The organism is Kitasatospora sp. NPDC022785, assembly GCF_055561295.1.
Genome location: NZ_JBVHHB010000005.1, coordinates 179,837 through 288,735 on the forward strand (window position 1 = coordinate 179,837; position 108,899 = coordinate 288,735).

110 protein-coding genes, 1 tRNA gene and 1 pseudogene (2 of these 112 running past the window's edge) are annotated in these 108,899 nt (G+C 72.7%); 60 read left to right on the top strand and 52 right to left on the bottom strand.

Annotated features, from left to right (window positions below):
- The 3 genes in view from ACZ3YO_RS10865 to ACZ3YO_RS10875 are tightly spaced (at most 54 nt apart) and all read left to right on the top strand, a layout consistent with a single transcriptional unit that may run on beyond the window.
- Positions 1-653 carry the 3' portion of a bifunctional polysaccharide deacetylase/glycosyltransferase family 2 protein gene (locus tag ACZ3YO_RS10865; protein WP_465567617.1) on the top strand. It extends 1,621 nt beyond the left edge of the window, so the window shows 653 of its 2,274 coding nt (coding positions 1,622-2,274); its start codon lies beyond the left edge, outside the window; its stop codon occupies positions 651-653.
- A 14-nt stretch (positions 654-667) separates the two neighbouring features.
- Positions 668-2,194 carry a protein kinase domain-containing protein gene (locus ACZ3YO_RS10870; protein WP_465567620.1) on the top strand — a complete coding sequence of 509 codons (1,527 nt, stop codon included), beginning with the start codon at positions 668-670 and terminating at the stop codon, positions 2,192-2,194.
- 54 nt (positions 2,195-2,248) lie between these two features.
- Entirely contained in the window at positions 2,249-2,755 is a 507-nt protein-coding gene (locus ACZ3YO_RS10875; protein WP_465567623.1) for an NUDIX domain-containing protein, read from the top strand.
- A 72-nt stretch (positions 2,756-2,827) separates the two neighbouring features.
- Here ACZ3YO_RS10875 and ACZ3YO_RS10880 read toward each other — a convergent pair whose 3' ends face one another.
- Complete coding sequence (locus ACZ3YO_RS10880; RefSeq protein ID WP_465567628.1) at positions 2,828-3,652, bottom strand: SDR family NAD(P)-dependent oxidoreductase; 825 nt, start codon at positions 3,650-3,652, stop codon at positions 2,828-2,830.
- Positions 3,653-3,816: 164 nt separating this feature from the next.
- Between ACZ3YO_RS10880 and ACZ3YO_RS10885 the strand changes: the two genes are divergently transcribed.
- Positions 3,817-4,713 carry an immunity 49 family protein gene (locus ACZ3YO_RS10885; RefSeq protein WP_465567630.1) on the top strand — a complete coding sequence of 299 codons (897 nt, stop codon included), beginning with the start codon at positions 3,817-3,819 and terminating at the stop codon, positions 4,711-4,713.
- Between the two features lie 100 nt (positions 4,714-4,813).
- On the top strand, positions 4,814-5,206 hold the full coding sequence (locus ACZ3YO_RS10890; RefSeq protein ID WP_465567633.1) for a VOC family protein: 393 nt from the start codon (positions 4,814-4,816) through the stop codon (positions 5,204-5,206).
- A 122-nt stretch (positions 5,207-5,328) separates the two neighbouring features.
- Here the strand turns inward: ACZ3YO_RS10890 and ACZ3YO_RS10895 are convergent.
- The 4 genes and pseudogenes from ACZ3YO_RS10895 to ACZ3YO_RS10910 all read right to left on the bottom strand — a co-directional run.
- Positions 5,329-5,532, bottom strand: a pseudogene (locus ACZ3YO_RS10895) (IS5/IS1182 family transposase); the annotation flags it as partial.
- A gap of 115 nt (positions 5,533-5,647) precedes the next feature.
- Positions 5,648-5,851 carry a DUF397 domain-containing protein gene (locus tag ACZ3YO_RS10900; RefSeq protein WP_465567636.1) on the bottom strand — a complete coding sequence of 68 codons (204 nt, stop codon included), beginning with the start codon at positions 5,849-5,851 and terminating at the stop codon, positions 5,648-5,650.
- Positions 5,852-5,922: 71 nt separating this feature from the next.
- On the bottom strand, positions 5,923-6,126 hold the full coding sequence (locus tag ACZ3YO_RS10905; RefSeq protein WP_465567639.1) for a DUF397 domain-containing protein: 204 nt from the start codon (positions 6,124-6,126) through the stop codon (positions 5,923-5,925).
- Complete coding sequence (locus tag ACZ3YO_RS10910; protein ID WP_465567642.1) at positions 6,119-7,210, bottom strand: helix-turn-helix domain-containing protein; 1,092 nt, start codon at positions 7,208-7,210, stop codon at positions 6,119-6,121. Before ACZ3YO_RS10910 ends, ACZ3YO_RS10905 begins: the two co-directional genes overlap by 8 nt.
- Positions 7,211-7,300: 90 nt before the next feature.
- Here ACZ3YO_RS10910 and ACZ3YO_RS10915 point away from each other — a divergent pair, with 90 nt between their 5' ends.
- The 6 genes from ACZ3YO_RS10915 to ACZ3YO_RS10940 all read left to right on the top strand — a co-directional run bounded on the left by ACZ3YO_RS10915 (position 7,301) and on the right by ACZ3YO_RS10940 (position 10,339).
- A complete protein-coding gene (locus tag ACZ3YO_RS10915; RefSeq protein WP_465567645.1) occupies positions 7,301-7,669 on the top strand; it encodes an ATP-binding protein in 369 nt (122 codons plus the stop codon).
- The gene (locus tag ACZ3YO_RS10920; protein WP_405360668.1) at positions 7,666-7,923 is read left to right on the top strand and encodes a hypothetical protein; all 258 of its coding nucleotides are present in this window, start codon (positions 7,666-7,668) and stop codon (positions 7,921-7,923) included. Before ACZ3YO_RS10915 ends, ACZ3YO_RS10920 begins: the two co-directional genes overlap by 4 nt.
- A complete protein-coding gene (locus ACZ3YO_RS10925; protein ID WP_465567648.1) occupies positions 7,911-8,150 on the top strand; it encodes a hypothetical protein in 240 nt (79 codons plus the stop codon). Before ACZ3YO_RS10920 ends, ACZ3YO_RS10925 begins: the two co-directional genes overlap by 13 nt.
- The gene (locus ACZ3YO_RS10930) at positions 8,147-8,428 is read left to right on the top strand and encodes a hypothetical protein (protein WP_465567651.1); all 282 of its coding nucleotides are present in this window, start codon (positions 8,147-8,149) and stop codon (positions 8,426-8,428) included. The genes ACZ3YO_RS10925 and ACZ3YO_RS10930 overlap by 4 nt, the downstream gene beginning before the upstream one ends.
- Before the next feature lie 260 nt (positions 8,429-8,688).
- Positions 8,689-9,666, top strand: a complete 978-nt coding sequence (locus tag ACZ3YO_RS10935; RefSeq protein ID WP_465567654.1) for an LPXTG cell wall anchor domain-containing protein — start codon at positions 8,689-8,691, stop codon at positions 9,664-9,666.
- 304 nt (positions 9,667-9,970) lie between these two features.
- The gene (locus ACZ3YO_RS10940; RefSeq protein WP_465567657.1) at positions 9,971-10,339 is read left to right on the top strand and encodes a VOC family protein; all 369 of its coding nucleotides are present in this window, start codon (positions 9,971-9,973) and stop codon (positions 10,337-10,339) included.
- Between the two features lie 59 nt (positions 10,340-10,398).
- On the opposite strand, the gene ACZ3YO_RS10945 is transcribed toward ACZ3YO_RS10940, so the two are convergent.
- From ACZ3YO_RS10945 to ACZ3YO_RS10965, 5 genes are all read right to left on the bottom strand, one after another.
- The gene (locus ACZ3YO_RS10945; RefSeq protein WP_465567659.1) at positions 10,399-10,932 is read right to left on the bottom strand and encodes a potassium channel family protein; all 534 of its coding nucleotides are present in this window, start codon (positions 10,930-10,932) and stop codon (positions 10,399-10,401) included.
- A 66-nt stretch (positions 10,933-10,998) separates the two neighbouring features.
- Positions 10,999-11,646 carry a response regulator gene (locus tag ACZ3YO_RS10950; RefSeq protein WP_465567662.1) on the bottom strand — a complete coding sequence of 216 codons (648 nt, stop codon included), beginning with the start codon at positions 11,644-11,646 and terminating at the stop codon, positions 10,999-11,001.
- Positions 11,643-12,905 carry a sensor histidine kinase gene (locus ACZ3YO_RS10955; RefSeq protein ID WP_465567664.1) on the bottom strand — a complete coding sequence of 421 codons (1,263 nt, stop codon included), beginning with the start codon at positions 12,903-12,905 and terminating at the stop codon, positions 11,643-11,645. Before ACZ3YO_RS10955 ends, ACZ3YO_RS10950 begins: the two co-directional genes overlap by 4 nt.
- Before the next feature lie 153 nt (positions 12,906-13,058).
- Positions 13,059-13,355: a Sec-independent protein translocase subunit TatA gene (tatA, locus tag ACZ3YO_RS10960; RefSeq protein WP_396321982.1), complete on the bottom strand. Its 297-nt coding sequence runs from the start codon at positions 13,353-13,355 to the stop codon at positions 13,059-13,061.
- Positions 13,356-13,552: 197 nt separating this feature from the next.
- The gene (locus tag ACZ3YO_RS10965) at positions 13,553-13,936 is read right to left on the bottom strand and encodes a YidH family protein (RefSeq protein ID WP_465567668.1); all 384 of its coding nucleotides are present in this window, start codon (positions 13,934-13,936) and stop codon (positions 13,553-13,555) included.
- Between the two features lie 225 nt (positions 13,937-14,161).
- Between ACZ3YO_RS10965 and ACZ3YO_RS10970 the strand changes: the two genes are divergently transcribed.
- Both ACZ3YO_RS10970 and ACZ3YO_RS10975 read left to right on the top strand, forming a co-directional pair.
- Positions 14,162-14,629, top strand: coding sequence for a MarR family winged helix-turn-helix transcriptional regulator (locus ACZ3YO_RS10970; RefSeq protein ID WP_465567671.1), 468 nt, complete (start codon positions 14,162-14,164; stop codon positions 14,627-14,629).
- A gap of 145 nt (positions 14,630-14,774) precedes the next feature.
- Positions 14,775-15,749, top strand: coding sequence for a DUF3626 domain-containing protein (locus ACZ3YO_RS10975; RefSeq protein WP_465567674.1), 975 nt, complete (start codon positions 14,775-14,777; stop codon positions 15,747-15,749).
- A 44-nt stretch (positions 15,750-15,793) separates the two neighbouring features.
- On the opposite strand, the gene ACZ3YO_RS10980 is transcribed toward ACZ3YO_RS10975, so the two are convergent.
- Both ACZ3YO_RS10980 and ACZ3YO_RS10985 read right to left on the bottom strand, forming a co-directional pair.
- Complete coding sequence (locus ACZ3YO_RS10980; protein WP_465567677.1) at positions 15,794-16,432, bottom strand: class I SAM-dependent methyltransferase; 639 nt, start codon at positions 16,430-16,432, stop codon at positions 15,794-15,796.
- Positions 16,433-16,572: 140 nt separating this feature from the next.
- On the bottom strand, positions 16,573-18,105 hold the full coding sequence (locus ACZ3YO_RS10985) for an MFS transporter (protein ID WP_465567680.1): 1,533 nt from the start codon (positions 18,103-18,105) through the stop codon (positions 16,573-16,575).
- 134 nt (positions 18,106-18,239) lie between these two features.
- Between ACZ3YO_RS10985 and ACZ3YO_RS10990 the strand changes: the two genes are divergently transcribed.
- Positions 18,240-18,830 carry a TetR/AcrR family transcriptional regulator gene (locus ACZ3YO_RS10990; RefSeq protein ID WP_396321976.1) on the top strand — a complete coding sequence of 197 codons (591 nt, stop codon included), beginning with the start codon at positions 18,240-18,242 and terminating at the stop codon, positions 18,828-18,830.
- A gap of 122 nt (positions 18,831-18,952) precedes the next feature.
- Here the strand turns inward: ACZ3YO_RS10990 and ACZ3YO_RS10995 are convergent, their stop codons facing one another.
- The gene (locus ACZ3YO_RS10995) at positions 18,953-19,270 is read right to left on the bottom strand and encodes a cupin domain-containing protein (protein WP_396322074.1); all 318 of its coding nucleotides are present in this window, start codon (positions 19,268-19,270) and stop codon (positions 18,953-18,955) included.
- Positions 19,271-19,397: 127 nt separating this feature from the next.
- Between ACZ3YO_RS10995 and ACZ3YO_RS11000 the strand changes: the two genes are divergently transcribed.
- The gene (locus ACZ3YO_RS11000) at positions 19,398-19,664 is read left to right on the top strand and encodes a hypothetical protein (protein ID WP_465567684.1); all 267 of its coding nucleotides are present in this window, start codon (positions 19,398-19,400) and stop codon (positions 19,662-19,664) included.
- A 51-nt stretch (positions 19,665-19,715) separates the two neighbouring features.
- On the opposite strand, the gene ACZ3YO_RS11005 is transcribed toward ACZ3YO_RS11000, so the two are convergent.
- Complete coding sequence (locus ACZ3YO_RS11005) at positions 19,716-20,873, bottom strand: acyl-CoA dehydrogenase family protein (RefSeq protein ID WP_465567687.1); 1,158 nt, start codon at positions 20,871-20,873, stop codon at positions 19,716-19,718.
- 194 nt (positions 20,874-21,067) lie between these two features.
- On the opposite strand from ACZ3YO_RS11005, the gene ACZ3YO_RS11010 reads away from it, so the two are divergent.
- Complete coding sequence (locus tag ACZ3YO_RS11010) at positions 21,068-22,342, top strand: TetR/AcrR family transcriptional regulator (RefSeq protein ID WP_465567690.1); 1,275 nt, start codon at positions 21,068-21,070, stop codon at positions 22,340-22,342.
- Between the two features lie 62 nt (positions 22,343-22,404).
- Here ACZ3YO_RS11010 and ACZ3YO_RS11015 read toward each other — a convergent pair whose 3' ends face one another.
- Entirely contained in the window at positions 22,405-22,728 is a 324-nt protein-coding gene (locus ACZ3YO_RS11015) for a hypothetical protein (protein WP_465548365.1), read from the bottom strand.
- A 355-nt stretch (positions 22,729-23,083) separates the two neighbouring features.
- On the opposite strand from ACZ3YO_RS11015, the gene ACZ3YO_RS11020 reads away from it, so the two are divergent.
- The 6 genes from ACZ3YO_RS11020 (at position 23,084) to ACZ3YO_RS11045 (ending at position 33,050) form a co-directional block, all read left to right on the top strand.
- Positions 23,084-25,039 carry an ATP-binding protein gene (locus ACZ3YO_RS11020; RefSeq protein ID WP_465567693.1) on the top strand — a complete coding sequence of 652 codons (1,956 nt, stop codon included), beginning with the start codon at positions 23,084-23,086 and terminating at the stop codon, positions 25,037-25,039.
- Between the two features lie 99 nt (positions 25,040-25,138).
- Entirely contained in the window at positions 25,139-27,496 is a 2,358-nt protein-coding gene (locus ACZ3YO_RS11025; protein WP_465567696.1) for a tetratricopeptide repeat protein, read from the top strand.
- A gap of 169 nt (positions 27,497-27,665) precedes the next feature.
- Positions 27,666-28,319 carry a DedA family protein gene (locus ACZ3YO_RS11030; RefSeq protein WP_465567699.1) on the top strand — a complete coding sequence of 218 codons (654 nt, stop codon included), beginning with the start codon at positions 27,666-27,668 and terminating at the stop codon, positions 28,317-28,319.
- 127 nt (positions 28,320-28,446) lie between these two features.
- A complete protein-coding gene (locus tag ACZ3YO_RS11035; RefSeq protein ID WP_465567701.1) occupies positions 28,447-30,228 on the top strand; it encodes a threonine/serine exporter family protein in 1,782 nt (593 codons plus the stop codon).
- Between the two features lie 168 nt (positions 30,229-30,396).
- Positions 30,397-31,464, top strand: a complete 1,068-nt coding sequence (locus ACZ3YO_RS11040; protein ID WP_465567704.1) for a hypothetical protein — start codon at positions 30,397-30,399, stop codon at positions 31,462-31,464.
- Positions 31,465-31,682: 218 nt separating this feature from the next.
- On the top strand, positions 31,683-33,050 hold the full coding sequence (locus ACZ3YO_RS11045) for a C40 family peptidase (protein WP_465567707.1): 1,368 nt from the start codon (positions 31,683-31,685) through the stop codon (positions 33,048-33,050).
- 115 nt (positions 33,051-33,165) lie between these two features.
- Here ACZ3YO_RS11045 and ACZ3YO_RS11050 read toward each other — a convergent pair whose 3' ends face one another.
- Positions 33,166-33,561 carry a hypothetical protein gene (locus ACZ3YO_RS11050; RefSeq protein ID WP_465567710.1) on the bottom strand — a complete coding sequence of 132 codons (396 nt, stop codon included), beginning with the start codon at positions 33,559-33,561 and terminating at the stop codon, positions 33,166-33,168.
- 174 nt (positions 33,562-33,735) lie between these two features.
- On the opposite strand from ACZ3YO_RS11050, the gene ACZ3YO_RS11055 reads away from it, so the two are divergent.
- Both ACZ3YO_RS11055 and ACZ3YO_RS11060 read left to right on the top strand, forming a co-directional pair.
- The gene (locus tag ACZ3YO_RS11055; protein ID WP_465567713.1) at positions 33,736-34,257 is read left to right on the top strand and encodes a GNAT family N-acetyltransferase; all 522 of its coding nucleotides are present in this window, start codon (positions 33,736-33,738) and stop codon (positions 34,255-34,257) included.
- 40 nt (positions 34,258-34,297) lie between these two features.
- On the top strand, positions 34,298-35,611 hold the full coding sequence (locus ACZ3YO_RS11060) for a GNAT family N-acetyltransferase (RefSeq protein ID WP_465567716.1): 1,314 nt from the start codon (positions 34,298-34,300) through the stop codon (positions 35,609-35,611).
- An 89-nt stretch (positions 35,612-35,700) separates the two neighbouring features.
- On the opposite strand, the gene ACZ3YO_RS11065 is transcribed toward ACZ3YO_RS11060, so the two are convergent.
- Positions 35,701-36,519: a TetR/AcrR family transcriptional regulator gene (locus tag ACZ3YO_RS11065; RefSeq protein WP_465567719.1), complete on the bottom strand. Its 819-nt coding sequence runs from the start codon at positions 36,517-36,519 to the stop codon at positions 35,701-35,703.
- 253 nt (positions 36,520-36,772) lie between these two features.
- Here ACZ3YO_RS11065 and ACZ3YO_RS11070 point away from each other — a divergent pair, with 253 nt between their 5' ends.
- Positions 36,773-37,336, top strand: a complete 564-nt coding sequence (locus tag ACZ3YO_RS11070) for a GNAT family N-acetyltransferase (RefSeq protein WP_465567722.1) — start codon at positions 36,773-36,775, stop codon at positions 37,334-37,336.
- Here the strand turns inward: ACZ3YO_RS11070 and ACZ3YO_RS11075 are convergent.
- Positions 37,321-37,806 carry a macro domain-containing protein gene (locus tag ACZ3YO_RS11075; RefSeq protein ID WP_465567725.1) on the bottom strand — a complete coding sequence of 162 codons (486 nt, stop codon included), beginning with the start codon at positions 37,804-37,806 and terminating at the stop codon, positions 37,321-37,323. The two genes, ACZ3YO_RS11070 and ACZ3YO_RS11075, sit on opposite strands and share 16 nt — an antisense overlap.
- A 9-nt stretch (positions 37,807-37,815) precedes the next feature.
- Positions 37,816-39,135, bottom strand: a complete 1,320-nt coding sequence (locus tag ACZ3YO_RS11080; RefSeq protein WP_465567728.1) for an MFS transporter — start codon at positions 39,133-39,135, stop codon at positions 37,816-37,818.
- 115 nt (positions 39,136-39,250) lie between these two features.
- Between ACZ3YO_RS11080 and ACZ3YO_RS11085 the strand changes: the two genes are divergently transcribed.
- A complete protein-coding gene (locus ACZ3YO_RS11085; protein ID WP_465567731.1) occupies positions 39,251-40,237 on the top strand; it encodes a LysR family transcriptional regulator in 987 nt (328 codons plus the stop codon).
- 202 nt (positions 40,238-40,439) lie between these two features.
- Here the strand turns inward: ACZ3YO_RS11085 and ACZ3YO_RS11090 are convergent, their stop codons facing one another.
- The gene (locus ACZ3YO_RS11090; RefSeq protein ID WP_465567734.1) at positions 40,440-41,048 is read right to left on the bottom strand and encodes a YceI family protein; all 609 of its coding nucleotides are present in this window, start codon (positions 41,046-41,048) and stop codon (positions 40,440-40,442) included.
- 178 nt (positions 41,049-41,226) lie between these two features.
- Between ACZ3YO_RS11090 and ACZ3YO_RS11095 the strand changes: the two genes are divergently transcribed.
- The 4 genes from ACZ3YO_RS11095 to ACZ3YO_RS11110 all read left to right on the top strand — a co-directional run bounded on the left by ACZ3YO_RS11095 (position 41,227) and on the right by ACZ3YO_RS11110 (position 44,131).
- Positions 41,227-42,321 (top strand): DNA polymerase III subunit beta family protein, encoded by a 1,095-nt coding sequence (locus ACZ3YO_RS11095; protein WP_465567737.1) that lies wholly within the window; start codon positions 41,227-41,229, stop codon positions 42,319-42,321.
- Positions 42,322-42,383: 62 nt separating this feature from the next.
- On the top strand, positions 42,384-43,037 hold the full coding sequence (locus ACZ3YO_RS11100; protein WP_465567740.1) for a helix-turn-helix domain-containing protein: 654 nt from the start codon (positions 42,384-42,386) through the stop codon (positions 43,035-43,037).
- An 18-nt stretch (positions 43,038-43,055) separates the two neighbouring features.
- A complete protein-coding gene (locus ACZ3YO_RS11105) occupies positions 43,056-43,610 on the top strand; it encodes a hypothetical protein (protein ID WP_465567743.1) in 555 nt (184 codons plus the stop codon).
- A gap of 167 nt (positions 43,611-43,777) precedes the next feature.
- Positions 43,778-44,131, top strand: coding sequence for a DUF2516 family protein (locus tag ACZ3YO_RS11110; protein WP_465567746.1), 354 nt, complete (start codon positions 43,778-43,780; stop codon positions 44,129-44,131).
- A gap of 211 nt (positions 44,132-44,342) precedes the next feature.
- Here the strand turns inward: ACZ3YO_RS11110 and ACZ3YO_RS11115 are convergent, their stop codons facing one another.
- Positions 44,343-45,806, bottom strand: a complete 1,464-nt coding sequence (locus ACZ3YO_RS11115) for a PP2C family protein-serine/threonine phosphatase (RefSeq protein WP_465567749.1) — start codon at positions 45,804-45,806, stop codon at positions 44,343-44,345.
- A 235-nt stretch (positions 45,807-46,041) separates the two neighbouring features.
- Here ACZ3YO_RS11115 and ACZ3YO_RS11120 point away from each other — a divergent pair, with 235 nt between their 5' ends.
- Positions 46,042-46,626, top strand: coding sequence for an O-acetyl-ADP-ribose deacetylase (locus tag ACZ3YO_RS11120; protein ID WP_465567752.1), 585 nt, complete (start codon positions 46,042-46,044; stop codon positions 46,624-46,626).
- A gap of 125 nt (positions 46,627-46,751) precedes the next feature.
- Here the strand turns inward: ACZ3YO_RS11120 and ACZ3YO_RS11125 are convergent, their stop codons facing one another.
- Positions 46,752-47,582: a methyltransferase domain-containing protein gene (locus ACZ3YO_RS11125; protein ID WP_465567755.1), complete on the bottom strand. Its 831-nt coding sequence runs from the start codon at positions 47,580-47,582 to the stop codon at positions 46,752-46,754.
- 481 nt (positions 47,583-48,063) lie between these two features.
- Between ACZ3YO_RS11125 and mshA the strand changes: the two genes are divergently transcribed.
- Both mshA and ACZ3YO_RS11135 read left to right on the top strand, forming a co-directional pair.
- Positions 48,064-49,437 (top strand): D-inositol-3-phosphate glycosyltransferase, encoded by a 1,374-nt coding sequence (gene mshA / locus ACZ3YO_RS11130; protein ID WP_465568054.1) that lies wholly within the window; start codon positions 48,064-48,066, stop codon positions 49,435-49,437.
- Positions 49,438-49,484: 47 nt separating this feature from the next.
- Positions 49,485-50,045, top strand: coding sequence for a type III secretion system chaperone family protein (locus ACZ3YO_RS11135; RefSeq protein WP_465567757.1), 561 nt, complete (start codon positions 49,485-49,487; stop codon positions 50,043-50,045).
- A 117-nt stretch (positions 50,046-50,162) separates the two neighbouring features.
- Here the strand turns inward: ACZ3YO_RS11135 and ACZ3YO_RS11140 are convergent, their stop codons facing one another.
- Positions 50,163-51,464 (bottom strand): MDR family MFS transporter, encoded by a 1,302-nt coding sequence (locus ACZ3YO_RS11140; protein ID WP_465567760.1) that lies wholly within the window; start codon positions 51,462-51,464, stop codon positions 50,163-50,165.
- A 149-nt stretch (positions 51,465-51,613) separates the two neighbouring features.
- Between ACZ3YO_RS11140 and ACZ3YO_RS11145 the strand changes: the two genes are divergently transcribed.
- Positions 51,614-52,372: a phosphoglyceromutase gene (locus tag ACZ3YO_RS11145; protein ID WP_396321948.1), complete on the top strand. Its 759-nt coding sequence runs from the start codon at positions 51,614-51,616 to the stop codon at positions 52,370-52,372.
- Positions 52,373-52,851: 479 nt separating this feature from the next.
- Here ACZ3YO_RS11145 and phoU read toward each other — a convergent pair whose 3' ends face one another.
- Positions 52,852-53,538 (bottom strand): phosphate signaling complex protein PhoU, encoded by a 687-nt coding sequence (gene phoU, locus ACZ3YO_RS11150; protein WP_465567764.1) that lies wholly within the window; start codon positions 53,536-53,538, stop codon positions 52,852-52,854.
- Positions 53,539-53,843: 305 nt separating this feature from the next.
- Between phoU and phoR the strand changes: the two genes are divergently transcribed.
- The gene (gene phoR / locus ACZ3YO_RS11155) at positions 53,844-55,130 is read left to right on the top strand and encodes a two-component system sensor histidine kinase PhoR (RefSeq protein ID WP_396321946.1); all 1,287 of its coding nucleotides are present in this window, start codon (positions 53,844-53,846) and stop codon (positions 55,128-55,130) included.
- Between the two features lie 2 nt (positions 55,131-55,132).
- On the top strand, positions 55,133-55,825 hold the full coding sequence (gene phoP, locus ACZ3YO_RS11160; RefSeq protein ID WP_148644185.1) for a two-component system response regulator PhoP: 693 nt from the start codon (positions 55,133-55,135) through the stop codon (positions 55,823-55,825).
- A gap of 112 nt (positions 55,826-55,937) precedes the next feature.
- On the opposite strand, the gene ACZ3YO_RS11165 is transcribed toward phoP, so the two are convergent.
- A complete protein-coding gene (locus ACZ3YO_RS11165; protein WP_465567768.1) occupies positions 55,938-56,615 on the bottom strand; it encodes a DUF461 domain-containing protein in 678 nt (225 codons plus the stop codon).
- A 414-nt stretch (positions 56,616-57,029) separates the two neighbouring features.
- On the opposite strand from ACZ3YO_RS11165, the gene ACZ3YO_RS11170 reads away from it, so the two are divergent.
- The 7 genes from ACZ3YO_RS11170 (at position 57,030) to ACZ3YO_RS11200 (ending at position 64,254) form a co-directional block, all read left to right on the top strand.
- A complete protein-coding gene (locus ACZ3YO_RS11170; protein ID WP_030244332.1) occupies positions 57,030-57,512 on the top strand; it encodes a CarD family transcriptional regulator in 483 nt (160 codons plus the stop codon).
- Positions 57,513-57,846: 334 nt separating this feature from the next.
- Positions 57,847-58,566: a 2-C-methyl-D-erythritol 4-phosphate cytidylyltransferase gene (gene ispD, locus ACZ3YO_RS11175; RefSeq protein WP_465567771.1), complete on the top strand. Its 720-nt coding sequence runs from the start codon at positions 57,847-57,849 to the stop codon at positions 58,564-58,566.
- Positions 58,556-59,074, top strand: coding sequence for a 2-C-methyl-D-erythritol 2,4-cyclodiphosphate synthase (gene ispF / locus ACZ3YO_RS11180; protein ID WP_465567774.1), 519 nt, complete (start codon positions 58,556-58,558; stop codon positions 59,072-59,074). Before ispD ends, ispF begins: the two co-directional genes overlap by 11 nt.
- A 212-nt stretch (positions 59,075-59,286) precedes the next feature.
- Positions 59,287-59,682 (top strand): PPOX class F420-dependent oxidoreductase, encoded by a 396-nt coding sequence (locus ACZ3YO_RS11185; protein WP_396321941.1) that lies wholly within the window; start codon positions 59,287-59,289, stop codon positions 59,680-59,682.
- Positions 59,683-59,811: 129 nt separating this feature from the next.
- On the top strand, positions 59,812-61,206 hold the full coding sequence (cysS, locus tag ACZ3YO_RS11190; RefSeq protein ID WP_396321940.1) for a cysteine--tRNA ligase: 1,395 nt from the start codon (positions 59,812-59,814) through the stop codon (positions 61,204-61,206).
- Positions 61,207-61,341: 135 nt separating this feature from the next.
- Positions 61,342-62,337 carry a 23S rRNA (guanosine(2251)-2'-O)-methyltransferase RlmB gene (gene rlmB / locus ACZ3YO_RS11195; RefSeq protein WP_396321939.1) on the top strand — a complete coding sequence of 332 codons (996 nt, stop codon included), beginning with the start codon at positions 61,342-61,344 and terminating at the stop codon, positions 62,335-62,337.
- 195 nt (positions 62,338-62,532) lie between these two features.
- Complete coding sequence (locus ACZ3YO_RS11200) at positions 62,533-64,254, top strand: DoxX family membrane protein (protein WP_465567778.1); 1,722 nt, start codon at positions 62,533-62,535, stop codon at positions 64,252-64,254.
- 181 nt (positions 64,255-64,435) lie between these two features.
- Here the strand turns inward: ACZ3YO_RS11200 and ACZ3YO_RS11205 are convergent, their stop codons facing one another.
- The 3 genes from ACZ3YO_RS11205 to ACZ3YO_RS11215 form a co-directional block, all read right to left on the bottom strand.
- Complete coding sequence (locus ACZ3YO_RS11205; RefSeq protein WP_465548392.1) at positions 64,436-65,212, bottom strand: nucleotidyltransferase family protein; 777 nt, start codon at positions 65,210-65,212, stop codon at positions 64,436-64,438.
- A gap of 48 nt (positions 65,213-65,260) precedes the next feature.
- Positions 65,261-65,701, bottom strand: coding sequence for a hypothetical protein (locus tag ACZ3YO_RS11210; protein WP_465548393.1), 441 nt, complete (start codon positions 65,699-65,701; stop codon positions 65,261-65,263).
- 205 nt (positions 65,702-65,906) lie between these two features.
- Positions 65,907-66,998 carry an ABC transporter ATP-binding protein gene (locus ACZ3YO_RS11215; protein ID WP_396321935.1) on the bottom strand — a complete coding sequence of 364 codons (1,092 nt, stop codon included), beginning with the start codon at positions 66,996-66,998 and terminating at the stop codon, positions 65,907-65,909.
- Positions 66,999-67,295: 297 nt separating this feature from the next.
- Between ACZ3YO_RS11215 and ACZ3YO_RS11220 the strand changes: the two genes are divergently transcribed.
- Positions 67,296-67,369 (top strand) — tRNA-Thr (locus tag ACZ3YO_RS11220).
- Positions 67,370-67,508: 139 nt separating this feature from the next.
- On the opposite strand, the gene ACZ3YO_RS11225 is transcribed toward ACZ3YO_RS11220, so the two are convergent.
- From ACZ3YO_RS11225 to ACZ3YO_RS11290, 14 genes are all read right to left on the bottom strand, one after another.
- The gene (locus ACZ3YO_RS11225; protein ID WP_465567783.1) at positions 67,509-68,675 is read right to left on the bottom strand and encodes a tyrosine-type recombinase/integrase; all 1,167 of its coding nucleotides are present in this window, start codon (positions 68,673-68,675) and stop codon (positions 67,509-67,511) included.
- The gene (locus ACZ3YO_RS11230; RefSeq protein ID WP_465567786.1) at positions 68,675-68,887 is read right to left on the bottom strand and encodes a helix-turn-helix domain-containing protein; all 213 of its coding nucleotides are present in this window, start codon (positions 68,885-68,887) and stop codon (positions 68,675-68,677) included. Before ACZ3YO_RS11230 ends, ACZ3YO_RS11225 begins: the two co-directional genes overlap by 1 nt.
- Positions 68,880-70,220 (bottom strand): replication initiator, encoded by a 1,341-nt coding sequence (locus tag ACZ3YO_RS11235; RefSeq protein WP_465567789.1) that lies wholly within the window; start codon positions 70,218-70,220, stop codon positions 68,880-68,882. The genes ACZ3YO_RS11230 and ACZ3YO_RS11235 overlap by 8 nt, the downstream gene beginning before the upstream one ends.
- An 89-nt stretch (positions 70,221-70,309) precedes the next feature.
- The gene (locus ACZ3YO_RS11240) at positions 70,310-70,588 is read right to left on the bottom strand and encodes a hypothetical protein (RefSeq protein ID WP_465567792.1); all 279 of its coding nucleotides are present in this window, start codon (positions 70,586-70,588) and stop codon (positions 70,310-70,312) included.
- A 28-nt stretch (positions 70,589-70,616) separates the two neighbouring features.
- A complete protein-coding gene (locus ACZ3YO_RS11245; protein ID WP_465567795.1) occupies positions 70,617-70,784 on the bottom strand; it encodes a hypothetical protein in 168 nt (55 codons plus the stop codon).
- A 1-nt stretch (position 70,785) separates the two neighbouring features.
- On the bottom strand, positions 70,786-70,971 hold the full coding sequence (locus ACZ3YO_RS11250) for a hypothetical protein (RefSeq protein ID WP_465567797.1): 186 nt from the start codon (positions 70,969-70,971) through the stop codon (positions 70,786-70,788).
- A 101-nt stretch (positions 70,972-71,072) separates the two neighbouring features.
- Complete coding sequence (locus ACZ3YO_RS11255) at positions 71,073-71,621, bottom strand: GGDEF domain-containing protein (RefSeq protein WP_465567800.1); 549 nt, start codon at positions 71,619-71,621, stop codon at positions 71,073-71,075.
- Between the two features lie 86 nt (positions 71,622-71,707).
- The gene (locus ACZ3YO_RS11260) at positions 71,708-72,241 is read right to left on the bottom strand and encodes a DUF6197 family protein (protein WP_465567803.1); all 534 of its coding nucleotides are present in this window, start codon (positions 72,239-72,241) and stop codon (positions 71,708-71,710) included.
- 23 nt (positions 72,242-72,264) lie between these two features.
- Positions 72,265-72,462, bottom strand: a complete 198-nt coding sequence (locus ACZ3YO_RS11265) for a hypothetical protein (protein ID WP_465567806.1) — start codon at positions 72,460-72,462, stop codon at positions 72,265-72,267.
- A 12-nt stretch (positions 72,463-72,474) separates the two neighbouring features.
- A complete protein-coding gene (locus ACZ3YO_RS11270) occupies positions 72,475-73,191 on the bottom strand; it encodes a DUF2637 domain-containing protein (RefSeq protein ID WP_465567809.1) in 717 nt (238 codons plus the stop codon).
- Between the two features lie 79 nt (positions 73,192-73,270).
- Positions 73,271-73,435, bottom strand: a complete 165-nt coding sequence (locus tag ACZ3YO_RS11275) for a hypothetical protein (protein WP_465567812.1) — start codon at positions 73,433-73,435, stop codon at positions 73,271-73,273.
- Positions 73,436-73,619: 184 nt separating this feature from the next.
- Complete coding sequence (locus ACZ3YO_RS11280) at positions 73,620-73,832, bottom strand: hypothetical protein (protein ID WP_465547759.1); 213 nt, start codon at positions 73,830-73,832, stop codon at positions 73,620-73,622.
- 80 nt (positions 73,833-73,912) lie between these two features.
- A complete protein-coding gene (locus ACZ3YO_RS11285) occupies positions 73,913-75,304 on the bottom strand; it encodes an FtsK/SpoIIIE domain-containing protein (RefSeq protein WP_465567815.1) in 1,392 nt (463 codons plus the stop codon).
- A gap of 5 nt (positions 75,305-75,309) precedes the next feature.
- Positions 75,310-75,666: an SCO3933 family regulatory protein gene (locus ACZ3YO_RS11290; RefSeq protein WP_465547761.1), complete on the bottom strand. Its 357-nt coding sequence runs from the start codon at positions 75,664-75,666 to the stop codon at positions 75,310-75,312.
- Positions 75,667-75,886: 220 nt separating this feature from the next.
- Between ACZ3YO_RS11290 and ACZ3YO_RS11295 the strand changes: the two genes are divergently transcribed.
- Complete coding sequence (locus ACZ3YO_RS11295) at positions 75,887-76,675, top strand: GntR family transcriptional regulator (protein ID WP_465568056.1); 789 nt, start codon at positions 75,887-75,889, stop codon at positions 76,673-76,675.
- A 2-nt stretch (positions 76,676-76,677) separates the two neighbouring features.
- Positions 76,678-77,436: a glycosyltransferase family A protein gene (locus ACZ3YO_RS11300; RefSeq protein ID WP_465567819.1), complete on the top strand. Its 759-nt coding sequence runs from the start codon at positions 76,678-76,680 to the stop codon at positions 77,434-77,436.
- Positions 77,437-77,494: 58 nt separating this feature from the next.
- Here ACZ3YO_RS11300 and ACZ3YO_RS11305 read toward each other — a convergent pair whose 3' ends face one another.
- A complete protein-coding gene (locus ACZ3YO_RS11305; RefSeq protein ID WP_465567822.1) occupies positions 77,495-78,067 on the bottom strand; it encodes a hypothetical protein in 573 nt (190 codons plus the stop codon).
- Between the two features lie 764 nt (positions 78,068-78,831).
- Between ACZ3YO_RS11305 and ACZ3YO_RS11310 the strand changes: the two genes are divergently transcribed.
- Positions 78,832-79,572, top strand: a complete 741-nt coding sequence (locus tag ACZ3YO_RS11310) for an SLATT domain-containing protein (protein WP_465567825.1) — start codon at positions 78,832-78,834, stop codon at positions 79,570-79,572.
- A 368-nt stretch (positions 79,573-79,940) separates the two neighbouring features.
- Here ACZ3YO_RS11310 and ACZ3YO_RS11315 read toward each other — a convergent pair whose 3' ends face one another.
- Complete coding sequence (locus tag ACZ3YO_RS11315; RefSeq protein WP_465567828.1) at positions 79,941-80,789, bottom strand: hypothetical protein; 849 nt, start codon at positions 80,787-80,789, stop codon at positions 79,941-79,943.
- 216 nt (positions 80,790-81,005) lie between these two features.
- Here ACZ3YO_RS11315 and ACZ3YO_RS11320 point away from each other — a divergent pair, with 216 nt between their 5' ends.
- The 3 genes from ACZ3YO_RS11320 (at position 81,006) to ACZ3YO_RS11330 (ending at position 83,545) form a co-directional block, all read left to right on the top strand.
- The gene (locus ACZ3YO_RS11320; protein ID WP_465567831.1) at positions 81,006-82,373 is read left to right on the top strand and encodes an MFS transporter; all 1,368 of its coding nucleotides are present in this window, start codon (positions 81,006-81,008) and stop codon (positions 82,371-82,373) included.
- Positions 82,374-82,562: 189 nt separating this feature from the next.
- Positions 82,563-82,796 carry a hypothetical protein gene (locus ACZ3YO_RS11325; protein WP_396321913.1) on the top strand — a complete coding sequence of 78 codons (234 nt, stop codon included), beginning with the start codon at positions 82,563-82,565 and terminating at the stop codon, positions 82,794-82,796.
- Between the two features lie 218 nt (positions 82,797-83,014).
- Positions 83,015-83,545 (top strand): methylated-DNA--[protein]-cysteine S-methyltransferase, encoded by a 531-nt coding sequence (locus tag ACZ3YO_RS11330; protein WP_465567834.1) that lies wholly within the window; start codon positions 83,015-83,017, stop codon positions 83,543-83,545.
- 37 nt (positions 83,546-83,582) lie between these two features.
- Here the strand turns inward: ACZ3YO_RS11330 and ACZ3YO_RS11335 are convergent, their stop codons facing one another.
- Positions 83,583-84,713, bottom strand: coding sequence for an ATP-grasp domain-containing protein (locus ACZ3YO_RS11335; RefSeq protein ID WP_465567837.1), 1,131 nt, complete (start codon positions 84,711-84,713; stop codon positions 83,583-83,585).
- 360 nt (positions 84,714-85,073) lie between these two features.
- Between ACZ3YO_RS11335 and ACZ3YO_RS11340 the strand changes: the two genes are divergently transcribed.
- Positions 85,074-86,501, top strand: coding sequence for a family 2B encapsulin nanocompartment shell protein (locus ACZ3YO_RS11340; protein WP_465567840.1), 1,428 nt, complete (start codon positions 85,074-85,076; stop codon positions 86,499-86,501).
- 90 nt (positions 86,502-86,591) lie between these two features.
- Positions 86,592-87,641: a family 2 encapsulin nanocompartment cargo protein polyprenyl transferase gene (locus ACZ3YO_RS11345; RefSeq protein WP_465567843.1), complete on the top strand. Its 1,050-nt coding sequence runs from the start codon at positions 86,592-86,594 to the stop codon at positions 87,639-87,641.
- Positions 87,642-87,834: 193 nt separating this feature from the next.
- Here ACZ3YO_RS11345 and ACZ3YO_RS11350 read toward each other — a convergent pair whose 3' ends face one another.
- Positions 87,835-88,890, bottom strand: a complete 1,056-nt coding sequence (locus ACZ3YO_RS11350) for an NAD-dependent epimerase/dehydratase family protein (protein ID WP_465567846.1) — start codon at positions 88,888-88,890, stop codon at positions 87,835-87,837.
- A 294-nt stretch (positions 88,891-89,184) separates the two neighbouring features.
- On the opposite strand from ACZ3YO_RS11350, the gene ACZ3YO_RS11355 reads away from it, so the two are divergent.
- The 3 genes from ACZ3YO_RS11355 (at position 89,185) to ACZ3YO_RS11365 (ending at position 92,727) form a co-directional block, all read left to right on the top strand.
- Complete coding sequence (locus ACZ3YO_RS11355; protein WP_465567849.1) at positions 89,185-90,510, top strand: DUF1254 domain-containing protein; 1,326 nt, start codon at positions 89,185-89,187, stop codon at positions 90,508-90,510.
- 125 nt (positions 90,511-90,635) lie between these two features.
- Positions 90,636-91,970: a DUF1254 domain-containing protein gene (locus ACZ3YO_RS11360; RefSeq protein WP_465567852.1), complete on the top strand. Its 1,335-nt coding sequence runs from the start codon at positions 90,636-90,638 to the stop codon at positions 91,968-91,970.
- 85 nt (positions 91,971-92,055) lie between these two features.
- Positions 92,056-92,727: a GAP family protein gene (locus ACZ3YO_RS11365; protein ID WP_465567855.1), complete on the top strand. Its 672-nt coding sequence runs from the start codon at positions 92,056-92,058 to the stop codon at positions 92,725-92,727.
- A gap of 98 nt (positions 92,728-92,825) precedes the next feature.
- Here the strand turns inward: ACZ3YO_RS11365 and ACZ3YO_RS11370 are convergent, their stop codons facing one another.
- Positions 92,826-94,826, bottom strand: coding sequence for a BACON domain-containing protein (locus tag ACZ3YO_RS11370; protein ID WP_465567858.1), 2,001 nt, complete (start codon positions 94,824-94,826; stop codon positions 92,826-92,828).
- Positions 94,827-95,014: 188 nt separating this feature from the next.
- Here ACZ3YO_RS11370 and radA point away from each other — a divergent pair, with 188 nt between their 5' ends.
- Together radA and disA are read left to right on the top strand one after the other, a co-directional pair.
- A complete protein-coding gene (gene radA / locus ACZ3YO_RS11375; RefSeq protein ID WP_396321903.1) occupies positions 95,015-96,526 on the top strand; it encodes a DNA repair protein RadA in 1,512 nt (503 codons plus the stop codon).
- A gap of 188 nt (positions 96,527-96,714) precedes the next feature.
- Complete coding sequence (gene disA, locus ACZ3YO_RS11380) at positions 96,715-97,773, top strand: DNA integrity scanning diadenylate cyclase DisA (protein ID WP_148644934.1); 1,059 nt, start codon at positions 96,715-96,717, stop codon at positions 97,771-97,773.
- A 321-nt stretch (positions 97,774-98,094) separates the two neighbouring features.
- Here the strand turns inward: disA and ACZ3YO_RS11385 are convergent, their stop codons facing one another.
- Positions 98,095-99,009 carry a hypothetical protein gene (locus tag ACZ3YO_RS11385; protein ID WP_465567861.1) on the bottom strand — a complete coding sequence of 305 codons (915 nt, stop codon included), beginning with the start codon at positions 99,007-99,009 and terminating at the stop codon, positions 98,095-98,097.
- A 182-nt stretch (positions 99,010-99,191) separates the two neighbouring features.
- On the opposite strand from ACZ3YO_RS11385, the gene ACZ3YO_RS11390 reads away from it, so the two are divergent.
- A complete protein-coding gene (locus tag ACZ3YO_RS11390; protein ID WP_465567864.1) occupies positions 99,192-100,121 on the top strand; it encodes an HhH-GPD family protein in 930 nt (309 codons plus the stop codon).
- Positions 100,122-100,298: 177 nt separating this feature from the next.
- Here ACZ3YO_RS11390 and ACZ3YO_RS11395 read toward each other — a convergent pair whose 3' ends face one another.
- Complete coding sequence (locus ACZ3YO_RS11395) at positions 100,299-101,912, bottom strand: MDR family MFS transporter (RefSeq protein WP_396321900.1); 1,614 nt, start codon at positions 101,910-101,912, stop codon at positions 100,299-100,301.
- A gap of 224 nt (positions 101,913-102,136) precedes the next feature.
- Between ACZ3YO_RS11395 and ACZ3YO_RS11400 the strand changes: the two genes are divergently transcribed.
- Positions 102,137-102,766, top strand: a complete 630-nt coding sequence (locus ACZ3YO_RS11400; RefSeq protein WP_465567867.1) for a TetR/AcrR family transcriptional regulator — start codon at positions 102,137-102,139, stop codon at positions 102,764-102,766.
- A gap of 73 nt (positions 102,767-102,839) precedes the next feature.
- On the opposite strand, the gene ACZ3YO_RS11405 is transcribed toward ACZ3YO_RS11400, so the two are convergent.
- Entirely contained in the window at positions 102,840-103,787 is a 948-nt protein-coding gene (locus ACZ3YO_RS11405; RefSeq protein ID WP_465567869.1) for a M23 family metallopeptidase, read from the bottom strand.
- A 385-nt stretch (positions 103,788-104,172) separates the two neighbouring features.
- Here ACZ3YO_RS11405 and ACZ3YO_RS11410 point away from each other — a divergent pair, with 385 nt between their 5' ends.
- Positions 104,173-105,342 (top strand): threonine aldolase family protein, encoded by a 1,170-nt coding sequence (locus ACZ3YO_RS11410; RefSeq protein ID WP_465567871.1) that lies wholly within the window; start codon positions 104,173-104,175, stop codon positions 105,340-105,342.
- A gap of 116 nt (positions 105,343-105,458) precedes the next feature.
- Here the strand turns inward: ACZ3YO_RS11410 and ACZ3YO_RS11415 are convergent, their stop codons facing one another.
- Positions 105,459-107,810 carry an immune inhibitor A domain-containing protein gene (locus ACZ3YO_RS11415; RefSeq protein WP_465567874.1) on the bottom strand — a complete coding sequence of 784 codons (2,352 nt, stop codon included), beginning with the start codon at positions 107,808-107,810 and terminating at the stop codon, positions 105,459-105,461.
- 353 nt (positions 107,811-108,163) lie between these two features.
- Positions 108,164-108,899: the final stretch of an ATP-dependent Clp protease ATP-binding subunit gene (locus ACZ3YO_RS11420; protein WP_465567876.1), read on the bottom strand. Its footprint extends 1,784 nt past the window's final position; 736 of the gene's 2,520 nt are visible here — the last part of the coding sequence; the start codon falls outside the window, past its right edge; it ends in the stop codon at positions 108,164-108,166.

The following is a 108,899-nucleotide window of genomic DNA, read 5'->3' on the forward strand; positions in this document are numbered from 1 at the left end:
GCGACGAGACACTGGCCGAGGACACCGACCTGACCATGGCCCTCTGCCGGGACGGCTGGCGGGTCGTGTACGAGGAGCGCGCCAAGGCCTGGACGGAGGCACCGGCCTCGCTGAGCGCGCTCTGGCGGCAGCGCTACCGCTGGTGCTACGGCACCCTTCAGGCGATGTGGAAGCACCGCGGCGCGCTCCGGCAGCACGGGCAGGCCGGCAAGTTGGGACGGCGCGGTCTCGGCTACCTCCTGATGTTCCAGGTGCTGCTGCCGCTTCTCGCCCCCGTGGTGGACGTTTTCGCGCTGTACGGGCTGGCCTTCCTCGACCCGCTGCGGATCGTCGGCCTCTGGCTGGCGTTCCTGCTGGTCCAGCTGCTGATGGGCGTCTACGCCTTCCGGCTGGACAAGGAGCGTCTCGGCCCGCTGTGGAGCCTGCCCCTCCAGCAGTTCGTCTACCGGCAGCTGATGTACCTGGTGGTGATCCAGTCGGTCTTCACCGCGGTGGCCGGCTCCCGGCTGCGCTGGCAGCGGATGCAGCGGTACGGCAGCCTGCGGGTGCCGGCCGTCTCCGCCGGGGTCGATGCTCCGCCGGAGCCCGTGGGGACAGGGGGCTATCGTGCACAGGTGCACGAGGCGGTCCGGGACCCCGGGCAGGGCACGTGAGGGGAGCGGTTCCAGTGATCGGACGGGCGCTTAACGGGCGTTACGAACTCGTCGAGATACTCGGCGTCGGCGGCATGGCCACCGTCTGGCGGGGCGTGGACCACGTGCTGGGCCGCCAGGTGGCCGTCAAGGTCCTCAACGGGGGCCTCGCCGACGACCCGCGCTTCGCCGAGCGGTTCGGCCGCGAGGCGCAGCACGCCGCGATGCTGGTGCACCCGAGGATCGTCATGGTCTTCGACTCCGGCGTGGACCAGGGCTCGCCGTACATCGTCATGGAGCTGGTGAACGGCCGGTCGCTGGCCACCGTGCTCACCCAGCAGCCCGGCCTGCCGGTGGAGCGGGCGGTCGGCATCGCGGCGGCCGTCTGCGAGGCGCTGACCGTCGCGCACGGCGCCGGCCTGGTGCACCGCGACATCAAGCCCGGCAACATCATGATCACCGACGACGGCGGGGTGAAGGTCGTCGACTTCGGCATCGCCCGGGCCGGCTCCTCCCACAACCTCACCCAGACCGCTTCGGTGCTGGGTACGGCGGCCTACCTCTCGCCCGAGCAGGCCACGGCGTCCGAGCTGGACGGACGCACCGACCTCTACGCGGTCGGCTGCGTGCTGACCGAGATGCTCACCGGCGCCACCCCGTTCACCGCCGAGACCCCGGTGGCGATCGCGTTCAAGCACGTCAGCGAGCAGCCGCTGCCGCCCTCCGCGAGACGGGCGGGCGTGCCGGCGGCGCTGGACGCCGCAGTGCTGCGGCTGCTCGCCAAGAACCCGGCCGACCGGCCGGCCGACGCGGCGGCGGCCCGGTCCGAACTGCTCTCCTGCATACCCGGGCTGGTGGTCGGCGACCCGACCGGCGAACTCCTCGCGACCGCCTCGGCCGGTCAGGCCACCCAGCTCCTGCCGCCCGTCCCGGTGCAGCCGGTGGCGGCCACCTCGGTGATGGCGCCCGTCCCGTCGCGGCCGCCGTTCCACGCCGAGCCGCTGCCCGCGCCCGCCCGGGAGAGCCGCCGCAAGCCGCTGGTCTTCGGCGCGCTCGGCCTGGTGGGGGTCGCGGGTGCCGCGATGCTCGCGCTCACCGCATTCGACGACCCGGGCACCTCGGCCGCCGCCCCTCCCGCCGCCACCAAGCCCTCCCAGACCGCGTCGGCCGCCCCGGTGTCCACGCCCGCCGCGACCACCCCCGCACCCACCACCCCGGCCGCGCTCCCGACCCCGTCGGCCACCTCCACCCCCACCCCGCCGCGCGGCCAGGCCGCGGCCGCGCAGCTGAACGCCCTGCGCCAGGCCGTCGCCCAGGCCCAGATCGCCAAGGAGCGCGACCGCCAGGTCGACCTGCTGCACACCCTCGACGACGCCTCCGCCCGCCTCAACCAGGGCCAACCGGATGACGCGGTGCAGGAGTTGAAGAACGCCCAGAAGATCGTCCGGGACATGGCGAAGAAGCACGCCATCGACGCTCTGACGTCCGCGAACTGGAACACCCGGCTCGGCGTCCTGATCACCTCCCTCAACGCGGCGGCCGACCACAACCAGAACGACTGAACGCGGACCTCTGCTTCGGTGCGTCCTGTCGGACCTGCCCGGTACGGTCGGCAGGTGACACGCGAAGAAATGGAGTGGGCCGCCGCCGACGCCCGCCTTGCTGCCGTCGAACTCGGTGACGTCCAGGCCTGGTTGGCAGCCGCCGGCCCGGAGCCGGCGGGCCCGCTCGGTGCCGAGGTCTGGGTCTTCGACCGGCAGCTCAGCCGCGTCCTGCTGGTGCGGCACCGTTGGCGGGGCTGGGTCCCACCGGGTGGCCAGGTCGAGCCGGGCGAGACGCCCCGCGCCGCCGCCCGCCGAGAACTCCTCGAAGAGGCCGGTCTGCGCACCGAGTTGCTCCACCGGCCGGCCCTGGCGGCCGTTCGCTCCTATCACCCCGGCGCCCCCGCCACACTGAGCCTGTCCTACGTCGCGGTCGTGGACGCGGCGGTTCCCCTGGTGGCGGAGGAGGGCCAACCGGCGGCCTGGACGCCCCTGGACGAGGAGTGGGAGAGCTGCTTCCCCGGTGACCGGGAGCGAATGCGCCGGCACGCCGGGTGGATCACCCAGGGCGCCACCGGGTGACCGTCCGGCCGGGGAGTGGGAAGTCGGCCGGTCCGACTTCCCGCTCCCCGGCCGGTGCCGGGCGGGTGGCCATCAGCCCGCAGCGCGGCTGGTGGCCTCCCAGCCGGCCCAGTCCGCCTTGCGCCGGTCGGCGGCGTCCTGGGCGACGTCGTACATGGCGCTGCCGAGGACGAGGCGCAGGGGTGGCTGGTCGCTGTCGACGAGGGCGAGGACGGCGTCGGCGGCCTTGGCCGGGTCGGCGTCCTCGGCGTCGCCCCACATCTCGGCGAGGGCGGTGTGCAGGGGCTCGTAGGCCTCGTGGCGGGGCTGGGTGCGCATGGTGGTGTAGAGGTCGGTGGCGTAGCCGCCGGGTTCGACGATGGTGACCTTGATGCCGAACGGCGCGACCTCCTGGGCGAGTGCCTCGGTCATGCCTTCCAGCGCCCACTTGCCGGCGCTGTAGAGCCCGGTGGTGGCGAAGCCGATGATGCCGCCGACGCTGGAGATCTGGATGATGTGGCCGCTCCGTCGGGCCCGCAGGTGGGGGAGGACGGCCTGGGTGACCCAGAGGGCGCCGAAGAAGTTGGTTTCGAGCTGGGCGCGGGCGTCGGTCTCGGTGAACTCCTCGACGGTTCCGCTGGTCATGATGCCGGCGTTGTTGACGACGACGTCGATGCGGCCGAAGGCGGCGGCGGCCTTGTCGACGGTGGCCGCGACGGCTTCGCGGTCGGTGACGTCGAGGGGGAGGACGACGAGCCGGCCGGGGTGTTCGGCGAGGGTCGGGTCGAGGAGGGCGGTGCGGCGGGCGGTGGCCACGACCCGGTCGCCGGCGGCGAGCGCGGCGCGGGTGAAGGCGAGGCCGAGGCCGCTGGACGCGCCGGTGACGAACCAGACGCGGTCGGTGGTGTTTCGAGTCATCGCGATGGCCTCTCGGTCTCTGCCCACTGATTGAACGAGACGGTTCGTCTCGTGAGCTCCACTATGGATCACTCGGGAGTGATCGTCAAGACGAGACGGTTCGTCTCGTGGACCCTCCTGTTAGCGTCGTGACCGGCTTTGACGATCACGGGAGGGGAGCGGACGTGCAGGAAGTGACGCGTCACCAGGTGGGCGAGGAGCGCATCGCCGCGGCCCTGGAGGGCATCAGGGGCCGGGCCTTCGGCCGCTGGCACGGGCTGCGCTACGACAGCCTCTCGCTGAAGCGGATGCGCGAGATGGGCGGCGAGCTCCTCGACCACGCCGCCGCGTGCACCCTGGAGGACCCCGCGCTCGACGGTGCCCCCGCCCGGCTGGCCCTGCGGACCGCGGCGGAGTGCAGCCTCGGGGTGCTGAGCCTCGGGGCCTTCCCCGAGGGCGACTTCGAGGTCGTCCTCCCGCTCGTCGACCAGAGGCTCTCCAGCGAGACCTTCGCCTTCGGGGACGCCGTGGACGAGGCGCCCACCGCGCGGACCTGGGTGGACGCGTTCGCGATGGCTGTGATCACCGGCCTGCTCCGGGAGCCGGCGCGGCTGGTCGGCCCGCTGCTCAAGGAGGACTACGCGCCGGCGATCCGCGACGGGGTGCCGTACTCGCGGCTGGAGTCGGTCTCCGACCCGGCCGACCTCGCCGAGATGGACGCGTTCTGCGCGTACCTGCCCGACCTGGCGGGCACCTGGCCCCGGTCGCGGATCGCGTCCGAACCCCTGGTCAAGCCGGCCGCCGACACGCGCGCGGAGGCGGCCCGTCGGCTGGACGCGGCCTGTGTGCTCACCCCCGACCAGCGGCTGCTGCGCGTCCTCCTCGACGACGACCGGCCGGCCTTCGACCAGGCCCTGGCCGACCGTCTCCGCCGGCACCGCGAGGAGGCCGGCCCCGACCCGGAGCCGGGGAGCCTGCTGCCGGTCGGCGCGATCGCGCTGGCCGCCGTCGCCGTCCAGACGTGCGGCTGGTCGCTCGGCGTCCGCTCCGGCTACCTCCCGGAGGGGCTCATCCGGGCCTGACGGCCGCCGCGGGCGGAAATCGCCGGCCGTCCGCTGTCACATCTCCCCGTTCCGGTCCGTCGGTGCTTTGACCAGGCGCCAATGAGCGAGGGAGACACGGATGTTGAAGAACCTGATGTACGTGGCCGTCTACGTGACCGACCAGGACCGGGCCCTGGCCTTCTACACGGAGGGCCTCGGGCTGAACAAGCGCATCGACTACCCGGGCCCCGACGGCCGCTTCCTGACGGTCGCCGCGGGCGACGACCCGGTCGAGATCATCCTGTGGTCCGGCGGCTCGGGACAGGGTCCGGTGGTCGAGGCCGAAGGGGCGGTCGTCGTGGGTTCGGTCTTCATCGAATCCGACGACCTGGAGGCGGAGTTCAAGGTGCTCCAGGCGCGCGGCGTCCGGTTCGTCGAGCCCGGGCCGGTGCACTACCCCTACGGCGTCCGCATCACGGCGCTCGACCCCGACGGCAACCGGGTCGAACTCCGCCAGCGGAACCAGGGCTGACACAGTGGCAGCAGGCCACGGGACGGCGGCGGCACCGTCCCGTGGCCGGCGGCCGCCCGGCACTCCGGCCCGGACTGCATCAGGATGCGCCGGACCCGGCTGATCTGCTCCGAGATGGCTTCTCATCTGCAGAGTCTGCGGTGGCAGATGAGGGCTGCGGCAATGCTGGCGAAGGCCGCGAAGTGGTCGGCCTCGCGTTCGTAACGGCGGTGGAGCCGACGGATGCCGCCGAGCCGGGCGACAGTGCGATCGATCACCCATCGGTGCCGACCGAGGCGCTGGGAGGACTCGACGCCTCGGCGGGCGATGCGGGGCGGGAGCTGCCGATCTGAGTGGGGGGCTGATGGCGGCGCTCATAGTGGCGCGGTGTCCTGATGCCGTCGGGCCCGGTGATTCAGCTGGAAGCGGTCCCCTCGCTCGGGTGAGCGAGGAGCCGTTCGGTCATGTGGTGGGGGCGGCGTGGTGGTCGAACTCGCCGGCCTTGATGCCTTGGAGGAGTGCGGCAAACTTGGTGGGGGTGGTGCGGACGATGACGTCGGCGTCGTCGGATTCGCGGAGGTCGACCAGCCCGGCGACGGTTCGCACCTCGACGCACTCGTCGTTCGCGCTGGAGTAGCTGGACTTCTGCCATACGGAACCAGTCACGATTGCTCGCCACTTCTTTCCGGCCACCGGTGCTTTCGGCTCCTCGCTCGGTTGAGCGAGGAGCCGTTCGGTCATGTGGTGGGGGCGGCGTGGTGGTCGAACTCGCCGGCCTTGATGCCTTGGAGGAGTGCGGCGAACTTGGTGGGGGTGGTGCGGACGATGACGTCGGCGTCGTCGGACTCGCGGAGGTCGACCAGCCCGCCAGTGGTGCGTACCTCGACACAGTTGTCACTGGCGCCGGAGTAGCTGGACTTCTGCCAGGTGGAGCTAGGCATGCTTACTTTCCATTTCCTTCTTGATGGAACGGATGAAGTCCCGGGAGTCCTCCTCGGAAAAGGCACTTGATGTCATCCGTTCGAGGAGGGCGCGAAACCGTGCGAGGTGGGCTGGGGAGTCGAAGAGCTGAATGCCGTGGCCCGTGTCCATCTGGGCGGCGTCCAGTTCGGTAACTGGTCCACCGGCATAGGTGAAGTTCTCGCTGGGGCTAGGGACTGCATCGGCATGAAACGGAACCACCCGAACCGAGATGCTCGGGATCTCGGAGTCTTCGATGAGAGCGTCGAGTTGCCCGGTGACAGTCTTCGGGCCGCTGAACTCCATGCGCAGCGCCGCCTCATGGATGAAGGCCGAGTACGGCGTCGCTCCGGACCGCACCACGCGCTGTCGCTGCATGCGGAAGGCCGTTCTGAGATCGACCTCATGGCGCGCCAGTGGTGGGTACGCCTGGGCGAAAAGCGCTGATGCGTAAGCGCCGGTCTGGAGCAGCCCGGGGATGAACGTGGTCGTGTACGTGGAGAGCGTCCGTGCGTGGCCTTCGAGCTCCGCGACCTCAAGAAAGTCAGTCGTCAGAGTCTCGCGGTACTCCTCCCACCAGCCCGCCTTCCCGCGATCCGTGATGATCTCGGCGAGGGCATCGAGCAGTGGCTGGTTGACGCACATGCACGTCGCGGCGATGGTGCGCAGGCGCTCCACACTGATGCCGATCTTTCCTGACTCCATCTGCGTTACCTGGGCTGGGTTCATCCCGACGGCTCGGCCGAGCTGGCTCCCGCCGAAGCCCGCCTGCTCACGCATCCTTCGCAGCTCAACGCCCAGCCGTCGTTGACGGAGTGTTGGGTTCGTGCGGGCCATGAGTTCCTTCCGGGGCAAGGGTGGTCCCAGTCTGCCGCGCTGGTTGCGCGTGGGTCCATCCAGTCCCGTCATTGCCACGTTAGAGGGAATATTCAGAATCCATGGAAAAGTTACCATGATCATGCGATACGGTCGCCTCAGATCGATCCGATGGATCGTCAGTAACGCCTGTTTCCAGGGCAGTAGGCGCCTGCTGCCCGCGCACCGCAGAGCAGCCACGCGTGGCATCAACCAGCTCCGCCCTGGCCTGGCTCACGGCGACGTATCCGCCGGTGAACACCGAATCCCGCTCCACTCAGCCTCGTCCGGAGGTTCCTCATGTGTGCCTTCAACCCGCCCGACTGGTCCGCCGCCCGCGAGGAGCTGCGCGACGCCCTCGCCACCGCCTCCTGGCCCGACGACCTCATCCAGGATGCCGAACTCGCCCTCTGTGAGCTGTACGTCAACGCCTGGCGCCACGGTGGCAGCCCCGCGCCCCTGGTCGTGGTCCTGCTCCTGAACCGGACCCTGCGGGTCTCGGTCGCCGACGACAGCCCCACCCTCCCCGAACCGGTCCAGTCCGCCGACCCCTACGAGCTGTCCGGCCGAGGCCTGCACCTCGTCCGCTCGCTCACCCACCGCTTCGGCACCGACCCGCGCAAGCACGGCGGCAAGGTGGTCTGGTTCGAGCTGGAGGCCGCCGCGTGACCGGCCCCCGCATCCCGCTCTCCCCCGACGACCCCCGCATGCACGACTACACCGACGCCCACGTCACCGCCCTCCTGCGCGAACTCCACGACCGCGGAGCCTGGTTCGGCATCCAGTGGGGCTCCGCCACCACCCACCACAGCACCGTCGACGGCCGCATCCTCGTCAACTTCGGCCACGCCCCCGTCGCCACCCTCCTCAACCTCCTCCACCTCCTCCGCGCCACCGAAAGGGACCAGCCGTGGGAGTCGTGATCCCGATGGCCGGCCAGGCCGTCCACACCGAACGCACCACCCTCGCCTACCTCACCGTCGAGCGCGTCCCCGACGCGGCCCTCCAGCTCCGCGCGGCCGTCGACCTCGACATCCACGCCCCCCCCGGCGAACAGCTCGCCCTCCCGCTCACCCACGACCAGGCCCACGAGCTCCTCCACGCCCTCGCCGCCCACCTCGGTCACCGCGTCATCGGCATCCACCGATGAGAACCGGCACCGCGAGCTTCCTCGTCGCCGCCGCCCTCCTCACCCTCCTCGCACTGGCCCTCGCCACCGTCGCCCTCGGCGTCATCACCGCCCTCAGAGTCAACGACGAGGACGACCGGCAATCCCCACCCCCCATCACCCGACACGGCCGCTGGGAACTGCGCCAACTACCCGACGGCACCCACGAATACGCCTGGATCGCCCGCCAGGCCGGCCACTACGGCCCCGAAATCCGCCAACCGTCCACCAGACCCGGCCGCCACCGCATACCCGACTGAGCGCGACCACGAAGGCCCCCCGCCCACCCGGGCGGGGGCCTCGCCGGTCTCCGGCCCCGGTGATGACCGGCCTCCCGCACCCCTTCGCCGGGCCGGTCGAAAGAGTCCGAAAAAACTTTTGAACTCACCTGCAACCCCCGGCGGGGATGCGCGTCTATACGGATGAAGGCACGGAGAGCGAGACCGGCAAGGAAAGGCCGGGGGGCGCTACCGCTCGACGACAGCGGGCAGCCGGCCGTCTTCACCACACCATCCGCACCATGACCCTGGGGATTCACGTCATGCGCAAGTCCGTTATGCCCTCGATCGCGAAGAACGTCCGCTCGATCTCCGGCCGCCGCCGCCTCGCCACCCTCGCCGCCACCGTCGTCCTCGCCGGCTCCGTCCAGCTCATGACCGCCGAGAGCTCCTGGGCCTGCGGGGACATGCGGCTCGGTGGCCCGCAGGCCGCCGCGAGCGGCCCCGGCGTCACCGAGATCGCGCCCGACGCCGCCTTCGTCTCCGGCAAGTCCAGCGTCGTCGCGGACGGCAAGTGGAACGAGGTCGCCGTGAAGGTCACCAACAAGACCGGCATCGACGCCCAGGGCATGCAGCCCACCTTCGGCATCCACACCGCCAACAGCGGCGCGGCACTGCGCACCCAGGACGTCCACATCCAGTGGCTGGACCACACCAACACCTGGAAGGACGTGCCGGTGGTCGGCGGCTGCTACCGCACGGTCGACGCCGACTTCACCCAGCGCCAGCGACTGGACAACGGCTCCTCCATGACCTTCAAGTTCCGTTACTCGCTCGCTCCGAGCACCCCCAAGGGCGTCACCAAGGTCGAGCTTGTCACCGACGCCTGGCGCGCCGGCGCCGAGGCCAACGGCGCCACCGACCTGAAGGCCGTCAACGTCACCCGCAGCCAGGACACCCCGGCCGCCAAGCCCACCACCACCGCGAAGCCGACCGCCAAGGCCACCGCCCCGGCCAAGCCCGCCCCGGCCAAGCCCGTCGAGGACAAGACCCCCGCCCCGACCGCGCCCGCCACCAAGGCTCCGGCCGCCGCCCCGGCCGCCACCCCCTCGGCCGCCACCCCCTCGGCCCCCGCCACCACCGCCCCCGCCGGCACCCCCGAGCTCGCCCAGACCGGCTCCAGCTCCACCAACGGCTTCCTCGCCGCCTCCGCCGCCGCCTTCGTCGCCCTCGGCGCCGGCGTCCTGATCGCCGTGCGCCGCCTGCGTCCCCAGCGCTGACCGGCACGCACGGAAACCCGAAGGGGCCCTCCTCCGCACGGCGGTGCGGAGAAGGGCCCCTTCACCCTTTTCCGGCTCCGCCCGCACGCCGCGACGGCGCTCGGCCGCTACGCCGTCGACCCGGCCGTCGACCGGGCCCTGATCGCGGCGGTCACCGGCGACGCCGCCCCCCTCGTCCGCGGCGACGCGCCCGCCGCCCTCCAGGACACCGGGCCGTCTCCGGAACGGATCGATGTGCTCACGGTGTTGACGCAGGACACCACCCTCGGCGGCGAGGCCGCCCGCATCCTGGAAAGTGGGAAACATGCTGACCATCGGTTCCGTCGTCCTCGGCGTCGAGGACGTCCGCCGCGCAGTCGCCTTCTGGACGGCCGCCCTCGACTACGTGCCGCGCGACGGGATCGACGACCGCTGGGTCGTCCTCGTCCCCGCGAAGGGCGCCGGCGTGCAGGTGGCGCTCGGCCGCAGCGAGTCGCCGGTGCAGGAGCACCCGCGCGTCCACCTCGACCTCTACGCGGCCGACGCCGCCGACCAGGCCGCCGAGGTGGAGCGCCTGGTCGCCCTCGGGGCCCGGCACGTGGACTGGGACAGCTACCCGGAGGACCCGGACTTCGTCGTCCTCGCGGACCCGGACGGCAACCGCTTCTGTGTCATCGACACGAGCCGGAGCTGAGGCCGGCCGGACGGACCTGGCTCCCGGGCGCGACCTTTGCTTCGCTCACCGGCAGGCCGCTAGCCGCGCCGCCGTACCCGGCTCTCGACACCGCTGCGGACCTGACGGCTCAGCGCCCCGGCCGCCGTCGCGATGAAGACGAAGTTGTACGTGATCTGCAGCATCACCACCAGCCGCGGCGCCTGCCCGGACGCGGTGATGTCGCCGTAGCCGACCGTGGACATGGTGACGATGGTGAAGTAGAGCGCGTCGAGCCGGGTGTTGAGCCCCACGAACTCGTCGGGCTGGGCGCCGAGGACGTAGTAGGTGGCGGCGAAGACGGTCATCGAGAGGCAGATCAGGAAGACCAGCCAGACCCCCGGACGGCGCCCGGTGCCGTTCAGGATGTCGATGATCCGGGCGAGCAGCAGGGCGCTCAGGCCGGTCAGGACGAGGCCGAAGAACAGCCAGCTGAGCACCGGCCGATGCTCGCCGAAGAAGCGCAGCGGCAGGGTGAAGTACGCGACCATCAGCACCGTGAACGAGCCCAGCAGCAGGCACCAGGCCCGCATGTCGATGCGGTTCCGGGGCGGTGGCGGCAGGTCGTCGGACATCCACCCCAGGCTCCGGTGCCGCACCGGCCCGTGCCCGCCGGGCTGCTCCGTCCGGGGCAGCCGGTCTCAGCCGGCCAGGCCCTGCCGGATCGCCAGGACGGCCAGCCCGACCCGGTTCGGGCTGCCGGTCTTGGCCATCAGGTGGGAGACGTGGGTCTTCACCGTGGTCACGCCGAGGTGCATCCGTTCGGCGATCTCGATGTTGGAGAGCCCGCCGGCGATGTGCCGCAGCACCTCGTGCTCGCGCCCGGTGAGGCCGCCGACGGGTTGGCGCCGGCCGTCCTCGCCGGTCCAGTCGGAGGCGGCCCTGGCGACCACCCGCCGCAGGACGGCCGGGCTGTAAGGGCTCTCGCCGGACGCCGCCCGCCGGACGGCGTCGAGGACGGCGGCGGGTTCGACGTCCTTGGCGAGGAAGCCGCAGGCTCCGGCGGCGAGGGCCGGGTAGAGGCGGTCGTCGTCGTCGAAGGTGGTGAGGACGACGATCCGGGTGGCGGGCAGCAGGCGGTTCAGTTCGCGGGTGGCGGCGATGCCGTCGGTGCCGGGCATGTGGAGGTCCATCAGGACGACGTCGGGGCGCAGCCGCAGGGCCAGTTCGACGGCCTGCGCGCCGTCCGCGGCCTCGCCGGCGACGGCCAGGTCGTCGGTGGACTCGCAGAGCATCCGCACGCCGGCCCGGACCAGCTGCTGGTCGTCGACGATCAGGACGCCGATCACGCGGCACCCCCGTGGGCCTTCGCGAAGGAACCCGGTACGGCCGGTGCGCCGGGTGCGGTCAGCGGCCAGGAGGCCGCCAGACGCCAGCCGCCCGGCACCGGTCCGGCCTCGACCGCCCCGCCGACCAGTGCGACCCGCTCGCGCATGCCGAGCAGCCCGTGGCCGCCGCCGACACCGCCGGGGGCACGGTGGCCTTCGGACAGCTCGTTCTCCAGCTCCAACCGCACGCTCTCCCCCTCCGCCGTGACCTCTGTCGTGGCCCGCAGCCGGACCCTCGCCCCCGCGTCGGCGTGCCGGGCGACGTTGGCCAGGCCCTCCTGCACCAGCCGCAGCACCGTCAGCCCGCCGATCGCGTCCAGCTGGCCGAGCCGTCCGCCGATGTCGGCGTCGATCCGCAGGCCGGCCTGCCGGGAGCGCTCGACGACGCCGTGGACGGCGGCCGGCAGGTCGGTGGTCTCGGCCAGCAGCGGGGCCAGGTGCTCGGCGTTGGGCTCCCGCAGGGCGGCGAGCAGACGCCGCAGGTCGGCGAGGGCGGTGGTGGCGCTCGCGTGCACGTCGTCCAGGACGGCGGCCAGCCGCGGATCGGTGCCGGGGAGCACGTGCCGGGCGACCCCGACCCGCAGCACGGTGGAGGCCAGGTGGTGGGCCACCATGTCGTGCAGCTCGCGGGCGATGGCGGCGCGTTCGCCCATCCGGGCGCCCCACTCGGCGAGGTCGCGGCTGTGCTCGGCCTCGCGGGCCCGCTCCTGAGCCGTCCGGGCGGCCTGCTCGGCCGAGCGGAGGTAGCCGGCCAGCAGCACCGGGACGCCGCCGACCACCGCCGCCCGGTACAGCGCGCCCGGGACGCCCCACAGCAGCTCCGACCAGGGCAGTTCCGACCAGGGCAGTTCGGACCAGGGCAGCCCGGCGCCGGCGGTGGCCGGCTGGACGAGGGCCAGGGCGGCCCCGGCCTGAACGACCGGAGCGCCCCAGCGGCGCAGCGCCAGTTCGAAGAAGGCCGCGGCGACCCCGGCCTTGACCTCGACGTGCACGGTGGCGGCGGCCGGTGCGGCCGTCAGTGCCAGCAGCGCGCACTGGCCGAGCGCGACCGTCAGCGGCCACCGCCCGCCGAGCGCCGCCAGCAGCAGCGCGGCGAGGCCGATCGCCCAGCCGCCCGCGCCCAGCTCCGCGGGGCGGCCCGTCAGCAGCAGGTACCCGAGCCCGGATGCCAACAGGGCGGGCCGCAGCAGCCGCAGCCCCCACCATCGTGTTCCCGTCACCTTGTCGAGACTAGGGTCGGGCCGGTCCGGGATGATCGTCCCTCAGGGTGAGAACGCGCCTCCTCCTTCAGGCCGGTCGAGGCTGCCATCGGCTCCGGACGCGACGAAGCCCCCGCTGTGCTCAGCGGGGGCTTCGTCGGAGATCCGGGAGACTCAGGCCGTGGTGGACCGGGGGGTCTCGGTGGCCTTGGTGACGTTGGTCGGCGTCACGGCCGGGCGGGCCTGCTCGGCGGCCGGCTGCTGCGGGGCGGCGGTGTTCTGCGCCGTGCCCTGGGCGGCCGCGTCGGCGGGGGCGTCGTCCTCGCGCAGAGCCTTGGTCTCCGCCTTGAGGATGCGCATGGACTTGCCGAGGCCGCGCGCCATCTCGGGCAGCTTCTTCGATCCGAACAGCAGGACAACGACAGCCAGCACCACCAGGAGGTGCCAGGGCTCAAGACCGTTCCGCAGCATCCCTGGCCACCGGTCCTTTCTCTTCTAGAGTCACAGGAGGGCAAAGCGCCCGACCTGGCCAGTATGCCTGTCCGCGGAGGCGAACGTATACACCGGCCGGGAAACGCTGGTCAAAATGCAGATGTTGCGCGGGCGGCCCGGGGGGAGTGGTCTGGACCACTGTGTGTAGCAGTGAGTGCACTCGGGTCACCCCGGCCTCAGTGGGAGTACCCGACGATCAGACCACAGAACACCGCGGCCACCACCGCTACCCCCACCGAGAGCACCAGCAGGACCTGCGTCCGCGGCAGTGGAGCACCCTCCCGCATCGCCGCCTCCACCCGCGTCCACCGTCGGTAGGCCGTCACCCCGACCAGCGCGCCGCCGAGCGCGCAGACGACGGCCAGCGCGATCCGCAGCGGCGCGGGGGCGACGCCGGGGGTGAGCTGGTCCACGGCGATCCCGCCGGCGAGCAGGCCGAGCGCGGTGCGGATCCAGGCGAGGAAGGTCCGCTCATTGGCCAGGGAGAAGCGGTAGTCCGGCTCGTCGCCGCCACCGTCCTGCTCCCCGTCCGGCTCCGGTCCCGGTTCCGACGACGGCATCGGCCCTCCAGCTCCGCCCGGCGTTGCCGTCGACGCTAGGCCGTGGTGCCCGGTCGCGCAGCCCGGGAGCCGCTCCTCGCCTGTTCCGTCCAGCCGAGCGCGGCCCCGGCGGAGCGGTCGGCCTTCCCGATCTGCCCTGCCTTTCACCTGCGGAAGTGGTTCGCCCTGCGAACAGTGTTCTCCCGGGGCCCCGGCGGGCCTGTTCGGCTGCCGTATTCTGGCCGGATGGCAAAGGCTGCGGGAGAGGAAACGGGGGTCGTCGCCGCCCTGGTGCGGTCGGCTTTCCTGGTGAACGCGGTGTACGCCGAGGTGGCCCGCGGGTACGGGATCACGCCGCAGCAGGGGCAGCTGCTCTGTGTGCTGATGGCGCAGCCGTACGGGATGACCGAGCTGGGCGGGGTGCTCGGGCTGGCCAAGTCCAGCCTGACCGGCCTGGTCGACCGCACCACCCGGCGCGGACTGGTCCGGCGTGAGGCCGACCGGTCGGACGGGCGGGCCGTGCGGATCGTGCTCACCGGAGCCGGATCGGAGCTGGTCGAGGAGTTCTACGCCGAGGTCTGCCGCCGGATCGACCGGCTCCCGGCCGGACTGGGCGCCGGAGACCGGGCCGCGCTCGCCGGGCTGCTCGGCCGGGTCGTCCGGGACAACGAGGTGCCGGCGGTCTTCCTGGAGCTGGACGAGGGATCCCGCTGAGGCGGGCTGTCGATCGCGGCCCGGTACTGCATCCGCCAACCACCTCTCCCCTCTTTTGGTTCGCTGCAGGAAGCATGTTGATTCGCAGTACGAACTTGAGGAAATGTGGATGCGCCGGCGGGCCTCCATCCGCAACACTGCCCCGATGACCACCGACACGCCCCGCGCCGGCACACCCCGCGCCGGCACACCCCGCGCCGGCACACCCCGCACCGGCACACCCCGCGCCGAGGAGCCCCGCACCGGCACGCCCCGCACCGGAACTCTTCGCGCCGAGGAGCCCCGTACCGCCCGGGAACGCGCACTCCACCACGTCGCGGCCCTCGCTTCCGGGCCGCCGATCGACCCGGACCTGCGCGTCACCCTGAACTTCCACCCCGACCGGGTCTCCGGCGGCCGGCCGATCCTGGACGCGCTCGCGGGCGACGCCGTCTACCGCTCCCAGTTCGTCACCGGCACCAGCAACGGCGGCCTCACCGCCCACCCCGGCGGCGACCGCTGGCGCTGGGAGAGCCGTATCTTCGGCGGCGCCTACGACACCGCCCCCGCCGAGGCGCGCCCGGTGTACGGGGCGCTCAACTTCCGCCGCAAGCCGCTCGGCGCCGCGCCGCGGTTCGGCTCGGCCCACTTCCGGCTGAGCGCGCCCGCCCTGGCCCGCGTCACCTTCTGCTACCCCGACAGCTTCCTCGAACCGGCCGACTTCGGCGTCGCCGAGCGGTTCGGCCTCGTCCCGCTCGCCGAGGCCGACGACGCCGACGCCCTGGACGACTACATCGAGGCCCAGGTGCACGGCGAGGTCCGGCTCGACCGGGACGTCGAGGCGCTCGTCCTCGACCCGAGCCACCGCGGCACCCCCGTCGAGGAGCAGGCCCGCCGCCTCCCCTGCCCGGTCGAGTGGCACCCCGGCGTCCGTCTCTCCACCGACGAGCTGCGCCGTCACCCCGACTACCGCGGGCCCGAGTTCGTCGCCCTCGGCCTCACCCTCGCCGAGGACGGCCACCTCGACCCGCGCATTCTCGGCGACGCCGCCCGCACTGGCCGCTACGACCCGCAGGACCTCAAGAGGGTCTGGCACCTGCTCGCCCGCTTCGGCTCGCCCGCCCGCCCGGAAGCCGCCTAGGGTCCTTTCCGGCCGATCGCGCCGGGCCCGCCCCCGAACGGGCCTCAGCCGCGACGGGCCAGCAGGTAGCCGCGGTGGGTCTGCGCCTCCTCCGGGTACGGGCCCCGCTCCAGGCGCGCCTCGACGGTGAAGCCGGCCTCCGCCAGCAGGCCGGCGACGGTTTCCAGCTCCAGGAAGTGGAAGTCCACGTCCACCCGGTGGCCCCACCACTCGTCCATCCGGCGGACCTCCGTGCCGAGGTGGAACGAGACCAGCAGGGTGCCGGACGGCCGCAGCACCCGCCGCAGCTCCGCGAACGCGGGCAACAGCTCGGCCGGTTCGAGGTGGATCACCGAGTAGAGGGCGACCGCGGCGTCGAACTCCCCGTCCGACGCGGGCAGCCGCAGCAGGTCGCCCTCGCGGAACTCCGCCTCCGGGTGGTCCCGCCGTGCGAGCTCCACCATCGCCGGCGACAGGTCGACCCCCACGGCCTTCACCCCGCGCTCCGCCAGCCAGCCCGTCACATGGCCCGGCCCGCACCCCAGATCCGCCACCACCCCGCCCGCGGCCGCCTCCACGACCACCCCGAGCAGCCCCCGGTCCACCAGCTTGAACGCCAGCTCACCCCCCACCCGCTCGCGGTACTCCTCCGCGACGACGTCGTAACTCGCCCGCACCCGCCCGTGGTCAGCACTGTTCGTCATGCGGGCAGCCTGCCAGGGGGAGTCGGCGCGCGTGGCCGAGTTCGGCGGAATGCCGCGGGCCGTAGCCACGGCGGGTGTGCGAGAGCCCCCGTCCCCGCGGGCGGGGTGGGGGCTCCTGATGACGCGCAAGGGGGGTGGGGTCAGGCGGCGGGCTCGGCCGGGCGGGCGGGGAGGTGGGACATCAGGCGGTAGGCGAGGAGGGCGGCGCCGAGCGCGAAGACCAGGCCGACCACGGCGGCGACGTGCAGGCCTTCGGTGAAGGCGGCGCGGGCGGTGTCGAGCAGCTCGGCGCCGAGCCGGCCGGGCAGGCCCGCGGCGACGGTGACCGCGCCGCCGAGGGTGTCCTGGGCGGTGTGGAGGGCCTCGCCGTCGAGGCCGGCCGGCAGGGAGCCGTCGAGCCGGAAGCGGTAGACGGCGGCACCGGCCGCGCCGAGCAGGGCGATGCCGAGGGAGCTGCCGAGCTCGACGGCCGTCTCGGAGGTGGCGGAGGCGGCCCCGGCCCGCTCGGCCGGGGCGGCGGAGATCACCATCTCGGCGGTGAGGGTCATGGTGCCGACGGTGCCGGCGGCCAGGATGCCCGCCGCGGTGAGGATGAGGGCGAGCGGGGAGTCCGCGCCGACCTGGGTCATCATCGCGAAGCCGGCCGCGCCGGTCAGGAAGCCTCCGGCCATCATGACCGCGGGCCGGACCTTCCCGGCGAGCGCCGAGCCGAGGCCGACCGCGGCGCCGACGCCCACGCTGGGGACGAGCGACCAGAGCGAGGCGGTCAGCGGGCTCATGCCCTTGACCAGCTGGAGGTACTGCGAGGTGAAGAGGGTGAAGCCCATCATCGCGAACATCGCGATGGAGTTGACGCTGATCGCCCCGGTGAAGGCGCGGATCCGGAAGAGGCTCAGGTCGAGCAGCGGGTCGGCGGCGGTGCGCTGGCGGTGGACGAAGGCCGCGACGAACAGCAGGCCGACCGGGAGGGCCAGGGCGGCCAGCGGGCTCCAGCCGTCGACGGCGAGGGTCTTGACGCCGTAGACCAGCGGCAGGATCGCGGCCAGCGAGAGGCCGGCACCGAGCAGGTCGAAGCGGCCGCGCTGCGGGGTGCGGTACTCGGGCAGCAGCACCGGGGCGGTGACCAGGAGCAGGGCCATCACCGGGATGGCGATCAGGAAGGCCGAGCCCCACCAGAAGTGGTCGAGCAGGAGGCCGCCGACGACGGGCCCGAGGGTGGCGCCGGTGGTGAGGACGGCGCCCCACGCGCTGAGGGCGACCTGTCGCTGCTTGGGGTCGTGGAACATGTTGCGGATCAGCGCGAGCGTCGAGGGCATCACGGTCGCCCCGGCGGCGCCCAGCACGGCACGGGCGGCTATCAGCTGGCCGGCGCCGTCCGCGTAGGCGGCCAGCAGCGAGGCGCCGATGAAGCCGGCGGCGCCGGTCATCAGCAGCCGGCGGCGGCCGATCCGGTCGCCCAGCGAGCCCATCGTGATCAGCAGTCCGGCCAGCAGGAACGAGTACATGTCCATGATCCACAGCTGCTCGGTGCCGCTCGGCGCCAGCGTGGTGGAGATGTACGGGACGGCGAAGAAGAGCACGCCCATGTCCATGGTGAGGACGAGGGTCGGGAGCAGGAGGACGGCCAGGCCGATCCATGCGCGACGGCCTGCGCGGCCGGTGGTTGCGGTCATGGGGATGACAGTAGAGCCGTCTTGCACGTTTGTCTAGCACGAGCGTCTAACTCATGCGTCTTATTCATCTGTTCAGTAGGTGTGCAAGACATGCGTGCAAGACACATGTCTGGATTGACCGTACCATTGGGCCCATGGGAAATCGTGAAGACCTGCTCGCCGGTGCCAAGCGCTGCCTGCTCGACAAGGGCTACGGGCGCACCACCGCCCGCGACATCGCCAATGCCTCCGGCGTCAGCCTGGCCGCCATCGGCTACCACTTCGGCTCCAAGGAGTCGCTGCTCGACGCGGCGCTGATCGAGGCCATGGGGGAGTGGGGCGGCACGCTGGGCGCCGTGGTGGAGCGGGCGTACGCGATCTCCGACGACCCGGAGGAGCGGTTCGTCGCCGTCTGGGACGGGGTGAAGGAGACGTTCGCCGAGCACCGCGGCCTCTGGACGGCCCAGTTCGAGGCGATGATGCAGACCGAGCGGGCGCCCCAGCTGCAGGAGGCGCTCGCCAGCGCCCAGAAGGAGGGCCGGCTCGGGCTCGCGGCGCTGTTCCAGGGGCTCGAAGAGGTGCCGGACACCGAGGAGGAGCTGGCCCGCGGCATGTTCTACCAGGCGCTGCTGGTCGGACTGGTCGGCCAGTGGCTGGCCGCGCCCGATATGGCGCCGACCGGGCGGGACTTCCTGCGCGGCCTGCGGCTGGTCGGTGACACCGTGCTCAGGCCGGCCGTGTCGTAGCCGCGGTGCCGTCGTGGCTGCGGCGCTCCCGTGGCCGCAGCGCCGTCGTGGCTGCGGCGCTTCCGTAGCCTCGGCGCCGTCGTGGCCGATGGGCCGATGGGCCGATCGGCCCATCGGCGGGTCTATGCCGTGACCGCCGTCAGCAGCACCACCGAGTCGACGTGGGCCAGCAGTCCGTGCCGTTCCTGCGGGACGGGGTGGAGCTGGCCCGCCGACAGCTCCTGGAGCCGGCCCGCGATGGTCAGCGAGACCCGGCCGCGCAGCACCTGGAGGGAGGCGGCGGCCGGCGCGTTGTGCTCGTCCAGTGCGGTGCCCGCGGTCAGCGCGATCACGGTCTGCCGCAGGACGCCGTCGTGCAGCACGAGGTGGGAGCTGCGCCCGTGCGGGCTCTCGGCGGCCCTCGCCGCGTGCTCCACGGCGAGCAGTTCGAGATCGACCATCGTGCGTCCTCCAGGGCCGGCCTGCCGGGGCCCCGTGGCCCCTCCGCCAGCGTCGCGGACGCGGTCGGCTCCCGCACCCGGAGTCTTTCGGCGTGCGCGGTCCGCCGACTGCACCCATGGTGGATGCATGGCTACCAACCAGAGTTTTCTCAGCGGGTTCCAGGTCAACCGCTCGCTGCTGGCCGGCGGCGCGGTGCTCACGGGCATCGGCGCGCTGCTCGGCGCAGCCGGGGCGGTGATGGTGTGTGCGGCGCTGGCCACGGCCGGCCGCAGCTGGGTGCGGAGTATGGACACCCCGCCGACGGCCATGGCCCAGCGGGCGCTGCACGAGGCCAAGGTCGCGTCGTCGGCGGGCTGGGAGGCCTGGCGTGCCGAGCGCAGCTCACCCAACTGACCGGACGACGGCGGGCCGCCGTGGGGGCGGCCCGCCGTCGGACGACAACCGCTACAGCCCGAGCGACTTGGCGATGATGCTGCGCATGACCTCGCTCGTGCCGCCGTAGATCCGGAACACCCGGTTGTCGGTGTAGAGGCGGGCGATCGGGTACTCCAGGATGTAGCCGTAGCCACCGTGCAGCTGAAGGCACTTGTCGATCACGCCGGACGCCGACTCGGTGCAGAACAGCTTCGCCGCCGCCGCGTCCGCGACGGTCAGCTCGCCGCGCTGGTAGAGCTCCAGCGCGCGGTCGACCATCGACTGCTGGGCCACCACCTGGGCCTCGCAGTCGGCCAGCGTGAACTTGGTGTTCTGGAACTCGGCCACCGCCTTGCCGAAGACCTTGCGGTCCTTGACGTACTGGACGGCGAACCGGACCGCCGCCGCCGAGGCCGCGTACGCGCCGACGGCGATCGCCAGCCGCTCCTGCACCAGGTTGTGGGTCAGGTAGGAGAAGGCCCTGCCCTCCTCGCCGAGGAGGTTCTCCACCGGCACCTTGACGTCGCTGAACGCCAGCTCGGCCGTGTCCGAGGTGCGCAGGCCGATCTTCTGCAGCTTGCGGCCGACGGTGTAGCCCTCGGAGGCGGTGTCCACGCAGAGGATGGAGAGACCGGCCCGGCGGTTGTCCGGGTCGTACGGGGACGTCCGGCAGATCACCAGGACAAGATCGGCGAGCACGCCGCCGGTGATGAAGGTCTTGGCGCCGTTGAGCACGTAGTGCGTGCCGTCCTCGGAGAGCCTGGCCGTGGTGGAGATGCCGGCGAGGTCGGAGCCGGCGCCCGGTTCGGTCATCGCGATGGCCGTCATGATGTCGCCGGAGACGAAGCCCGGCAGCCAGCGCTGCTTCTGCTCCTCGTTGGCGTACTCCAGCAGGTAGGGCAGCACCAGGCCGGTGTGCACCCCCGAGGAGCCGAAGCTGACGCCCGCGCGGGCCGTCTCCTCGGCGACGACCGCCTGGTACTTGAAGCCGCTCTCGCCGGCGCCGCCGTACTCCTCCGGTACCTCGATGCCGTAGATGCCGAGCGCGCCGAGCTGACGGTAGAAGTCGCGCGGCGGGTGGCCCTCGGCCTCCCAGGTCTCGTAGACGGGGACGACCTCGTTGGCGATGAAGTCCCGGATGGTCTCCCGGAAGGCCTCGTGGTCCTCGGTGAACACGGTGCGGCGCACGGCGGCGCTCCCTTCGGTGGTGCCAGGTGATCGCTCCACAAGTTAATCCCGGGTAGCTTCGGCTGTCCAGGGTCGGCGTGCCGGTGTCCCCGCCGGAGCAGAGGCCGGTACCGGCGGGCTCGGAGGCCCGTGAAGTGAATCCTTGCTAGCCTACGGTCGGCGTTGACGGAGAGCTGGTACGAGGGGGCGACGGCATGGTGGTCAGGCGGCCGCCCGCGCCGGCCCGGCAGGCGCAGATCCTGGCCGTGGCCGCCGAGCGCTTCCACCGCAGCGGGTACCACCAGGTGTCGATGACGGAGGTCGCCGCCGGGGTCGGCATCACCGCGCCCGCCCTCTACCGGCACTTCCGCGGCAAGCCCGAACTGCTCGACCGGGCCGTCCGGCTGGGCCTGGACGAGCTGGCGGTGGGGCTGCGGGCGGCCGGCTCCACGGCGGAGGTCGGCGCCGCGCTGGCCGCCGTCGCGGTCGGGCACAGGCCGCTCGGCACGCTGGTGCAGCGCGACGCCCGGCTGCTGCCGGCGGCCCGGCGGGCCGCGCTCCGGCGTGAGCTGCGCGCCGACGCCGCCCTGATGGCAGGCGTGCTCTGCGTCGAACGGCCTGAACTCTCGCCGCACGATGCCGAGTTGATCTGCTGGTCGGCGCTCTCGGCCTGCTCGGGCCTCTCCTACCAGTCGGCCGTCCCGCAGCTGCGCCGGGCCGAACGGCTGCTGCGCGAGCTGGTGGCGGCGGTGCTCGCCGTGTCCTTGGCGGACGCCGCTCCCGATGGGCAACCGCCGTTCGCTGTCGCGGAGTTGCAGCCCCCCTGCGTCGTCGAGGAGGCGCAGCCGCCGTTCGTCGTCGCGGAGGCGCAACCGCCCCTCGCCGTCGATGAGGTGCAGCCGCTCTTCGCCGGAGCGGAGCTGCGGCCGCAGTCGCGCCGGGAGGAGTTGCTCGCGGCGGCGGTCAGGCTCTTCCACCGGCGCGGGTTCGACAACGTCAGCACCGACCAACTCGGCGCCGCAGTCGGTATTTCGGGGCCCAGCGTGTACCGGCACTTCGACAGCAAGCAGCAGTTGCTGGCCGCCTCGCTGGTGCGCAGCCGCGAGCGGCTCTGGCACGAGGTGGCGGGCGCGATCGATGCGGAGGCCGGTCCGGCGGCGGCGCTGGAGGCCGGACTGGCCGCGTACGTGGGGTTCGCCCGGCGCAACAGCGACTACCTGGGCGTGATGCTGAGCGAGACCGAGCGGCTGGCCGCGCCGGACCGGCGGGCCGCGGTGGACTTCCGGCGGGACTTCCTGCGGACGTGGGTCGGCCTGCTCTGCCGGGTGCGCCCGGAGTGCGACGCGGCGGAGGCCCGGATCCGGGTCCACGCGCTGTTCGCGATGGTCAACGACGGAGTGCGGAACCGTCCGTACAGCGACCGGCCCGACCTCGGCGACTGTCTGCGCCGCCTCGGCCGGGCCGTCCTGGGCGTGCCCGCCCGGACGTGACCGGGTGCCCGCCCCCCCGCGCGCGGGGGGCGGGCACCCGGCCCGAGCCCGGAAGGCTCGTCCTAGTACAGGACGTGCGGGTAGTACACCGTGGCGGCGAGGTTGCCGTTGCCCTGGAGGGCGCCGATGTCGCCGCCGTTGCCGGTGACGGCGAGGCCGTTGTTCTGGTTGCTCGCGCCGGAGCCGGTGGCCGTCTGCTGGGTGTTGACCACGTTGCCGTGGACGTTGCCGATCACGTTGTTGGAGCCGGTGTTGCTCACCACGCTGCTGTTGGAGTGGTGGTCGGCGCCGGCGCCGTTGTCGGCGTGCGCGGTGGCGGCACCGACGCCGACGAGGAGGAAGGCCCCGAGGGCGGTGACGGCGGCGGCTGCGCGGATACGGGACACGCTGGTCTCCCTGAAGGGTGGAGTGCGAAAAATGGCGCCTTCCGGAGTGGCCGCCCCGAAGCGCCGTTGCCTGACGTCGCGCGACCAGCATTCACCAGCGCCGTGGACGAACTCCACCGAATGGGTGGCAATTCGCCCGATGGTGTCATGAAGGCGGCATATCCGGATCCCGGGTGGGACGGCGAGGCGTTACGCTCCCAGCGCCAAATCCACCCGTGTAGAGGGAGGTTGATGCACCCGAACGGAGCAGTCGACGGCCGGTCCGCCACCCCCGGCGGTCAATACCAGGTTGACCGGACGTCCGTCGTCAGAAAGAAATGGTCGCCGGATAGTCGCACTGGCACACTGAGGACCCATGTCTGAAGGTCTCCCGCCCGACCCCGTGCCCGCCGAGGATCTGCGTACGACCGAGGTCGATCTCGGCGGACTGGTGAACGTCCTCGCCACCCACCTCTACTCCACCCCGCTGGTCGCCCTGCGCGAACTCGTCCAGAACGCCCACGACTCGCACACCCGGCGCCTGCTGGAGGACCCGGACGGCGACCACCGGCCGCTGATCCGGGTGCGAGCCGACGCGGACCGGCGCACCGTCAGCATCGAGGACACCGGCGCCGGCCTGACCGAGCCGGAGATCCACGCCTACCTCGCCACCGTCGGCACCGGCTACACCCGGATGCTGCGCGAACTGACCGGCAACCAGGAGCTGATCGGCGCCTTCGGCCTCGGCTTCCTCTCCGCCTTCTCGGTGGCCGACGAGGTCACCGTCACCACCACCTCCCACCGTGAGCCGCTGCTCGGCCACCGCTACCGCAGCTTCGGCGGCGAGCAGTACAGCGTCGAGCCGGCCGCCGCGCGGCCCGGCGCCGGCACCGTGGTCGAGCTGTCGCTGAAGACCGAACACGCCCACCTCGCCGACGAGCACGCGCTGCGCGAGGTGCTCGGCCGGTACTGCGTGCTGCTGCCGATCCCGGTCTACGTCGGCGACGACGAGCAGCCCGTCAACGCCGTCCCGGTGCCCTGGCGGCAGTCCTCCGACCCGTCGACCACCACCAGCCTCGGCCGAGCCGCTGCGCGCGACCCCTCCGACGCAGACCCGTACGCCGCCCGGATGCGGTTCGCCACCGCCTTCGGCCGCCGCTTCGAGCCGCTCACCGCCTTCCCCGTCAGGCCCGTCGAGGGTGGCAGCGACGCCGTCGGCCTGCTCTGGGTCCAGGACGGCGGCACCTACGGCAGCAGCGACAACCGCGACCTCGCCGTCTACCTGCGCGGCATGCTGCTCGCCGACGACGCCCGCGACCTGCTGCCCAGTTGGGCCGGGTTCGTCGGCGGCGTGGTCGAGTCCAGCCGGCTCACCCCCACCGCCAGCCGCGAGGACCTCCAGCGCGACGAGCACTACCGCGCGCTCCAGCAGGCCCTCACCGACGCCGTCGTGGACGGCCTCTACGAGACCGCCCGGCTGCGGCCCGCCGTCTGGCGGCGCATCCTCGCCCGGCACGGCCAGGACCTCCTCGGCGCCGCGCTCTGCGACGACCGGCTCTTCACCCTGCTCGCCGACGACGTCCCGGTGCCCACCTCGCAGGGAGACCTCACGGCCGGCGCGCTGCGGGCGGCCGGCGGAGGCGCGGTGCACGTCGCGCTCGGCGGCAACGGCGGCTTCGAGGAGATGCTCTACCGGGCGATGCAGGTGCCGATCGCGCGCGGCGACCGCTACGCCGTGCTGCCGTTCCTGCGCCGCTACGCCCAGCTCCGGGACTGCCGGATCGTCGAGCTGGGCAGCGAGCGCGGCAACCGCGAGCTGTTCCGCGACCCGGAGCGCCCGCTGCCCGCCGAGGAGGCCGCCTGGCTCGCCGGCGCCCTCGCCGACCAGGGCGAGCAGCTCGTCCCGGCCCGGTTCGAGCCGGCCGGGCTGCCGCTGGTCCTCGTCCCCGACCGGGAGGCCGAGCTCAAGGCCCGGATCGAGGACGACCAGGCGGACGCCCGGATCCCGTCCGCCGCGCTGCGGCTGGCCCGGGCGTTCACCGCCCGCACCGACGGCGAGGTCAGGGCCCGGCTCTACCTCAACCTGGCCAGCCCGGCCGTCCAGGACCTGCTCACCGCCTACCGCGACGGGCACACCGGCAGCGCCACCGCCGCCGGGCTGCTCCGCTCGCTCAAGGTGATCATGGCGGCGGCCTCGGCCGGCGGGGGCGGCGGCGACCTCACCGCGGCCCTGGCGGGCATCGGCACCGCGGTCTCCGCGCTCACCGCCGCCGTGCCGGCCGGGCTGCCCGCCGTCCCGGACAGCCCGGGCGGGCTCACGGATGCGGGCTGAACCGACGGCCCCGGCCCACGGTCCGGACAGACCGTCAGCGGCCCCGGCCACACTGACCACCAGCACGGCGCACGACCCGCAGGGGGAGACGGAAGAGGCATGAGTACCGACATCTGGGCCTGGGTGCGCGAAACCCACGAGCAGCTGGCCGAGGCCGGCCACCGGCGGCTGGCCGACGCCATCTACGAGCTCCCCGGCCACGCCAACGAGGGCCGCAACGAGCAGCTCGACGCCGTCTACCCGGAGGCCGTCGCCGCCGCCCGGTCGCTAGGCCTGCCCTGGGTCGAGGTCTACCTGCGGCACTGGCGGATGCAGAACCTGCTGAACAAGCGCCACCAGGGCGAGCAGGCCCTGCCCGAGGCGGTCGACCTGCTGGAGTTCGCCCACCGCGAGGAGACCGCAGGCTGCCCGCAGTCGGTCTGCGTGGTGCAGGACTTCGCGATCTGCCACGCCCGGGTCGACGGCCCCGGCTACGTGCCGGAGCGGCTCGCCGTGCTGAGCGAGACGCTGGAGCGGATCGAGCCGTCCCGGGCCTGCTTCGACTGCCTCTCCCGGGAGTACTCCGACGCCCTGGAGGACGACGGCCGCCCCGGCGAGGCGCTCGACCACCTGGACACCGCCGCCGCCCGGATGCAGGCGGCCGGCCAGCGGCTCTCGCTCCACTTCCACCACGCCCGGGCCGGCACCCTGCACCTCCTCGGCCGGCACGAGGAGGTGCTGACCCTGCTCGACACCGCCGAGCAGGCCGAGCGCGCCCGCGGCCGGGAGATCGACGACAGCGACCGGCGCTGGGGCGCCCTGATGCGGGCCCGCGCGCTCGCCTCGCTCGGCCGTACCGAGGAGGCGCTCGCACTGCTCCCGGGCCGGGAGGAGGCCGAGCGCCACGCCGACCTGCGGCCGGCCTGGACGAAGACCGTCGAGCTGCTGGTCGCGGCCGGCGTATGGGAGAACGACGCCGAGCTGGGCGCCACCGTGGCCGGCTGGGTCGGCTACCTCGACGGCACCGGTTCGCACCGCCCCTGCGTCGACCTGCTGCTGGCCGCCGGGCGGCTCGCCCTCGCCCGCGGCGCCCGCACGGTCGCGCTCACCCTGGCCGCCACCGGCGAGCGCAAGCTCACCCGGCTGCGCCGCACGGACGGCGTGGCCGCGGAGGTCGCCGCGCTGCGGGCGGCCGCCGAGGCGCTGCCGGAGCCCGAACTGCCCGTTCCGCCGGGCGAGCTGCTCGCGCACCTTGCCGCCGTGGGCGTTCCCCCCGAGACCGGCGCCGACCTGCTCTCCGTCGCCCTTGACCAGTACCGGGGCGAGCAGGACGGCGCCACCGGCCTCGCTCTCAACCTGGCCGCGGTGCTGGGCGGCCTCGGCCACGTCCGGGCCGCCGCGGACCTCCTCTGGGAGTGGCTGGACGCCGACCCGGCGAGCGAGCAGCTGAGCGGCATGCTCGCCAGTGCCCTGATCGAGGCCGAGGACGACGAGGGCCTGCGCCGCCTCGCCGACCGCCTGGCGGCGACCGGACCGGCCGACGGCCACTGGGTCCGGGCCCGCTGGGCCGCCGCCGAGGGCCGCTGGGCGGAGGTGGTGGAGCACTGCGAGGCGATCCTGGCCGAGCACCCGGGCCGGATCAGCCCCCGCCGGATGGCCGCCGCCGCGGCCACCGAGCTGGGCGACCACGCGGGAGCGCAGCGGTTCTACCAGGAGCTCCTGGTGCACGCGCTGCCCGCCGAGGGCACGCCGGAGGAGGAGCAGTACCGCACCGTCCAGGAGCCCGACCTCTGGCACCTGATCACCGCCGCCACCGCCAACCGGGACTGGGAGGTGGTCCGCTCCACCGGGGCCCTGATCGGCCTGGACTTCGACGAGCCCGAGGGCCCGGTGGACGAGGAGTGGCAGCTGGTCACCGTCCGGGCCACCCGGACCAACGGCGCCACCGCCGACCTCCCGGCCGTCCGGACCGGCCCGGCCACCGCCCGCATCCTGCCGGTGCTCGGCGACGACGTGACGCTCAACCACGGCGACGTGGTGGTCTTCGCCCCGGCGCTGCTGGAGGAGCCGCCCGCAGAGGACGCGCCGGAGGAGGAGCGGCGGCGCTGGCGCCCGGTGTTCGGGCTGCTCACCCTGCTCGACCCGGCCGGCTACACCACCTACTGGATGGACGGCGGCTGGCCCGGCGACGAGGCCTGGGCCGTGCTGCGCGAGGAGCTGGCCCAGGCCGGCTACGCGGTCTGGGCCTACAGCGGGGACGGCTACACCATCACCGACCCGGCCGACGAGGACGCCTTCCTGCCCGGCGTCTACGCCGCCGTCGGGGTGCCGCCCACCGCCAACGCCGCCGAGGCCGACGCGCTGCTGCACCGGCTCACCGGCGCCTGGCCGCACCCGCTGGCCTGGCTCGACCTGGCCAGGGCGGCGGGCACGGACACCGGCCGGCACGAGGAGGTCATCGAGCGGTACGGGCTCTGATCGCAGCCGGGCCGGGTGCCCGGGTCGGACGGGTCGGGCCGGACGGGCGGGGTGCGGGACGGCCGGGTGTGGGGTGGACGGGGTGCGGGCCGGCCTTCTGGGTTCAGACGTTCTTGGTGAATGCTTTACTGTTTCATTGCCAAGAGTCGACCTCCAGGAGTGTCCGCCCGTGACCAGCCTCGCCCTCGGCCCGTCCTGGCTCGATCCGACCCACCTGATCTCCACCTTCGGGCCGATCGGCCTCCTGGCCATCGTCTTCGCCGAGTCCGGCCTGCTGATCGGCTTCTTCCTCCCCGGGGACTCGCTCCTGTTCACCACCGGCCTGCTGGTGGCCGACGGCACCTACCTGCACCAGCCGCTCTGGCTGGTCTGCGCACTGGTGGTGGCCGCCGCGGTGGCCGGGGACCAGGTCGGCTACCTCTTCGGCCGCAAGGTCGGGCCGAGCCTGTTCCGGCGCGCCGACTCCCGGCTGTTCAAGCAGGAGAACGTGGAGAAGGCGGCCGCCTTCTTCGACCGGCACGGGCCCAAGGCGATCGTGCTGGCCCGCTTCGTGCCGATCGTGCGGACCTTCACCCCGATCGTCGCCGGGGTGAGCAGGATGAACTACCGCACCTTCGTCGTCTACAACGTCGTCGGCGGCGTCCTCTGGGGCGCGGGCGTCACCATCCTCGGCTACTTCCTCGGGCAGATCCCCTTCGTCCGGGACAACATCGAGGCGATCCTGGTCGGCATCGTGCTGGTCTCGGTGCTACCGGTGGCATTCGAACTGCTGCGTGCCCGCCGATCCGGCGCGTCCGCCCCGGCCCGCGACCACGCCGGGTAGGCACCCCCCGCACCCGGCGCCCGCCGCGGCGTACATGTGCGTCCGGCAGTTCGATCGGGCAAGGTGTACCCGAGATCGAACGGCGGCCCGGCGACCCCGGCGCCATCAGGGGCGGCAAGGAGCGGAAGTGCCTAAGCGGGGCCGACCGGGCGGAGGCAAGCGGGCCAGGGGCGGCAGGGGGGCCCGGCAGGCGCGTCCGGCTCCCGGCGCGCAGCCGCTCCACCCCTCCGACGCGCCGCCCACCGAGGGCCTGCTCGGCCACCCCGCCCCGGCCGCCGAGCCGGCCACCGTGATCCCGCTCGCCCCGCCCGCCCCCGAGACCAAGGGCCTGCTGAGCCCGGAGCGCGCCGACGAGGCCGCCGAGGAGCCGGCGGACGAGATCCCGGCGGCCTACCGCCGCCGTTCGGTCGCCGAGGACACCCTCACCCCCGAGGAGTGGCAGGCGGCCGGCTACACCCCGCCGGCCGGCATCGCCGTCCCGGCCCTGAAGCCCGGAGCCCCCGGTGAGGCGCCCTGGCCGGACCGGATGCGCACGCTGCTGCGCACCCCGATGACCGAGCGCCCGGCCTTCGAACGCACCCCGCGCGAACTGCACCCCTCCGCCGCCCGCAACGTTCCGCGCATCCTCGACCTGACGCTCCGGATCGGCGAACTGCTGCTGGCCAGCGGCGAGGCCGCCGAGGACGTCGAGGCGGCCATGCTCGGCATCGCCCACGCCTACCGGCTGGACCGCTGCGAGCCGCAGGTCACCTTCACCCTGATCGGGATCTCGCACCAGCCCTCGCTGGTCGAGCCGCCGGTCACCGCGGACCGCGTGGTGCGCCGCCGCACCTCCGACTACACCCGGCTCAACGCGGTGTACGAGCTGGTCGCCGACATCACCGCGGAGACGGTCACCGTCAACGACGCGTACCGCCGGCTCGCCCTGATCCGCCGCAACCGGCACCCGTACCCGGCCTGGCTGCTGGCGCTGAACACCGGGCTGCTGGCCGGCGCGGCGACCTTCCTGGTCGGCGGGCGGATCGACGACAAGGCCTGGCTGGTCTTCGCCAGCGCCTTCATCGCGGCCGTCCTCGGCGACCGGCTGGCCTCGCTGATCGCCCGTCGCGGCCTGCCGGAGTTCTACCAGTTCGTGCTGGCCGCGATGCCCGCGGCGGCCTCGGGCATCATCCTCTCCCTCAACGACTGGGGTCTGCGCGGCTCCGTCGTGATCACCGGTGGGCTGTTCGCGCTGCTGCCCGGGCGTGCCCTGGTCGCCGCCGTCCAGGACGGCCTGACCGGCTTCTACATCACCGCCGCCGCCCGGCTGCTCGAAGTGATCTACCTGGTGGCGGGCATCGTCATCGGCGTGATGCTGATCCTCTACCTCGGGGTCGGCTACGACGCCGAGCTCAAACCGGACGAGGGCCTGGCCGGGGTCAACTACCCGCCGGTCCAGATGGTCGCCGCGCTGGTGCTGACGCTCGCCTTCGCGATGCTGCTGCAGACCGACCGCCGCCTGCTCGCCCTGGTCACCCTGAACAGCGGCATCGGCTGGTCCAGCTACGGCGTGCTGGTCCACAACGCGGGGATCTCGCCGATCGTCGCCACCGGTGTGGCGGCCGGCCTGGTCGGCCTCTTCGGCCAGCTGATGGCCCGCTACCGCTACGGCTCCGCACTGCCGTACGTGACCGCGGCGATCGGCCCGCTGATGCCCGGTTCGGCGCTCTACCTCGGCATGCTCTCCTTCGCCCAGGGCCACTCCGCAGGCGGCCTGGTGCAGATCACCCGGGCCGCCGCGATCGCCCTGGCGCTGGCGATCGGCGTGAACCTCGGGGGCGAGATCGCCCGGCTCTTCATGAAGCTGCCGGCCGACGCCGAGCTGCCGGCCGTCCCCCGTCGGGCGGCCAAGCGCACTCGCGGCTTCTGACACCCACCCACGGCCGGCGGCGCCGCCGCGCCCCCCGGCCGCAACCCGCGGCCTCCCGCCCGCAACGGCGCTGCCGGGACCGTGTGCCACGCTCGTTGCACCGGTGCCGGCCCCCCGGGGCCATGTCGCGGCAGGCCGGACGCAGGACCAGGAACGAAGGTAAGACGCATGACCACACTGCTGGACGGCTACCGCGAGCACATCGTCGCCGCGCACAAGCAACCGCTGTTCCTGCTGCTGGTCGGGTTCATCACCTCGTTCGTCTTCATCAGGTTCAGCGTCCGGATGATCAGGGCCCAGGTGCGCTGGTGGCCGGGCAACGTCACCCCCGGCGGCCTGCACATCCACCACATGGTGTTCGGCCTGGGCTTCCTGCTCGTCGGCGGCATCGGGGTGTTCGCGACCTACGGGGGGCACCCCTGGATCGACGTGTTCGGCCTGCTCTTCGGCATCGGCTGCGGCCTGGTGCTGGACGAGTTCGCGCTGATCCTGCACCTGGACGACGTCTACTGGGGCGAGCAGGGCCGCAAGTCGGTGGACGCGGTGATCTTCGGCATCCTCTTCACCGCGCTGCTGCTGGTCGGCTACGTGCCGCTCGGTGTGGTGCCCAGCCAGGAGACCAGGTGGGGGCTGGTCACGGTGATCTCGGTGAACATGCTGGTCTCCATCGTCGCCCTGCTCAAGGGCAAGGTGTGGACCGGCCTGCTCGGCATCATGGTGCCCGGCATCTCCTGGATCGGCGCGATCCGGCTGGCCCGGCCCAGCAGCCCCTGGGCACGGTGGCGCTACGCCACGCGCCCGCGTCGCCGGGCTCGTGCGCTCCGGCGCGAGCGCCGACTGCACCGGCGTGCGGACATTGCCCGTACCTGGCTTTTCGACCTGATCGCCGGCGCCCCGGACAAGGTCCCGGCCAACCACCCCGCCGCCCACCGGGTCGCCGAACGGATGGCCGCCCGGGCCTCCGCCCACCTCGACGCGCACGCGGCCCGCGCCCTGGCCCGGCGCTCCGCCCGGCTGGCCGACCGCCGCTCGGCGGCCGCCGCCGCGCCCCGCTCCGGCACCGCCGCCCCCGCCGACGGAACGCGCGAGCCCGGCACCCGGCGCCGCGCCCAGCAGCGCCGTCGGGCCGTTCGGGCCGGCCGCAACCGCACCTACGCGGTCCGCCCGACCGGCCTGGAGCCGCGGCCCGGCCGCCACCCCCACCTGCGGCCGCACACCCGCCGGATCCGCCGGTAGTTCGTACACCTTGTGCGCCCGGCAGGAGTTGATGTCCAGTCGGATCATCTGACGGATCACCCGGGCGGCCGTGCGGGCCTGGGGCGTGAAAGCCGTCCGGCTTGAGAGCATGGTGATGCGTAAACGATTTGTCACGTGATGGGGCGCTTTGCCGGGTTGCCCGCTCTGCCGAACGGCCACCCGGCGGCCCCGTCCGGGACCCTGAGAAGGGATGTCTCGTGGCGCGCAGGTTTCTGCCGATCCTCCTGTTGTCCCTCACCGCCCTGCTCGGGCTGCTCCCGGTCGCCGAGGCCGCCCCGCTCGACCCGGACCAGGCCTCGGGCGCCCCGGTCGACTCGGACCAGGCCTCGGGCGCCCCGGCGGCCGACGAGGCCTACCCGTCCGCCGAGGACATCGACCATGCACGAGCCGAGGCCGACCGCCGGGCCGCCTCGGTCACCGCCATCGAGGCCGGGCTCGCCGCCGCCAAGACCGAACTCGACCGGGCCGGCCAGGTCGCCGAACAGGCCGTCGAGGCCTTCAACGGCGCCCAGCTCGCGCTCACCAAGGCCCGGGCCGAGGAGTCCGCCGCGATCGGCCGGGCCGCCTCCGCCGAGGCCGACCGGGCCGCGGCCGCCGAGGACGCCGCCGCGCTGGCCGCCGAAACGTACCGCCAGGGAACCACCGCCGAACTCTCCGCCATCAACGCGCTGATCGGCGCCCGCGGTCCGCGCGAGGCCGGCGACCGGGCCGCCGTGGTCGGCGTGGCCAGCGACCGGACCCGGCAGATCCTCGACGCGGCCACCTCCACCGCCGCCGCCGCGACCCGCGCCTCGGCCGCCGCGCGCGCCGCGACCGCGGCCGCCGAGAAGGCCGCCGCGGACGTCGGCGCGGCCCGGGAGCGGGCAGAGGCACGGCTCGCCGCCCAGCAGAACCAGGTCGTCACCACCGGCCGGCGCCGCGAACAGCTCCTCACCGACCTCGCCGCCGCCCGCCACACCACCGTCGAGCTGGAGCGGCAGCGGCGCGAGGCGCTGGAGGCGATCGCCGCCCGCGAGGCCGAGGCCGCCGCCCGGGCCGCCGCCGAGAAGGCCGCGGCGGAACAGGAGGCGGCGGAGAAGGCCGCCGCCGAGGCAGCGGCTGCCGAGGCCGCTCGGACCGAAGCCGCTCGGACCGAGGCCGCGAAGGCCGCCGGGGGCGTGGCGGCCGGCCGGCCGACCACGCCCGCCCGCCCGTGGTCGGCGGAGGGCGCGGCCGCCGCCGTCGCCTTCGCCCGCTCCAAGATCGGCCTGCCGTACATCTGGGGCGGCGAGGGCCCCGGCGGCTACGACTGCTCGGGGCTCACCATGATGGCCTGGCGCGAGGGCGGCCGGCAGCTCAACCACTTCGCCGCCGACCAGTACGCCCAGAGCACCCCGATCGGCTACCGCCAGCTCCGCCCCGGCGACCTCGTCTTCTGGACCGACACCGGCCGCGCCGCCGACATCCACCACGTCGGCCTCTACATCGGCGACGACCAGATGATCGAGGCACCCCGCGCGGGCATGCCGGTCAAACAGGCCAGCCTCTGGATCATGGGCAAGCCGGACTTCTACGCCCGGCCGTGACCACGGGTCCTGGCGCTGGAGGCGCTCCGTTGAGGGCAGGCGCCCGGCGAGCAGGTCGAGTCGTGGACGTGGCGGGGTCGGTGTCGTGGCGGCCCATGCCGGTGGTGGCGATCCGTCAGAACTGCGGCGAATCCGGGGCGCCGGGCCGGATCCGGGCGACCGGCGGCAGCGTGAGCGGCATCTCGTCGGTCACCCAGGCGTATTCGAGGCCGGCCAGCGCGCCGTCCTCGGTCCAGACGAGCAGCTCGCCGACGTACTCGCCGGCCTCGTCGAACACCATCGCGTCGACCGGCAGCGGCCTCGGGCCCCGGAGCGCCGCCGCGGGTGGCGCCGGCTCGCGCACCCCGAAGGCCACGCTGACCGACCGCGGGCCCCAGACGGCCACCACCTCGGTCCGGTCCAGCTGGCTCCGCAGTTCGGCGGCGCCGTCGAAGCCGGCGGAGAGCACGTGCTCCAGCACCGCCCGCTCGGCGGCGTTCAGGGGACGCGGGGTGACGGGGACCGGAGACATGGCCCCATCATGCCCGTCCGCCGTCCCTCCGTCCGCCGTCCTACGCCTGACCTGCCCGTCCGGCGTCACACCCGTCCCGTTCGGCGTGCGGAAGGCTGGTTGTCGGAGGGTCGGTTGTCGGAGGGTCGGTTGTCGGAGGGCAGCCGTACGACGGCCGGCCGGAAGGGAAGTGACATGAGGCTGCGGGACGTCGAGCCGGGGGATGTCGGGGCCTACGTCCGGATGCGGTGCGATCCGGTGATGATGGCCGAACTGGGCGGGCCGCTGCCGGTGGACGGCATCGCGGACAAGGTCCGGCGGGACGTGCTGGCCGCGGCGGCGGACCGTTCCTGGATCAAGATGATCGTCCCGGACGGGGCCGCGCCGGGCGAGGTGGCCGGGAGCGTCGCACTCTGGCCGAACGAGGAGAACGGCGAGGTCGTCTCCGAGATCGGCTGGATGGTGCTGCCGGAGTTCCAGGGCCGCGGCGTCGGCAAGGCGGCCGTCCGGGCCGTGCTCGACCTGGCCGCCCAAGACGGCCGCTGGGGCCCGGTGCACGCCCACCCGGCAACCACCAACGGGCCGTCCAACGGCATCTGCCGCACCCTCGGTTTCCGGCTGCTCGGCGAGCGGGAGGTGGACTTCGCGGGCCGGTTGCTGCGGGTCAACCACTGGGTCTTCGACCCCCTGGACCGGCCCGGGGCAGCGGCGGAATAAATCGGATGCCGCCACCGGGGGCCCGCCGTACCGTGGGCGGATGGGCAACGACGCGTACGGCGAGACCGGTGACCAGGGCCACGGCCGGCTGGAGGAGCGGACCGACACGGTCGGCGGAGCAGAGATCCGGGAGATCGCCGAGAGCGAGATCGAGGCCTGGGGCCGCGCGATCTCCCTGGGGTTCCTGCGCCCGCACGCGGAGAGCGCGCTGGAGTTCCGCCGGCTGCAGTGGCAGCCCGGGCGGGCGCTCGGGGCCGAGGCCGAGGGCCGGTTCGTCGCCACCTACCGGAGCTTCGACGTCGAGCTGACCGTCCCCGGCGGGGCCGTCGTCCCGGCGAACGCGATCACCTCCGTCACCGTGACGACCACCCACCGCCGCCGCGGCCTGCTGCGCCGGATGCTGTCGCGGGACCTCGCGGCCGCCCGCAAGCGCGGCGCCCCCGTCGCCGTCCTGATCGCCGCCGAGTACAGCATCTACGGCCGGTTCGGCTTCGGCCCGGCCACCCGTGGCCACGGTTGGAACGTCGACCTGACGCGCGCCCGCGGCCTGCGCGACGGCCTGCCCACCGTGCCCGGCGGGCGGATCGAGTTCCTCACCATGGAGGAGCTGCGCAAGGTGGGCCCCGAGCTGCACGACCGCTGGCGGCTCACCCAGCCCGGCGCGCTCGCCCGCGACGAGGCGTGGTGGAAGCGCCACACCGGCGCGGTCCCGGTCCCGGGCTTCGAGTGGAAGGAGCCTTTCGCCGCCGTCCACCGGGACGCCGGGGGCAACGCCACCGGCCTGGCCGTCTACCGGGTCGACGACACCTGGGACGGCAGCTACCCGAACTGCACCCTCACCGTGGTCGACTTCCTCGCCCTCGACCGGGCCACCGCCGCCGAGCTGTGGCGGTTCCTGTTCTCGGTCGACTGGGTGCGCAAGGTCGTGATCGAGAACATAGGCCCGGACGACCCGCTGCCGCTGCTGCTCAACGACCCGCGCGCGGCCACCCCTTACGCGGAGAACGCCGACTTCATGTGGCTGCGGGTGCTCGACTTCGAGGCCGCGTTCAACGCCCGGACGTACGGAGCGCCCGGCCGGGTCGTGCTGGAGGTCAAGGACCGCGACGGCTACGCCGCCGGCCGCTGGGCGATCGAGGCCGCCGCCGACGGCACCGGCCGCTGCACCCGCACCACCGACGTGCCCGACCTCCTGCTCGGATCCTCGGCGCTCGGGTCGCTCTACCTGGGCGGCGAGACGGCTCCCCGGCTGGCCGCGGCCGGCCTGGTCACCGAGGTCTGGGAGGGCGCCGCGGCCGCCGTCGACCTGGTGCTGCGCACACCGCTGCTCTCCTGGAACCCGGACGGCTTCTGAGCCGGGCACCCCGAAGCACCGGCGCCGGGCCGGCCGTCTCCCCGACGGCCGGCCCGGCGCCGTCCGATTTCCGGCTTCGCCTGCTCCGCCTACTTGACGGCGGTTTTCCCGATGGTCGGCAGGATGAAGTCCTGAATAAGTCCCTTGGCGTCGCGGACAATCGGCCGGAATACCCGATAACGCGAGAGGTTGATCACCCGGGCCGCCATGGGGGTGGACCGGGTGACGAATTCCCGCGTCCGCTCGGTGTCCTCGGTCCGGTCGAAGACCCAGTAGAGGACCACGACCATGAGGTGCAGCCAGAGCACGTCCGGCAGGAGCTCGACCAGCTCCGCGTCCAGCTTCGGCGCCAGGTCCGAGCCCTGCAGCACGTCGCGGAACAGCTCCACGGCGGTCGCCCGCGCCGGGTGCGACTCGTTGGAGAACGGGCTCAGCGAGCTGGTCGGGTCGGCGGCCGTCCGGAAGAACTGCGCGGCGAACTCGTGGTACGGCGCGGCGGTGTCGAGCCAGGAGGTCAGCGCGATTTCCAGCCGCTCGGCGAAATCCCGAGTACGGGCCATGCGATTCCTGGCGTCCGCCGCGTGGTCGTACGTCATCCGGTCGTAGAATCCTTGAATCAGGAATTCCTTCGCCGAAAAATAATAGTAAGCATTCCCGACCGAGACGCCCGCCTCGGTGGCAATGGCGCGCATGGTGGTCTTCTCGTAGCCGCGCTCCTGGAACAGCCGCATCGCGGTCTCCAGGATCAGGGCCCGGGTCGCCTCACTCTTGTCCGTCTTCGGCTGGGCTCTTCCGCCGGGAAGCTCCGCCGGAGCGGGGGTGCCGGTGGCGAGGCCGTCGCCGGGGCTGTCGGTGCCGGCGGTGCCGCTCGTGCTGTCGGGTCCGTTCGTCGCTGCCAGGTCGTCCACGGCTCCGAGCCTAGGGCCTGCCGTCAAACTCCCGCCTGCCTGGCGGTGCCAGGGCAGACATGACACGACCGCCCGGCTCCAGTCGGTGTCGGTGCGGACAGCACCGGATGCCCCCTCCGCACCCGGTACCGCCGCTCCGCCCCCGTCCGGTTCGAACGCGTTCGTCCGGTTCGAACGCGTTCAAAAGCATGGGCATGACTCTAGGGGCTGGAGTTGAACATGCTCAAGCTGGGGCGTGTGGGAAGCTCGTCACATGAACGCCACCATCCGCCGCGGCACCGCGCACGACGCCGAGGCCGTTGCCGGCCTGCACGCCCTCAGCTGGCGCACCGCCTACACCGGCATCGTCCCGGAGCAGGCGCTCGGTGACGGGATGGTGGCCGCGCGGCGCGAGCTCTGGGCGTTGCGGCTGACCGTCGACTACGGCGAACCGGCCAACACCCCCGAGCTGCTGATCGCCGATCAGGCCGGGAGCGTCGTCGGCTTCGTCTACCTGGTGCCGCAGGAGGACGGGCGGGTGCTGCTGGACAACCTGCACGTCCGGCCCGGGCGGACCGGCGGAGGCATCGGCCGCGCGCTGCTCGACGCGGCTCGCGGGCACGTCGCCAGGCAGCACCCCGGCGCCGACCTCTACCTGGAGGTGCTGCGCGACAACGCCCGGGCGGTCGCGTTCTACGAGCGCGAGGGCGGCCACCGGACGGCCGAGCAGGAGGGCGTCTTCCCGGGCGGCTACCTGCTGCCCGAGTACGAGTACACCTGGCCGGCGGCGTCGGTGCGGCCGTCACCGGCGTCGGCGGGCCTTCAGCCGACGTCGTAGACCGTCACCGGGACCCCCCGGTCCACCAGGCGGGCCGTCACCAGCGGCTCGACCAACTCCCATCGCCCGCCCGCCAGTCCGCAGCCGATCCGCGGCATGTGGACGGAGGCGCCGAGCGCGAGCGCCCGCTCGGCCAGCGCCGCCAGCGCGGTGTCGATCGCCTCGTACCGCACCGGTACGCCCGTCGATCGGCCGGTCCGGATGCCGCGCTGCCCGACCAGGTTGGCCACCCAGACGTACGGCTCGACCTGCACCAACTGGGCGGCTCCCAGACCGAAGTCGTTCTTCGCGCGCTCCCGGTGCCAGCGCCGGAACGCCGCCTCCGGCTCCGGCCAGCGCCGCGACAGGGCCAGCACGAATCCCTTGCCCCACCCGCCGAGGTCGTTGCAGACGTGCGCGATCACCTTCACGCCCTTCGCCTGGGGCGCGGTGGCGTCGCCACGGACGTATCGGATGGTCGCCGTCTCCATGCCCGAACGCTAGCGCGCGGCAGTGACAACCCGTTCGGAATTCTCGGACGCCGAGGGAGCGCCCGGGGCCGATGAAGTGCCCCGTACCGGGAGGGAGCCCTGCACCGGGAGGGCGTCCGGTACCGCGGAAGAGCCCGGTGTCCGCAGGTGGCGGCGGCCCGCCAGGGCGATCAGCAGGGCGAGCGCGGCGGCTCCCGCGGGCAGCCAGTAGCCGGAGCCGGGTGCGGCGTGCTCGGCGACCGCCCCGGCGAGGGCCGCGCCGGCCGAGATGCCGACCACGATGCCGGACACCGCGACCGCCATGCCCTCGTTCAGCTGCCTCTGCGGGAGCAGCTCCTGGACCAGCGTCATACCGGTGACCATGGTCGGTGCGGTGCCCGTCCCGGCCACGAACAGCGTGACGCCGAGCACGGCCGGTCCGGCGCCGCCCACCCCGGCGGCCAGCGGCAGGAGCAGCAGGACGGCCATCGCGGTGACACCGAGCAGGAAACGGACGCCCGCCGCCCGGCGCGGCCGGAGCAGGCCGAAGAGCAGCCCGGCCACGCACGAGCCGGCCGCGACCAGCGCCAGCAGACCGCCCGCCACCGGCTTCTGTCCGAGGGCGTCGGCGTAGGCCACGGTGGTCAGCTCCATCGAGCCGAAGACCACGCCGCTGGCGAGGAAGGTCAGCACCAGCACCCGCAGCCCCGGCACCCGCAGCGGCGAGCCGTGGCCGCTGCCCGACGGGCGCTCCGCGAGCGGGGGTTCGGTGCGTCGCTGGGCGGCGAAGAGCAGGGCGCCGACGGAGCCGAGCACCCCGGCGGTGAGCATGCCGGCCTCCGGTGCGACCGCTGTGCAGAGCAGCATCGCGAGCACCGGCCCGGCCATGAAGCAGAGCTCGTCCAGCGCCTGTTCGAAGGAGTTGGCGAGGTGCCGGGCGGCCGGGTCGGCCCGGTAGAGGTGTGCCCAGCGGGCCCGCGCCATGCCGCCCAGGTTCGGCGCCGCCGCGCCGGCCGCCCAGCAGGCGTACAGCGTCCAGTCGGGCGCGCCGGAGCGGACGCAGACCAGCAGGCCGGCGAACGAAACGGCGTTGTACAGCGTGGCCGGGACGGCGACGCGCGCCTGCCCGTACCGGTCGACCAGGCGGCCGAGCAGCGGCATGCCGATCGCCCCGGTGACCAGGCCGGCCGCCGAGACGCTGCCCGCCAGTGCGTACGAGCCGCGCCGTTCGGCGAGCAGAACCACCAGGGAGACGCCCGTCATCGACATCGAGAGCCGGCCGAACAGCCCGGCGAAGGTGAAGGCGGCGGTGCCGGGCAGGGCGAAGAGCCGTCGGTAGGAGGCGAGCACGGTACTCCGAAACAGAGAGTGGGGGGGAGGGAGCTCCCAGCCTCACGGCTCGGCCCGGGCGCGGTCCAACACCTGTTTCGCCGTACTGACAACATGATGTTGTTAATCTGCCGTCATGCCCTCCGACCTGCACCCCCGCCTGCTCCGCGGTTTCGTCGCGACGGCCGAGACCCTGCACTTCGGCCGGGCCGCCGAACGCCTGCACGTCGCCCAGCAGGCGCTCAGCCGGGACGTCCGCGCGCTGGAGAGGCTGCTCGGCGACGCGCTCTTCACCCGGACCACCCGTAGCGTCGAACTCACCCGGGCGGGGCTGCTGTTGCTGCCGAAGGCGCGCCAGCTCCTCGCCCTGCACGACGAGATCGTGACGGCCGCCGAGCTCCGCCCGTTGCTGCTGGACGTCAACAGCAACGTCAACGGCCCCGATCTGACCTCCGACCGGCTGCTCGAACCGGCCCGCGCCGCCTGGCCGGAGGGCGACATCCTGGCCCGCTTCCTCGGCGGTCTGGCGGCGGCGGCCGAGGAGCTGATCGCCCACCGCCTGGACGCCTCGCTCGGCCGGTTCGCCGGCCTGGACGCCCGGGTGCGGGGCCAACTCGTCCAGACGCCGGTGCGGTTGGAGCGGGTCTCGGTGATGATGGCGGTCGGCCACCCGCTGGCCGGCCGACCGGTGCTGCGCCTGGCGGAGCTGGCCGGCCACCCCGTGGACGTCTGCGCCGGCAACCCGGCCACCACCGAATGGGCCGACTTCGGGACCCGGCTGCTGCGCGAGCACGGGCTGACGGCGGCGGCGCCGTACGTCCCGCCGGTCGGGGTGGACGAGACCGCCCGCTACCTCACCCGGCACGGCGACCCGATGCTGACCACCACCAGCGGGCCGCTGATCCCCGGCGTGGTGAACGTGCCACTCGTCGACCCGGTGCCGCTCAGCCTGGTCAGTCTGGTGCACCGCCCGGGCCTGCGGCACCCGGGGCTGACGGCGCTGCGCGCGGCGGCCGCCGAACTCGGCGCCCGGGAGGGGTGGCTGCGGCGCCCGGCGGGCAGTTGGCTGCCGGCCGCCGACGCGGCGCTGCTGGAGGCGGGGGCGGTACTGCCGGGGGTGTAGTTCGTCCCGGCCGCGGCCGGTTCGTCCCGCTGGATGACGGCGGATCCCGCAGGACCGGAATCCGGCGGCCGACGGGCGTTGTTGTGCCCGGAGACGTCCCCACCCCTGCCGCTCGGGGGTCGGCAGGGGTGGGGCGTGTGCGGGGCGGTCGCTACGGCGACCGCCGGTGCGAAGGTCGGTCCGGCGGCCGTGGTCGGCCGGTTCAGGCCGCCTTGACGGCGGAGATGTCGAAGCTGAGCTTGACCTTCTCGCCGATCAGCACGCCGCCGGTCTCCAGGGCGGCGTTGTAGGTGAGGCCCCAGTCGGTGCGGTCGAGCACGGCCGAGCCCTCGAAGCCGACCCGCTCGGCGCCGTAGGCGTCGGTGGCGCTGCCGGTGTAGTCGAGGTCCAGCACGATCGGGCGGGTGGTGCCCTTGATCGTGAGCTCGCCGTTCATCCGGTACGAGTCGCCGCGCAGACGCTCGGCGGAGGTGCTGCGGAAGCGGATCTCCGGGTGGGCGTCGGCGGCGAAGAAGTCGCCGGTGCGCAGGTGCTCGTCGCGCTGCGCCTGGTTGGTGTCGATGCTCGCGACCTTGATCACCAGCTCGGCGCTGGAGTTGCCCGGGGTGGTGCCGTCCAGGTGCAGCTTGCCGTCGTAGTCGGTGAAACGGCCCTTGACGTTGGTCACCATGGCGTGGCGCACCGAGAATCCGACCTCGCTGTGGGTGGTGTCGATGGCCCAGTCGCCAGCGAGGTGGCCCAGGTCCGGGCCGGCGGGGGTGTCGATGACGGTGGTGGCGACGGCGTTCTTGGTGCGGTTGAAAAGGCCCATGGCTCCTCCTCGGGTTCGAAGCCATTTGTTTAGGCTTCAACTTGTTGTCTCCACTGTAGGACGGTTTCGTTCAAAGTTCAACCACGTGGTGACGGCGGTCGCGCCGCCCGGTACCATCGACGCCGGTCCGGCCGTGCGGCTTGACCCTCGACCCGGTCGAGGCCCCAGAGTCCCGGGCATGGAGAGCGACCTGCGCAGCATCGGTGAACTGGCCCGCGACAGTGGCCTCGGCGTCAGTGCGCTGCGCTTCTATGACGGCGCCGGCGTCCTCGCCCCCGCCTGGGTCGACCCGCAGACCGGCTACCGCTGGTACGCGCCGGACCAGCTCGCCGACGCCCGGCTGCTCTGCCGGCTGCGGCGGGTGGGCCTGCCCCTCGCCGGCATCCGGGCCGTGCTCGCCGCGGCCCCTGGCGACGGTACGGCCCACCGGGTGCTCGATGCGCATCTGCGGCGGCTGGAGGACGGCCTCGCCGACGCGCGCCGGGAGCTCTCCCTGATCCGCACGCTGATCGACCAGAGGGAGAACCTCATGACCACCGCCCCCGCCGCGCACGGCTTCACCGTCCCCGCCCGCGAGCTGGCCGCCGCCCTGGACGCGGTCCGCTTCGCGGTCGGCAGTGACCCCGAAGTACCCATGCTGTCGGGCGTGTTGTTCGACCTGGACGGGGGGCTGCTGCGGCTGGTCGCCACCGACCGGTACCGGATGGCGCTGGCCGAAGTGCCCGCCCCGTCGGCATCCTCGACGGGCGTGATCGTCCCGACCGCGTTGGCCGACGCCGTCCGCGTGCTGCTCGGCTCCGGTGCGGAGGAGGCTGAACTGGCCATCAGCGCCGGGCAGTTCCGCGTCACGACAGGTGGTCACCGGATCGAGGGCGCCACCCTCGACCACGACTACCCCGACTACCGCTCGCTGGTCCGGCTCGACCCGGGCCGCCGGGTCGGCCTGCCCGCCGCGGAGCTGCTCGGCGCGGTCGAGTCCGGCGCCACCCGCAGCCTGCCCTCCGGCCCGCACGGCTCCGCCTGCGAGGTCACCGTGCTCACCCTCGACCGGGACGGGCGGCTCACCATCGCCTCCGACGGCGCGGAGCCCGCCACCGACGACGTCCGGGTGGCGGTCAACCGCGACTTCCTCCTGGACGCACTCCGGGCCGGCGGCCCCGAGCAGCTCGTCCTCGAAATCGGCGGCCCGATCGCCCCGTTGGCCATCCGGACGGCCGGGCGGGACGGCACCTTCTCCCTCCTCATGCCGATCCGGGTCCCCGAGCTCGCCTGAGCGCCTGCGCCCGATCGCCCTCGTGCGGCCGTTCCCGTCCGGCCCGTCCGGCCCGGGCGGGCGTGGTCGCCAACCTGCTCCTCCTCGCCGACGCGGTCCGTGTCGGCGGCCCCGGCCACCGCACCGTCCGCACCGCCCTGGCCGCGGACCCGCTCACCACCCGACCGGCCCTCGACCTCGCCGCCGACCGGCCGGCCCCCGCGGGCGACCTCCCCGCCCCGTGGTCGGCGCGCGCCGCCGCGTTTGCTGCTGTTAGCACCGTGCTTGCATTTGCAAGCGCGGTGGTGCAGCCTGGTCGCATGGCCTCACTGAATGTCGGTTCGCTGGGCGAGTACATCCGCGAGCAGCGGCGGAACGCGCAGTACTCGTTGCGGCAGCTGGCCGAGGCCGCCGGCGTGTCCAACCCCTACCTCAGTCAGATCGAGCGAGGGTTGCGCAAGCCGAGCGCGGAGATCCTCCAGCAGATCGCCAAGGCGCTGAGGATCTCGGCGGAGACGCTGTACGTCCAGGCCGGGATCCTGGAGGAACGGCGGGGCGAGGGCCTGGAGCTGCGGGCCTCGATCCTGGCCGATCCGCTGATCAACGAGCAGCAGAAGCAGGCGCTGCTCGCGGTCTACGACGCCTTCCTCAAGGAGAACGCCGCGCGCAAGGACACTGACGCGGTGCCCGAAGACCCCGAAGCCGACCGGCCGAAGACCGCCGGCCCGGCAACCTAGACCACGGGAGGACCGGCCATGCCGATCACGGACGAGATCAAGAAGACCCTGAGCGACCCGACCCCGCTCTACGCCCTCGCCGGCGCGGGCGACCTCGCCTACGAGAAGCTGCGTGAGGTGCCCGGCAAGGTCGAGGCGCTGGCCGCGGACCGCAAGGGTACGCAGGAGAAGGCCACCGCCAGGCTCCAGGAGGCGCAGAGCCGGCTGGTGGAGGCGCAGACGAAGGTGGCGGACTCGGTGACCACGCTGCCCACCGACCTCAAGATCCTCCAGGAGAAGGCGCAGAGCTTCGCGCTCCAGCAGGTCGGCCGCGCGGTCGAGCTGGCGGTGAAGGCCAAGGAGGCCTACGACGAGCTGGCCGAGCGCGGCAAGGGCGTCGTCGACCGGGGCCGGCCCGCCGAGTCCACGCCGGTGGCGGCCGAGCCCGCCTCCGCGAAGCCGGTGGAGGCCGAGCCCGAGGCGGTCGACGCCGAGCTGGTCGAGGACGACGAGCCCGAGGGGGAGGCCGCCACGGAGCCCGCCGCCGAGCGCGCCGTCAAGAAGTCCCCCCGGGCCCGCAAGAGCACCGAGTAGTCCGCCGGCCGGCCGGCGGAACGCCGGGAGCCACCACGGCCCGGTTGAGTCCGGGCCGTCCGGGGCACATCTGGTGACCTCGGGACGTTGACACCGTGGCGGGCGGATCGCCGTGCCAGGATGGGCGGCGGCCGGGACGCCGGAGCCGAGACGCAGAGGAGACCGCGATGGGCGGAGTGGCTCAGATCCTGGGCTTGGACTACCTGAACCCGTTCTGGTGGCTGGCCGTCGCCATCCTGGGTTTCAAGCTGGTCGCCCTGGTCGACGCGGCCACCCGACCGGAGGACGCGTACCGGGCGGCGGACAAGAAGACCAAGGGGTTCTGGCTGGCGGTCCTGGGGATCGCCTTCGGGCTGGACCTGCTGTTCGGGGCGAACTTCATGACCAGCTTCCTGACCCTGGCGGGCCTGGTCGCGGCCATCGTCTACATGGTCGACGTGCGCCCGGCGATCCGGGAGCTGACCGGCCGGGGCGGCGGCCGGGGCGACCGGCGCAACATGGGCCCCTACGGCCCCTGGTAGCCGCCGGGCGGTGCACGCGCGGACGCACCCCGGACACGGCCTGATACGGCCGGACTCGGGCGGGACAGCCACGGCCTCGGGCGGGACAGGCACGGACTCGGGCGGGCCGAGGCAGCACAAGGCACGGGCGGGACAAGGCAGGACGAGCGTCGAGCCCCGGCGCGCGGAACCATCCGCGCGCCGGGGCTCTCCGTATGTTCCCCCGCCCCGGTCAGCCCAGGATCAGCTGCACCGGGTTGCGCTCCAGCAGCAGCACGGCGACGTCGTCCGTCAGCGCGCCGCCGTTCAGCTCCTCGACCTCGGCGATCGCGCTGTCCACCAGGCGGCCCCTGGTCAGCCCGGCGGACTGGTGGTCGCCGATGAGGTCCGCCAGGCCGTCCTGGCCGAGGCGGCGCGAGCCGGCCCCGACCCGACCCTCGATCAGGCCGTCGGTGTAGAGCAGCAGCCGCCAGCCGGCGGGCAGTTCGACCCGGTGCGCGGGCCAGACGGCCTGGCCGTCGTCGCAGGGGAGCAGGCCGAGTGCGGGGCCGGCGAGGTCGGCCGGCAGCATCGCCGGCTTGTGGCCGGCGCTGAGCAGCAGGGGCGCGGGGTGGCCGGCGAGGTAGAGCCGGGCGTGTTCGGCGGCGCCGGGCGAGTCGAGTTCGCCGGCGGCGCCACCGGGCTCGATGACCAGCATGCAGAGCGTCGCGAAGATCTCGTCGCTGCGCCGCTCGTGCTCCAGGACGTGCTGAAGGGTGGTCAGCAGGGCCTCGCCGGTGAGGCCGGCGAAGACCAGGGTGCGCCACGCTATCCGGAGCGCCACGCCGAGCGCGGCCTCGTCCGGGCCGTGGCCGCAGACGTCGCCGATCACGACGTGGACGGTGCCGTCGTCGGTGCGCACGGCGTCGTAGAAGTCACCGCCGAGCAGCGCGCGGCGGCGGCCGGGGCGGTAGCGCCGGGTGAAGGAGAGCCCGGCGCCGTCCAGCAGCGGGGTGGGCAGCAGGTGGCGCTGGAGCCGGGCGTTCTCCTGACCGCGCAGCTCGGCCTCGACCAGCCGGCGCTGGGACTCGTCGGCGCGCTTGCGCTCGACGGCGTACCGCAGGGCGCGGGCGAGCAGCGGGCCGTCCGTCTCGTGCTTGATCAGGAAGTCCTGCGCGCCGGCGGCCACCGCGGCGGCGCCCAGCTCGGCGCCGGCGGCGTCGGTCAGCACCACGACGGCGGTGTGCGGGGCCCGGCGGAGCAACTCGTGCAGGCCCTCCAGGCCATCCGAGGCGTCCGAGGGGTGGGGCAGGTCGGCGGGGGCGGCGAGGTCGAGGAGGACGCAGCTGAAGTCGGTGCCGCGTGCCCGGCCGCGCCGGGACGAGGCGGATGCCAGCAGTTCGGAGGCCTGCTCCAGCCCGCGGGCCCAGTGGATCTCGATCGGGGCGCCGCTGTCGGCCACCGCGGCCTTGAGCAGCTGGGCGTCGGAGGCGTCGTCCTCGATCACCAGCAGCCGGAGCGGGGCAGCCTGGGGTGCGGCGGGCGACGGCGCGGGGGCGGCGTTCGACCGGGGGTGGGGTATCGGGGGAGGCGCCGTGGCCGGGCCGGCCGGTCTGTGGGCGGCGGACCGGTTGTGGGTACGGCCGGAGCGGGCACCGTCGAGGGTGCCCGGCGGGTCGGCGGCACCAGGTGCCCGCCCGTCTCCCGTTGCGGGCATCGGTTGATCCTCCCTTTCCCCGAGTGCGTAACGGTCGGCGTCCGTCCGCAGTGCCCGCGTGGCACCCTGCGTCGGGGAACTTCTCGCGACCATAACGTGGTCTCCGGGGAACTCTCTGGCCGACCGGCACGCTTGTGTGGGTGCCACGCCGGTGGTGGTGTGGTGAACAGGACATGGCGACGACCGGGGCCCTGCCGACAGGCGCCGGGCCGGGCCCGGAAGGGCGGACACGGTGGTGACACGGATCACCCTGGTCGAGGGTGACATCACGGAACAGCAGGTGGACGCGGTCGTGAACGCCGCCAACTCCTCTCTGCTCGGTGGCGGCGGTGTGGACGGTGCGATCCACCGCAAGGGCGGGCCGCAGATTCTGGAGGAGTGCCGCAGGCTCAGGGCCTCGCACTGGGGCCGGGGCCTGCCCACCGGGCAGGCGGTGGCGACCACGGCGGGGCGGCTGCCGGCCCGCTGGGTGGTGCACACGGTGGGGCCGGTCTACCGGGAGGAGGAGTACGACGTGCGGGCGGAGCAGTTGGCCTCCTGCTACCGCGAGTTGCTCCGGGTGGCGGCGGAGCTGGGCGCGCGGACGGTGGCCTTCCCGGCGGTGTCGGCCGGGGTGTACGGGTGGCCGCTGGAGGACGCGGCCCGGATCGCGCTCGGCACCGTCGTGGCGGAGGTGCCGGGGGCGGTGGGTGAGCCGGCGGAGGTGCGGTTCGTGCTGTTCGGCCCCGAGGCGTACGGGGCGTTCGAACGGGTCTGGCGGGCGATGGAGTCGGAGGGGCGGAAGAAGGAGGAGGGGCAGGGGCCGGAGGGGCAGGACTGAGGCGCCGATCGGATGCCCCCATGGTGGCGTGACCAGGCGTCAACACGCCAGAGATATTCGATAACTCGTTCGAGTGAATCCCCGGGCTCGCTCAGCAGCGCGGCAGCGCGGTGCCGGCCGGGCGCCTACGGGGCGAGCGCCGTCCACGGCAGGGTGACCTCGCCCTGCCGCCACCGCCCGCGCGCGTCCACCAGCGGCCAGCTGCCGGCCAGCGCCGTGCAGGCGGCCACCCAGCGCTGCCGGGCCCCGAACGCCCCGTAGGGCGCGGCCGCCGCCCAGGCCCGGTCGAAGTCGGTGAGGAAGGCGTGCACCGGCCGGCCCGGCACGTTGTGGTGGATCAGCGCCTTGGGCAGCCGCTCCGCCAGGTCGGACGGCTGCCCGAGCCCGCCGAGCCGGGCCGCGAAGGTCACCGTCCGCGGGCCCTGCGGCCCGAGCGCCACCCAGACGTGCCGGCGTCCGATCTCGTCACAGGTCCCCTCGACCAGCAGCCCGTCCGGAGCCAGCCGGGCGCAGAGCCGTTCCCAGACCCCGGCCACCGCCGACTCCTCGTACTGCCGCAGCACGTTGGCGGCCCGGATCAGCTGGGCGGGCGCGCCGCCGTCCAGCGGCACCTCGAAGCCGCCGCGCCGGAAGGTGAGCAGCGGCGGCTCCGCGTACGGCAGCGCGGCCGCGACCCGCTCCGGCTCGATCTCGATCCCCACCACCCGGACGTCCGGCCGCACCGCCCGCAGCCGCCCGGACAGCTCGACCGCCGTCCACGGCGCGGCGCCGTACCCGAGGTCGACGGCGACCGGCGGGCGGTCGGCGGAGCGCAGCGCGGGGCCCAGCGTGTGGGCGATCCAGCGGTCCATCCGCCGGAGGCGGTTGGTGTTGGTGGTCCCGCGGGTGACGGTCCCCACCGGCCGCCCCGCCCGCCCGCGGGCAGGCGTGGTCACGGAGTCGAAGGAGGCGGCCATGCCGAAAAGCGTACGCGGCCGCCCCCAGGCGCCCTGCCGTCCGCCCCTGCCCGGGCCGTCCGCCTCCGCCCGGGCCCGTCCGTTCCGACGCCCCGGCCCGTCCGTTCCGACGCCCCGCGCGACCCAGGCCCGTCGTACCGCCGTACCCCGCCCGCCGTACCCCGCCCCGCTGTACCGCGCCCCGCCCTGCGCCGGCGAGCCCGCGTCCGGCGTACCGCCGCCCGTCCGCCGCCGAGGGCCATCTCATGTGCCGTGACGGGAATGCCGGTCGGTCACCCGGTGGTTGGCACACTGGTGGTGAGGCGTGCCCGGACGGGGCAGCTCACCGCCGCGCCGCGACCGCGACGCGGTGGTGCGGTGTGGGCGGTGGCGCACACACCGCACGGCAGGCGGCGCACGGCAGGCAGGCAGGCTGCGGAGCGCCGCGGAGACAGAGCAGGGCTGCAGAGGCGGGCAGCACAGAGGAGGCTTCAGCCAGGTGATCCAGCACCCCGTCCGTTCGGTACGCCGTGCCCAGCCGACCCCGCCCGCGCGGGGCCGGCTCCAGTCGCTGGTCACGGGAGGCCGGCGCCGCCCGCGCCGGATAGCCATGCTCTCCGTCCACACCTCCCCGCTGCACCAGCCCGGCACCGGCGACGCCGGTGGCATGAACGTCTACATCGTGGAGCTCGCCAAGCGGCTCGCCGCGCTGGACATCGAGGTCGAGGTCTTCACCCGGGCGATCTGCTCGGACGACGCGCCCACCGTCGAGCTGGCTCCGGGCGTCCTGGTCCGGCACGTCACCGCCGGCCCGTTCGAGGGGCTGGTCAAGGAGGACCTGCCGGCCCAGCTCTGTGCCTTCACCCACGGTGTGCTCCGGACGGAGGCCGGCCACCGCCCCGGCCACTACGACCTGGTCCACTCGCACTACTGGCTCTCCGGCCAGGTCGGCTGGCTGGCCGCCCAGCGCTGGGGCGTGCCGCTGGTGCACACCATGCACACCATGGCGAAGGTCAAGAACGCCGCGCTGGCCGAGGGGGACACCCCCGAGCCGGCCGCCCGGGTGATCGGCGAGACGCAGGTGGTCGAGGCCGCCGACCGGCTGATCGCCAACACCACCGAGGAGGCCGCCGAGCTGGCCCTGCACTACGCGGCCCGCCCGGACCAGCTGGCCGTCGTCCACCCGGGCGTCAACCTGGACGTCTTCCGCCCGGGCGGCCCGGAGGCGCGCGCCGCCGCGCGGGCCCGGCTCGGCCTGCCGCAGGACGCCGCGGTGCTGCTCTTCGCCGGCCGGATCCAGCCGCTGAAGGCGCCGGACGTGCTGCTCCGTGCGGTCGCTGCGCTGCTGGAGCGGCAGCCGGAGCTGCGCGAGCGGCTGGTGGTGCCCGTGGTCGGCGGTCCGTCCGGCACCGGGCTGGCCAAGCCGGAGAGCCTGCACAAGCTCGCCGCCCAGCTGGGCATCTGCGACGTGGTCCGGTTTCACCCGCCGGTCGGGCAGGCCCAGCTCGCCGAGTGGTACCGCGCGGCGACGGCGCTGGTGATGCCCTCGTACAGCGAGTCCTTCGGGCTGGTCGCGCTGGAGGCGCAGGCCTGCGGGACGCCGGTGGTGGCGGCCGCGGTCGGCGGCCTGCCGGTCGCGGTCCGGGACGGCGTGACCGGCACCCTGGTCCGCGGCCACGACCCGCAGGCCTGGGCACAGGCGCTGAAGCCGTACGTCACCGAGCCGGGCCTGATCGCCCGGCAGGGCGCGGCGGCGGCCCGGCACGCCGCCGGGTTCGGCTGGGACACCGCGGCGGCGACCACCGCCGAGGTGTACGCAGGCAGCCTGGCCCGCCCGGCCGGCCGTCTCGGCGGCTCCCGCCGCCGTCTGGCCTGAGCCCGCCCCGCTTTCGGGTGCCGGTACCGCCGAGTAACGTCACCCCCATGGCAATCCGCACCAAGGACGAGGCCCTGACCCTCCTGCGCGCCGCGCTGGACGACGCCGGGGTGGCCTGGGAGCCGGCCACCACCGACCCGTACACGCTGGTGGCGACCCTCCCGGGCACCCGCAAGCTGAGCACCACCTGTGCGCTCCGGGCCGGCGACCACACCCTCTCGGTGAACGCCTTCGTGATCCGCCGCCCGGACGAGAACCACGAGGCCGTCTACCGGTGGCTGCTGGAGCGCAACACCCGGCTGTACGGCGTCGCCTACGCGATCGACGCGCTCGGCGACGTCTACCTGGCGGGCCGGCTGCCGCTGGAGGCGCTCACCCCGGACGCGGTGGACCGGCTGCTCGGGACGGTGCTGGACAACGCCGACGAGCCGTTCAACACCCTGCTGGAGCTGGGCTTCGCCTCCGCCATCCGGCGCGAGTGGGAGTGGCGGACCAAGCGCGGGGAGTCCACCCGCAACCTGGCCGCCTTCGCCCACCTCGCCGGACCGGCCACCGGGGCCGCGCCCGAGACCGAGGCTGCACCGGCGTCCGGAGCCGTCGCCGAGTAGCCCCGCCGTCGAGGCGCCCCGCCGTCGAACCGCCCGCGTCGGGTTGTACCCGCCGCCGGGCGGCCAGGCCGCCGGTCTTCCCGGCCGCCTGACGGCCCCCGCCGAGCAGCCCCGGGTTCAGCAAGCCGCCGGGGCCGGCTCGGCCTCGGTGTCCGTCTTCCCGGGCGCCACCGCGGTGCTCGCGCCCCCGGCCACCCCCGCCGTCGCCGCGCCCGGCCGCCGCCCGAGCACCACGTACCCGGCCGCCGCGATCGTGCCGCAGACCGCGCAGGCGCCCCACATGGCGCCACCGCCGGCCCGCTCCAGCAGCACCCCGCCGGCCGCCGGCCCGAGGAACGAGGCGAGCGACCAGGAGAGCGAGTACACGCCCTGGTAGCGGCCACGGGCGTGGGTCGGCGACAGCTCGGCGACCAGGCCCATCATGGTCGGCGCGTTCAGGATCTCGCCGATCGTCCAGACCGCGACGGTGAAGGCGTAGAACCAGGCGGACGACCCGGCGAGCGCGGTCAGCCCGAAGCCCCAGCCGATGAACAGCGCGCTGGCGACCAGCAGCGCGGTCCGGTTGCGGTTCTCCATCCACCGCGTGAGCGGGATCTGCAGCAGCACGATGAGCAGCCCGTTGAGGCCGATCACCAGCCCGTACTGGGTGGAGGTGATGCCGGCCCGGCCCATGTCCACGGCGAGTGTGGTGCTGCCCTGCTGGGCGACGAGGGCGAGCAGCAGGTTGAGCGCCACCACCGCCATGAAGCGGGCGTCCCGGAACACCGTGCCGAGCCCGATCGCGGGCTCGCCCGCCTGCGCGGCCGGAGCGTCCGGCCTGGTCTCGGGGATCCGGACGAAGATGACCACCGCGCAGACCAGGGTGGAGAGCGCGTCCAGCAGGAAGAGCGTCAGGTAGCCATGGGTGGCGATCAGGCCGGCGGCCGCCGCGGAGAGGCCGAAGCCGATGTTGATCGCCCAGTAGTTCAGCGAGTAGGCGCGGACGCGGTCCTCGGCGGGCACGATGTCCGCGATGATCGCCGAGGTGGCCGGCCGCGTCGCGTTGTTGCAGAGGCCGACCAGGAAGGCGACCGCGGCGATCGCCACCTGCCCGTCCGTGAAGCCGAGCACCGTCGTGAACAGCGCGGTACCGAGCTGCGCGGCGACCAGCGTCGGCCGCCGTCCGATCCGGTCGGTCAGTACCCCGGCGCCGACTGACGCGATCGCCGAACCGAGGCCGAACAGCGAGGCGACCAGACCCGCGTACGATGCCGAGTAGCCCCGGTCCGCGGTCAGGTAGAGCGCCAGGAACGTGACGACGAACCCGCCGAGCCGGTTGATCAGGGTGCCTGTCCAGAGCCACCAGAACTGCCGGGGCATCCCGCCCATCGTCTCGCTCGCGGCTCTCCGGATTCGGGCGGAGACGGGCAGATCGGGCATGTGGGGGCTCCCGGGCGGCAGGTGTGCCGCTGAGCGGTACCGGCGGGTCCGAACAGCGGCCAGGTAAGTGGCGCAGATCCAGTGCGCACATTACACGTGGGGGGAGGTCCGAACCAGGGGGTTTTTGGGCCTCCACTAAGCTGGGGGCCATGGCTGACACGACGTACCGACTCATCCTCCTCCGCCACGGCGAGAGCCAGTGGAACCAGAAGAACCTGTTCACCGGTTGGGTCGACGTCGACCTCAACGAGAAGGGCGAGAAGGAGGCCGCACGTGGTGGCGAGCTCCTCGCCGCCGAGGGATTCTTCCCCGACGTGGTGCACACCTCGCTGCTGCGCCGTGCGATCCGTACCTCGCAGATCGCCCTGGACAAGGCCGACCGCCACTGGATCCCGGTCAGCCGGAGCTGGCGTCTGAACGAGCGCCACTACGGCGCCCTCCAGGGCAAGGACAAGGCCCAGACGCTGGCCGAGTTCGGCGAGGAGCAGTTCCAGCTCTGGCGCCGCTCGTACGACACCCCGCCGCCGGTGCTGGCCGACGACGCCGAGTACTCGCAGGCCGGTGACGCCCGCTACGCGGACATCCCGAGCGAGCTGCGTCCGCGCACCGAGTGCCTCAAGGACGTCGTCGACCGGATGCTCCCGTACTGGTACGACGCCATCGTCCCGGACCTCGCCGCCGGCAAGACCGTCCTGGTCACCGCCCACGGCAACAGCCTGCGCGCGCTGGTCAAGCACCTCGACGGCATCTCCGACGAGGACATCGCCGGCCTCAACATCCCGACCGGCATCCCGCTGGTCTACGAGCTGGACGCCGACTTCAAGCCGGTCGCCAAGGGCGGCCGCTACCTCGACGCGGACGCCGCCGCCGCCGCCATCGAGGCGGTCAAGAACCAGGGCAAGAAGTAGGCCCGAAGACGAGACGGCCCCACTCCCCGCGTGTGCGGGAGTGGGGCCGTTGCCGTTGCGTCGTCCGACTTGCGCGACCGTCTCCCACGGCGGCCGCGCACCCCGGAACTCCGCCGGGCGCCGGGCTCAGTGCCCGCAGCAGCCTCCGCTGACGCCGCCGCACTGGCAGGGGGCGCCGGACTGGCAGCCGCAGCCGCAGCCCGGACCGCAGCCGCAGCCGGCCGCAAGGACGGGCAGCAGCTTCGGGGCGGGCGGCTCGACGGTGTCGTGTGCCGGGGTCGGTCGAGTCGGGTTTGCCTTCATCGCGCTGGACCCTCCTTGTGAGGGGCACACTTCGGTGCCTACGGCATCGAGTGAAACCGCCGATCGGAGGGAGCGTCAACGGGCGCGCAGTGGTGGGGCGCCCGAAAGGCCGTGCGCCCTCACCACCCCTGTCCGAGGTTTACTCACCCCGCAGGGTGAGCGCCCCACCCGCCGGGTCACTTCCCGGCGGCCTCCGCGGCCTCGGTGGCGGCGACGAACTCGTCCACGTGCTCGCCGGTCACCAGGTACACCACGCGCTTGGCCACCGAGACCGCGTGGTCGGCGAAGCGCTCGTAGTAGCGGCCGACCAGGGTGACGTCGACGGCCGTCTCGATGCCGTGGTGCCAGCGGTCGTCGATCAGGTGCGCGAACAGCTCGCGGTGCAGCGCGTCGATCGCGTCGTCGTCCTGCTCCAGCTCCAGCGCCTTCTCGACGTCCTTGGTGGCGATCACCAGGCCCGCCTTGGCCACCAGCCGCTGGGCGAGCTGGCCCATCTCCAGGACGGTCGCGTGCAGGTCGCGCGGGACGGCCGAGTCGGGGTAGCGCAGCCGCGCGACCTTGGCCACGTGCTGGGCGAGGTCGCCGCAGCGCTCCAGGTCGGCGCTCATCCGCAGCGACGTGACGACGATGCGCAGGTCGGTGGCGACCGGCTGCTGGCGGGCGAGCAGGTCGATCGCCCGGTTCTCCAGCTCGTGGTGCAGGTCGTTGATCTTCCCGTCGGCGGCGATCACGCTCTCCGCCAGCGCCAGGTCCGCGTCGAGGAGTGCGGTGGTGGCTCGGCCCAGCGCCGAACCGGCCAGCCGGGCCATCTCGACCAGGCTGTCGCCGATCGAGTCGAGTTCCTCGTGGTACGCGTCGCGCATGCTCTCTCCTCAGTAGCTGTGTCGGTGGCGGTGCCGACCGGTCGTCCCGTACGACCGTCGGTACGGCGTTCGGGTGACCGCTGCTGGTGGCGCGAATGGTACGCGCCACCGGGGCCGGCGGACGGGTGTTCGGTCCGCCACCCCTCCCACACGGGCTGCGCGGCCAACTCTCGGCCGTCCGGGCGACCACGCACGACCCGTGCGGTGAACCGGCAGCTACGTGAAGGTGAATTCTCGGCAACGCGCGGCCGATCCCTTGATCCGACCCTTGGGGAGTGGCCTGGCTGTGCGCTTAGGCTGGCCGCATGGACGTGAACGTGGCCGCCGCCGCTGCCTGCGCCATAGCCGGGCTCGGCGTCGGCCTCACGGCCTCCATCGCCTTCCGTTGGAGCGAGCGCGAACAGGCCAGGAGCAGACACGGCGGAACCAGCGGCAAGAACCGGCAGCAGGCGCTCGGCGCAGGCACCCACGAGCCCCCGCTTCCCCCGGGGGTCGACACCGTACTCTCCGTGCTCCGATCCTGCGCGATCGTGCTCGGCGAGGGCGACGAGGTGGTCAAGGCCAGCTCGGCGGCGTACGCCATGGGCCTGGTGCGCGGCGGCGCGGTCGCCGTCGACCCGATGCTCGCGCTGGCCCGCGCCACCCGCCGGGACGGCGAGATCCGCCAGGTCGAGCTGGAGGTGCCGCGCCCGGGCACGGCCCGCACCGCCGAGCCCCTCGCGGTGTCCGTACGGGTCGCCCCGCTGGGCTCCCGGCTGGTCCTGGTGCTGGTCGAGGACCAGACCGACCGCCGTCGGGTCGAGGCGGTCCGCCGCGACTTCGTCGCCAACGTCAGCCACGAGCTCAAGACCCCCGTCGGCGCGCTCTCGCTGCTCTCCGAGGCGGTCGCCGACGCGTCCGACGACCCGGAGGCGGTCCAGCGCTTCGCCGGCCGGATGCAGATCGAGGCGACCAGGCTGGCCAGCCTGGTCCAGGAGATCATCGACCTCTCCCGGGTCCAGGACGACCGGCTGATGGTCGACCCGGAGCCGGTCTCGGTGGACGAGCTGATCGCCGAGGCGATCGACCGCTGCCGCCAGCAGGCGGCCGCCAAGCAGATCCTGATCGCGGCCGGCGGCATCGCCGGCCTCTACCTGCACGGCAACCGCGGCCAGCTGGCCGCCGCGCTGGGCAACCTGGTGGAGAACGCGGTCAACTACAGCCCGCCGCGCACCCGCGTGGCGATCGCGACCCGCCGGATCTCCAGCGCCGCCGCCCTCGGCGAGGCCGACGGCGAGCTGATCGAGATCTCGGTCACCGACCAGGGCATCGGCATCTCCGAGAAGGACCGCGAGCGGGTCTTCGAGCGCTTCTACCGCGTCGACCCGGCCCGCTCCCGCCAGACCGGCGGCACCGGCCTCGGCCTCTCCATCGTCAAGCACGTGGCCGCCTCGCACGGCGGCACCGTCTCGGTGTGGAGCGTCGAGGGCCAGGGCTCCACCTTCACCCTGCGCCTGCCTGCCGGGCAGGCGCCCGCGGACCACACGCTCCCCGCCGGGGAGTCCGCGCAACTCCTGTCAGAAACAACCCCCCAGCTTGCCCCGGAGGCCTGATCGTGACCCGAGTACTGGTGGTCGAGGACGAGGAGTCGTTCAGCGACGCCCTGTCGTACATGCTCCGCAAGGAGGGCTTCGAGGTGGCCATCGCCGCCACCGGCCCCGACGCGCTCGAGCAGTTCGAACGGAACGGTGCCGACCTCGTCCTGCTCGACCTGATGCTGCCGGGCCTGCCCGGCACCGAGGTCTGCCGCCAGCTCCGGGTGCGCTCCAACGTCCCGGTGATCATGGTCACCGCCAAGGACAGCGAGATCGACAAGGTCGTCGGCCTGGAGATAGGTGCGGACGACTACGTCACCAAGCCGTACTCCACCCGCGAGCTGGTCGCCCGGATCCGCGCGGTGCTGCGCCGCCGCGGCGAGACCGAGGGCCCCGGTGAGGGCGGCGGTCCGGGTGCGCTGGAGGCGGGCCCGGTCCGGATGGACGTCGACCGCCACGTGGTCACGGTGGACGGCGCCAAGGTGGACCTGCCGCTCAAGGAGTTCGACCTGCTGGAGATGCTGCTGCGCAACGCGGGCCGGGTGCTCACCCGGATGCAGCTGATCGACCGGGTCTGGGGCGCGGACTACGTCGGTGACACCAAGACGCTGGACGTCCACGTGAAGCGCCTGCGGGCGAAGATCGAGCCGGACCCGGGCGCGCCGCGCTACCTGGTGACGGTCCGCGGCCTCGGCTACAAGTTCGAGCCGTAAACCCGGGCCGCACGCGCGGACGCGGGCAGCGGACACGAGCACAGGGGATGCCCCCCTCCGGCAGGTGCCGGAGGGGGGCATCCCCTGTTGTTCAGCCCTGGACGGCCGCGGGTCAGTGGGTCCCGGCGGCCGGCGTGGCGGTACCGGCCGGCGTGGCGGTACCGGCCGGAGCGGCGGCGCCGGACGGTGTGGCGCCCGGGGTGGCCGCCCCGGTGGCGGGGACGGTGGTCGCGGCGGGGGCGGACGGCGAGCCCGCGGGCTTGGACGGGGCGGCCGCCGGGCCGGGGCCCCAGCCCTTGTACAGGCCCGCGTTCGGGCTGACGGCGGCCTCGGTCCCGACCTTCTCGCCGCTCTTGAAGGCGAACTCGGTGGGCGCGTAGCCGCCGACGACCACGGTGGCGGCGGGGACCTTGGCGGACGGGTTGCCGTCGCCACCCAGCAGCACCGTGCCGCCGGCCGGGATGACGAGGGAGCCCACCGGGGCGCCCTTCTCGTCCAGCAGGGCGGCGGCGCTGGTGCCCACGGCGACGGACTGCAGCTCGATCGGCGTCTTCCCGGAGTTGCTGATGTTCACCGTCACGTTGACGGGACCGGTGTACTCACCGGAGGGCTCGTCGCCGGTGACGACGACGATGTTGTTCAGCCGGATGTCGGTGCCCAGCGTCGCCTGGGCGTTGTCGGGCTTGATCTCCAGAGTGTCCGGCGTGTTGCCGGCCGCGCAGGACGACAGCGAGGCGATGGCGAGGGCGGCGATGGCGGCGATGCTGCCGACTCGAAGGCTGCGGCTCACGGCGGCGGCTTCTCCTAGGTCACGTGGCGGGTGGTCGGGTCTCAGATTATCGACCTTGCTTATGCGCTCCTCACGGGGTGGTCCCCGTGTCGCCCGCCGAAGCTGTCCCGGGCGCCCGTACGGCGGCACATCGCCGTGTCCAGGTCAAAATCGACCAAGATCGGATCACGATCGGGAAACGGCCCGATAAACGGTGAAAACTCAAGATCCAATCACGGTGTCGGGAGTGTTGCCGCAGGTTTCGGTGGGCGCCGGAACCGCCTCCGACCTGCGGTAAGCCCCCGTCGAACACCGGTCGCAGCACGTCATGGGGGTCCTTGTCAAGCCCCGAGACCCGCCCTGACCTGCGAAAACGCCCTTCGGGTGCGCCGAAAAGCGTGTTATTCTGGAAAGCCACGGAAGGGGTCCTGTCACATGACGTTCAAGGTTGGCGACACGGTGGTCTACCCCCATCACGGGGCCGCGCTGATCGAGGCCATCGAAATTCGCCAGATCAAAGGTGTGGACAAGACCTACCTGGTGCTCAAGGTGCAGCAGGGAGACCTGACGCTCCGCGTGCCCGCCGAGAACGCGGAGTTCGTCGGCGTGCGCGATGTGGTCGGCCAGGAGGGTCTGGACCGGGTCTTCGAGGTGCTCCGCGCACCGTACACCGAAGAGCCGACCAACTGGTCCCGTCGCTACAAGGCGAACCTGGAGAAGCTCGCCTCGGGTGACGTTATCAAGGTCGCCGAGGTTGTGCGCGATCTCTGGCGTCGCGAGCGCGAGCGCGGTCTGTCGGCCGGCGAGAAGCGCATGCTCGCCAAGGCACGCCAGATTCTCGTCAGCGAGCTCGCGCTGGCCGAGAACACCAACGAGGACAAGGCGGAGACGCTGCTCGACGAGGTGCTCGCCTCGTAGTGCAGTCGGGCTGCCGCCCACCGCTCACAGCGCCCGATGCCGGCGCGCCGCTCCCCGGACGAACCGTCCTGGAGTGGTGCAGTGGCACTTCGGGCGCTGAGGCGTGTCCGGACGACGCCCCCTCACCCGAGCCGGCCGGTCCCGGGTCTGCATGACCGTTCTGCGCGTACTGCTTCTGCGTGTGCCGCGGTGCGTGTTCGGCGGGCGGGGGACCATGGTGCTTTCGGAAGGGGTCCGGACGCCCGTCGTGCACGCGGTCGTCGTGCACGCCATGGCCATACCCACTTCGCCGAAGGAGTGAAACCTGAACGCCGCAGCAGCAGTTGCAGCAGCAGTGGTGCCCGCCGCGGGACGCGGTGAGCGGCTGGGGCCCGGAGCCCCCAAGGCCCTGCGGGAACTGGGCGGGGTGCCGCTCCTGGTGCACGCAGTGAGGGCGCTCGCCCGCAGCCGGGCGGTCGGCCTGGTCGTGGTCGCCGCGCCGGCCGACGGGGTCGCCGAGGTGGCCGGCCTGCTCGACAGCCACGGGCTGGACGGCAAGGACGTCCGGGTGGTGGCCGGCGGGGCGACCCGCCAGGAGTCGGTCCGGCTCGGTCTCGCCGCCATCCCGCCCGAGGTGGAGATCGTCCTGGTGCACGACGCGGCCCGGCCGCTCGTCCCGGTCGAGGTGGTGGACGCGGTCGCGGCCGCCGTCCGGTCCGGGGCCGAGGCCGTGGTGCCCGCGGTCCCGCTGGCCGACACCGTCAAGCGGGTCGAGCCCAACCCGGGCGGGCCCGAGCCGGTGCTCGACACGCCCGACCGCGCCACCCTGCGGGCGGTCCAGACGCCCCAGGGCTTCCGCCGGGAGACGCTGGCCGGGGTGCACGCCAAGGCGCTGACCGAGGAGGCCGAGGGCGGCCTGCCGCCGGTCACCGACGACGCCGGCCTGGTGGAGCGCTTCGGCGGCCGGGTGGTGGTGGTGCCCGGCCACGAGGAGGCGTTCAAGGTGACCCGTCCGCTGGACCTCGTGCTCGCCGAGGCCGTACTCGCCCGCCGGAGGGCATCCGATGGCTACTGATCCGACGACGGCCGCTGGGCCCTCCGTACCGCTGATCCCCCGGGTGGGCATCGGCACCGACGTGCACGCCTTCGAGGCCGGCCGGCCGCTCTGGGTCGCCGGGCTGGAGTGGCCGGGCGCCGAGTACGGCCTGGCCGGGCACTCGGACGCCGACGTGGCCGCGCACGCCTCCTGTGACGCGCTGTTCTCGGCCGCCGGGATCGGCGACCTGGGCGCGCACTTCGGCACCGACCGGCCTGAGTGGTCGGGCGCCTCCGGCGTCACGCTGCTCAAGGAGGCGGCCCGGCTGGTGCGCGAGGCCGGCTTCGAGATCGGCAACGTCTCCGTCCAGGTGATCGGCGTCCGGCCGAAGATCGGCAAGCGCCGGGACGAGGCCCAGGCCGCGCTCTCGGCGGCGGTCGGCGCGCCCGTCTCGGTCTCGGGCACCACCACCGACGGCCTGGGCCTCACCGGCCGGGCCGAGGGCCTGGCGGCGATCGCCACCGCCCTGGTGTACGAGCGGCGCTGAGGGGCCCGGCGGGCCGGGGGCCCGGCCCGCCGGGCGTCGTCGGCCGGGCGCAGGGTCCCTTCCGGGGACACCCGGAGATGAGGGGTCCGTTCCGGGGACACCCTGAGGTTGACGGGTGTTCAGGACGCCTTGCCGGGGCGGGAGTCGCTACGGTTCGGTGCGGGCCCCTCGGCAGGGGCCTCCCGTACGCCGCTTGACGAGAAGAGGTCCCGATGACCGCGCATCTCTCCGACCGGGCCAAGGCCCTGATCGACGGCAAGAGCTTCGCCGTCGTTTCCACGATCCAGCCCGACGGAAGCCCCCAGTCCTCCGTGGTCTGGGTGAAGCGGGACGGCGACGACGTCCTGTTCTCCACCGTCGAGGGCCGCCGCAAGCACCTCAACCTGCTGAAGGACCCGCGGATCTCCCTGGTGGTCAACCCTCCGGAGAGCCCGTACTCCTACCTGGAGGTGCGCGGCGAGGTCACGCTCACCCGGGAGGGCGGCCGGGAGCTGATCGACGAGCTGGCGCACAAGTACCGCGGTGAGAAGGTCTACCGCTTCGACGGCCCGGACGATGTGCGGGTGGTCGTGCGGATCGCCCCGCGCAAGGTGGTCGGCAACCTCTGAGCGGCCGGTCCGGCGGTCCGGCCCGGAGGGGGCGCCTCCACCAAGTCACGGAGAAGAAACGGCGCAGCCGCGGTATTGACATTCGAGAATGTCGCGGGGCACCCCCTGCTGCCCACTACGCTTGACGCTGTGAGCATTCGCCTGTACGACACCAGCACCCGCCAGGTACGCGACTTCGTCCCGCTTGTACCGGGTTGTGTCTCGATCTACCTGTGCGGCGCTACCGTCCAGTCGGCGCCTCACATCGGGCACATCCGGTCCGGCCTCAACTTCGACATCATGCAGCGGTGGTTCGCCTACCGCGGCTACCAGGTGACCTTCGCCCGGAACGTCACCGACATCGACGACAAGGTGATCGCCAAGGAGCGCCAGCTCGGCACCCCGTGGTGGCAGATCGCCTACGAGAACGAGCGCGCCTTCAACGACGGCTACTCGGCCCTGGGCTGCCTGCCGCCGACCGTCGAGCCGCGGGCGACCGGGCACGTCCCCGAGATGATCGAGATGATGCAGACGCTCATCGCGAAGGGGCACGCCTACGCGGCCGACGGCAACGTCTACTTCGACGTGAAGTCGTACCCCGAGTACCTCGCGCTCTCCAACCAGAAGCTGGCGGACCTCCGCCAGCCCGCGGGCGAGGGCGAGACCGGCAAGCGCGACCCGCGCGACTTCGCGATGTGGAAGGCCACCAAGCCCGGTGAGCCGAGCTGGGACACCCCGTGGGGCCGCGGCCGCCCGGGCTGGCACCTGGAGTGCTCGGCGATGGCCCACAAGTACCTCGGCGCGGCCTTCGACGTGCACGGCGGCGGGCTGGACCTGATCTTCCCGCACCACGAGAACGAGATCGCCCAGTCCAAGGCGTACGGCGACGACTTCGCGAACTTCTGGGTGCACAACGCCTGGGTCACCATGGCCGGTGAGAAGATGAGCAAGTCGCTGGGCAACTCGGTGCTGGTCTCCGAGATGGTCCAGCGCTGGCGGCCGATCGTGCTCCGCTACTACCTGGCCGCCCCGCACTACCGCTCGATGATCGAGTACAGCGAGGAGTCGCTGCGCGAGGCCGAGGCCGGCTTCGGCCGGATCGAGGGCTTCGTCCAGCGGACCGTCGAACGCTGCGGGCCGGTCGACGCGGCGCCCGAGGTGCCGCCGGCCTTCGCCGAGGCGATGGACGACGACCTGGGCGTTCCGCAGGCGCTGGCCATCGTGCACACCGCCGTCCGCCAGGGCAACAGCGCCCTCACCGCGGACGACAAGGAGAACGCGGTGGCGCGTCTGGCCGAGGTCCGTGCGATGCTCGGAGTGTTGGGTCTCGATCCGCTCGACCCGCACTGGGCCGGGGCGGAGCGCGGTGACGACCTGCACGGCGTGGTCGATTCGCTGGTCCGGATGGTCCTGGAGCAGCGGCAGGCGGCCCGGGCCCGCAAGGACTTCGCCACCGCGGACGCCATCCGCGACCAGCTCGGCGTGGCCGGGCTGGCGATCGAGGACACCCCGTCCGGCCCGCGCTGGACGATCAACAGCCAGTAACCCCATCTGACGATCGGGGTGAGGGTGGGCCGTACCGGACCGGTGCGGCCCTCCCGCATGACGTAGCGCATGCCGTCGGCCGGCTCCGGTTTCCACCGGGCGGCCGGGCATGCCGGACAGACAGGAAGTACAGCCATGGCCGGCAACAGTGCACGCAGGAACCGTCGCAACCCCGGATCGAAGAAGGGCGCGAGTGTCGGTACCGGCGGCCACAGCCGGAAGGCGCTCCAGGGCAAGGGCCCGACCCCTCCCGGCGCGGAGCGCAAGGGCCACCCGAAGCAGCGCCAGGCCAACGCCGCGCTGAAGCGCGAGCGGGACGCCAAGGCCCGGGCCGGCATGCGCCGGGCCGGCGCCGGCGGCCGGGGCGGCCGCGGCGGCGCCGGTGCCGCCGAGCTGGTGTTCGGCCGCAACTCGGTGGTCGAGGCCCTGCAGGGCGGTGTTCCGGCCACGGCGCTGTACGTCATGCAGTTCATCGACACCGACGACCGGGTCCGCGACGCCTTCCAGGCCGCCAACGACCGCGGCATCCCGCTGATGGAGGCCCCGCGGCCCCAGCTGGACCAGATGACCGGCGGCATGAACCACCAGGGCCTGGTGCTCCAGGTCCCGCCGTACGAGTACGCGCACCCCGAGGACCTGCTGGCCGACGCCGCCGACGCCGGTGAGGACGCGCTGATCATGGCGCTGGACGGCGTCACCGACTCGCGCAACCTGGGCGCCGTGGTCCGCTCCGCCGCCGCCTTCGGCGCGCACGGCGTGGTCATCCCCGAGCGCCGGGCGGCCGGCATGACCGCCGGTGCCTGGAAGACCTCCTCCGGTGCCGCGGCGCGGCTGCCCGTCGCCCGCGCCACCAACCTGACCCGGGCGCTGGAGGCGTACCAGAAGGCCGGCCTGATGGTGGTCGGTCTGGCCGCCGACGGGGAGGCCGAGGTCGGCGACCTGGAGGCGCTGTCCGGCCCGGTCGTGATCGTCGCGGGCAGCGAGGGCAAGGGCCTGTCCCGGCTCGTCTCGGAGACCTGCGACATCCGGGTGCGGATCCCGATGCCGGGTGCCACCGAGTCGCTGAACGCCGGCGTCGCCGCGGGCATCGTGCTGTACGAGGCCGCGCGCCTGCGCAGCAAGGTCGGCTGAGGCGGGCTCTCGGCCCAGCACAGGCGAGGCGCGCGGCGCAGGCGATCTTCCGAAATTTCCGCAGCGCGTCCGCAATCCGGGTGAAAGCGATCGGGCCCGACCGGGCCCGATCGCTTTTCTCATGATCACTTCAAGTGGGCGCCGGATATCCACTCGCGAGAGTGTCCTAACCGGGTGTCACCCGGTTAGACGGGTGTGGACACCAGAACACCTCGGCGCCCCCTCCTGGGCGGCGGCAGCACCGGGATAGACGCGGGCCCCGGCCTCAACACCGTCAAGGTGCCGTCCGACCCCGCGCGCCTCAGCAGCACCCAGGCGAGCTTCCGGCTCCGGCTCGGCACCCCGGTGGCGCCGCTGATCGAGGCCCCGGCCGGACTGCTGTCCACCGGCGCCGCGTTCGGCGACCCGTACGCCACCCAGGGCCTGATCCGACGTCCGCTGGTCACCCCGCAGGTCGTCGTACCCGCCTCCGCCGTGCCGGCGTTCGCAGGGGCCGGCGGCGCCGGTGCGCCGCGCCGCAAGGGCCGGGTCACCGCCGTCACCTGGACCGGGCAGGCGCCCCCCGGGGACCTCGCGGCCACCCAGCTGCTGGACGCCGTCCGGCTCACCGGCGTGCCCGCGCCGGCCGGGGTCGGCAGGCGCGGCATGGGCGACGGAGACCCGGCCGACTACGACACCCAGGTGATCCCGCCGTACGCGGGCGCCCGGACCGTCCCGCGCCAGCCGCGCGAGGGCGGCGGGACGGCCACCGAGGCCGGCGTCGGCCCGGTCGGCGTGCCGCAGGGCTGGACGCCCAGCGGCGAGCTGCCCGAGGTCTCGGCCGCGTCCGCCGAGGGCAGGCAGCCCTGGTACCCCGGCCGCCGGGTCGACCTCGGCCTGGTGCTGCTGCCGCTGCGCGCCGTGCTGGGCTCGCTCTCCGTCTACGCCGGGTTCAGCAAGCTCTGCGACCCGGTGTACTTCGACGGCGGCGAGCGCGGCTCGATGATGCGCTGGCTCTCCTCGCTGCACCCGTGGAAGGTCGCCGAGCCGCTGCTGTCCTTCGCGATGGCGCACCCGGTGGGCTCGGGCCTGGTGGTGTCGTTCACCGAGATCGTGGTGGGCGTGCTGACCCTCCTCGGCCTCTGGCAGCGGCTCGCGGCCGGGGCGGCGATGCTGCTCTCCGCCGCGCTGCTCTTCACCGTCAGCTGGCGGTCCGTGCCGGTCTACGACACGCCCGACCTGATCTTCCTGGCGGCCTGGAGCCCGCTGCTGATCGCCGGAGCGCCGTACGCCTCGCTGGACGGGCGGCTCAACCTGGAGGCCTGGCGCCGGTACGGCTCCGGCGCACCGGGGGCGCTGCGCCGCCGGGTGCTGCGGCGTGGCGCCGTGGTCACCACGGTGGTGGTCGGCCTGACCCTGGTGCTCGGGTCGATGCTGGGCGCCGCGGTCCGCACCGGCGGCCGTCCGCACCCCGCGCCGTCCCGGCCGGGCATCGACTACGGCACGCCGGTCTGGCCGAGCGGCGGGCCGTCCGTGGCGCCCGGCGGGCAGGGCCCGTCCACCTCGCCCTCGCCCGTCCCCTCCCGGCCCGCCTCGCCGACGCCGAGTGCGTCCGCGCCGCCGACCCCGACCCCGGCCTCGGCCTCGCCGAAGGCCGCGACGGCCACCCCGAGCGGCAAGGCGCGGTCGACCAAGCCCGAGACCGGCGGTACCGGCTCGGCGCCGTCGGCGGCACCGTCGGCCGCCGCGCCGGCCGGCTCGTCCCCCGCGCAGCGCACCACACCGGCGTCGGGCGGTTCGGGGACGGCGCCCAAGCCCAGCCAGAGCACCGGCTCCGGTTCGGGCCTGCTGGGCGGGGTGCTGGGCAGCGGGCCGCTGTCCGAGCTGTCCGGCGGCGGCGCCCGCAGTCCGCGACCGGGGTCGCCGACGTCGACCTGACGGACCGTCCGGTCGCTCGGGGGCTCCGGCCCCTCAGGGGCCGGGGAACGGATCGGCCGGGTGCTCCGTGGGGGAGCACCCGGCCGATTGCCGTGCGGTGGCCGCTCCCGATCCACGCGGGGCCGCCCATGGCCGTGCGGTGGCCGCCCTGCGGCCTCCTGAGGGCCCTCGGGGAGAGCGTCTAGCCGGGAGTGCGGCCCGCCCCCGCGGCGAGCTCCTTGGCCGCCTCGGTGAGGTCCTTCGCGGTGTCGATGGCACGCCAGTAGACGCCTTGCGGCAGCTGGTACCCGGCCAGTCGCTTGCCGCGGGCCAGCTGCGGGAACGTGGTGCGCTCGTGGTCGCCGACGTCCGGCAGCAGCTCGGCGAACTCCGGACTGAACACGTACAGCCCGGCGTTGATGAGGAACGGCGAGGGGGGGGCCTCGATGAAGTCCAGCACGTTGCCGAACTGGTCGGTCTCCACCGCGCCCCACGGAATCCGCGGCCGGGCCAGCGCGAGGGTCGCGACGGCGCCCCGCTCGTGGTGGAAGGCGGCCATGTCGCGCAGGCTGAACCTGGTCCAGATGTCGCCGTTGGTGGCGTACCAGGGCTCGCCCGGCCGGGGCAGCGCCTTGGCCGCGTACTTCAGACCGCCGCCGCGTCCGAGCGGCTCGGCCTCGACGACGGTGCGGACCCGCAGCGGCAGGTCGGCCTTGTCGAGCCACTCCTCCAGCACGTCGGCCAGGTGCCCGCAGGAGATCACCGCGTCGGTGACGCCCTCGGAGGCGAGCCAGGCCAGCTGGTGCCCCAGGATCGGCGTGCCCGTCCCCGGGATCTCGACCAACGGCTTCGGGCGGTCGTCCGTGTAGGGCCGCAGCCGGGAGCCCTGGCCGCCGGCCAGGATGACGGCCTGGGTGACGACGGTCTGCTGGGGCGTGGGAGGCTGCGGCGCCTGCGGGGGCGTGGTGTCAGCGGTCATGGCTGCACAATAGGCGCGCGTCGGTGGCGGCCCACAGTGGCAGGGGGGTCAGCCGGTGATTCCCGAGGCGAACGAGCCGTCACAGACCGGGCGGGCGAAGGAGCGGGCCCGCTGGGCGTCCCCCTGGTACTTGCGTACCGCCGCCTTGCCCAGCTCGGTGGCGAGCGTGCTGCAGTACGGCGTCAGCGCCGGCTGCTCGCGCATCGAGCGCTCCAGCAGGTCCAGCGCGGTGCCCGGGTTGTGCGCGCGCAGCTCGTCCAGCAGGGCGACGCGTAGCGCGTCCTGCGGGTCGAGCCCCTCCGGCGCCTTGCCGGTGGACGCCCGGCCGATGCCGGCGCCGTCCCCGCTGGACGCCGCCACCACCTGCTGGTCCAGGCCCGTCGGCGGAGCCCACGGCACCCTGGTCACGGCGAGGGTGCCCGTGGTCACCAGGACGACGGGCAGAGTGAGGGCGATGGTCTGGCCGATACGGCGAACAAGCTGCTTCACGCTCAGGAGAGTAGCGCCGGGTAGGGGCCGGATCGCCCTCCGTTACACCATCGAGTGACGCGGTGTCCCGGTTCGTCCCTTCACCGTGTTGACGAAGGCCGGTTGACGGCGGAGCCCCGCCGGACCGCGATGGTCCGACGGGGCTCCGTCCTGCGCTGCTCCGCGCCCGGGCCCCACGTCCTCGGGCAGTGGGGCGCCGGGTCGCTCAGTTGCTCAGGCGGGCGCCGGAGCTGGTGGAGAACACGTGGGTCTCGTCGGCGATCGGCACGACGTGGATGGTCTCGCCGCGCGCCGGGATCTGGCGGCCGTGCACGCGGACGACCAGGTCCTTGTCCTCGCCGCCGATCTTGGTGGTGCCGTAGACGAAGCCGTCCGAGCCGAGCTCCTCGACCACGTTGACGGTGACGGCGACGCCCTCGATGCCGCCGCTCGGGACGATCTCGAAGTGCTCCGGGCGGATGCCGACGGTCACGGTCTTGTCGGTGCCGGCGCCGGCGAGGTCCTCGCGGGAGATGTTGACGACCGAGCCGCCGAACTTCACGCCGCCGTCGACCAGCGGCACCTCGACCAGGTTCATCGCGGGCGAGCCGATGAAGCCGGCCACGAAGAGGTTGGCGGGCCGGTCGTACATGTTGCGGGGGGTGTCGACCTGCTGGAGCAGGCCGTCCTTGAGCACCGCGACCCGGTCGCCCATGGTGAGCGCCTCGGTCTGGTCGTGGGTGACGTACACGGTGGTGATGCCCAGGCGGCGCTGGAGGCCGGCGATCTGGGTGCGGGTCGAGACGCGGAGCTTGGCGTCCAGGTTCGACAGCGGCTCGTCCATCAGGAAGACCTGCGGCTCGCGGACGATCGCGCGGCCCATCGCGACACGCTGGCGCTGACCGCCGGAGAGCGCCTTCGGCTTGCGGTCCAGCAGCGCGGTGAGGTCCAGGATCTTCCCGGCCTCCTCGACCTTGGCCCGGATCTCCGTCTTGTTGACGCCCGCGATCTTGAGCGCGAAGCCCATGTTCTCCGCGACGGTCATGTGCGGGTACAGCGCGTAGTTCTGGAACACCATCGCGATGTCCCGGTCCTTCGGCGGCAGGTGCGTCACGTCGCGGTCGCCGATGCGGATCGCGCCGCTGTTGACGTCCTCCAGGCCTGCCAGCATGCGCAGGCTGGTCGACTTGCCGCAGCCCGAGGGGCCGACCAGGACGAGGAACTCCCCGTCCGCGATGTCCAGGTCCAGCGCGTCCACGGAGGGCTTGTCGGCCCCGGGGTAGACACGGGTCGCCTTGTCGTACGTCACAGAAGCCATGGCTGTGCTCTCCTTCACCGGCAGGAACGTGCCGGACGATCCGAGTAAAGGGTGGATGTCGCGTCGCCGCCCAGTGGTCTGAACCACTGAACACGGCGACTCCAGGCGACGCTACCTGCGCCTTCGCCGCTTGTCAGCCCCCGGCCACCCGATTTCGGCATCGGTTCCATCACGCCCGCCCACCCCGCCCCGCCCGGGCCCCGCCCGGCCCATCCCCCGGATATGCCACCACCGCCCGACCCCCGCCCGGTAGACTGCCCCCGGTGCCGCCGTGACCATGTCGCGGACGGTCACCATGCCTCCTTAGCTCAGTTGGCCAGAGCACCGCTCTTGTAAAGCGGGGGTCGTCGGTTCGAACCCGACAGGGGGCTCAGCGTCTGAGCAGCGCAGAACGCCCCGAGCCGGGATCCGGTTCGGGGCGTTCTTGCTGGTGGAGTCCACAAAGGGTCCACAACGCTGTGGTGAGTCGGCGGGCGGGCGCTGATGTCGATCCGCGCGGCGGTGGGGCGCCTAGTCGGCTTGTGCCACGGGCGTGCCAGAAGCCGCCGGCGGGTCGTCCTTGCCGAGGGCCCGGCGGACTGCCTCGCCCATGCGGTCCGCGATGGCGCGGTCACGGTCGCTGGTCATGTGCTGGTAGATCAACGCGGCCCGGGTGGTGCTGTGGCCCATCCTGGTCATGAGTTCGCGGGTGCTGGCCCCGTTCTGCGACGCCAGGGTGTTGCCGGTGTGGCGTAGATCGTGGAAGTGCACGTCGCCGGAGATTCCGGCCTTGACCTTCGCCGCCGTCCAGTCGTCCCGGAAGTTGCTCCGGCGAAGCCGACCACCGCGGGGCCCGACGAAGAACCCGCCATCCTGGCCCTTGGCGGCGTGGCGCTCCAAGTGGTGCTCCAGGTCGGCCACGATCACGACGGGGAAGGCCACCGGGCGGAAGCCGGCGCGACTTTTGGGTGCCTTGGTGATCAGCTTGCCGCTGTTCAGCTCGGCCTGATTGCGGCGGACCCAGAGGACACGGGCGTCCAGATCCACGTCCCGCCGGCGGAGCGCGGCCAACTCGCCGAGGCGCAGCGTGGTGAAGGCGGTCAGCAGCACGAGAGCCCGCCATTGCGGCTGAATCGCGGCGGCGACGGCGTACACCTCGGGGATGGTCAGCACCGGCCGTTCCGGCACGTCGTAGGTGTCGGCGCCCTTGATTCGGCAGGGATTCCGGGTGATCATCTCGTCATCGACGGCGGTCGTCATCATGCTGCGCAGGAGCTGATACGCCTTGACGACGGTCGGTTCACCAACGCCCGCTTCCAGGAGCTTCGTTCGCCAGGTGCGCACCCGGGGAGCCGTGATCTCCGAGACGAACCGCTCACCAAACGTCGGCTTGAGGTGCAGGCGGAGAACGCCTTCGTACCGCTCCTTGGTGGTGGCTTCCAACTTGCGTTCCTTGAGCCAGTCTTCGGCGAATGGGCCGAACTTCACCTTGCCCGCGTCCGGGTCGGTCCACTTGTCGGTGACGATGCTCGCCTCGATCACGGAGAGCGCGACCTCGGCATCCGTCTTGGTCTCGTACGTCTCCTCGGCGGGGCGAAGCTGGCCGGTCAGCGGGTCGGGGTAACGAACCTGCCAGCGGCCGGACTTCAGTTGGCGAACGGAGCCGAAGCGGCGTCGGTTGCCCTTGATGTTGGCCATCACGCCACCTTCCGCAGAGATCGACGGTGGACGGTCACAGGCTGAACGGTCCGCTCGGCGATGAACTCGGCGACAGCGGAGGCCGGGACGCGCACGTGGCGGCCGACCTTGACGAAGGCGATACGTCGCTCGGCGATGAGCCGGCGGGGGAACCGCTCAGTGGTGCCGAGCAGTTCCGCTACTTGGGCGGCGGTCAGCAGCGGATCAAGCATGGGTGGGTTCTCCTTCCGTGCCGGGTGCGGGTTGGATGGCGGCCGCGAGCCAGGATTCGCCCCGGGTGAGGCCTCGGCCGGCGAAGGCCCAGTGGGCGAGGACGAGTGTGGTTTCGTCGGCGGCCGGGGCGTCGGGACCGTGGAGGCGTTCGAGGGTCTGGGCACGGCGCCAAGCGGTGCGGGCGTCGCGGAGCGCGCCGAGGGTGGTCGAGTACCGGCGGGTCTTGGTGGAGAAGTGGCCGCGGAAGCCGAGCATGTGTGCCCAGGCCCGGAGGCGGAGTTCGCCGAGTTCAGGGCGGGCGCCGAGCTTCCAGCAGGTTCGGATGAGCCGGCGGGCGTGCTCGGGGATGTCGTGCTGGGCGATCTCGGCGAGCAGGCGCACGGGGCGGTCGAGGGTGCCGGTTGCGGTCTCGGCGCCCTTGGTTGCGTACTTGGCGATGTAGGCCGCGACGGCCCGTTCTGTGATCGGGATGGGCCCGGTGAAGTCGGCGGCGCGGATCGTGCGGATGTCGAGCTGCCGGCCGAAGGCGAAGCGGTGCTGTCGACCGTCGAGGATCGGGCCGGGTATTTCGGTCCGGCGGACGGCGGCGCGGATCGCGTCGGCCAGCAGCCCTGCCGAGGCCCAGGCCGGCGGAGGGCTGTCGCCGCCCTCGGGGCCGTCGAGGCGGATCACGCCGTGGAAGTGGATCGCGCCGCGCTTCTGGTACTCGGCGACCTTGCCGAACGAGACTCGGGCGAACTCCTTGAACTCGCGCTGCGTCAGACCGGCCCGCTTGGCGAGTTCTCGGCGGAGGTTGATCGAGAAGCGCGCCCAGATCTTGCCCGCGTGGGCGTTCCACAGGACGGCGCCTTCGTAGTCGTACCTCTCGGCGTCGAGCGGCGAGCCGAGCGCCGGATCGTCGGCGACGTGGGCGGTCCCGCAGTGGCAGCGGCCGGAGGCGGGCCGGTTGTGAACAGGGCCGAAGGACGGGGCAGTGAAGGTGGCGAAGACCCGGGGGTGCGTGGTGACGGTGTCCGGGGTGCCCTTGCCGCCGACAAGTCCGGCGTTGATCAGGTGGTACGTGTCCCGGCGGTACGTCTCGGCGCAGGACGGGCAGCGGGTGGTACGGCGGTTGCCGCAGCGGACGAGGAGGTTCCCGGTGGGCAGGTCGACGGAGTCCAGGTGGTGGAGTACTTTCCCAGTCGCCTCGTTGATCTCGGTGCGCCAGCCGTCGAGCCGAATGGGCGAGGTGCAGCCGGCGAGGCCGGAGAGCTGGCGCATCAGGTCGGGCATGATGCCGAGCTGGGCGAGGCCGAGGAGGTCGGCGACCGGGACGGGGGCAGTAGCGGTCATAGTGGTTCACCTTCAACGCGGGAGTGGAGCCCCGGAGCCAGAGCAGGCTCCGGGGCTGTGATCTGGCGATTGGATGCCTTGAGGTCAGGTCACCCGGCGTTGCGGCGTCGCTTGCTGTACCCCCACCGCTCGTATTCGGCGGCAAGGTGGTCTTCCCGGTCGGCGGCGTTGCGATAGCGGATCGTGGCGTCAACGATCTGCTCGTCATTGCCGTGGTTTGCGGCCTTGGCAGCGCTCTGCCACGCCCCTCGCCTGTCGTTGGACGCGTCCTTCCACGCCTTGAATGCCTGAGTTGCGCGGAGCTCCGTCGCGTCGCGCACGTAGCGCTCTTCCGGGGTCTCACTCTGCTTGCGCTTGAACAGTCCCATGACGGGTCGTCCTTTCTTAAAGAGGTGGTTACTGCTGAGTGGTGGGCTTCTGGTGCTTGTCGAGCCACTCCTCGGCGCACACCTTGTGGACGGGCTTGCCGAGGTCGGAGCGGAGGTTGGTGGGCTTGTCGCAGATGCCGCAGGGGGCGGGCTTCTTGGCCCAGTGCCGGGAGTGACGCCAGTCGAGGAGAGCCATGTCAGATGGCGTTCGCGGTGGTGGCCAGCGGGCGGGCGACGGTGCCGGTGCCCCGGCAGGTGGGGCAGTTGACCGGGACCGTGGCGCGGGAGCCGTCACGCAGGCGCATGCCGGTGGCGATGTGCGCCGTGGCGTGACCCGAGCAGGTCGGACAGATTCGGGTCGGGGCGTGGCTGTGCTGGGGCATGATGGTGCTCTCCTTCGTGGGCTTCGGTTCGGGAAGGGGTTGCGGCCCCGGGGCGGCGGGATGCTTGGCGGCGTGTTGCCGCACCGGGGCCGGTCTTGAGATCAGCGGCGGCGGGAGGTACGGCCGTCGCGCTTGTGCGCGTACATGTCCCGGTCGGCGCCGGCGAGCGCGTCCGTGAGCGAGGCGACCGGCAGCGCGGCGGCGGGACAGATGCCCACTGAGGCGGAGGCCGGGAGCATGAAACCGGCGTATGGAACCGGCTGGTGGAGCACCCTTCGCAGATCGGACAGGCGGTCGGGGCCGTCCAGGACGACGGCGGCGAACTCGTCCCCGCCGAGGCGCGCGGCGATGCCGGAGCGACCGCACCAGGCAGCGAGGCGTTCAGCGGTGGCAGTGAGTACCGCATCGCCGGCGGCGTGGCCGTGGGTGTCGTTGGTGACCTTGAAGTCGTCCAGGTCGATCAGCAGCACCGAGGCCCGGGCGGGGTAGTGCTCAACCAGCTGGTGGGCGCGGGCGGTGAAGCCGTCGCGGGTGTGGAGCCCGGTGAGCGGGTCGCGGCGGGCGGTGGCCAGGCGGCGGTTCAGCCAGAGGCCGTGAGTGGTCCATCCGATCAGCGGTGCACCGGCGGCAAAGATCGTGGGCAGATCCATGAGCGGTCCTTCGTGATGGGCGGTGGAAGGGTTGCGATCTCCGGAGCGGCGGGATGCTGGCGGCGTGTTGGCCGTTCCCGGAGAGGTCAGAGGCCCAGCGAGTGGGCGCGGGCGGCGGCGCGGTCGAGCAGATGATGGATGTCGGCCTGCCGGGTGGTGGGGCGGTCGTTGAACTCGTCCGGGGAGCGCACGGGGCGGCCGGTGGCGTGCAGGACCTCCATGACCTGCACCCGGGCCGTTTGGACGGTGGCCGGCGTGCCGTAGCCGTGGACGAGGACGGCGGTCTGGGCACCGAGGAGGCAGACGCGGCCGGCGGAATCCCACATGGCGCCCTGGAGCCAGCCGGCGGCGACGATGTACCGGGAGGCGAGCCGCAGGTGATCGGCGGCGGTCACCGGGACCGGACGGGCCGGGCGGCGGGTGAGCCGGTCGAGCAGGGTGGCGCGCGGGACCGGGGAGCCGGCGTTCCAGGGCTGGACGGTGGAGCCGAGGGGCGAGATGTACGGGACCGGGATGCGGACCAGGGTGGGCAGCGTGGCCAAGTACGCCTCGATCTCGGCGACCAGGCCGGAGCCTTCGGCCGTTACCAGGGGCGGCAGGCTCAGGAGCTTGGTGTTCATGTGGAACTCTCCTGTGTGAATGGCTACTTGGTGCCGGTTTTGTTGATGACATTCACGCCGTCACGGGTGGTGTTGTCGATCAGCGGGGCGGCCGAGGATCCGGCGAGGTAGAAGCCGAGGAGGACGAGCGCGGCGACGGCCCACCAGCGCAGGCGGAGGTTCCGCACGATGAACCAGGCGACGAGGGCGAGCATGGGGAGGAGGGGCAGCGAGATGTTCATCGGGCCGTTCCTTTAGGCGAGTTCGGCGACGAGGGCCGAGGCGAGCGGGTCTTTGATGCCGAGCCGGGTGCGGAGCGTGGCGGCGTCGATCGGGTTGCCCGTGCGGGTGCGGTGGTCGTCGGCGACCTTCCGGGCGTGGTCGAGGAGGAAGGACGGGACGGCCGGAGCCGCAGCGGGAACCGGGACTGCTACCGGGGCCGGATTCGGGTCCGGCGCGGGAGCCGGGGCGATCTCCGGGACGGGCGGCGGAGGAAGGGCCGGTGTCGGCTCGGACACCATCTCGACGTCCGCGGAGTAGAGCGGCAGCAGGTCGTCGGCCTCGGTGTCGTCCTGCTCCGGTTCGGCCGGTACGGCGTCCGGCGTGGGCGCGGTGGTCGAGTGGGCGAGCAGGGTCCCGCCGAGGAATGCGGCGGCGGGCCAGCCGGCGACGAGCACGCGGAGCCAGGCCGGTGTATCGGCGAGGTCGAGCAGGCCGGCGGTGCCGATGTTCGCGCCGAGCGAGGCGGTCAGCGCGATGACGAACCAGCACCAGGCGAGCCGGACCGAGGCCCCGGAACGCAGTCGACGCCAGGCGGCGACGAGCAGGAGATCGACGGACACCGGGTAGGCCCAGGACTTCCAACCGGTCTGGCCGGCCGCCTCGGCGAGGTCGTGCAGGTGGGCGAAGGAGAGCGCGGCGGCGATCACCGCTTGCGCCAGGACGGCGTCCAGCTTGGGGAGTCGGCGCATGTCGGTTCACCTCCAGTTCGATGGGATGGGAGACCGGGCGGGGCCGGCTGGCTGGCCGCCCGGGCTCGGTGGACGGGCTCTACTGGGCGTTGCTCGGACGGCGGGACGCAGTGATGTAGAGCCGCTGCTGACCGGGGGTGCGCGTCGGGTACTCCTTGACCTCGTGCACGCTCCAAAGGCGGCACAGGTCGGCGACCACCAGGTGCACGTTGTTGACGTCGCAGATCACGCGAATCTGGATCACTGCGGGACCCCCAACGCAATTCCCGTGCCGAGGCAGTCGAGGCACGTGGCCTCCTGTTCGGCGATCTGGCGCCGGCGCGGACCACGGCCGGCATAGACGGTCTCGGTGGTCTGGCCGGTGCCCTCGCAGTGCTGGCAGGGCGCGGGCTTGGGCGCCGTCTGGCGCTTGCGGGCGGCCACCGGGGTCACCGGGCGTTGCGCTGGGCGCGATCGGCGGCGGCGCGGGCGTCCCGGGCCACCTCGGCGGCGTCGCGGTCGTCGGGGTTGGCCTTGGTGATGCGCTCCAGCAGATCGGCCTTCTCGGCCAGCAGCGGGCCGGAGTCGGCGCGGCGGTCGGCGTTGGCCTTGAGGCGGCCGATGAAGGCGCCGATCTCGGAAATGGACGGCTTGCGGGACATGGGCGTTCTCCTTCTGGTCGAGGCATGGCGGGGGTAGGGAATTGGCGCGAAGCGGTCGCGCCGACCGTGGGCGGGGGGAGCTACTCGGCGGCCGGGAGCGGAGCGAAGACCGGCGGGACGGTGGGCTGAGGCGGGATGATGGGCACCACCGGCGGGCGGAAGGCCGCGAGGCGCGGCAGGTCCGGCACCAGGTGGGCGAAGTTCGCGCAGTGCTCAGCGACCTCGGCGAGCGAGCGGAAGGGCGTGCGGATCTCGGACCAGTGGCCGGAGGTGTCGGCGGCGACGGCCATGCCGGGCATGTCGGGGCTGATCCGAGTGGCGGCCGTCATGGCGGCCTCGGAGATGTCACCGAGCCCCATCTTCGCCGTCTCCAGGTCGTTGACCCGGTGGACGGTGCGGCCGGTGAGCTGGGAACGGAGCAGGGTGGCACCCTTGCCGAGTTCGGAGCCGAAGCGCTGGCCCGAGATCTCCAAGAAGATGCCGGCGGCGCGGGCGAGTTGGGCGAGCCGGATGAGCGCGGTGACGATCTGGTTCCGGCGTTCCTCGTCGGCCTTGCTCGCGACCAGGAAGAGTTCGGCGATCTCGTCCACCAGGACGATGACGGGCACCGGCCGGACCTTCGCCGGCAGGCCCCAGATGTCGGCGGTCAGTTCCTCGGCAGCGACCGAGCCGGGCACACCCTGGTAGGCGCGGATCAGGTCGTACCGGTCGTCCATCTCGACCAGCAGCGCCAGCAGCAGGCCGAGCGCCTCACCCTGGTCGGTGGCCAGGGCGGACAGCCGCGGGGCGAAGGGTCGCTGTTCCACGCCGCGCTTGCAGTCGATGCCCACCAGGGCGACCGGCTGCGAGGCAAGGCCATGGATCAGGTTCCGGGTGAACATCGACTTGCCCGACTGGTTGGCGCCGAGGTTCAGCCCGTTCGGCGACTGCCGGAAGTCCCGGTGGTGGATGGTGCCGTCAGCCCGGAGAGCGACCGGGACCCTTAGCAGGCGGGCGGCCTTGGCGTTGGCCCGGCGGGGCAGGCGGACGTTCTGCAACACGTCGAAGCCGACGATCCGCAGATCCACCACACCGGGCTTGACCTCCGAGGCGTACACCGCGTGGACGCCCCAGGCGTGCCGCAGACGCTCAGTGGCGTTCACCACGTCGGCCGTCTCCTGGCCACGGGCGAGCCGCAGCCGCAACCGAAGCCCGGTCGAACTGGCCGTGATGCTGCGGACCTTGGGCATCGCGGGCCGCGCGGGCCGGTTGGTGGCCGAGGAGGCCATGGCCCGCCAGAACGAGGGCTCCACCGTGAGGCCGCAGGCCTCCATCACGTTCTCGTAGTCGCTCCGGATGCGGTGGACGGTCAGCGGCAGGCCGACAGTCGCCCAGTACGTGCGGGGCATCCTGGCCCTCGCGTAGAGGGCTCCGGAGCCGAGGACCGCAGCGGGGGCGCCCAGCTCCAGGAGCGTCGTCGTCAGGGCGTCCATGGCGGTCAGGCGCCGGCGCCGGCGAGCGCCGGGGCGGCGGTGACGGTCACGGCGTCGGCCCGGAAGGCGATGCCGGAGCGCTTCTGACCGTTGAACTCGTTCTCCCACGGCCGCGCGATCAGCCGGGTGAGGCTGACCAGCATGCCGGGGGCGAGCCCGTCCGGAATGCCCGGCTGCGGGACGGTCAGGGACAGGATGTCGGCCTCACCGTTGGCCACGAAGGTGACGTCCAGGGTGACCAGCGGCGCGCCGGTCTCGGTGTCCATGGCCATCTCGCCGGTGCGGCGGTCCTTGAGCTTCGGGCGGGGCGCCTGGGCGACCATCACCAGCGCGGCGGTCGTGTCGACGGGGATGAAGCGCATGAGCTGGGCTCCTTCATCTGGCACCGAGGGGATTCGTCAGTCCTCGGAGCAGCCTCACCACGGCAGATACCGGGTGTCATCAGCACCTCCTGAGATCTTGTCTTCAAGTCCTCATTAGGAGTTGCTGCTTCCATGACTATGACGGCTCATCAGCTAGTCGTCAACACCTCTTTAGGACTTAGGATGAGCGGGAGACCACGACAGGACGGTGACCAGCACCATGGCCAACCAGTACGAGCGGATTGCAGCCGATCTCAGGCGCCGGATCGACACGGGCGAGCTGGCCCCGGGCGACCGGCTGCCGGCCGAGACCGCGCTTGCGGACCAGTACCGGGTGAGCGTTCCGACCGTCCGCCAGGGCGTGGGCGTGCTCCAGGGCGAAGGACTGGTGGAGAAGCAGCACGGCCGTGGGACCTTCGTCCGCCGGCAGCCGACCAAGGTGAAGCGCGACAACCAGCGCCACCAGTGGGAGAAAGATCGTGCCCGGGAGCCGGAGTCCGAGCGGCTGAAGACCGGCGCCACCGAGCACGACACCGGGCTCACCGTGAACGATCTCGTGTTCTCGGCCCAGTACGAGAAGGTGCGTGCCAACGCCGATCTTGCCGCCGCGTTCGGGATCCCAGAGGGTGCGTTGCTGCTGGAGCGGATCTACCGCACGCGGTACAGCGAGGAGCACGCGCCGTTCAACGTGGCCCGGTCGTACCTGGTACTCGACATGATCGAGGGGAACCCCGACTTGCTCCGAGAGGACCAGGAGCCATGGCCAGGCGGGACGCAGAACCAGCTGTACACCGTAGGAATTGAGCTGGACCGGATCGTGGAGACCTTTCGGGCCCGGCCTCCGACGCCCGAGGAGAACGAAGAACTCGGTCTGCTGGTGGGTGTGTCGGTGATCGTTCTCCGGAAGACTTGCATCGACACGACGGACCGCGTGGTGGAGGTCTCCGATGTTGTCCTGCCGGGCGACCGTACCGAGATGGTCTACACAACCAAGCTGAACAGGTGGTGAGCATGACCAACCTCGTTACCGTCATCACGGCCGTCCACGGCCCGAGCGCCGAGTATCTGGCCGACGCCTACAAGTCGCTGCTGGAGCAGGATCTCCCGGACGGTTGGGACTGGCAGTGGGTGATCCAGGAGGACGGCGAGACGGACGACGTCGCCCCCCACGTCCCGGACGACGCGCGGATCAGCTTTGGCCAGGGCCGGCACGGGCGTGCGGGCATGGCACGCACGATGGGGCTCTCCCGCGCCGTCGGGCAGTTCGTGAAGGTGCTCGACGCCGACGACATGCTGCCGCCCGGAACGCTGGCCCGGGACCTTGCCGTCCTCACAAACCGGCCGGGCGTGGCGTGGACGACGTCCCGCGTACTCGACCTGCTGCCGGACGGGAGCACGGTGGGCTTCGACCAGGACCCGCCGGCCGGGCCGATCGAGCGCGGCGAGGTGCTGGAGCACTGGAAGGCCCACGACTTCCGCGCCCAGGTGCACCCGGCGACGCTGTGTGTGCGGCGGGACCTGTTGCTCGCGCTCGGCGGGTGGATGGCACTTCCGGCGTCCGAGGACACCGGGCTGCTGCTGGCGCTAAACGCAGTCAGTCGCGGGTGGTTCGTCGCGGACACCGGGCTGCTGTACCGGAAGTGGCCCGGGCAGAGCACCCACCAGGCGGCGCACAGCCAGGAGGTGGAGCGAGCAGCCCGCATGGCGGTCGTCCAGGCCCGGGCAGAGGCTCTGCTGGCACTGGGGAACTGGCGGATCGACGCCGGTTGAGCGTGACGCGGCAGGATCGGCCCCGGCAGCTTGCTGGGGCCGTTTTTGCTGCCTGGATTTAGATGCGGTCAGCCGACCCGTCGGCGGCCCGAGCGCCGGGCAGGAGAAGCCCGCGGGCGGTGTGCTGATCACCCTCGAAGCGGCCCCGGACGCCCAGATCGGCGCGAGCGGCTTCGTGGAACCGGTTGATCGCCTTGAACACCTCGGTGTGCAAGGCCCGCCACTCGGCAAGGGTGCCGTCGACCATTCCCCGTGCCTGCCAGCCGATCGCAGCCAGGGCCTCCTGGATCGAGTGCGCCGCCTCGATCACGTCGTCGCCGGCAAGCAGCATGACCCGTTCGAAGGCCTTGGCTTGATCCCCGCCAGCTTCGGTGAGCTCCATCGACAGCTCGTGCTCAGTACGAGGCATCTGCCGGATCTCTTCCCGGACCTCGTACAGGAGAACCGAGATATGGATCGTGGTCCGGACCTGCCCGACGTAGTCGGCGTAGGCGTCCAACTTCTTCTCGTCCCAGCGGAGCCGCAACCCGTCCTTGCGCCGGCTCCGTTCCATCAGGCTGTTCGTCAGGTAGGTAGTGAGCCCACCGAGAACCACGGCCGCGATGGTCACAAGCTGGGTGATCGTATCCATGGCCCCCGCGCAGGATGGTGAAGAACCGTCAGTTCAGAGCTTGCCGATCATAGGCGGCCGGCGGGCCAAGGAGCAGGGGCAGAGGAGGTAAGGAGGGCGGGGTGATGAGGGAGGAGGGGTGCGTAAAACTCTTCTCTACGGGTTCAAGGGCGCGCGTTGCGCGCCAGGGCGCAGGCCTTGCCGCTCGCCTCGCCCCCTGTCTTCGCCCGGGGCGGGCGGCGGCCGGCCGCGCCAGGCGTCGGACCGGAGGGGATGGGTACAGGCCACTACCGGCCGTGGCTGGTGACGGGCTCCTCCACGGTTTTACCCACCTCCCTGGCCCGGGACCCGCGTCGAGCAAGAACGGGGGGCCACTCGGCCAAATTGCGGTCAGGCCCAAAAGCCCTGACCGAGTCGCAACAGCTTACGGCCCCCCGATCATGCTCGACCCCAAACCAGACAGGACACCGGCCAAAACCGCTCCACCGCCCGCAAGTAGGGGCGACAGCGGCAGCTGATTTCGGGTTGAGAGGGAGTGGGAACGAAGAGATCTCCCGGGAAGACTGAGCATCGCCACGGCTGGGCGCGAGGAGTCTCTCTAAAGTCGCCCAACGAGACCCGCGGGCTGGCAGAATCAGCCGGGCAGTGGGAAGGCTTACGTCCGTGGGGGTAGAAAGTCGATGTCGGAATCGATGAGTGCGTCAGGGAATGTGGATACGACGGATGCCCTGATTGAGCATCGTCGCGAGGTTGCCGACCTCCGTCACCGAATTAGAAATCGACGTATGCAGGTGATTGGCCTTTTCGGCGCCCCGTTGCTATTTGCCTCCGTTGCTCTGCTGTGGGCTGGACTTGGGCTCTTTGTGTGGCTGGGGCGGGATATCCCAGGTGAGGTTAATGGAACATTTGCTGGCATTTTGACGGCATTGCTGGCTATCTTCATTGCCTTGGCGAACTTGGAATTTAATGGAGACTTTGAATTCTGGGAGGATCGCAAGACTCCGGTGAGCGACCTTAAGCTCGACCTGGAGTTGGCGGAGGAGCGCAGAATTCTTGAGGCGAGGAGACTCACGCCGTCTACGGTGGATCGTCGGGCGTCATATAAGGAGCGGATCCCTGGCGAAGTAGTTAGGCTCCGCAAGGAGTCTCGCTATTATCGGCGCGTTCACCTCTTTCTGCAGTGGATAGTCTTTGTTGGATCTGCGGGGGTTTCTGCGATCACCGCGTGGTACGACCCTCCGCAGCCGGGAAAGGGGGTCCTGATTGTCTTGGGCTTCACTATTACGGTAATCACTGCTGTGGTTGGGTACTTTAAGCCGCGAGAGCGCGCATTTAACCTTCAGCAGACTGCCGACAGTATGGAGCAGCATGTCATTGCGCTCGATCTAGGCATTTCTCCCTACGGGCGGGATGATGAACAGAATTTGGAAGGTTTCGCCACTACTGTCGAAGCTCTACGGGCAGACCAGCGAATGCGTGAGCAGCAGCTAGAGCAGTCTCATCAGGGTCAACCCGAGGTGATCTAGTGCCCGGAAGGCCCAATGCCAGGGTTGCGGGCGGTTGTCTCAGTGGACCGTAAAGTCTGCCAATGCCGGCGTTGGGGCCGAGGCTGTGCCACAGGCGTGCCAGATCGGGCGGTACGTGACGGTGAATCGCGGGCGCCAGCGGCGCGGCGGCGGTCAGGTGGCCAGGGTGGCGATTCGCAGGTCAGCGCCAGGACCGCACGCCAATCCTTGTAAAGCGGGGGTCGTCGGTTCGAACCCGACAGGGGGCTCTGTGCAGACGCTCCGCCAGAGCACTTCGAAGGGCCCCTCCATCCACGGGTGGAGGGGCCCTTCTCGGCGTTCTCCCGCGGATCCGGGTCCGCGGTGTGCGGCGGGGCCGGACCGTGCCGTCAGCGGGTGGTGGTCGCGTGATCACCGGCCCCGGGCTCGTCGCCCGGGGCCGGCGGTGTTTTCGGGGGTGCCGGGCGGAGTTGGCGCAGGGTCGAGCCGGGGGCCGGGGTGTGGACGGTGAAGAGTTCGGCGGCGCGGCGGTAGGAGAGGCGGGCGCGGCCGGTGTGGGGGCAGCGGTCGCGGGTGGGGGTGGTGGCGGGGGCGCGGCGGCCGGTGAGGAAGAGCGGGCCGGTGGTGCGGCCGGCGAGGAGGAAGGGGAGCAGGCGCGCGGTCCCGGCCCCCCAGTGCAGTGGCGGGGCGGGCGGACGGGTGCGGCGGTGGGGGAGGTCGAGGTCGTCGGCGTCGAGGGCGAGGACGGTCTCGATGGTGGCGCCGCTGTCGTGGAGCAGCTGCCAGAGGGTCTGTTCGCGCAGCGGGGCGCGGAGGGCGAAGAGGGCGCGGAGCTGGTCCGGGGTGAGTGGGGCGGCGTCGGTGGCGGGCAGGGGGCGCTGGCGCAGGGAGGTGGTGGGGTCGGTGTCGATCCAGCCCCGGGTGCGCCAGAAGGCCACGGCGGCGCGCAGGGTGGAGAGTTCGCGGTTGAGGGTGCGCGGGTCGGTGCCGCCGGCGCGGTGGGTGACGGCGGCCTGGAGGCGGGCGGCCGCTCCGGGATGGTCGAGCAGGGCGAGCGGGAGGACGGGCGGCCGGGCGCGACGCCGTTCGGGGCCGGTGGGGGCGAGGCGGTCGGCGAGCGCCCAGGCCCAGGTGTTCAGGGCGATCCGGTAGATCCGGCGGGAGCCCGGGCCGAGCTCGGAGGCGGCGAGATAACGCTCGACGGCGACCGCGTACTCCACCGGTGGCTGATCGGGCATATGAGCCTCTCTTCCGCAGTAAATACCGCAGTAAATATGGGTCGTGAAGGTCCTTCGAGAATACCGGTGAAGCGCAGTAAATGGCAGGTGGGAGCCGGTTGATGGGGGAATTTACCGCGGGTGTCGCGGCGGTCGGCAAAATTGATGCCATTCGGCTCAGGTTTTTCGCCGGAAACCCTTGAACGCCGCTCCCGGGCGGAGGCAGACTTGCCGCCCATGGCAGTGGAAACGGAGCGGATTCCGGCCCGCCGGCGGCGGCTGGGAGGCCGTCTCGCCGTACTGGGCGAGCGCGACTTCAGATGGTTCTTCGTCGGCTACACGACCTCGTTGCTCGGCTCCTCGATGGCGCCGGTGGCGGTGGCGTTCGCGGTGCTCGACGGTGGCGGCAGCGGTACCGATCTGGGTTGGGTGATGGCCGCCCGGATCCTGCCGATCGTGCTGGTGCTGCTGGCCGGTGGCGTGATCGCGGACCGGCTGGGCAGCCGGCGGGTGATGCTCGGCTCGGACGTCCTGCGAGGGGTGGTCCAGGCCGCGTTCGCCGTGGTCCTTGTGGCGGGCCGGCCGCCGGTGTGGGCGATGGTGGTACTGGTCGCCGTCTGGGGCGTCGGCGAGGGGCTGTTCATGCCGGCGCTCGGCGCGCTGGTGCCGGACCTGGTGCGCCGCAAGGAACTGCTGTCGGATGCCAACACCCTGCTGGGGCTGGCCCGTTCGGTGGCGACGGTGGCGGGTCCGGCGGCGGCGGGCGTCGTGACGGCCGTGCAAGGTCCGGCGGCGGTGCTGCTGGTGGACGCGGTGACGTACGGGATCGGCGGGTTCGCGCTGGCCCGGCTGCGGCTGCCGGGCAGGGTGGCTGTCGAGGGCCCGGCCGGCTCGCTGCTCGGCGATCTGCGGGACGGCTGGGCCGAGTTCGGCTCGCGGCCGTGGCTGTGGATCACCACGGCGCACGTGGGCCTGTTCAACATGCTGGTGTGGGCGCCGTTCCTGGTGCTCGGCCCGCTGACCGCGCAGCGGAGCCTGGGAGGGGCGCGAGCCTGGGGACTGGTGATGGGCGTGTACGGCGTCGGCGCGGTGCTGGCCGGGATGCTGATGCTGGGGCGCAGGCCGGGCCGGCCGCTCGCGGTGGCCACGGTGGCGACGCTCGGCTGGGCGCTGCCCTCGGGCGCGCTCGCCGTGGGGGCGTCGCTGCCCTGGGCGGTGGCGGCGGCGGTGGCCGCGGGGGCCGGTTCGGCGGTCTGCGGCACCCTGTACAGCACGACCATGCAGAGCTGGGTGCCGCCTGAAGTACTGGCGCGGGTGGCCTCGTTCGGATCGCTCGGGGCGTTCGTGCTCGGGCCGGCCGGGCTGGCGGCGGCCGGGCCGATCGCGAGCCGGACCGGGGTGCACGCGGTGCTGCTGTTCGGCGCGCTGTGGCAGATCGTGGCCGGGATCCTGGTGCTGGCCGTCCCGGCGGTGCGGCGGCGGCCCTGGGAGCAGGGTGGCGCGGTGGGTGGGGAGCACGGGGCCGCGGAGGGCGAGCACGCGATGGGCGGCGAGCGCGGGGCGGAAGGGGAACGGGCGGCGGAAGAGCCGGCCGAGGTGCCCTGACGCGGGCCGCGGGCGGCTCTCCGCGTACCGCGCACCGCGGGGAGCTCTCCGCGTACCGCGTACCCGCGCACCGTGTCCGGCCGGGTGCGCGGCGGAGCCGGACTCCCCCCGCTCGCGACAGTGGCGCGCAGGGCGGCCGGGGCGGTCGTACGGTGGAGGGAGTACGGGGGCGAACGGAGGAGGTAGGCCATGCCCGGTTCTTCTACCATCAGCCACCACGAGTCGGCGGTCGCCCTGGACCACACGGACGGGAAGCGGCTTGCCACGGTGCTGGAGGAGCTCGCGTATCTGCTGGAGATCCCCGGTCCGAACCGGATCAACGACGCCCAGCTCGGTGCCCTCTGCGAGGGCCGGGCGCCGGACCGGGCCGAGCTGTCGCGTTGGTCGCGCGGGCTCGCCGCGGAGCTGAAGGGGCGGCTCTAGCCGCGGCCGTGCCGGACCGGCCGGAGCCGTACGATGGCGCGCGGGGCGGGTGGTCCTCGCGCGCCTTCCGGGTGCCGGCGTGGCCGGCGGCCGTCCCGGCGGAGGAGGGTGGGGGCCCGTACGTGCCGCAGTCCGAGTCGCAGCCCCGGCAGGCGTCCGGCCCCGGGTCCGGCCCGAGGTCCGGCACCGGCGCCGGCAGCCGCTCCGGGTCCGGCCCGATGTCGTGGCTGACCGTGGAGACGCCGCTGCCGAGCGGGCCGATGCACATCGCGGTGACGCCGCTGGGCGTGGCGGCCGCGGGCTACCTGGGGCACGCGGGCGGGGAGCTGCCGCGCTGCACGGACGAGCCGAAGATCGCCGCCGTCACGGACCGGATCGGTGCCTACCTTGCGGGCCGCAGCCGGGAGTTGGGGCTGCCGATCGACTGGAGCCTGAGCGCCGGGCCGCACCGCGCCGTGCTGCAGACGCTCTGGCGCGACGTGCCGTTCGGGCGGACCATCACCTACGGCGAACTGGCCTCCCGCAGCGGGGTGTTCGAGGACGTGTCGGAGCCGGGGCTGGCGGCCCGGACGGTCGGGCAGATGATGGCCGCCAATCCCGTGGCGCTGCTGGTGCCGTGTCACCGGGTGGTGGCGGCGGACGGGATCGGCGGCTTCGGCGGCGGGCGGGTCGGGATCGACGTGAAGCGCTGGCTGCTCACCCTTGAGGGCGTGCTGGAACCGACGCTGGACTGGAACGGGCCGCTGTAGCAGCCCGGTCGGGTCCCGGAGCGCGTCCGCGCCGTGCTCAGTGGACCAGCTCCACCGGGGCGAGGCCGCGGGCGAACGGGGCCTGGCGCGGCAGCACCGGCTGGATGCCCGAGACGAGCGTGTAGTCGATGCCTCCGAAGTCCCCGCCGGAGTCTCCGGTGAAGTCCCGGGCGAGGTCTCCGGCCCGGCCGGTGTCGGGCCGCTCGCCGAGCGCCAACTGCACCGCGTTCCACGGCAGGTTGAGGCCGCACAGGCGCAGCTGGTGCAGGCCGCCCGAGGGCCGGGTGTTGACGTCGATGACCACCGGTTCCCCGGCCAGGTGGCGGAACTGCACGTTGGAGAGGAACGCCATCCCGGTGGACTCGACCACCCGGCGGGCGGGTTCCAGGTACCGCCGGGCGGTGGTGAAGCTGCGGCGGCGCCGGTGCTTGCTGCGGCCGACGGCGGCGAGCAGGGTGCCGTCGCGGTCGGCGAGGCAGTCCACCGAGACCTCGGGGCCCTCCAGGTAGGGCATCACCAGCAGGTCGGCGGGACCGCCGGCGCCCCCGGGGGTGACGCCTTCCGGTGCGGCGGCCTCCAGCGCGGCGGCCACCTGGTCGACCTGGACCCGGCTGTCCCAGCCGGCCAGCCGGTGCAGGCCGAAGGGCTCGCGGGTGAGGACCCGGAACCCCTCGCCGCCGGCGCCCGAGGAGGGCTTGAGGCAGGCGGTGAGCCCGGCGGCCTCGATCCGTTCGACGGCGGCGAGCAGGTCGGCGGCGGTGCGGACCTGCCACCAGGGCGGGGTGGGCAGTCCGGCGGCGGCGATCGCCGCGTAGCCGTCCGCCTTGCTGTCGAAGGCCGCGACGGCGGTGGCGGGCGGGCAGACGAGGGCGGTGCCGATCGCCTCGAACTCCTGGTGGTGCAGGGATATCGCGAGCTGGTGGAGGCGGGGCAGGAAGACGTCGACGGAGTGCCGGGCGCAGTAGTCGAGGGCGTAGCCGACGTACGCGTCGGGGGTGAGGTCGCCCGGCTCCAGGGTGGCGTGGTCGGCGGCGGCGAGGACGGGCGAGTCGGGGTCGACGTGGGTGGCGTGGATCTCGACCGGCCGCGGCGCCTCGCGCAGCTGTTCGATGAAGAACACGTTCTCGGCGTAGGTGCGGTTGAGCCAGATACGGACGGGGGCGCTCATGACGGCTCCCAGGGCAGGGGTGAACGAGTGGAGGGCATCCGGTCCGACCACACTCGTCAACTGGCCCCGTGGCCCTTTGAGGTGGCACCTTAGCGGCCTCTCGCACGGGCGCGAACCCGGGGTGGGTGAGGGGTGGGAGGGGCGCCGCGGGCGGCTCCGGGGAGGGAGCGTGGGGCGGCCGCCGGGGTGAGACATTATTAAATGTTCGAATAATGGTCGAACTGATATCGATCTGGTGATCCAGTCGTCCTATTTGTTCGGTTATTCCGACCACTCGAAAGAGTGATTGCGAAGCCCACCGAATGGCCCCACCATGATTGTTGCAAGGCGACACTTCATCGGGTATTTGAAGGGCTCCCTATGTCGACCGAAACCAACGTCGGTATTCCTGCGCCGGGCGGCGAGCCGCAGGCCCGGCAGCAGCAGAGTCTCGGCACGGCGGGCGCGAGGAACCTCGCGACGACCACCAAGTCCGCGCCGCAGATGCAGGGCATCAGCCCGCGCTGGCTGCTCAGGATGCTTCCGTGGGTCCAGGTGTCCGGCGGCACCTACCGGGTCAACCGTCGCCTGCGCTACTCGGTCGGCCGCGGCCGGGTGAGCTTCGTGAAGACGGGCTCCGAGGTGCGGATCGTCCCGCCGACGCTGCGCGAGGTACCGGTGCTGCGCGGATTCGAGGACGACGCCGTCCTGGAGGAGCTGGCCGGTCGCTTCGTCCAACGCGACTTCTCCGCCGGTGACGTACTGGTCGCGGCCGGGGCCCCGATCGACGAGGTCTTCATCATCGCGCACGGCAAGCTCGACCGGCTGGGATCCGGGAAGTACGGCGAGCAGACGGTGGTCGGCACCCTCGCCGATGGCGACCACCTGGGCGACGAGGCGCTCCGGCAGGACGACGGCGCCTGGCCTTACACGGTGAAGGCCGCCACCGCCGGTACCGTCCTGGCGCTCGCCTGGCCCGCGTTCCAGGAGCTCGCGGACCGCTCCGAGGCGCTCCAGCTCCAGATCATGGACTACCTGGCCGGCTTCGAGCAGGCGCAGAACAAGCACGGCGAGGCGGCGATCGGCCTCTCCGCCGGCCACCACGGCGAGTACGAGCTGCCCGGCGCCTTCGTGGACTACGAGCTGAAGCCGCGCGAGTACGAGCTGAGCGTCGCGCAGACGGTCCTCAAGGTGCACAGCAGGGTCGCCGACCTCTACAACCAGCCGATGAACCAGATCGAGCACCAGCTCCGGCTGACCATCGAGGCGCTGCGCGAGCGCCAGGAGTTCGAGCTGGTCAACAACGAGGAGTTCGGGCTGCTGCAGAACGCCGAGTACGACCAGCGGATCCAGACCCACTCCGGCCCGCCCACCCCGGACGACATGGACGAGCTGCTGAGCCGGCGCCGCTCCACCAAGATGTTCCTCGCCCACCCACGGGCCATCGCCGCCTTCGGCCGGGAGTGCAACCGCCGCGGTCTCTACCCGGACACCGTCGAGGTCCAGGGCCGTCAGGTCTTCGGCTGGCGCGGGGTGCCGGTCTTCCCGTGCAACAAGATCCCGGTCGTCGGCGGTCACACCAGCTCGATCATCGCGTTGCGCACCGGGGAGGAGAACCAGGGCGTCATCGGGCTGCACCAGACCGGAATTCCGGACGAATACCAGCCGAGCCTCTCCGTCCGGTTCATGGGAATCAGCGAGAAGGCCATCATTTCCTATCTCGTCAGCGCCTATTACTCCGCCGCCATTCTGGTGCCCGACGCGGTGGGCGTCCTGGAAAACGTCGACGTCGCGCACCACCGCGACTGACCGGGGCCGGTCTGACCCGCGCTGCCCGGCCGGGGCTCACCCGCACCCCGGCCGGGCGGCGCCCATCGCCACATCAGGGGGAGGAACCCAATGGCAATCTTCACGTTGGAACGCGACCACCGCGAGGGGCACGAGGCGGAGGACGTGCTCGCCCGCGCCCGCGGCCTCGTCGACCCGGTCCTGCGCGCCGCCGTCGACTCGCTGCCCGGCTCGATGCGCAGGGTGGCCGGCTACCACTTCGGCTGGTGGGAGGCGGACGGCACACCCGTGGCCGCGCCCTCCGGCAAGGCCATCAGACCGGCGCTGGTGCTGGCCGCCACCCAGGCACTCGGCGGCACCCCGGCCACGGCCACCGCCGCCGCGGCCGCCGTCGAGCTGGTCCACAACTTCACCCTGCTCCACGACGACGTCATCGACCGTGACGAGACCAGGCGCCACCGTCCCACCGCCTGGCGGGTGTTCGGCACCACCGAGGCCATCCTCGCGGGGGACGCGATGCACTCGCTGGCCCTGCGCCTGCTCGCCGAGGACACCCATCCGGCTGCCCAGGGCTCGATCCGCCGGCTGACGGACTGCGTGGTCGAGCTCTGCGAGGGCCAGCAGATCGACTGCGCCTTCGAGCAGCGCAGTGACGTTTCGCTCACCGAGTGCCTGGCGATGGCGGAGGCCAAGACGGGAGCGCTGCTCGGCGCCGCCTGTGCGATGGGCGCGACGTACGCGGGTGCCTCGGAGGAGGCCGCGCAGGCGATGGACGGCTTCGGCCGCGAGATCGGCCTGGCGTTCCAGCTGATCGACGACCTGATCGGGATCTGGGGCGATCCGGCCGTCACCGGCAAACCCGTCGGGGCGGACTTGGTCGCGCGCAAGAAGTCGCTGCCGGTGGTGGCGGCGCTCGGCTCCGGCACGGCCGACGGGCGCGCCCTGGCCGAGCTGTACGCGCTCGAACGTCCGCTCAGCCCGGAGGAGTTGAACCGCTGTGCGGTCGCCGTCGAGGGGGCCGGCGGGCGCGGTTGGGCCCAAGGGGAGTCCTGCGAGCGAATGGCCACGGCGCTCGCCCAGCTGGCCACGGCGGTGCCCGAGCCGTCCGCGGCCGACGAACTGCTCGCCCTCGCGGAGCTGGTCACCCGCCGTACCCACTGACCGGCCGGCGTGCGGGGGAGTGGGAGGTCGGCGGGCCCGACGCCCCACTCCCGCCCACGCGTGGCCGCCAGGAGCAGGCGGGCCAGGAGCAGGCGCCAGGATTACGCGCGCCAGGAGCAGGCGGGCCAGGAGCAGGCGCCAGGATTACGCGCGCCAGGGGCGGGCGGGGCCAGGATTACGCGCCCGCCAGGGATCAGGTGAGCGCGGCGAGCAGGCGCTGCTCCTTCGCCGGGACGATCCCTTGCTTGTGCCGGGCGCCCTTGCGTCCCTTGAGGCCGTCCGCGTCCGTGTCCTCGGCGGGCCCGCGCTGCTGGAGCCACGCCCAGGTGTCGCGCGCGGTCTCGGTGAACGGCCGGCAGCGCAGCCCGGCCGCCTGTGCCCGGGAGGTGTCGGCGAGCCAGACGCCCGCCATCTCCGGGACGTCCGGCGCCCAGAGCGGGAGTTCCAGCCACGGCAGGACGCTGTCCGGGCCCTCGGCGAGCAGCGGGCCGTCCTCGACCCAGACCAGCTCGGCGGCCGGGCGGCCGTCGGAGGGCTCGCCGACCACCTCCCGGCAGGTGGCGAGGAACTCCCCGAAGGTGACGTTCCCGGTCGGGGCGGTGGTGATGTAGCGCCCGGTGTGCCGGGCGGTCACCACCTCGATGCCGAAGGCGGCGAAGTCACGGACGTCGATCACCTGCATCGCCCGCTCCCGGTCGCCCGGCGCCAGCACCGGGCCGCCGCGGGCCATCCGCTCCAGCCACCAGGGCAGGCGGCCCCCGTTCTCGTACGGGCCTATCAACAGCCCGCTGTTGAGGATCAGGGTGCGGTCGGCACCGAAGTGCTCCAGCACGGCGCGCTCGCAGCCGGCCTTGAGGGTGTTGCCGGGCGGCTGGTCGGGCGGGGTGTCGGCGGGGCAGGGGTGCAGCGGCGAGTCCTCGTTCACCGCCAGGGCCGGCCAGTCGGAGAAGGCGTGCACGGAGGAGACGAAGGCGTAGTGGTCGGCGTGCTCGCGGAGCAGCCGGGCGGAGATCACGGCCTGGGCGGGCTGCTGCGCCGAGGTGTCGACGACGGCGTCCCAGTGCCGTCCCTCGACCAGCCGTGCCAGGTCGTCGGCGGAGTCGCGCTCGCCCCGGACGGCCTCGACCCCGGCCAGGTCGCTGTGGGAGCGGCCGCGGTTGAAGGTGGTCACCTCGTGGCCCCGGTCGAGGGCGGCGGAGGCGAAGGCCCGCCCGAGGAAGGACGAGCCACCGAGCAGAAGGATCTTCATACCGGTAAGGCTGCCTCCCCTGCTTCATCCGCATGCGCTCGTTCGCTCTCGGCAGAGGGCGATGGGCCGGCGGCGCCGGGCGGGGGCCGGCAGTGCGGGACGGCGGGCAGACCGCCCAGGACGGCGGGCTGGCCACCCCGAACGGCGGGCTGGCCACCCCGGCCAGGTGGGCCTGCCGGTCGAGGTGCTGATCCAATCGGGTCCGCATAGCATCCCCCGTGTACCTATATGTCTGATTTCTGAGCAATGATCCGGTCTTCTGGGCGATGCTCCGGCACTGGGGAGAGCGACAGCATGGTCAACCCGGCACTCGTGGACCCGGCCACCATCCGTGCGACCGCCGCCGAAGCGTGGGTCCGCGGCTATCCGATCCTGCAGAACTACCGCACCATGTACGCGCAGGCGGTGGACGACGCCGACCCGAGGTACGTCGGCGGCTTCGGCGTCTTCCGGCACTACCCGCAGCCCTTCACCCCGGCCAACACCGACGTCGTCACCCCCAACAACGACACCCCGTACTCCTGGGCCTGGCTCGACCTCCGCGCCGAGCCGTGGGTGATCTCGGTACCCGCCGAGGACCGCTACTACGTGCTCCCGCTGCACGAACTCGACACCGTCTTCGCCGGCTTCGTCGGAGCCCGGGCCACCGGCCAGGAGGCCGGCGACTACCTGGTGGCCGGCCCCGGCTGGCGGGGCGAGGCCCCCGAGGGCATCAACGGCGTCATCCGCACGGCCACCCAGCTGATCGGCGTGCTCGGCCGCACCTACCTCGGCGGCACGTCACCCGGGGCCGTCGAGGAGCTGAAGGAGATCCAGCAGCAGTACCGCCTGCGCCCCTTGCACGAGTACGCGGGCACAGCGGCACCGGCTCCCGTGCCGAACCCGGTCTGGCCGGTCTGGCGCGAGGAGGTGCTGGACACCATCGAGTTCTTCAGCTTCCTCGACTTCCTGCTCGGCTTCTTCCCCGTCCTGCCCGCCGAGGCCGACCTGCGCGGCCGCCTCACCGACCTCGGCATCGACGGCCGCGGCGAGTTCGAGCCCGCCGCGCTGCCGATGGCGGTCCGCGCCGAGATCGAGCGCGGTATCGCCGACGGCCGCGCCGAGCTGGAACGCGCGGCCGAGGAGACCACCGGCTCCACCGGCCTCTTCGGTACCCGCGAGCAGCTCGGCACCGCCTACCTGAAGCAGGCGGTCGGCGCGATGAAGGGCCTGTACGGGCTGCCCGTGCAGGAGGCCTGGTACGGCGGCTGGCTCGCCGACAGCGAGGGCAACCGGCCGCCCGACGCCGCCGACCACGACTACGTCGTGCGGTTCGGCCCGGACGGGTTGCCGCCGGCCCGGTTCTTCTGGTCGGCCACCATGTACGCCCTCCCGGAGCGCCAGCTGGTCGACAACATCCTGGACCGCTACTCGATCGGCGACCGCACCCCCGGGCTGGTCCGCGACGCGGACGGCGGCCTCACCCTCTACCTCCAGCACAAGCGCCCTGCCGACGCCCAGCACTCGGCCAACTGGCTGCCCGCGCCGGACGGCCCCTTCACGGTGGTCCTCCGGCTCTACGGCCCGGACGAGTCGGTCATCGACGGCCGCTGGACTCCCCCGCCCCTGACACCGCGCTGACCACCACGCCCTCGCGCCACCTCACCCGCACCGGCCTGCCCGGACCGCGCAACCCGCGCCAGCCACCCGTACCGCCCGCCCGCACCACCCGTACCCACGCACGCCGGACCCGAGAAGGAATCCCGATGACCGAGCCCGAGCTGGAGGCCCTGGCCGCCGACGCCTACGTCTACGGCTATCCGCTGGTCTCCGACCTCACCATGGTCGAGCGCTTCACCGAGGGCGGCATGGGCATCCTGCCGGCGGCTCCGTTCAACCACGTCAGCCACGCCGCCCGGCTCGCCGGGCCGGACGACCCGTTCGTCTCCGTCAACAACGACACCGTCTACTCGGTCGCCCAGCTCGACCTCTCCGAGGGCCCCCAGGTGCTGCACGTGCCGGACACCGACGGGGCGTACTACGTGCTGCAGTTCGTCGACGCGTGGACCGACAACTTCGCCTACGTCGGCCGCCGGGCCACCGGCACCGGCGCGCAGACCTGGCTGATCGTCCCGCCCGGCTGGCACGGCACCCCGACGGACCACGAGCACGTGATCGTCTCGCCGACCACCGTGGCCACCATCGTCGGCCGCTTCGCCTGCACCGGACCCGACGACCTGCCGCGCGTCCGGGCGCTCCAGGAGGGGCTGACGCTCGAATCGCTGGAGCCGGGCGGCCTGGTCGCCGGACTGCCCGCACCGGATCCGGACGTGCCCGAGCGGCTGTCGTTCTTCGAACGGCTCCGGGTCTGGATGGCGGCCTTCCCGCCGGCCGCTGCGGACGCCGAGTACCAGCAGCGGTTCGCCCCGCTCGGTCTGCTCGACGCGGGGCCCTCGCCGTACCGGGCCGCCGCGCCCGACTGGACCCTCGCCCTGCTCAAGGGCATGGCGGCCGGCCGCGAACGGGTCGAGGACGCCACCCGGCCGCCGGAGGACCACCCGGCGGGTGAATGGCGCACCGCCCTGCACCTGTTCGACTACAACGTCGACTTCCTCGGCCCGGGCACGATCGACGACCAGGAGTGGCGCATCCCCGACCGCCGCGCCGCCTACCTCAGCCGGGCTGCCGCCGCCCGCGCCGGCCTCTGGGGCAACCACGCGTACGAGGCGGTGTACGCGATGACGTACGACGACTCCGACGGCCGCCCGCTGAACGGCGCCCACGCGTACACGCTGCGCTTCGACCAGCCCCCGCCCGCCGACGCCTTCTGGTCCGTCACCATGTACGGCCTGCCCGAGTACTACCTGGTGGCGAACCCGGACGCGCGCTACTCGATCGGCGACCGCACCCCCGGCCTGGTCTACGGCGAGGACGGCTCGCTGACACTCCGGCTCCAGCACGAGCGGCCCGCCGACCCGGCCGGGGCGGCGAACTGGCTGCCCACCCCGGAGGGCGGGTTCCGCCCGATCATCCGGCTGTACCAGCCGAAGCCGGCCGCCTTGGACGGCACCTACCGGGTACCGCCGATCCGGCGCACCTGAACCGCACGGGTCCGGGCGCCGAGGCCGGGGACCGGCAGCGGCCGGCACCGATGGGCAGCCGGCGCACCGACGAAGGGACGCAGGGATGGGCGACGCCGTCGGCCAGATGCTGGCCTCGGCCGTGGGCATCGCGATCAGCCCGATGCCGTTGATCGCGGTGATCCTGATGCTGGCCACCCCGAAGGGGAAGGCCAACGGCCTGGCGTTCACGGCCGGCTGGGTGGTGACGCTGGCGGTGGTGGTCACCGTGGTCGTGTCGGCGGGATCGGGGCTGAGCACCGACTCGTCCAAACCGACCTGGGAGTGGTGGCTGAAGCTGGCACTGGGCGTGCTCTTCGTGCTGCTGGGCCTCAAGCAGTGGCAGGGCCGCCCGCGAGAGGGGCACGTCCACGGCCCGCCGAAGTGGATGCAGGCGATCGACCGGATCACCCCGGGAAGGGCGGCCGGGCTGGCCGCCGTCCTGGTGGCGGCCAACCCCAAGAACCTGGTGCTGGCGGTCGGCGGCGCCGTCTCCATCGCGACCAGTACGGCCTCCGGTGGCGGCAAGGCGGTCGCGGCCGCGCTGATGGTGCTGATCGGCTCCCTCTGCACGCTGCTGCCACTCTCGGTCTACCTGTTCGGCGGGGACCGTTCGGCCCGCGTGCTGGGGGAGTGGAAGGCGTGGATGGCGGCGCACAACGCAGCGATCATGGTGGTGGTCCTGGTCATCCTCGGTGTGAAGTACATCGGCGACGCGATCTCGGGCCTGACGGCCTAGCGGCCCCGGCCACCCGGCCGCAGCCCGGCCACTCCTCCACCCCGCCACCCTCACCCCGGCCACCCCCAACCACCCCGGCCGCAGCCGCCCCCACCGGGTCAGTGCGGTGACACGGACCCGGTCGCGGCAGGGGCGGACGCGCTCCCCGACGGCGGGGAAGACGGCGAGGGCGACGACGGAGGCGAGGCCGATGCCGTCGCCGTCGGCGCAGTCGTCGGCGGGGCGGACGAGGGTGAAGCGGATGACGGTGAGGCCGTCGCGGTCGGGGAGCCCGGCGAGCTCGGCGTACCGGTCGGCCCACCGGTCGGCATGCCGGAGGGTGTCCCGCTACCGGTGGGCGTCCCGCCCGGCGAGGGTGTGCCCGACGGGGCCGGGCCCGTCGTCGGTTCGGCCGGGGCAGAGGTGGAGCCGCCGCGGTTGTGCGGGCCTCCCTCCAGGGTGACCACAGCCTGCGAGGGCGGCAGCGCGATGCGGGCGGTCCAGTGCCCGTCCGGGGCGAGGTCCTCGTCCACGGTGACGATCACGGTGATCCGCTGGCCCGGAGCGAGCGTTCCGGCGTCCCGGCTGAGCCGGAGCCAGGCGGCGTCCACCTCGGCGTGCCAGCGGATCTCGGTGGTGCCGGAGTTGGTGAGGGTGAGCACGGTCCGGTTGCCGTACTCGCCGGCCTCGACGGTGAGCAGCCCGGCAGGGGCGGGCACGGGCACCCCGGCTCCGGGCCCGCTGCCCCCGGCACCGCCCGCCGCCGGACCGGCAGCGGGCGGTGCCGGCGCTGGTGCCGCGACCAGCGTCGGACTGCCGAGCGGCGTCGCACCGTGCGCGGGCACGGGGATGGCCGGCCCCTGAATCCCGGGAAGCAACGTTTCTGCGCTCACCGGCCCGGCCCACGCCAGCTCCATCCCGGCCACCGCCGGAGCCGCCCCTACGGCGCCCACCACCCCGCCGACCTGCCCGACCTGCCCGGGCCCTCCGTCGGCCGTCCCGGAACCGCCCGGCCGGTGTCCGGCGGCCCGCTGGTCGTCCTCGACCCGGACGGAGGAGACCGCCGCGGCCGCGCCGGCGCCGCCGCCACCCCGGTGGCCGGCCCAGAGCGCGACGACCGGCGCGGCCAGCACCGCCGCCAGCACTCCCGTGGTCACCACCCGCCGGCGCACCGCCACCGCGCGGCCCGCGTCCGGCGCGCGGTGGCGCGGGAACCCGCCCTGGTCGAACCGCAGGCCCGGCTCGACCACCGGGGCGGGGGCGGCCGTCCACCGCCCCGCCGGGGCCTCGGCCGCACGCGGCAGGAACAACACCCCGCCGCCCCGGCCGGCCTCGCCCGCCGACGGCGCCGACGGCCCGGACGGCGCCGATGGCGCGGTGAGCACCGGTAGCCCCGAGAGGCCCGCCGTCCCCTCCGCCACCTCGCCGGCCACCCGCTCGGCCGTGCCCCGGCACGTCGGGCACTCCACCACGTGCTGCACCAGCTCCCGGCGCAGCGCCGGGCCGAGCACCCAGTCCCGCCAGCTCTCCGCGCCGGCCCCGCCGAGGCGGTCCAGCTCGGGGCAGCTGCCGACGCCGAGCACCAGCAGCGCCGCCCTGGTCCGGCCGACCTCCGCCTCGGCCGAGGCGAGCAGCACGCGGGAGGTCTCGAACGGGACGCCCAGCACGGCCGCCACCTCGATCGGGCTGAGCCGGTGGCGGACCGACAGCTCCAGCGCCTCGCGCTGCTCGGGGTCGGTGCCGGCCGCCTCGGGCCAGGCGAGCGAGGCCAGCTCGCGCCGCCGCCGGGCCGCCTCCGCCGCCGGGACGCCCGCCCCGGCCTCCGCCACCGAGGGGCCCGGACCGGCACCGGCGGGCCCCGTACCGTCCTCCAGCCGCCGCAGGCAGCAGTACCGCGCCAGCGAGTACAGCCAGGCCCGCACCATCCCGGGCTCCGCCAGCCGCACCCCGTGCCGCAGCGCCAGCTCCCGCACCTCGCACAGGGCGGCAGCGGCCGCGTCGTGCTCGCACAGCACCGAGAGGCAGTAGGTGAACAGGCCGTCCACCTGCCGCTCGTACGCCGCGAGCACGGGGTCGCGCGGACCTTCCGTGCTCCGCGGCCCTTCAGTACTCGTTGTCACCCGTCCGACGGTAGAGAGCCGGAGCACGGCATCCGGGCTATTCCCTGCTGTTGTACTTCTTTCGGGTAACAACATCGCCCATTCGTGGACCTCACGCGAGCCCCCGCGTCCCGGCCCGCGCCCCCTCGCCCGCCCCCGCCCGCCCCTGCCCACGGCCCGTTGTCGGACCCAGGCGCTACGGTGACCGCATGGCTGCCCGCACCAAGACCACCGCCAAGCCGCGCCCGGCGTACCGCTGCACCGAGTGCGGCAACCAGCTGCCCAAATGGGTCGGCCGCTGCCCGGAGTGCAACGCCTGGGGCACGGTCGAGGAGTACGGCGCCGTCCCGATCCGGACGACGGCCGCCGGCCCGGTCAGCGCGCCCGCCCGCCCGATCTCCCAGGTGGACGGCCAGGTCGCGACGGCCCGTTCCACCGGCGTGCCCGAGCTCGACCGGGTGCTCGGCGGCGGTCTCGTCCCCGGTGCGGTCGTCCTGCTGGCCGGTGAGCCCGGCGTCGGCAAGTCCACCCTGCTGCTGGACGTCGCGGCCAAGGCGGCCACCGCGCAGCACCGCACGCTCTACGTCACCGGCGAGGAGTCGGCCGGCCAGGTCCGGCTGCGCGCGGACCGGATCAACGCGCTCTCCGAGCACCTCTACCTCGCGGCCGAGTCCGACCTCGGCGCCGTCCTCGGCCACATCGAGGCCGTCAACCCCGGCCTGCTGATCCTGGACTCCGTGCAGACCATCGCCTCCGCCGAGCTGGACGGCGCGCCCGGCGGCCCGGCGCAGGTCCGTGAGGTGGCGGGTGCGCTGATCAGGGCGTCCAAGGAGCGCGGCATGGCCACCCTGCTGGTCGGCCACGTCACCAAGGACGGCCAGATCGCCGGCCCCCGCCTGCTGGAGCACCTGGTGGACGTGGTGCTGAGCTTCGAGGGGGACCGGCACGCCCGGCTGCGCATCATCCGGGGGGTCAAGAACCGGTACGGCGCCACCGACGAGGTGGGCTGCTTCGAGCTGCACGACGAGGGCATCGCGGGCCTGGCCGACCCGTCCGGCCTCTTCCTGACCAGGCGTGACAAGCCCGTCCCGGGCACCTGCCTGACCGTCACGCTGGAGGGCCGCCGCCCGCTGGTGGCCGAGGTGCAGGCGCTGATGGTGGACTCGCAGATCCCGTCCCCGCGCCGGACGACGTCGGGCCTGGAGTCGCCCCGGATCGCGATGATCCTGGCCGTGGTCGAGCGGCACGGCGGGGTCAAGCTCGGCAAGCAGGACATCTACACCGCGACGGTCGGCGGGGTGAAGCTGAGCGAGCCCTCGGCCGACCTCGCCGTCGCCCTCGCGGTGGCCAGCTCCTCCTCCGACACCCCGCTCCCGAGCAACCTGGTGGCGATCGGCGAGGTCGGCCTGGCGGGCGAGGTGCGGCGGGTGACGGGTGTGCAGCGCCGCCTGGCGGAGGCGCACCGGCTCGGCTTCACCCACGCGCTGGTCCCGCCGGACCCGGGCAAGGTGCCGCCGGGCATGAAGGTGGTCGAGGTCGCGGACATCGGCGAGGCGCTGCGGGCCATTCCGGGCCGCCGCCGGGCCGCTGCCAAGCCCCGTGGTGAGGCACCGTCGGGGCCGCCCACCCCGCGCCGGGCCGCCGCCGCACCCCCCGTCGTGGCCCACCCGGAGGAGCTGATGGAGGGGTGGGAGCCGCTCGACTCCGACGAACTGCACTGACCCAAGCCCTGTCGTTGCCGTACACAGTTAGACTTTCCCCTGTCTCATTGGTGATAAGGCAGTACTAAGCGACAGAGCAACAGACCGTAGGCCGGCGCACGGCGCGAGGCGCGCGGCACGGGGTCGACCGGAGGAGTCACGTGGCAGCCAGCGACCGGGCGGACAAGTCCTCCCGCGAGGAGGCCCTGCTGCGGGCCTCCCTCACCGCCATCGCGCCCGGCACGGGGCTGCGTGACGGCCTGGAACGGGTGCTGCGGGCCAATACCGGTGGTCTCATCGTGCTCGGCTTCGACAAGACGGTCGAGTCGATCTGCACCGGTGGTTTCGTCCTGGACGTCGAGTTCACCGCGACCAGGCTGCGCGAGCTGTGCAAGCTCGACGGCGCCGTGGTGCTCGACAAGGACATCACCAAGATCGTCCGGGCCGGGGTGCACCTGATGCCGGACTCCACCATCCCCACCGACGAGACCGGCACCCGGCACCGCACCGCGGAGCGGGTCAACCGGCAGACCGGGTTCCCGGTGGTCGCGGTCTCGCACTCGATGCGGCTGATCGCGATGTACGTCAACGGCACCCGCCGGGTCCTGGAGGACTCGACGACCGTCCTCTCCCGGGCCAACCAGGCGCTGGCCACCCTGGAGCGGTACAAGCTCCGGTTGGACGAGGTGGCCGGCACACTCTCCGCCCTGGAGATCGAGGACCTGGTGACGGTCCGGGACGTCACCGCCGTGGCCCAGCGGCTGGAGATGGTCCGGCTGATCGCCACCGAGATCGCCGGCTACGTGCTGGAGCTCGGCATCGACGGCCGGCTGCTCTCGCTCCAGCTGGACGAGCTGATCGCGGGCGTGGAGCCGGAGCGCGAACTGGTCGCCCGGGACTACTTCCCCGAGCGGGCCGCCAAGAAGGGCCGGACGGTCACCGAGGTGCTGGCCGACCTGGAGGCGCTGACCCACGCCGAGCTGCTCGACCTGCAGACGGTGGCCAAGGCGCTCGGCTACTCGGGCTCCCCGGAGTCGCTGGACTCGGCGGTCTCGCCGCGCGGCTACCGGCTGCTGGCCAAGATCCCCCGGCTGCCCAACACGGTGATAGAGCGGCTGGTCGAGCACTTCGGCGGTCTGCAGAAGCTGCTGGCCGCCAGCATCGACGATCTGCAGACGGTCGAGGGCGTCGGCGAGACGCGCGCCCGCTCGGTCCGCGAGGGCCTGTCCCGCCTTGCCGAATCGTCCATCCTGGAGCGGTACGTCTGACCGGCACACCGTAGGCACACGCGAGGACGGCCCCCGGGGATCCACTCCCCCGGGGGCCGTCCTGTCGCTCCGTGACCGCTACGGCGTCAGCGGAGCAGCAGGGCCGGGCCGCGGCCGCCGACCGAGGCGAGCCCACCCGGGACCACCGCGACCACCCGCGAACCCGCGACCACCCGGGACCACCCGCGAACCCGCGAACGCCCGCGAAGCACACCGAAGCACGCCGCACACCGAAGCACGCCGCACACCGAAGCACGCCGCACGCCGAGGCCCCGGCACGGAATCGCGCCGGGGCCTCGGGGAGGGCGGGTTGAGGAGCGGTCAGTTCTCCAGGCGGATCGACGAGCGTGCCGACACCTGGCCGCCGGACAGGCCGGTGAGGTCGGCGACCACCAGGTAGTTGCCGGCGGGGGCGGCCGCCGGGTCGGCCGTGGCGCACTGCTGCTTGCTGCGGCTGCGGTCCCAGGTGAAGGTCTCGGTCAGACCGCTGTTCGCCGGGATCTGCACCCAGGTGCTGCCCCGGTCGGACGGGCAGTCGCCGGAAGACCAGATGCGCTCGCCGTTGCTGGCCGTCACGGTGATGGCGGAGGCGGTCCGGCCCAGGTCCACCCGGCAATTGGCACCGGAGGAGTTGTGGACGGTCAGTGCCAGCTTCGGCTTGTCCTTGGGCTGGTAGGAGTTCTGTGCGCCGGCCAGCTCCAGCGTCACCTGCGACGAGGCGCAGACGGGCAGCCCCATCACCTCGGGGGTGTTCACCGCGGGAGCCCCGCCACTGCCGCCGGTGCCACCACCGGCGCCACCACCGGTGCCGCCGGCCGCGCCACCGCCCGCAGCCGCACCGCCCGCGGCCGTCCCGCCGGCCGCCGCGCCGCCGCCGGTCGCGGGGGCCGGGTTGGGCGCCCCGCCCGTGCCGCCGGTGCTGAGACTGACGTCGCCGCCGCCGGAACCGGAGACCGCGCCGCCGCCCGGGTTGGTGCCACCGCTCCCGCCGCTGCCGGGGCGCGAGTTGTTCGCGGGGCCGCTGGGGGAGGCGCCGGGCGTGATCGCCTGGACGGGGGTCTGGGACGGCACGGCCTGCGCGGCCTTGCCGGATGATCCACCGTCACCACCGCCCTGATCGGACATCAGCCAGGCGATCAGGGCGACGACCGCGGCGACGGCGACGAGCACGACGACGCGCCGTCGCCAGTAGATCGAAGCCGGCAGCGGTCCCACGGGTTGACGGAGAGAGGGCACGCCCAAACTCTACGAGACAGTGTGTGCCCTTTGACTCACCAACACCGCACACTCGCCCCTTCCTTCACATGATCCGCCATTTGCGCCGTTCGAGGGAGGCTGATCGGGGGTTTTCGCGCGGCGATCCGGATCTTCGGACTCCGCTTCGGCGGGCGGAACGGGCGTGGGAGGATCGAAGGGCCATGGCTGCCATCACCGTCACCCCCGCCCCCAGTCCCGCCGCCGTCCCGCTGCCTCTGCCGCTGCCGGTGCTGCACTCCACCGTCCTCGGCTGGTACGAGGCCAACGCCCGCGAGCTGCCCTGGCGGACCCCCGAGGCCTCGTCCTGGGCGGTGATGGTGAGCGAGTTCATGCTCCAGCAGACCCCGGTGAAGCGGGTGCTGCCCGCCTACGCGGCATGGCTGGAGCGCTGGCCGACGCCGGCCGACCTGGCCGCCGACGCGCCCGGCGAGGCGGTCCGGATGTGGGGCCGGCTCGGCTACCCGCGGCGGGCACTGCGCCTGCACGCGGCCGCGGTGGCGATCACCGAGGAGCACGGCGGCCTCGTCCCGGACGACCACACGACGCTGCTCTCGCTGCCCGGGGTGGGGGAGTACACGGCCGCCGCGGTGGCCTCCTTCGCCTTCCGCCGACGCCATGTGGTGCTGGACACCAACGTCCGCCGGGTGTTCGCCCGTGCGGTGACGGGCGTCGAGTACCCGGCGCAGGCCACGACGGCCGCCGAGCGGCGGACGGCGACGGCACTGCTGCCCGAGGACGCGGAGACGGCGGCGACCTGGGCGGTCGCCGTGATGGAGCTCGGCGCGCTGGTCTGTACGGCGCGGAGCCCGGAGTGCGGCGACTGCCCGCTGTTCACCGGCTGCGCCTGGCAGCGGGCAGGCCGCCCGCCGTACGAGGGCCCGGCCCGGCGCGGCCAGTCGTACGAGGGGACGGACCGGCAGGTCCGCGGGAAGCTCCTGGCGGTGCTGCGCGCCGAGCACGGCACCGTCGAGCAGGCCCGGCTGGACGCCGTCTGGCCGGACGCGGTGCAGCGGGCCCGGGCGCTGGACGGCCTGGTCGCCGACGGCCTGGTCGAGCCGGTCGAGCAGGGCGTCTACCGGCTGCCGCAGTAGTTCCCGGAGCAGCTCCCGGTGCACCGGAGTTCCCGGAGCAGTTCCCGGTGCACCGGCCGGAATGACAGGAAGGCCCGGCCGCCGCGGCAGGCTGCCGGTGCACCGGCCGGTATGACGGAAAATCCCCCTTCCCGCTCTCGTGGGAGAGGGGCAAGGGGGATTTCCGGACCGCGGACGTCAGATGGCGACGGCCTCGGCGTTGGGCTCGGTGGCCTTGCCGTCGCCGTCCGACGCCGGCGCACCGGCGCCCCGCAGCGGGACCTCGCGCACGAAGAGCGCGGCGGCGACCGCGATGACCGCGACCGCGGCACCCCACAGGAAGACGGTGTGCATGCCGTTGGCCACCGCGTGGTGGTACGCGTCCTGGACGGGGGCGGGCAGCGCCTTGAGCGCGGCCGGGCTCAGCTGGCTCGGGTCGCCCTTGCCGCCGCCGTTCGCGGCCGCGTCGCCGAGCCGGTCCTTCATGGTCTCGGTGACCCGGCTGTTGAACAGCGCGCCGAACAGCGCGACGCCGAAGGAGCCGCCGATGGTGCGGAACAGGGTGGCGGTGGAGCTGGCCACGCCCATGTCCTTCAGCTCGACGCTGTTCTGCGCGACCAGCATGGTGATCTGCATCAGGAAGCCCATGCCGGCGCCGAGCACGACCATCCAGCAGGAGGCGGCGAAGCTGCCGGTGTCGGTGGAGAGCGTGGAGAGCAGCACCAGGCCGGCGGTCATCACGATCGTGCCGATGATCGGGAAGATCCGGTACTTGCCGGTCTTGGTCACCGCCTGGCCGACCACCAGCGAGACGACCAGCATGCCGAACATCATCGGCATCAGCAGCAGGCCGGAGTTGGTGGCCGAGGCGCCCTGCACGATCTGCTGGTAGAGCGGCAGGAAGACGGTCGAGCCGAACATCACGAAGCCGACGACGAAGCCGATGATCGAGACCAGGGTGAAGTTCAGGTTCTTGAACAGGCCGAGCGGGAGCATCGGCTCCTGGACCCGCTGCTCGACGTAGCAGAAGGCGATCAGGGTGGCGGCGGCCAGCGCAGCCAGGCCCAGGATCTGCTTGGAGCCCCACGCGTACTGCTGGCCGCCCCAGGTGGTGATCAGGGTGAGCGCGGTGATGCCGGTGGTGAGCAGGACCGCACCGAGGTAGTCGATCCGGGCGTTGTTGCGGACCTTCGGGAGCTTCAGGGTGACCATGACGACGGCGAGCGCGACCAGGCCGAGCGGCAGGTTGATGTAGAAGGTCCAGTGCCAGCTCAGGTGGTCGGTGATGAAGCCGCCGACGAGCGGGCCGCCGATGGTGGCGAGCGCCATCACCGCGGCGAACATGCCCTGGTACTTGCCGCGGTCGCGCGGCGGGACGAGCGCGCCCATGATCGACATCACGCCGACCATCAGACCGCCGGCGCCGAGGCCCTGGAGGGCGCGGAAGCCGATTAGCTCGTTCATGTTCTGGGAGAGGCCGGAGAGGGCCGAGCCCACCAGGAAGATCACGATCGAGGTGAGGAAGGTGCCCTTGCGGCCGTAGAGGTCGCCGAGCTTGCCCCAGATCGGGGTGGAGGCGGCGGTGGCCAGGGTGTAGGAGGTGACCACCCAGGACAGGTGCTCGGCGCCGCCGAGGTCGCCGACGATGGTCGGCATCGCGGTGCCGACGATCAGGCCGTCGAGCATGGCGAGCAGCATGGTGACCACCAGGCCGACCATGACCAGGCGGATCTCACGGGGGGAGCGCGGCTGCTCCTCCTCCTCGGACGTCTTCTTCTCCGGTGCCGGGTTGTCGGCCTTGGGTTGTGACATGGGGGTGTCTCCCGGACAGGATCGGACGATCGTTCGGGCCTTCGACGGCACTTACTTGTCGCCCGGCTAGTTTGTTGACCGTGGGCACGGTAGGTTGTGCGCTAGCCGGTCGTCAAGCCAGTTTCTCGGCCGGCGGCCTGGGCAGGGAGAATGAGCCCGGGGGTGGGTGCTGAGGGGCACCCGAGAACGAGCAGCAGTCAACCGACGCAGTCATGAGGCAGGCCATGGGTACTCCGCACAGCCCCCGCAGCGACACCCGGGCCCGCATCATCGTGGTCGCGCTGGAGCTCTTCTCGGAACAGGGCTACGAACAGACCTCGCTGCGGGAGATCGCCGACCGGCTGGGCGTCACCAAGGCCGCGCTCTACTACCACTTCAAGACCAAGGACGACATCGTCCACGGCATCGTGGAGAGCATGGCCGCGCCGATCGACGAGACCCTCGCGTGGGGCGCCGAACAGCCGTGGACCCCGGAGCTGCGGGACGAGCTGATCCGGCGGTTCGCGGCCGGCATGTCCGAGCGGGCACCGCTGCTGCGCTTCTTCCACGAGAACCAGCCCGCACTGCGCGACTCGCCGGCCGGGCTGGAGTTCAAGGAGCGGATGGTCGCGATGGTCCGCCTGGTGCACGGCCCGCAGGCCACCTTCGAGGACCGGCTGCGCGCCGCCATGTCGCTGTTCACCATCAACTCGGCGCTGTTCCTGCTCAAGCAGGACGCCTGCGACGGCGAGGCCGCCGGGCACATCCCGGACGACGTGGTGAGGGCGGACTCGCTGGAGGAGGCGATGGCGGCCGCGCAGCGCGTCGCCCTGGAGATCGGCGCCCTGATCGACCACCCCGCGGCGCACGTCTGACCGGCGCGGTCGACACTGACGCCCGAGGGGCGGCCCGGCTCCGGGCCGCCCCTCGGGCGGGTGCGCGGGCCGGTCAGAACCCGGTGACCCCGTGCCCGGAGAGGTACGCGATCGGGTTGATCACCGAGCCGTAGTGGTTGCTGGAGCGGATCTCGAAGTGCAGGTGCGGCCCGGTCGAGTTGCCGGTGTTCCCGGAGCGGCCGATCTGCTCGGCAGCCGACACGCGCTCGCCCGCCTTCACCGAGATCGCCGACATGTGCGCGTACTGCGCGAAGCGCCCGTCGGCGAGCCGGAGCACGACCTCCTTGCCGTAGGCGCCGTCCCAGCCGGCCGACACCACGGTGGCGTTGCCGACCGCGAGCAGCGGGGTGCCCGGGGCGACGGCGAAGTCCACCCCGGTGTGGTAGCCGGCCGCGTACTCGGGGTTGGCCACCCCGTACGGGTTGCTGGTCGGCGCGCCCGGGACGGGGGCGGACCACTCGGGTGCCGGAGCGGGTGCCGGCGCGGGCGCGGGCTCGGGGGCCGGGGCCGGGGCCGGGGCCGGCGCGGGCTCGGGGGCGGGCGCGGACGCAGGCGCCTGGTCCGCGGAGGGGGCGGCCGCGGGCGGCTCGGGGGCCTGCAGGTTGGCGGCGACCGCCACGTACTCCTGTGCGGAGCCGTGTTCGTGCGGGAGCTTGTACGTGCTCGGGCCCGCCACCTGGACCAGCGCCGGGGTGGGCGCGGCGCCCTGCGCGACGGTGAACGCCGAGCTGCCGGGGGTGGTGGGGGTGACCGTCTGCGCCGAGGCGCTGCCCGGGGCGGCGACCAGCAGGGCGCCGGAGAGTATCACCGCGCTGGCCCCGACCGCGGTGACGGTGCGGTGCCGGTCGGCCCGGAGCGGGCCGCCGGGCAGGGTGTGCCGGGGCGCGGTGAGCGCGTGCAGCGGGGCGGCGTGGGTGCGGACGGCGTGGCCGAGCCGGGGCTGCCAGGCGGCCGCCTGGGTCGCCGCACGGGCGGCGAGGCGGCGGAGGGCCGGCCCCATGGGCGGGACGGAAGACATCGGGAAGCTCAACCTCACGGACGTACGGGGCAGCACAACGAGCCCGTTCGGGCGTGCTGAGCGGGGGACCACTCAGGTGTAACCGTCACCGCGCGGACTCCCAAACGGTGTGACGTACTACGGCGTGTAGTCGGCGTCGTGCCGGAGATTCAAGCCGACGGAGTAACGATCATGTGATCCGATCCTCCGTTCGGGGGCCGGGCCACTCCGGACGCCCGCTCCTCGCGTCTACTACCGCCGGTCGTACCGCTGTGGACCCCTGTGACCAGTCCCACCCGCCGCCGGGGTTCGGACGTTTCCGCGGCACGAATCCCGGGCACGTGCCCGCACCGCTGACCGGGCGCCCCTGCTGCGGGACCATCGACGCATGTATCCCAACAGGAGCGAATCCACCGAAGGCGGCCACGGCCCGGGCCTCCAGGAGCGCCGCTTCGCCGCGCGGCGCGGCTGCGAACGGCTGCTCTCCGGTGCCCGGCCGCTGAGCCTGCGCGAGCACCTCGCCGCCCTGGCCGAGGACGCCGAGGGCGTGTACGACCTGGACCGGCGGCCGGACATGTACGGCGACGGGGTGGTCCGCGCCCTGGAACAGAAGGTCGCCGGGCTGCTCGGCACCGAGGACGCGGCGTTCTTCCCGACCGGCACCATGGCCCAGCAGGTCGCGCTGCGGATCCACGCCGAGGCCGCCGGGCTGCCGACGATCGCGACCCACCCGCTCGGCCACACCGAGCAGCACGAACGCCACGCGCTGACCGTGCTCAGCGGCCTGCGCAGCGTCTGGCCCACCGTCGCGCCGAGGCTGCCGACCGTGGCCGAGCTGGAGGCGTTCGACGAGCCGTACGCCGCGATGATCCTGGAGCTGCCGCTGCGCGAGGCCGGGTTCGTGCTGCCGTCCTGGGCCGAGCTGGAGGCGGTCGCCGCGGTGGTCCGGGAGAAGCACCACGCGGCGCTGCACCTGGACGGGGCCCGGATCTGGGAGTCGGCCGTCCACTTCGGCCGGTCGCTGCCGGAGATCGCCGCCATGGCCGACTCGGTCTACGTCTCCTTCTACAAGACCCTCGGCGGGATCAGCGGCGCCGCGCTGGCCGGCCGCTCGGCCTTCGTCCGGACCGCCAGGGCCTGGCGGCACCGCTACGGCGGCCAGCTCTTCCAGCAGTGGCCGGCCGCGCTGGCCGCGCTCGCCGGGCTGGACCGCGAACTGCCGCGGCTGCCCGGGTACGTGGCGCACGCCAAGACCGTCGCGGCGGCGCTCGCCGATTCGTTCGCGGTCGTTCCGGGGGCCCGGATCCACCCGGCCCCGCCGCACACCCACCAGTTCCAGCTCTGGCTGCCGTACGCCCCGGAGGAGCTGGACACGGCGGGTCTGCGGCTGGCCGAGGAGGCGGGGACGGCGCTGTTCGGCTCCTGGCGGGAGCAGGGCCTGCCGGGCCTGTCGATGACCGAGGTCACGGTGGCGGCCGACGCGCTGGACTGGACCGAGAAGGAGGTCGCGGAGGCGGTGGACGCCTTTCTCGCGCTGCTGCCGAGGAGGCCGTTCTGAGGGCCTGAGAGCACGGACCTGAAAAGACGTCCGGCCCGCCCCCGCGGGTGCGGGGACGGGCCGGACGGTGAATCAGTGGTGCCTGGTCAGAGGCTGATCGTCACTGCTCGGCGCGATCAGTTGTCGACCGGGCGGACCCGGATCCAGGTCTCCAGGTAGTTCGAGGACTCGTTCTCGACCTCGATGCTGGTGCCCGTCTTCGGGACGATGACGCTGCTGTACGGGTTGTCCTTCGACCAGTAGTCCTTCAGGTCGCTGAACTCGTCGACGCCCTTGGCCTTCGGGACGATCGTCTCGACGCCGTTCTTGTGCAGGGTCAGCCCGTCGGTCCTGCGCGAGCCGAAGGTCGAGTCGTAGCCCTGGATGCGCGGGCGCATCAGGGTGCCGTCGGCCCACTTCGTCGGGGTCGGGTGCGAGTCGATCGGCAGGATCAGACCCTGGCCCGGGTGGTTGGTGACGTTGTTGTCGGTCTGCGACTCGTCCCAGTACCAGATCAGCAGACCGGCCTGGTACGGGTAGTGCTCCACCCAGTTCGGCTTGGCGGCACCGAAGCCGAAGTTGTACGGGCCGGTCTTGAGGGTCCGGTCGTACGAGATGTACTGGCGGTTCTCGGCGATGTAGTACTGGGCGTAGTCGTTGGAGAACTTGCCCGAGATGCGCGAGAAGCCCTTGGCGGCCCAGCCGTTGTCACCGTTCTCGGCACCGTCGGTGAAGACGGTGGCGCCGTCGGCGGTGACGACGATGTCGTCCAGGGCCAGGCCCTTCAGGTGCAGGCCGCCGTCGGTGGTGTTGTGGAAGCGGACCTTGACGGCCTTGCCCGCGTAGGCGTCCAGCGGGAAGACCAGGTCGCCCCACTTGTTGCCCGAGTTGCCGCTCAGCGACGCCTTGTCGGCGGCGTTGTGCGGGAGGGCGGTGCCGTTGAAGGTGCCCTCCAGGGCCTTCCAGGTGGCGCCACCGTCGGTGGAGACCTCGCCGTAGGCGTAGTCGAAGTCCTGCTCCAGGTCGTACCAGGCCTTCGCGGAGAGCGAGCCCGAGGTCTTCCCGGTCAGGTCGACGTCGCGGGTCAGCGTGACGTTCAGGTCGTCGGCGCTGCCGCTCCACCACTCGTTGGCACCCGCGAACGGGGTGTTGATCGTGGTGGTGACGGTCTTCTTCGGCAGGTCGACGACCAGCGCCTGCGGCAGCTTGGAGTTGTACTCCACCGGGCCGATGTGGTGGGTCGACTCGGTGCCGGCCTTGGCCTTGTCGAACTTCAGCCAGCCGAGCTTGAGCTTGCTCCAGACGTCGAGGTCGTTCGGCATGTCGCCGATCGAGTTCTTGCCCTCGCCCAGCCAGGAGCCGGAGGACATCAGCGACCAGAAGCCGACCGAGTTGTCGATCCCGCTGCCCGAGGTGTCGTACAGGTCCGGCAGACCGAGGTCGTGACCGTACTCGTGGGCGAAGACACCGAGGCCGCCGTTCTCGGGCTGCATGGTGTAGTCGCCGATCCAGATGCCGGTGTCACCGACCGGGGTGCCGCCGAGCAGGTTGTTCGACGGACCGGTCGAGCCGGCCTGGGTGCCGTAGACGTACGAGCGGTGGGCCCAGAGGGCGTTGTCGCCCTGCTTGCCGCCGCCCGCCGACTGGTCCTCACCGGCGTGCACGATCTGGAAGTGGTCGATGTAACCGTCGGGCTCGTTGAAGTTGCCGTCGTGGTCGTAGTCGTACCGGTCCCACTGGTCGTACTGCGCGATGGTGGCCTTGATCTGAGCGTCCGTCTGGCCCTTGGCCTTCTGGTCGGCGACCCAGGCGTTGATGCCGTCGCGGATCAGGTCCTGCGCGTTGGAGCAGACGTGCGAGCCGCAGTAGTCCGAGCCGTAACGGGCCTCGTTCCACGGCACCTTCACCCAGTCGGTGACCTGGCCGTCGACCGAGTAGCGGCCCGAGGACTGCTTCTCGTAGAAGGTCTTCAGCGAGTCCTGGGTCTTGCTGAAGTACATGTCCTGGTAGTGCGACTGGTTGTAGTCGGCCTGCCAGAGCGTCGAGTTGTTGGTCGCCGCGTCGGGCTTCTCGATCTGGTTGTGCTGCGGGCCGGGCGTGCCGCCGTACTTGACCTTGCCGTCCGGCGTCTTCGTGGTGCTGTCCACCTGGTCGCTGAAGTCGACCAGGATGGTGAAGATCTTGTCCGTACGCTCACGGGCCAGCTCGACGTACTTGTCCTTGCCGAGCTTGATGCTGCTGCCGCCGCCGTGCTGCTCGATCTGGGCGGTGCCGGCGAGCAGCTGCTCGGTGGCAGCCTTCTGCTCGGCCTCGACCTTCTCGGTGAGCGGGCCCGGCAGGTTGTGCTCAGTGCTGACCTGAACGGCGTCGGCCGGGTCCTGCGGCACCGGGGCGGATCCGGCGGCGAAGGCCGTCCCCGGGAGCAGCCCCGCGCCGAGCGCGGCTATGACCGCGGCGGCCGAAACGGCCGCAGCGGCTTTCCTGGTCATCTTCAACGTTGTGACGTCCTCCCCAAACCGGTCCGGCTCTTGGCCATCCGGTAAACCAATGAAAGACAGGTGGACGACATTTGATCCAAGGGTGGACGGAAAAGATAGACCTTGACCGTGACATGGCCACAGCGCTATGCTCCGCGACTCACTATCAGCTGACGGTCTGTCAACAACATTGGCATTAAAAGATGACAGGTGGTTCGATCGCCCCCGCACCACCCCCCGATCAGGCCCCCCACCTGCGGCATCGTGGGGTGGATCACAGCTTTTGTGGCAGCACGAAAAACGGTCTGAGCCCCCGACGCGAACGCCGGGGGCTCAGACCGTTTGCTGTTATCTGTTAAATGTTGCTACTTCGTCAGGTCCGGACCCGGCGAGGCAACAGCGGCCGGGGTGTCCGCGACCGCGGACTTCTCCACACCGCGGAAGGTGAACTTGGCCTCCTTGCCGTCACCCTCGACACCGACGACCACGATGTGGCCGGCCCGCAGCTCGCCGAAGAGGATCTTCTCGGAGAGGTGGTCCTCGATCTCGCGCTGGATGGTGCGGCGCAGCGGACGGGCACCCAGGATCGGGTCGTAGCCGCGCTTGGCCAGCAGCTTCTTGGCCTCGACGCTGAGCTCCAGGCCCATGTCGCGGTCCTTGAGGCGGCCGTCCACCTTGTCGATCATCAGGTCGACGATCTGGATGATGTCTTCCTCGGACAGCTGGTGGAAGACCACGATGTCGTCGACGCGGTTCAGGAACTCGGGGCGGAAGTGCTGCTTGAGCTCCTCGCCGACCTTCGCCTTCATCCGCTCGTACCCGGTCTGGGTGTCACCCGTGGCCGCGAAGCCCAGGTTGAAGCCCTTGGAGATGTCCCGGGTGCCGAGGTTGGTCGTCATGATGATGACGGTGTTCTTGAAGTCGACCACGCGGCCCTGGGAGTCGGTCAGTCGACCGTCCTCCAGGATCTGCAGCAGCGAGTTGAAGATGTCCGGGTGGGCCTTCTCGACCTCGTCGAAGAGGACGACGGAGAACGGCTTGCGGCGCACCTTCTCGGTCAGCTGCCCGCCCTCCTCGTAGCCCACGTAGCCGGGAGGCGAA

Bases quoted from the DNA above. Each gene is read 5' to 3' on its own strand.
- ACZ3YO_RS10985 (WP_465567680.1), bottom strand. From the start codon at position 18,105: ATGACCGCAACCACCGGCCGCGCAGGCCGTCGCGCATGGATCGGCCTG.
- ACZ3YO_RS11085 (WP_465567731.1), top strand. From the start codon at position 39,251: ATGCCCTCCGACCTGCACCCCCGCCTGCTCCGCGGTTTCGTCGCGACG.
- ACZ3YO_RS11250 (WP_465567797.1), bottom strand. From the start codon at position 70,971: ATGCCCCAGCACAGCCACGCCCCGACCCGAATCTGTCCGACCTGCTCG.
- ACZ3YO_RS11240 (WP_465567792.1), bottom strand. From the start codon at position 70,588: ATGGGACTGTTCAAGCGCAAGCAGAGTGAGACCCCGGAAGAGCGCTAC.
- ACZ3YO_RS11390 (WP_465567864.1), top strand. From the start codon at position 99,192: ATGGCTGCCATCACCGTCACCCCCGCCCCCAGTCCCGCCGCCGTCCCG.
- ACZ3YO_RS11400 (WP_465567867.1), top strand. From the start codon at position 102,137: ATGGGTACTCCGCACAGCCCCCGCAGCGACACCCGGGCCCGCATCATC.
- ACZ3YO_RS11105 (WP_465567743.1), top strand. From the start codon at position 43,056: ATGCCGATCACGGACGAGATCAAGAAGACCCTGAGCGACCCGACCCCG.
- radA (WP_396321903.1), top strand. From the start codon at position 95,015: ATGGCTGCCCGCACCAAGACCACCGCCAAGCCGCGCCCGGCGTACCGC.
- ACZ3YO_RS11010 (WP_465567690.1), top strand. From the start codon at position 21,068: ATGGTGGTCAGGCGGCCGCCCGCGCCGGCCCGGCAGGCGCAGATCCTG.
- ACZ3YO_RS11315 (WP_465567828.1), bottom strand. From the start codon at position 80,789: ATGCCCGATCAGCCACCGGTGGAGTACGCGGTCGCCGTCGAGCGTTAT.
- ACZ3YO_RS11055 (WP_465567713.1), top strand. From the start codon at position 33,736: ATGAGGCTGCGGGACGTCGAGCCGGGGGATGTCGGGGCCTACGTCCGG.
- ACZ3YO_RS11000 (WP_465567684.1), top strand. From the start codon at position 19,398: ATGGCTACCAACCAGAGTTTTCTCAGCGGGTTCCAGGTCAACCGCTCG.
- ACZ3YO_RS11255 (WP_465567800.1), bottom strand. From the start codon at position 71,621: ATGGATCTGCCCACGATCTTTGCCGCCGGTGCACCGCTGATCGGATGG.
- ACZ3YO_RS11365 (WP_465567855.1), top strand. From the start codon at position 92,056: ATGGGCGACGCCGTCGGCCAGATGCTGGCCTCGGCCGTGGGCATCGCG.
- ACZ3YO_RS10910 (WP_465567642.1), bottom strand. From the start codon at position 7,210: ATGCCACGCGTGGCTGCTCTGCGGTGCGCGGGCAGCAGGCGCCTACTG.
- ACZ3YO_RS10970 (WP_465567671.1), top strand. From the start codon at position 14,162: ATGGCAAAGGCTGCGGGAGAGGAAACGGGGGTCGTCGCCGCCCTGGTG.
- ACZ3YO_RS11225 (WP_465567783.1), bottom strand. From the start codon at position 68,675: ATGGCCAACATCAAGGGCAACCGACGCCGCTTCGGCTCCGTTCGCCAA.
- ACZ3YO_RS10935 (WP_465567654.1), top strand. From the start codon at position 8,689: ATGACCCTGGGGATTCACGTCATGCGCAAGTCCGTTATGCCCTCGATC.
- ACZ3YO_RS11140 (WP_465567760.1), bottom strand. From the start codon at position 51,464: ATGCCCGATCTGCCCGTCTCCGCCCGAATCCGGAGAGCCGCGAGCGAG.
- ACZ3YO_RS11170 (WP_030244332.1), top strand. From the start codon at position 57,030: ATGACGTTCAAGGTTGGCGACACGGTGGTCTACCCCCATCACGGGGCC.
- ACZ3YO_RS11330 (WP_465567834.1), top strand. From the start codon at position 83,015: ATGTCGTGGCTGACCGTGGAGACGCCGCTGCCGAGCGGGCCGATGCAC.
- ACZ3YO_RS11350 (WP_465567846.1), bottom strand. From the start codon at position 88,890: ATGAAGATCCTTCTGCTCGGTGGCTCGTCCTTCCTCGGGCGGGCCTTC.
- ACZ3YO_RS11070 (WP_465567722.1), top strand. From the start codon at position 36,773: ATGAACGCCACCATCCGCCGCGGCACCGCGCACGACGCCGAGGCCGTT.
- ACZ3YO_RS10915 (WP_465567645.1), top strand. From the start codon at position 7,301: ATGTGTGCCTTCAACCCGCCCGACTGGTCCGCCGCCCGCGAGGAGCTG.
- ACZ3YO_RS11310 (WP_465567825.1), top strand. From the start codon at position 78,832: ATGCAGGTGATTGGCCTTTTCGGCGCCCCGTTGCTATTTGCCTCCGTT.
- ACZ3YO_RS11060 (WP_465567716.1), top strand. From the start codon at position 34,298: ATGGGCAACGACGCGTACGGCGAGACCGGTGACCAGGGCCACGGCCGG.
- ACZ3YO_RS11340 (WP_465567840.1), top strand. From the start codon at position 85,074: ATGTCGACCGAAACCAACGTCGGTATTCCTGCGCCGGGCGGCGAGCCG.
- ACZ3YO_RS10990 (WP_396321976.1), top strand. From the start codon at position 18,240: ATGGGAAATCGTGAAGACCTGCTCGCCGGTGCCAAGCGCTGCCTGCTC.
- ACZ3YO_RS11355 (WP_465567849.1), top strand. From the start codon at position 89,185: ATGGTCAACCCGGCACTCGTGGACCCGGCCACCATCCGTGCGACCGCC.
- ACZ3YO_RS11335 (WP_465567837.1), bottom strand. From the start codon at position 84,713: ATGAGCGCCCCCGTCCGTATCTGGCTCAACCGCACCTACGCCGAGAAC.
- ACZ3YO_RS11325 (WP_396321913.1), top strand. From the start codon at position 82,563: ATGCCCGGTTCTTCTACCATCAGCCACCACGAGTCGGCGGTCGCCCTG.
- ACZ3YO_RS11395 (WP_396321900.1), bottom strand. From the start codon at position 101,912: ATGTCACAACCCAAGGCCGACAACCCGGCACCGGAGAAGAAGACGTCC.
- ACZ3YO_RS11405 (WP_465567869.1), bottom strand. From the start codon at position 103,787: ATGGGGCCGGCCCTCCGCCGCCTCGCCGCCCGTGCGGCGACCCAGGCG.
- ACZ3YO_RS11020 (WP_465567693.1), top strand. From the start codon at position 23,084: ATGTCTGAAGGTCTCCCGCCCGACCCCGTGCCCGCCGAGGATCTGCGT.
- ACZ3YO_RS10930 (WP_465567651.1), top strand. From the start codon at position 8,147: ATGAGAACCGGCACCGCGAGCTTCCTCGTCGCCGCCGCCCTCCTCACC.
- ACZ3YO_RS11125 (WP_465567755.1), bottom strand. From the start codon at position 47,582: ATGGCCGCCTCCTTCGACTCCGTGACCACGCCTGCCCGCGGGCGGGCG.
- ACZ3YO_RS11360 (WP_465567852.1), top strand. From the start codon at position 90,636: ATGACCGAGCCCGAGCTGGAGGCCCTGGCCGCCGACGCCTACGTCTAC.
- phoU (WP_465567764.1), bottom strand. From the start codon at position 53,538: ATGCGCGACGCGTACCACGAGGAACTCGACTCGATCGGCGACAGCCTG.
- phoR (WP_396321946.1), top strand. From the start codon at position 53,844: ATGGACGTGAACGTGGCCGCCGCCGCTGCCTGCGCCATAGCCGGGCTC.
- ispF (WP_465567774.1), top strand. From the start codon at position 58,556: ATGGCTACTGATCCGACGACGGCCGCTGGGCCCTCCGTACCGCTGATC.
- ACZ3YO_RS11090 (WP_465567734.1), bottom strand. From the start codon at position 41,048: ATGGGCCTTTTCAACCGCACCAAGAACGCCGTCGCCACCACCGTCATC.
- ACZ3YO_RS11040 (WP_465567704.1), top strand. From the start codon at position 30,397: ATGACCACACTGCTGGACGGCTACCGCGAGCACATCGTCGCCGCGCAC.
- ACZ3YO_RS11050 (WP_465567710.1), bottom strand. From the start codon at position 33,561: ATGTCTCCGGTCCCCGTCACCCCGCGTCCCCTGAACGCCGCCGAGCGG.
- ACZ3YO_RS11185 (WP_396321941.1), top strand. From the start codon at position 59,287: ATGACCGCGCATCTCTCCGACCGGGCCAAGGCCCTGATCGACGGCAAG.
- tatA (WP_396321982.1), bottom strand. From the start codon at position 13,355: ATGCTGCGGAACGGTCTTGAGCCCTGGCACCTCCTGGTGGTGCTGGCT.
- ACZ3YO_RS11295 (WP_465568056.1), top strand. From the start codon at position 75,887: ATGGCCAACCAGTACGAGCGGATTGCAGCCGATCTCAGGCGCCGGATC.
- ACZ3YO_RS11115 (WP_465567749.1), bottom strand. From the start codon at position 45,806: ATGCCCGCAACGGGAGACGGGCGGGCACCTGGTGCCGCCGACCCGCCG.
- ACZ3YO_RS11235 (WP_465567789.1), bottom strand. From the start codon at position 70,220: ATGACCGCTACTGCCCCCGTCCCGGTCGCCGACCTCCTCGGCCTCGCC.
- rlmB (WP_396321939.1), top strand. From the start codon at position 61,342: ATGGCCGGCAACAGTGCACGCAGGAACCGTCGCAACCCCGGATCGAAG.
- ACZ3YO_RS11270 (WP_465567809.1), bottom strand. From the start codon at position 73,191: ATGCGCCGACTCCCCAAGCTGGACGCCGTCCTGGCGCAAGCGGTGATC.
- ACZ3YO_RS11265 (WP_465567806.1), bottom strand. From the start codon at position 72,462: ATGAACATCTCGCTGCCCCTCCTCCCCATGCTCGCCCTCGTCGCCTGG.
- ACZ3YO_RS11205 (WP_465548392.1), bottom strand. From the start codon at position 65,212: ATGACCGCTGACACCACGCCCCCGCAGGCGCCGCAGCCTCCCACGCCC.
- ACZ3YO_RS10905 (WP_465567639.1), bottom strand. From the start codon at position 6,126: ATGCCTAGCTCCACCTGGCAGAAGTCCAGCTACTCCGGCGCCAGTGAC.
- ACZ3YO_RS11320 (WP_465567831.1), top strand. From the start codon at position 81,006: ATGGCAGTGGAAACGGAGCGGATTCCGGCCCGCCGGCGGCGGCTGGGA.
- ACZ3YO_RS11095 (WP_465567737.1), top strand. From the start codon at position 41,227: ATGGAGAGCGACCTGCGCAGCATCGGTGAACTGGCCCGCGACAGTGGC.
- ACZ3YO_RS10995 (WP_396322074.1), bottom strand. From the start codon at position 19,270: ATGGTCGATCTCGAACTGCTCGCCGTGGAGCACGCGGCGAGGGCCGCC.
- ACZ3YO_RS11135 (WP_465567757.1), top strand. From the start codon at position 49,485: ATGGCAATCCGCACCAAGGACGAGGCCCTGACCCTCCTGCGCGCCGCG.
- ACZ3YO_RS10940 (WP_465567657.1), top strand. From the start codon at position 9,971: ATGCTGACCATCGGTTCCGTCGTCCTCGGCGTCGAGGACGTCCGCCGC.
- ACZ3YO_RS10890 (WP_465567633.1), top strand. From the start codon at position 4,814: ATGTTGAAGAACCTGATGTACGTGGCCGTCTACGTGACCGACCAGGAC.
- ACZ3YO_RS10945 (WP_465567659.1), bottom strand. From the start codon at position 10,932: ATGTCCGACGACCTGCCGCCACCGCCCCGGAACCGCATCGACATGCGG.
- ACZ3YO_RS11075 (WP_465567725.1), bottom strand. From the start codon at position 37,806: ATGGAGACGGCGACCATCCGATACGTCCGTGGCGACGCCACCGCGCCC.
- ACZ3YO_RS11415 (WP_465567874.1), bottom strand. From the start codon at position 107,810: ATGACCAGGAAAGCCGCTGCGGCCGTTTCGGCCGCCGCGGTCATAGCC.
- ACZ3YO_RS11245 (WP_465567795.1), bottom strand. From the start codon at position 70,784: ATGGCTCTCCTCGACTGGCGTCACTCCCGGCACTGGGCCAAGAAGCCC.
- ACZ3YO_RS10880 (WP_465567628.1), bottom strand. From the start codon at position 3,652: ATGACTCGAAACACCACCGACCGCGTCTGGTTCGTCACCGGCGCGTCC.
- ACZ3YO_RS11145 (WP_396321948.1), top strand. From the start codon at position 51,614: ATGGCTGACACGACGTACCGACTCATCCTCCTCCGCCACGGCGAGAGC.
- ACZ3YO_RS11230 (WP_465567786.1), bottom strand. From the start codon at position 68,887: ATGCTTGATCCGCTGCTGACCGCCGCCCAAGTAGCGGAACTGCTCGGC.
- ACZ3YO_RS11025 (WP_465567696.1), top strand. From the start codon at position 25,139: ATGAGTACCGACATCTGGGCCTGGGTGCGCGAAACCCACGAGCAGCTG.
- ACZ3YO_RS11285 (WP_465567815.1), bottom strand. From the start codon at position 75,304: ATGGACGCCCTGACGACGACGCTCCTGGAGCTGGGCGCCCCCGCTGCG.
- ACZ3YO_RS11305 (WP_465567822.1), bottom strand. From the start codon at position 78,067: ATGGATACGATCACCCAGCTTGTGACCATCGCGGCCGTGGTTCTCGGT.
- ACZ3YO_RS11280 (WP_465547759.1), bottom strand. From the start codon at position 73,832: ATGTCCCGCAAGCCGTCCATTTCCGAGATCGGCGCCTTCATCGGCCGC.
- ACZ3YO_RS10975 (WP_465567674.1), top strand. From the start codon at position 14,775: ATGACCACCGACACGCCCCGCGCCGGCACACCCCGCGCCGGCACACCC.
- ACZ3YO_RS11345 (WP_465567843.1), top strand. From the start codon at position 86,592: ATGGCAATCTTCACGTTGGAACGCGACCACCGCGAGGGGCACGAGGCG.
- ACZ3YO_RS11110 (WP_465567746.1), top strand. From the start codon at position 43,778: ATGGGCGGAGTGGCTCAGATCCTGGGCTTGGACTACCTGAACCCGTTC.
- ACZ3YO_RS11215 (WP_396321935.1), bottom strand. From the start codon at position 66,998: ATGGCTTCTGTGACGTACGACAAGGCGACCCGTGTCTACCCCGGGGCC.
- ACZ3YO_RS11260 (WP_465567803.1), bottom strand. From the start codon at position 72,241: ATGAACACCAAGCTCCTGAGCCTGCCGCCCCTGGTAACGGCCGAAGGC.
- ACZ3YO_RS11300 (WP_465567819.1), top strand. From the start codon at position 76,678: ATGACCAACCTCGTTACCGTCATCACGGCCGTCCACGGCCCGAGCGCC.
- ACZ3YO_RS10965 (WP_465567668.1), bottom strand. From the start codon at position 13,936: ATGCCGTCGTCGGAACCGGGACCGGAGCCGGACGGGGAGCAGGACGGT.
- ACZ3YO_RS11290 (WP_465547761.1), bottom strand. From the start codon at position 75,666: ATGCGCTTCATCCCCGTCGACACGACCGCCGCGCTGGTGATGGTCGCC.
- ACZ3YO_RS11410 (WP_465567871.1), top strand. From the start codon at position 104,173: ATGTATCCCAACAGGAGCGAATCCACCGAAGGCGGCCACGGCCCGGGC.
- ACZ3YO_RS10980 (WP_465567677.1), bottom strand. From the start codon at position 16,432: ATGACGAACAGTGCTGACCACGGGCGGGTGCGGGCGAGTTACGACGTC.